This window comes from Streptomyces sp. NPDC046805, from assembly GCF_040645355.1.
In the GTDB taxonomy this organism is placed as follows: Bacteria; Actinomycetota; Actinomycetes; order Streptomycetales; family Streptomycetaceae; genus Streptomyces.
This window is the reverse complement of sequence record NZ_JBEYYC010000015.1, coordinates 1-110,557: the sequence shown is the minus strand read 5'-3', so window position 1 is coordinate 110,557 and position 110,557 is coordinate 1. Positions and strand designations below refer to the sequence as shown.

Here is a 110,557-nt window from a genome sequence, read left to right as displayed (position 1 = left end):
ACCTGGTAGTCGAGGGGGAGGCCGAGGCCGCGCATCGCGGCGACCATGCCGGTGTTCGACGCCTGCGTCACGGCGTACACGTTCTCGCAGCCCGCCTCGACCGCCATCTCCACCAGTCGGCCGAGCAGTTCGGCGCCGATGCCGCGTCGCTGCCACTGGTCCTCGACGAGCAGTGCGACCTCGGTCTCGTTGCCGTCCCACAGCAGATGGCCGAGGCCGACGATGCGGCCGGACGCCGTCTGCGCGGCCAGCGTCCGCCCGAAGCGCGGGCTGAGCAGGTGGTTGAGATAGCGGTCGGCGTCCCCGACCGGCCCGTGGTACCGCAGGCCGAGGGTGTGCGAGGAGCAGCGCTCGTGCATGGCCTTCGCCGCCTCGACGTCGCCCGGGTCGGCCCGGCGCACGGTGATGGCGTTGCCCTCGGGCAGCGTCAGCACGTCCTGCCCGCGCGGGATCCGCGGGCCGAGCCGGGTGTCCAGCTCCACCAGCGCCCGGGCCCGCGCGAACTCGCTCGGCGTGAACGGCGGATACGGCCGCTCCACGGTGATCACCCCGCCCTCCGGCGCCCTCAGCCGCAGCACCGTGTCCTCGAACGTCCCCCCGACGGGAACCTCCTCCGGACCGGGGCCGCCGCCGACCGGCGTGGCGGGCAGCGAACGGATCGTGCACCGCCCCAGCAACTGCCGCAGCGCGAGCGGAAGTTCCGCCGGGTCCAGCGCGGTGCGCGCCGCGAGCCCCAGGATCCGGGTCGGCGCGTCCACGAGGTCGTGGGCGTCGGCCCGCTCGATCCAGGTGTGCGCGCCTCCGGCCAGGGACGCGGTCCGGCTGATCTCCGCCGCCGTGAGCTCACCCGGGGCGCGCAGCAGGAACTCGTCCACCGTGCCCTGGGCCAGCGGATGCGTCTGGAGGCTCAGGATGTCGATCCGCCGGTGGGCAAGTTCCGTGCACAGGGCGGCCAGTGAGCCCGGTTCCTCCTTCACCGTCGTGCGCATCCGCCACAGCGCGCTCGCTCGGGCCGCGGCGTCGGGCGTCGCCGCGGGCTCGTCGGACGGCCCGGTCGGCCGCTCAGCGGCGGACGACCGGGCGCCGGTATCGGTATCGTCCGGCGGCGGCGGTGCGTGTCCGTGGCGCCGTGTCCACCAGACGTGGAACCCCGCCGTCGCCACCAGCATCACGGCCGAGATCACGAGCAGCGCCGGGCCGTCGGGCCCGTGCCCGATCAGGTTCGCCACCCCGTCCGCCACCGCTACCGCCGTGAAGAGGGCGGCGAGTTCGACGACGTCCCGTCGCCAGTGGTGCATGGGCCGACCAGGCTTCGTACGCGTCACTTCAGACATGCGTCGAGTCATGCACCCACTGTGAAGGAACGGTGTTGCGTGATCACGAACGCTTTGTGACCGATGGGTAAAGCATGCTTCTGCCCCCTTTTGTTGCTCTTTCTCTTACCGGGATCCTCACGCCGCCTCCTGTCCGGCCAGCGCCTCCCGCAGCCGACGGGCCTGGGTCACCAGCCGGGACGAGCCACGCCGGTCCGCGGTCTGCGACAGGTACGGCAGGTCCCCGCGAGCCCCGGACCGCTCGGCACACTCGGCGGCCACCGCCAGCAGATCCCCGAGTCCACGGGCCGACGTCGCCGACCAGGCCGATCCCACCTCCCCCACGGGACCGGAGTCCGCGAGATCGGCGAGCAGTACCGGCAGGGTGTGCCGGAGTACGCCCCAGATCGTGGCGTCGGCTCCCGTGGCCGCCGCCGTCCGCACCGACTCGGCCAGCCGCAGCGGCTTCACCGTCCCGCGCCGGACCAACTGCCCGAGATCCGCGCCCAGTCGTACGGTGTCGAGCTGTCCGCGTCCGGCGAGCACCAGCAGCGCGTCCGCGGCGGCGAGCCGGTCCTCGGGGTGACGCATACCCAGTCCGTACGCCAGGCACAGATGCACGCTCTCGCCCGCCTCACCACCGGACTCGGCGAGCAGTGGGAGCACGGCGACGGCACCCCGGGTGTCGTTCACGGCCGCCTGGGACAGGTCGTGCACGAGCCGCGTCGCCACCAGCTCACGTCGCTCCGGGAGCACGGCGAGCCAGTGCTGCCGTATCTCAGGGTGCCAGTGCGTGCAGTGTCTGATCTGCCCATCCACGGTCATCGCCCTGCCGAGCGGACCGAACTCCGCAGGCAACTCGTCCGCATACTCCGGAAGTTCATCGCACTCGATCAGGAGCCGCGCCCCTTCGGTCCGCTGCCTGACCGTGAGCGGCGTGGGCTCCTCGGCACTCAGCCAGCGGGCGAGCCGCTCTCCCTCCGGGGTGCCGAGCGCGGCTGCACGCTCCGCCGCCGCGGCGGCCGCCGTACGGTCACCGCGCCGCACCCGCAGCAGCGCCTGCCCGAAGTCGGCGGCCGACACCCGGGCGCCCAGGCTCCGGTAGGTGTCCAGCCGGTCCACCAGCTCGCCCGGCTCCAGCAGTCCCGTGCTCCAGGTGGGCGTCGACAGCAGCAGCGGCAGCGGCTCGGCACGCAGCCGGTAGGCCACCTCCCGAAGCCGGGCGTTGAAGGCTCCGGGGAGGCCCTGGTGCATGCAGCCGCCACCGTCGGCCGGCCCGCGTCGCATTCCCGTCCGGAGCGTGGAGAGCTCCACCTTTTCGGACAGTGCCGCAAGGAGCAGGTCGAGGCTGTCCTGCGAGCCGTGAAGGTCGTCGCGCGCTCCGCTGAAGTACATGTCCAAGTGCTGGCCGTGACCGGGCTCCACGCGGTCCCACCAACGGCGTTCGATCACCGGGGCGAGCGCCTCCAGCAGAGCGTCCCGGTCGCGGTACGTATGGCGCACCAGGCCGTCCAGCGCCCGCTCGAACGTGGCCACGTCACCGGCGGCCGCCAGCAACGCCCCCACTTCTTCGGCGAGTTCCACGGCCGTCTCCGGCGCCGCGGTGAGCCGCCTCGGCTCCGGGACGGGCGGCAACACCTCCTCGTACACGGCCGGCGTCCGGTGTACTGCCGCGACGCCCAGGGTGCGTGCCGCCCGGACGAGCAGGGACGGAGACAACTCCTGGGCCGCGGAGGAGAGCGCGGCCCGGACGCCCTCCGAGTCGAGCTTCTTCGCGTGACGTTCGACCAGCTTGAGCGCTCGCTCCTGCATCTGGGTGTCCTCATGCCCGAACGCCCGCGCCGCCACGGGCAGCAGCTCCGCCGCCGCGGACGGGCCGCGCGACAACACCTTTCCGAGCAGCACGAGCTGGGCCCGGACAAGCCTCTTCTCGCTGCGGAACAGGATCTCTTGAGAGGCCTCCGCGAGCTGTCGAGTCGTCAGCTCGCCGTCCAGCGCGAGAGCGGCGAGCACCGACTGGGCGTGGGTGGCGACGGGGGAGGCGCCGTCGCGTGCCAGGGCGGTCCAGTCGGCGATCCGTTCCTTCTCCTCCTCCCGGGTGAGCTCGAGGTGGAGGAGGATCGGGAGGAACACGCGGTGATCGGTGGGGCCGCCGCCGCGCAACAGGCGCGCCACGCAGGCGTCGACCACCAGCTTGCGGTCGAGCGCTCCCTCCCGGGTGAGTGCGGCGAGCGCGCTGTGCCAGGCATTCGGCTCCCCGCTCAGGATCCAGCGGACCTCCCCGAGGTCCGTGAGCTCGAAGAGCCCGGTCAGGAGCGTGGTCAGGTCCGGCTCCGCGCGCAGCCGTTCAAGAACGCTGTCACGGTTCCAGCGGGGAATGTGCCGTACCCAGCCGACCACATAGGCGTCCGTCACCGGCACCTCGCACCCCGACCGCTGCACCAGCCCGGACATCAGCTCGTACGGCACCCTCCCGGACAACGGCCGCTGCGCCAGCCGATGCGCCACATCGCCCAGCCATGCGGTGTCGCGTCCCTCCAGGGCCCGCAGCAGCAGCTCGGGCGACGCCTGCCACCAGCGCATGTCGGCCCCGGCGATCCAGCTTGCGGCCGCCGCCGCACCCGTGTGACACGCGGCGCCCGCCGCGTGCAGCGCCGGATAGGCCTGGCGGGACCCGCTGCCCCACGGATCGGTACGCAACTCCTTTCGGACCACCTGCAACTCCGGTAGGCACACACGCCGTTCGGCATCCGTCATCCCCTGCAGCAGACGGAGCGCCTCCTCCGTCCGCCCGGTCCGTACCGCCTTCATCAGCGCGCTCATCGCACACCCCCGTCGTTCGTCGCCGACTCTCGCTCCACCGCGGCGCCCCGCCGCACCATCCGCACGGCCAGCGCGTGTTTGCACGGCCCGCGTCCGCCCCGGTACTTCGCCCACCACGGGCAGCTGCAGCTGAGCACCCCCGCCTCGTCACGGACCCGGTGCACATGACCGTCCTCGGCGGTCACCGTTCCCACGGATCCCTCCAGGGTGACCGCGTCGGCGGCGACCAGCGCGCGGGCCGAGCGCAGCCGCGGATTGTGCCGCTCGACGCGCTCGGCGTCGTACGGCAGCTCCCGGTGGAAGTAGGCCGCTTCCGCCGTGTCGTACCCGACGCGCCCCGAAGTCCCCAGGCGGACCAGGGCGGCGCGCACCCTCTCCGCGGTGAGGCCGGAGGCGGCGGCGAGGTCGGCGACGTCGACGCGCGGCTCCCACGCCAGCAGGACCGAGATCAGCTCCGCGTCCTCGGCGGCCTCGTCGGTGGCGAGCGCGTCCAGGACGCCGCCTTCGCCGGAGAACCCGCGCGAGGTGTCGGGCGACAGCGTGAGCGTGAGCCGCATGCCCGGCAGGACGACCTCCCAGGCGGCCGCCGAGACCCGGCCCGCCGCGGTGGCGCCGGTGACCGAGGGGCCGTACACCCGCAGGGCCGTCGCGTGCCGCAGCACCCGTTGCAGCGCCGCGAGCCGCTCGGGGCCGGGCAGGCACACCGCGCCGGGCACCGGCCGCGTGGTCGGCCGCAGCCCGCGGCCGACGGGCACCACCCAGCGCGGTCCGCTCACGGCGCGCCGTCCGCCGCCGGGGCGGGGCAGTCCGCGCAGAAAGCGCACCGCCTCCTCCGCGGGCAGCTCGGCCCGCAGGTCGAACCCGGCCGCTATCACCTGCGCCTCCGCGAAGCCGCGCAGCCACCGGTCCGGAAGCGGCACCTTCTTCTCCACGACCGGCCCGTCCAGCGTCGTGACGGCCAACTCCTCGGGACCGACGCGCAGATGGAGCGGATCGTCCGTGCCGATCCGGGACAGGGCCTCGCGCAGGGGGTTGTTGACGTCGACGTTCGTCGTCCCGTGCCCCACCTCGCCGCCGTCGAGCCCGGGGCCGAGGACGTCCAGACGCGCGTACACCCCACCGCAGCCGGAGAAGGACTCGAAGCGCAACCGGTCCCCGTTGCCGGTCACGACCGGGTCGAGCGAGGCACGCAGCTGCGGCTGGTAGTACCGCGCGGCCGCCACGTCGGCCACCGCCAGCAACCCAGCCGCGGCGATCTGAGGTGAGGTCAGAAAGCCCGTGAAGAACCGCGGATGGTCCTCGACGCCCGTGGGGGTGGCACCCCGTGAGGTCTCGAGTCCGAGGTGGCGTCCGTCCGCTGCGGACTCCAGCACGGAGGGTTGTCGATAGGCCACGGCCTGGAGAGATCGCGTCATGGGAAAACCGTAGAGGCGACCACTGACAATCGATCTGATCAAGCAGTCTGACCAGCGAAAACGTGGTGTGTGCAGAGCAGTTGGCGGCTGCGGGAACCGCGCCGCGCACCAGGGGATGACGCCGGTGCGCGGCACGCGCCCGAGGGTACGGGAAGGGGCGGCCGCCGACGGCCGCCGCGCTTACTGGCCGACCCGGCCCGGCTGCAGCGTCTGCGTGAACAGCACGGTGCCGTCCTGCTCGCGCAGCCGCACCGTCAGTTCTCCGCTGCCGCCGTCGATGTCGACCTCACCGAAGAACTGGTAGCCGCCGGCGGGCGAGACGTTCGACGCGGTCGGCGCCTTCACGAACACCCGCTCCGGACCGAAGGTGGCATCGAGCGCGTTGGCCGGGAAGGCACCCGCGTTGAGCGGTCCGGACACGAACTCCCAGAACGGTTCGAAGTCGGTGAACGCGGCCCGCGCCGGCTGGTAGTGCTGGGCCGAGGTGTGGTGCACGTCGGCCGTCAGCCACAGCGTGCCGGTGATCCGCCGGTGCTTGATGTACCGCAGCAGTTCGGCGATCTGCAGCTCACGGCCCAGTGGGGCGCCCGGGTCGCCCTGAGCGACGGCCTCGATGTTCGGCCTGCCCTCGGTGGCGTCCGGCACCACCAGGCCGATCGGCATGTCCGCGGCGATCACCTTCCACACCGCACGCGACCGCGAAAGCTCCGCCTTGAGCCACTCCAGCTGTTCGCGGCCGAGGATGCCCTGCGGGTCCACGGTCTGGTCGTCGGGGGAGTTGGCGTTGCGGTACGTCCGCATGTCCAGGACGAACACGTCGAGCAGTGGACCCTGGCGCAGGACGCGGTAGACGCGGCCCTCCTTCGCGCCGGGCCGCAGTGTCGAGACCGGGAAGTACTCGCTGAACGCCCGCCGGGCGCGCGCCGCCAGCACGTCGACGCTCTTCTCGGTGTAGCGGGTGTCCGAACCGGAGATCACCTCGCCCGGGTACCAGTTGTTGCGCACCTCGTGGTCGTCCCACTGGACGACTGAGGGAACCTGGGCGTTGAACCGCTTCAGGTTCTCGTCGAGCAGGTTGTAGCGGAAGTTGCCCCGGAACTCGGCCAGGGTCTCGGCGACCTTCGCCTTCTCCTCGGTGGTGATGTTCCGCCAGGTGCCGCCGCCGGGAAGCGCCTGGGTGGCGGCGACCGGCCCGTCGGCGTAGATGTTGTCGCCGCTGCAGAGGAAGAAGTCCGGGTCGAGCCGCGCCATCGCGTCGTAGATCCGGTAGCCGCCGAAGTCGGGGTTGATGCCCCAGCCCTGGCCCGCGAGGTCGCCGGACCACAGGAACCGCACGCCGTCGCGCCGACGCGCGGACACGGTGCGGAACGTCCCGGTCACCGGCTCACCGGTACGGCGGGGGTCATCCGGGTCGGCGAGCAGGACGCGGTAATGGATCTGCTCGCCGGCGGGCAGCCCGCGCAGTCGCGTCGTACCGGTGAAGTCGGTGTCCGGGCCCAGCAGCGGACCGTGCCATCTGTGCGGCTCGCGGAACGACTCGGTGGCCGACGTCTCCACGACCATCCGAGCCGGTCGGTCCGAACGCACCCACACCAGACCGGAGTCGGAGGTCACATCGCCCACCTGCACGCCCCAGCCCGCTCCGGGCCGGCCGGACAGGGCGAACGCCGGTGCCGCGCCGAGAGCCGTGGGCACGGTGAAGGCCGCCGACGCGGCGAGCGAGCCGCGCAGGACGCTGCGGCGGCCGGGGAACGGGCGGTGTGTCATGGAAGCGCCTCCGGGGTCGGGGTCCGGCCAGTGTGCGGTGCCACAACTACGCGCGCGGCGCGGCGCGCACGGAAACCACAAGTGAACAACCGACCCAAGGGGCAACGGAATACGGAATGGGGAGTGGGACGACAGTGAGGAGGAGGACGGGGGCCGGGGGCCGGGGGAGAGGACAGGAGTTACAGGGGGGCCGCGGTGCTCCCGCCCGGCTTCGGGCAGCCGGTCAGCGGCTTCCGTCGAGGATCACGCGCGCGACGAGCGCAGGGTCGTCGTTCATCGGGCAGTGTCCGCAGCCGGGCAGCCGTACCAGCCGGGCCTTCGGGATGATCCGCTTGGCGCGGATGCCCTGACGGCGTACCAGCAGCACATCCCGGGTGCCCCACCCCACGGTGACCGGGACGCCAGGCACGTCGTCGGTGAACTGGACGGAGATCCCGGCCCGCAGGGTCGCGTCGAACCCGGTGGCCTGCGCCAGCGACACCGTCTCGGCCACCACGGCCTCGGGTGAACGGCGGCCGGGCCGGGCGTAGATGGTGCTCGTGAGGGCGGTGCGCCCGGCCGCCGTCCGGGCCAGCCGCTCGACCAGCGGCAGCGGCAGGCGCTGGGCGATCCGCCGCATCGCGATCAGGATGCCGAAGGCGTAGCGCCGCTCGGCCTGCGACCAGAATCCGGCGGGGGAGAGCGCGGTGACGGACCGTGCGAGCTTCTCGCGGCCGAGTTCCAGGGCCAGCAGGCCGCCCAGCGAATTGCCCGCCACGTGCGGGCGGTCCAGGTCCAGCGCCTCGAACAGGGCGCCGAGCACAGTGTTCGTCGTCGGCAGGTCGTACGCGAGGCCGTCCGGCAGGCCCGGGGACGCGCCGAAGCCGGGCAGATCCACGGCGATCACGTCCCGCTCGGCCGCGAGGATGTCCACCACGGGGTCCCAGGCCTGGCGGTGATGGCCGATTCCGTGCAGGAGGACCAGCGGTTCGCCCCGGCCCACGCGCGCGTAGGAGACGGTCACGTCCTGAGGGCCGTGCGGGGCGGGGACTTTGAAGGAGACGGTGGTGGACATCGGGGTGCTCCTCGTTGGGGACTGGCCTGCCTGCGAACGCCAGAGACAGCCTGTCAGTAATTGCTACCCACGGGTAGCCCTCGTTGTTCCGCGTGTCCCTCGTGTGTCTCGGGTCGCCCACCGCATGCTCGGGCGCGTGGCCGACGCCGAGGACCTCGTCCAGGAGGCCTGGCTGCGCTGGTCCGCCTCGTGGGCGGCAGCGGCTGCCCGTCGAGAACACCTCGTGAACACTGCGCGGCAGGGCGGGGGGCGTTGCTCAGAGGGTCGAGGATTGGTCTTGACCAAGGGTGAGCGCCGTCCTATGGTCGCAGATAAGTACAACAACCTTTAATAAATAAGGGCGCCAAAACGCCGCCGGATCACGGCGATCGCGGAGGACAGGGTGGGGACCACACAGCTGGAATCGGTGCCGGAACCGAAGTACTGGCACCTCAAGACCGTACTCAGCGAGGCACTGGACTCCGAGTTCTCGGTCGGCGAGATCCTGCCCAACGAGCGTGACCTCGCCGCCCGCTTCGGCGTGGCCCGCGCCACGCTCCGCCAGGCCCTCGAACAGCTCGAACTGGAAGGCAGGCTGCAACGCCGCCGCGGTGTCGGTACGACCGTCGCCCCGCCGCGCATGGGCGTGGCCGTCGGCGCCGAACCGCACGCGTGGCCGGGCGCCGCGGGGGACGCCTGGGAGCCCGTCGACTGCACGCAGACGGTCCCGCCCGCGACGGTCGCCGAGGCTCTGGAGACCAGTCCCGAGGAGCCCGTCCACACCGTGCGCCGCTCCCGGGTGTCGCACGGCCAGCCGGTCGCCGCCGAGCTGCTCTACGTTCCGGCGTCCTCGGTGCCCGAACTGTCGGCGATCGACGCCCCCTCCGGCCCCGCACGCGCGCGTACCGTGCTGCGCGAACTGCAGCGCCTGGAACTGGAGGGCCAGGACCGCGCCGTAGAACTCGGGTCGGCCCGCGCGGACGACGCCAAGGAACTCGACCGGCTTCCCGGGGCGCCCGTCCTCGTCGTCACCACGCGCTTCCTGAGCGGAGGACGTACCGCCGCGCTGTCCGTCGCCACGTACCGCGCGGACACCTGCCGGCTGACCTTCGGCGACACCAGCGGCGTCGAGATCCACCACGGACCTGAGCAGCAGGCCTCGTAGTCGGGCACGGATTTCAGGGGACCGGGGACCGTGGTAACCGCTGGTTGGTGACTGGTGACTGGTGACTGCGGAATGCTGACCGCTGCCGTTGACCGCGTCCGTCCTCGCGGTCTCGGGGATCACCTCCGTGCCGTCACCGCGCCCTCCACCGCGAACAGCTGCTCCTCCACGTGGTCGAGGGCGAGCCGCAGGGCACCCGTGGCCACGGCGGCCTCGCCGAGCAGCGAGAGCGTCACCCTGGGCGGTCGCAGGCAGTAGCGCGCGAGTTCGCGGCGCAGCGGCTCCAGGACGCCGTCCAGCCCGGCCGCCCAGCCGCCGACCACGACGAGCTCCGGGTCGAGCGCCAGGACCAGCGCCGCGATGTCGTGGACGAGTCGCTGGATGAACCGGTCGACGGCCGCGCGGGCCCGCTCGTCGCCCGCCCGCGCGAGCGTGAACACGTCGGCGACCGCCTGTTCGTCCAGCGGATGCAGCGGCTCGCCCGTGGTGGACAGCAGCGTCTCCGGGGAGGCCTCCCGGCCCAGCAGGTGCAGTGCGCCGATCTCCCCGGCCGCGCCGCCGTAGCCCCGGTGCAGTCGGCCGCCTATCAGCGAACCGGCCCCGGGGCTCAACCCGGCCAGCACGAACACCACGTCCGCCGAGCCGGTCGCCGCGCCCTTCCAGTGCTCGGCGACGGCCGCCGCGTTGGCGTCGTTCTCCACCAGCACCGGGCACTTGAAGGAGCGGCCGAGCCGTTCGCCGAGCCGTAGTCCCGTCCACTGCGGCAGTGCGGTGCCCAGTCGCACCGTGCCGTCGGCCTCGACGATCCCGGGCGTGCCGACGCCCACCGCGCGCAGCGAGCCGCGCGCGATCCCGGCCCGGCGCAGCAGCTCGGTGACGGCGGTGCGCAATCGCTCCAGCCGTGCGTCCGCGTCGGCCGTCTCGTCGACGTCCCTGGTCTGGGCCCCCAGCACCTGCCCGTCCAGGTCGGCGAGGACCGCGGCGACCCGGTGCGCTCCGATCTCCAGCCCCAGCAGATGCCCGGCCTCGGCCCGGAAGCGGAATCGTCGCGCGGGCCGGCCCTGGCGCCGGGTGCCCCCCTCCTCGGCCGCCCGCTCCACGACGAGACCGCCCTCGATCAGCCCCTCCACCACGCCCTCGACGGTCGGCCGGGACAGCCCGGTCACCTGGGTGATCTCCGTGAGCGTGGCGCAGTCGGCGGCACGCAGCGCGTGCAGCACCACCGCGGAATTGATCCTGCGCAGCAGCGAGGGATCACCACCGGTCAGCCGCCCCACCGTCCGCCCTCCCCGCTCCCGCGCGTGTGGGCGGATCGTACTCGGCCGCGCGGGAACCCGGCGAGGGCATCAACGCGGAGCTCGAAAACCGCGGTGACCGGTTGTCAGTGGTGCCCGCTTTACTGGTCGCATGGACATCGCGCGGCACCTCGCCATGATCGACCGGCTGTGCGCGAAGGAGTTCCCGGCGGAGAACGCCCGGTGGGGCTCGTGCACGGCGGGGGGACCCGGTTACTGGACCACGGAGTTAGAGACGAGCCGCGGGCTGTGCGCCGCCGCTGCCTGGGTGCGGGAGCGGACGGCGGAGGACTTCCACGCCTATCGGGAGGCCATCGCCCAGCGCCTGAACGCCCGTTGGGGCGAGCGGCCGCCCTGGGGGCAGCTCACGGTGAGGGTGCGCATGGGGCGTGGTGAGGCGATACCGGAGCCCTGGGCCACCCTCAGCCTGTACGCCGACGAGCTCGACGTCTGGCAGGTGGACGACACGGGGCACTGGGTGGCCGTGGGGGTGGCCGACCGGGACCGGCGCGACGAGATCCGGCTCCTGGTCACCGTCACGGAAGTGGAACCGCCGTGAGCTGCTGGGGGGTCGGCTGTGCTCGTTGAAGGGAAGCGTTACGACCATGTGCTGTTCGGGATGCTTCGGGAGGAGTGGGCAACCCTGCGTGAGTCCGGCGCGGGTCCGGCGTGATCCCTCGAGTGGATCGGCGAGTTGATCGGCGAGTTGATCGACGAGTTGATCGGCTGTGGTTCGGTCCGCCGTACGGGTTCTAGGACTGCGCGGCTTCCCGGAGCCGTGCGAACTCCTGCGCCATCGTCGTCGCCGTCCAATGCGCGTTCAGTCCGCTGGGGTTGGGCAGTACCCACACCCGGGTGTCGCCGATCGCCCCATCCTGCGGGCCCACTTGAGCCTTGCGGCTCCCGAACGCGGCCCGGTACGCCGTCACCCCGACCACCGCCAGCCACCTCGGGCGCAGCCGCGTGACCTTCTCCGTCAGCAGTACGCCGCCCTCGACGTACTCCTCCGCGGACAGTTCGACGGCCCGTGCGGTCGCCCGCGCCACCACGTTCGTGATGCCGAGTCCGTACGACAGCAACTCCCGCTGCTCCGCGGGCTTCAGGAGCCTCGGCGTGAAGCCGGACAGGTGCAGCACCGGCCAGAAGCGGTTGCCGGGGCGGGCGAAGTGATGGCCCGTCGCGGCTGTCATCAGGCTGGGGTTGATGCCGCAGAACAGGACATCGAGGCCGCCCGCGACCACGTCCGGGACGACGTGGTCGCGGGCGGCCTCCAGTTCCGCCTGGGTGAAGCGGGTCAGAGGATCGCCCCCGGGGTGTAGCCCGCGGCCTCCGGGTGCTGCTTGGCGATCTCCCCGACGCGGGCGACGACGGCACCGACCTGATCGGCCGCGGCGCCCGTGAACGACAGCTTGTCCGCCATCAGCTCCTCGAGCTGCGCGCGGTCCAGCGGGAGGCGCTCGTCCGCGGCGAGCTTGGCGAGCAGGTCGTTGCGCTCGGCACCCTGCTCACGCATCGCGAGAGCCGTGGCGACGGCGTTCTCCTTGATCGCCTCGTGCGCGACCTCGCGGCCCACGCCCGCGCGCACCGCACCCATCAGCACCTTCGTGGTGGCGAGGAACGGCAGGTAGCGGTCCAGCTCACGAGCGACGACGGCGGGGAAGGCGCCGAACTCGTCGAGGACGGTGAGGAACGTTTCCAGAAGGCCGTCGAGAGCGAAGAACGCGTCCGGCAGCGCCACCCGGCGCACCACCGAGCAGGACACGTCGCCCTCGTTCCACTGGTCGCCCGCCAGCTCGCCGGTCATCGACGCGTAGCCGCGCAGGACGACCATCAGGCCGTTGACGCGCTCGCAGGAGCGGGTGTTCATCTTGTGCGGCATCGCGGACGAGCCGACCTGGCCCGGCCTGAAGCCCTCGGTCACCAGCTCGTGCCCGGCCATCAGCCGGATCGTCTTGGCCAGCGAGGACGGCGCCGCCGCCAGCTGCACCAGCGCGGTCACGACCTCGTAGTCCAGCGAGCGCGGGTAGACCTGGCCGACCGAGGTGAACGCCTGCGAGAAGCCCAGGTGACCGGCGATCCGGTCCTCCAGCTCGGCGAGCTTCGACGCGTCGCCGCCGAGCAGGTCCAGCATGTCCTGCGCCGTGCCGACCGGGCCCTTGATGCCGCGCAGCGGGTAGCGGACCAGCAGCTCCTCGACACGGCCGTAGGCGACGAGCAGTTCGTCGGTGGCGGTCGCGAAGCGCTTGCCGAGGGTCGTGGCCTGCGCGGCGACGTTGTGGGAGCGGCCGGCCATGACCAGCTCGGCGTACTCGCCGGCCAGCTTGCCGAGGCGGGCCAGCACGGCTACCGCGCGGTCGCGGATCAGCTCCAGGGAGAGTCGGATCTGGAGCTGCTCGACGTTCTCCGTCAGGTCGCGGGACGTCATGCCCTTGTGCACGTGCTGGTGCCCGGCGAGGGCGTTGAACTCCTCGATCCGCGCCTTCACATCGTGCCGCGTGACCTTCTCGCGCTCGGCGATCGAGGCCAGGTCGACGGTGTCGAGGACGCGCTCGTAGTCGGCGATCGCCGCGTCCGGCACCTCGATCCCGAGGTCCTTCTGCGCCCGCAGCACGGCGAGCCAGAGCTGCCGCTCCAGCTTCACCTTCTGCTCGGGCGACCAGAGCGTGGCGAGCTCGGCGGAGGCGTAGCGTCCGGCGAGGACGTTCGGGATGCGGGGCTTGGCGGGCACTGAAGTCACGTGTACGGATTCTACTGGCGATTCGTGCAGGCCAGCGCCACCGGTCGGTTCGTCGGAACCTACGAGGCGTGCGTCACGTCATCCGCGCCGACGTCTCTGGAGCGGAGCGGGGCGTAGAGCGGAGAAGTTGCCGCAGGGCAGTGTGCCATCTGTGCGAGATGAGAGCGGGGAGCCCACAGTCATGGCCGACGAAGGCCTCAGTCGCAGAGTGAAGGCGCCGGCAGGTACGGCCCCGTTGCACGAGCTCGATGCCCGCAAGGGCATGATCGAGTGGGCCGAAGTGTTGTATTTCCGCAGCTCACAGTAGGTGCACGGGCGTGAAGCTCCTGCTTGGCGGGCGCCACCGCCATGACCGGCCCGTTGACGGCTACCGCCATCCGTCTTCGACTCCGTCAGTCAGTACTTCGCTCTGGAGGGCACCTGTGGTGTCGGCGCCACAGCTCGCCTCCGTGAGACCGCGCGCGCCACACGGTCGCCTGCTCGACGCAGCAGTGCAGTCGGGAGGAAGAGTGCGTCGGCCGAGATCATCGCCAACGCGAAGAAAGGCAGGCCTAGCACGATCCCGATGCCCGCGTGCATGGACATCATGATCGCAACCATTACGGTTCTCACGCGGCTGTTGAAAAGGGTGAAGGCGAAGCCGACTTCGGCGATCACCGTGCCGTAGGTCAAGAGCAGGACGATCAGACTGCTGTTGGCGATGGCGTGGGACAAAGCGGGCCACGGGGTGACGTCGTCGAGGTGCAGCACGTAGTAGAGCGCCGTTCCATTCTGCCAAAAGGAGCCTTGGATCTTGTACCAGCCGGAAACCGCATAGATGAGGCACACCTGGGCTGCGATCACGAACATCGCACCCGCGTGCACCACGTTGCCGACCATTTCCATGACGGTGCGGGGCTCTCCGGGGCTGTAGCGTCGCACCAGCCACCACGCCAGCTGCGCCAAGACGAAGCCCCAGAGCAGCAGCGCCCAGCCGGTATCCAGCTTGCCCAGCCCGGTGACCAGGGCGAGCACGGCAGTGAAGAAAGCCCACATCACGATCCCGACCACGTCCCGGCCACCGTCGCGGCCGTGCGCGGCACGCCGCGCGTCCAACGACCAGACCCGGCCGCAGCGGGTGAATATCAGATAGATCGCCATGACGTGGATGACATCTGCGCCGCCGTCCCCCTCGAAGGGGTTACGGTTCTGGAGCGCCAGCACACCCGTCATGAAGAGCAGTGAGGCTGTGCGGGTCCGCCACCCGAGGAGCAGCATCACCGACGCGGCGATCGCCGCCACGTAGACGATCTCGAACCACAATCGGCTGCCGTCCCACATGAGTACGGTGAAAGCCTGGTTCGTCGCGTTCCATTCACGGGCCATGGCCCAGTTCCAAGGGCTGTCCGCCCCGTAGAGCTCGTTACGGTGCACCCACTCGCGCAGCAGCAGGGTGAGCCAGGCAAGTGAGATGCCGATTCGAATGACGGCCGACTGGTACGGCGCGATGACATCGCTGGTGATACGCGCGAGACCTCGCCTGACAGCGGCGCCGATGCCGCGCGAAAGTCGGGCGGATGGGGACTGTTCGGATGCGTGGCCGGGCGTGGCCGGAGAGCGTGTGGTCACTTGAAGTCCTCCGCCTTGACGGCCCACCACGGTTGAACCACATAGCTGGTCCGCGTGTTGATCTGCTGAACACTCCACGGGGGCTGTCCCACGGGCGTGTCGGCCGAGCGCAGCTGGATGAATCGCACGGTGCCGCCGTCGACCTGTGGTCCCAGACGATGGGCGACGATGCGCAGCAGGTACTGCTGCATCAGCTTCCCGTACAAACCAACTGGACGTCCCTCGTTGTCGAGCGAGTCGACGTAGTTGTTCCAGACGTGATGAAGCTCGTTCTGATGCGCTTGGCTGGGAAGAGGATTGTGCACGATCCTCTCGTCATCCATCGCGGTCAAGTCCACCCAGCCGGTATCAGCGAGGCCCCCGCTGGGCATCTGTACTTTCGCGTGAGCCTGCACGTGGGTATTCGCCGATTGCGGATTGGGGGCGTAAAGCTGCCACTCCTGCGAAAACTCGGGGACGACATACTTGTCGATGTCCGCGGCGTGCTGCTGGGAGAAGGAGTTCAAGGGGGCGCTGTTGAGGAAGAGCATTGCCAAGTGCACGGTGGCCGCGACCACGACACCCACGATCGCGAGCGCGATGATGCTCACCGATACAGATGAGAGACCGTGCTTTCGGCTCGCCCTGTCGACATGACCCATTGGTCGCCGCCCTGTGCGTTGCCCTGCGCGGTGCCCTGGACGGGGGCGCGTCACCTAGAACTCTGATCGCCGCGTCATCCCGGCGACAACTGGAGGCTGGAAGTGCCCCGTTCCTTTATGTTCCCTCGCGTTCGCCGGAGTGTCGACCGGGGACGGTCAGGCCGTTACTACCGGTATATTCGCGAATTTCGAGAGATGGCCCAACCAGCCGAACATGAGCGCAGTACTGGGGTGACACGCCTCAATCGGCCAGCGACAACCCGGCCCCGGTCAAAGTCCGCGGTTGGGGTGCACGCGAAAGCTTCCGCTGGGAACTCGAAGGCAACGAGGCCGAACTGCGTCTCAGCCTCGGCCGACCGTCGCGCCTGACCATGGCGCCCGTGGGAGGTGCTGCTCCGCGACGAGTCAACTGGCCGTCTGCCCTGAGTCGTCGCGCTCCCGGTGTTCCATGGCCTCCTGCTGGAGTGCTAGGGCACCATCTGTCGCCAGTCCGTCACAGGGCCGGGGTTTGTGTGGTCCGCAGGGGTGATCCAGAAGGCTTGGCCCAGCTCAGCGCTGAACTGGGCGCCTGTCCGGCCGTCCCCGGACGAGCGGCCGGTCAGGCGGCGGCCTATCCACGGCAGCAGGTACTCCTTGGCGAACCGGGCGTCCGCGACCCGACGCGTCACCCACCCCGGCGGCACGGTGGCCGGCATCGGCGTGCGCCATTCCGTGTCCCCGGGCTCGTAGCCGAGCGTCTGCCAGACCGCCTCGGCGACCCGGCGGTGCCCCTCGTGCGTCAGGTGCAGCCGGTCCACGTCCCACAGCCGTGGGTCGGCGAGCGAAGGCGCCCCGTACAGGTCGACCACGGCGGCGCCGTGCCGCTCGGCGAGGTCGTCGATGCAGGCGTACAGCTCCTCCATGCGCGGCCGGAACCGTTCCAGGACCGGGCCCTGGCGGCCGGGGCTGCGCATCAGCACCAGCTGCTTGCAGGAGGGGGCCAGGCGCTCCACCGCCTCCGTCAGCAGGCCCCGCACCCGGCCCATGTCGCACTTGGGCCGCAGCGTGTCGTTGAGGCCGCCGACCAGCGTGATCACATCGGGGTTCATGGCCGCCGCCACGTCGATCTGCTCGTCGACTATCTGGCCGATCAGCTTGCCGCGCACCGCGAGGTTGGCGTACCGGAACCCGGGGGTGCGGGCGGCCATCCGCGCTGCGAGGAGGTCGGCCCAGCCGCGGTAGGAACCGTCCGGCAGGAGGTCCGACATGCCCTCCGTGAAGGAGTCGCCGACGGCGACCAGGCTGGTGTGGAGGGGAAGTGTGGGGTTCGTATGCATGGGACCGTAATGGTATCCCGGGGGCATACCCGGTGGTCGGTCGGTTGTGTGGTTCTGCGCCTGCAGCTCTGTGGCTCGTTATTGGCTCTCTCGCCTTCGGGGCGCCAAAGCCGGGGTCGGGACGGCGATCGTGCTCAGCCCTTCGGGCCTCCGCGCTCCCCGAAGCTCTCAACTGCGTTCGAGCAGGGAGGTGCCCCCCGTGCCGTCCCGACCCCGGCGCGCCCCTACGGCTCCTTCGCGGCCGACGCGTGGGGACAGCTGATGTTGGTGGGCCCTGGCTGTCTGTTGGTGCGGGCTGGTTGGCCGTCTTGCGGTTGGTCACTTTCGCTTCCCGGCTGCCTGGCCCTGTGCCCTTCTCGCTCACGCATGCTGGCCGAAGAGCTCTCTCAGTACGTCCTCCATCGTCACCAGGCCGGCCAGCCGGCCGTCGGCGCCCAGGACGGCCGCCAGGTGTGTGCGGTTGCCCCGCATCGCGGTCAGGACGTCGTCAAGGGGGGTGCCCTCCGTCACGCGGGGGACGGGGCGGATCTCCTCCGGGCGGAACGGCATGTTCCGGGGGGAGGCATCCAGTGCGTCCTTGACGTGCAGGTAGCCGGCGATGCGGCGGCCCTCGTCGACCACGGGGAAGCGGGAGAAGCCCGAATCCGCCGACAGCCGCTCCAGTTGCTCGGGTGTGACACCCACGCGCGCGTAGACCACGCGTTCCAGCGGGACCACGACGTCGCGTACGGGGCGGCGGCCCAGTTTCAGAGCGTCGTGCAGCCGCTCGCGTGCACGGTCGTCGATCAGGCCGGCGTCGCCGGCGTCCCGCACGATCTGAGCCAGCTCCGCGTCCGAGAACGTCGCTGTGACCTCGCCCTTCGCCTCCACGCGCAGCAGCTTGAGCACACCGTTGGCGAAGGAGTTGATCGCGAAGATCACCGGGCGCAGCGCACGGGACAACCCCACCAGAGAAGGCCCAAGCAGCAGGGCGCTGCGTGCCGGGTCGGCGAGCACGAGGTTCTTCGGCACCATCTCGCCGAACAGCATGTGCAGATACGTCGCGAGGGTCAGCGCGATCACGAAGGAGACGACGTGCCCCGCGCTCCTGGGGACGCCCACCGCGTCGAACACCGGCTCCAGCAGGTGCGCGATCGCAGGTTCCGCGACGATGCCCAGGACCAGCGTGCACAGCGTGATGCCCAGCTGGGCCGCCGCCAGCAGTGCGGACACGTGCTGCAGGCCCCACAGGACGCTCTTTGCGCGCCGGTCGCCTTCCTCGGCGTACGCCTCGATCTGGCTGCGGCGCACGGAGATCATCGCGAACTCGCCGCCCACGAAGAAGGCGTTGACGACCAGCGTCGCCAGACCGATCAGCAGTTGTACGGCGGTCACCGGTCACCCTCCCCCTTCTTGTCCAGCTCTGCTGTCCCGCCCCGCTCGGCGTGCTCGGTGTCGCACGGGGCATGCAGCAGTACTCGGGCGGCGCGGTGTCCCGACGCGTCCACCACGTCGAGACGCCATCCGGCGACCTCGACACGGTCCCCTGTCTCGGGTATCCGGCCGAGCTCGGTCGCGATGAGGCCGGCCAGGGTCTCGTACGGGCCCTCGGGCGCTCGCAGGCCCACGCGCGCGAGCTCGTCCGTGCGGGCGGCGCCGTCCGCCGAGTACAGCCGCCGGCCCTCCTCGTCGGTCCCCGCGGGGGCGAGGCCGGGCGTCTCGTGCGGGTCGTGCTCGTCCCGCACCTCGCCGACGACCTCCTCCACGATGTCCTCCAGGGTCGCCACGCCCGCCGTACCGCCGTACTCGTCGATGACGACGGCCATGGTGCGCCTGCCGGAGAGCCGGTCCAGAAGCCGGTCGACGGTCAGTGACTCGGGGACCAGCAGGGGCTCGCGCATCACCTGGGCGACGGAGCAGCGGGGCCGCTCGACGGCGGGCAGGGCCAGGACGTCCTTGACGTGGGCGACACCGACGACCGCGTCGAGGTTGCCGCGGTAGACCGGGAAGCGGGACAGGCCGGTCGCCCGGGTCGCGTTGGCCACGTCCTGGCAGGTCGCCTGGACGTCGAGTGCGACGACCTGGACGCGCGGGGTCATCACGTTCTCCGCGGAGAGGTCGGCGAGGTTCAGGGTGCGGACGAACAGTTCGGCGGTGTCCGCCTCCAGCGCGCCCGCCCTGGCGGAGTGGCGGGCGAGTGCCGCCAGCTCCTGCGGTCCGCGTGCGGAGGCCAGCTCCTCGGCGGGCTCGACGCCGAAGCGGCGCACCACGCGGTTGGCCGAGTTGTTGAGGTGCGTGATGAACGGCCGGAATGCGGCGCTGAACCAGCGCTGGATGTTGCCGACCCGCTTGGCCATGGCCAGCGGTGTGGAGATCGCCCAGTTCTTGGGCACCAGCTCGCCCACGACCATCAGGAACACCGTGGACAGGGCGGTGCCCAGGACCAGCGCGAGGGAGTGCGCCGTCGAGGAGGAGATGCCGATCGCCTCCAGTGGGCCCGCGATCAGCTTGGCGATCGACGCCTCGGCGAGCATGCCGACCACCAGGTTGGTGACCGTGATGCCGAGCTGCGCCCCGGACAGCTGGAACGTCAGGTTCCGTACGGCCTTGAGTGCTCCCGCGGCGCCGCGCTCGCCGCGCCGCGCGGCCAGTTCCAGCTCGCTGCGTTCGACGGTGGTCAGCGAGAACTCGGCGGCGACGAAGGTGCCGCAGGCGAACGACAGGAGGATCGCCACCAGCAGGAGGAGCACGTCGGTCATCGGGTCACCTCCGTCCCATGATCGGACAGGACGGGGCGGTGCGCGCGATGTCCGCGGCGCGGACTCGGTCGCGGACCGGGAGGCTCGCCCATGGGCGGATGCTCACACCTTTCACGGGAGTTCCGAGAACGATCGAGTGCCTCCCATGGTAAAGGACGGGCAAAAGGGTTCGGTTGGGTCGAGCGGCTCGGTCGGGCGCGGGCGGGTTCAGTCGGTCAGGGGCTTCACCCAGCGCCGCCAGTGGTTCTCGCGGTGGTAGCCGGTTGCGGACCACGTGTGGTGTGCCCGCTCGTTGGCCTCCAGAACCATGGCGTCGACGCGTCGTCCGCCCAGGGCGAGAAAGCGTTGTTCCGCCGCTTCCAGCAGGGCCGCGGCGATGCCCTGCCGTCGGCAGTCCGGGTGCACCGCCAGCCGGTAGGCGGAGCACCGCCAGCCGTCGAAGCCCGCTATCACGGTGCCGGTCAGGCGGCCGTCGCGTTCCGCGAGAAGCAGGGCTTCGGGGTCGGTTGCGATGAGTCGGGCCACTCCGTCGTGGTCGTCGCTGATGCTCGTTCCTTCCGCGGCTTCCCGCCAGAACCGCAACACGGTGTCGATGTCGGAGAGGGTGGCGCGGCGGATGTGGAGATCGCTCATGCAGGTGAGCCAAACAGAGTTCCGGCCTGACTGGCGAACAGGTTTCGCCGAGGACGCGTACGGCGTCCAGGAGTTCAGGAGGGTGTGCCCGCGCGCACCGCTCGCCCCACCTCGGCCCTCAGCTCCACGAACGTCGGCAGGCCCCGTGTGTTGATCTGGTCGCGCTCGCTCGGCAGGTCGACCGGCAGGTCCAGGGCGATCTTCGAGGCGGGGCCGGGCGAGAGGACCACGACGCGGTCGCCCAGGTACACGCTCTCGTCGATGTCGTGGGTGACGAACACGATCGTCGTCCCCTCCGTGCCGTGGACCTCGAGGAGCAGGTCCTCCAAGTCCTCGCGGGTCTGGGCGTCGAGGGAGCCGAAGGGTTCGTCCATCAGCAGCAGCGAAGGACGGCAGACCAGCGCGCGGGCGATCGCCACGCGCTGCTGCATGCCGCCGGAGAGCTGCCAGGGATGGCGGCGGGCGGTGCCGCCGAGGCCGACGCGGGTCAGGATGCGGTCCGCCTCGGCGCGTCGTGCCGTACGGCCGAGGCCCTGGCGGCGGAGGGGGAGTGCGACGTTGTCGCGGACCGTGAGCCAGGGGAAGAGGGAGCGGCCGTAGTCCTGGAAGACGACCGCCAGCCGGTCGGGCACCCCGGTGATCGGCGTTCCGTCGAGCGTGATCGTGCCCTCGCGCGCGGGCAGCAGACCGGCGATCGTGCGCAGCAGCGTGGACTTGCCGCACCCCGACGGGCCGACGACGCACAGGAGTTGGCCGTCGCGGACGGTGAGGCCTATGTCGTGCAGGACGGGGTGGTCGCCGTAGGACTGGGCGACGGAGTCGAGGCACAGCATGGCGGTCGGTCACCTGGCCCAGGGGTCGGAGTACGCGGCGTCCTCGGTGGCGGTGACGCGGACGTGGAGGAGGTGCGGGCCGGCCGCGTCGTCCGCGGTCACCGTGCGGTCCAGGGCCGGCGCGAGGTCCTCGGGGCGTTCGACGCAGGTCGCCGGGCAGCCGAAGGAGGCCGCCAGCGCGGCGAAGTCGATGCCTCCGATGTCCGTGCCGGGGACCGGGGCGATGCCGATGCGGCGGCCCAGCTGGCGCACCGCCGCGTAGCCGCCGTTGTCGAGGACGATGAAGGTCACCGGTGCTTGCTGCCGGGCCGCGGTCCACAGGGCCTGCACCGAGTAGAGCGCCGAACCGTCGCCGAGCACGCACACCACCCGGCTCCGGTCGGCGAGCGCGCGCCCGACGGCGAGCGGCAGGCCCCAGCCGAGGGCCCCGCTGCCCGTGGTGAGGAAGCCGCCGGGCGTGTGGACGGGCACGCGCGCGTGGAAGGCCTCGCGGTGGCTGGGGGTCTCCTCGACGAGGACGCGGCCCTGGGGCAGGCGGGCGCGGAGGAGGTCGAAGACCCGGTCCGCGGTGAGGTCCGCGGCCGCCGGAGTGGGTGGTGTGCGGGGCGGGGGTGGGGTGCGGTCCGGGTCCTTGAGGAGCTCGGTCAGGTGGGTGAGTGCCGGCTTGAGGGTCGTGACGATGCTGGTGCCGGTGGGGAGCCAGGCGGCCTGGGCCGGGTCGCAGTCGAGGTGGTACAGCTCGGTGCCCGGGGACAACGGCGGGCTGTCGTCCGCGACGTGGTACGTGAACACGGGCGTCCCCAGGGCCACCACCACGTCGTACGGCTCCAGGCGCGCGGCCAACTGGCCCGGCACCGGCGGCAGGAAGCCCTGGAAGAGCGGATGGGACTCGGGGAAGCCTGAGCGGCCCGAGAGCGGGCTGATCCAGACCGCCGCACGGGTCCGTTCGGCCAGGGCGCGGGCCTGCGGGAGTGCCTCCTCGTCGTCGACGCCTGGTCCGACGACCAGCGCCGGGCGCGCGCAGGTGTCCAGGCGGCCGGCCAGTGCCGCCAGCGCGGCCGGGTCCGCCGTGAAGCCGGCATGCACGGTGCGCGGGGCGACCGGTTGCGCCGGTTGGTCCCAGTCGTCCTCGGGGACGGAGACGAACACCGGCCCGCGCGGGTGGGTCATCGCGATCCGGTGCGCCTCGGCGAGCACGGCCGGCACGTCGGCGGCACGTACCGGCTGACGCGCGAACTTCACGTACGGGCGCGGGAATTCGGCGGGTTCGTCGGCGCCGAGGAACGGGCGCAGCTGGATCAGCGAGCGCGACTGCTGGCCCGCGACGATCACCAGCGGGACGCGGTCGCGGTACGCGTTGAAGACGGCGCCGAGCGAGTGCCCGACGCCGCCGGCCGAGTGCAGGCTGACGAACGCGGCCCGCCGGGTGCCCAGGGCGTGCCCGGCTGCCAGGGCGACGGCGGTGGACTCCTGGAGGCCGAGGACGTAGGTGAAGTCATCGGGCCAGTCGCGGAACATGCGCAGTTCCGTCGAGCCCGGATTGCCGAAGACGGTCGTCATGCCCGTGTCGCGGAGCAGGCGGAGCACGGCGTGCAGGACGGTCTCCCCGCCGGGCGCCGTACGGCTCGCACGGTTCATGGGGGTCATACGGGCCTCCCCTTGCCGATCAGTCGCTTCTCGGCCGTCAGGAGGCCGGTGTTGAGCAGGTGGCCGAGGGCGCCGAGCAGGACCAGCGCCGCCCACACGGTCAGCAGGTCGGAGCGTGACTGGGCGTCGGTCAGTGTGAAGCCGATGCCGTTCGCGGTGCCCGGCAGCAGTTCCGAGAACACCATGAGGATGAGGGAGAGCGAAAGACTCAGGCGCAGGCCCGCGAAGATGCGGGGCAGCGCGGAGGGCAGCAGGAGGAACCACAGCCGCTCGGCCGCGTTCAGCCGCAGTACGGCGGCCACGTCGAGCCGCAGCGGATCCGTGGCGCGTGCGCCCTCCGCCGTGTTGATCAACACCGGCCACACGGCGCTGAAGACGATCGACGCGAGCTGCATCGGCGTGCCGAAGTCGAAGACGACGACGAAGACGGGGACCAGGGCGGGCGGCGGGACGGCGCGCGCGAACTGCAGGACGGGGTTGCACAGCGCGTACGCCCGGCGCGAGCGGCCCACCGCCACGCCGAGCGCGATCCCGGCGACGGCCGCGAGTGCGAAGCCGGCCGCCATCCGGCCGAGGCTGGGCAGGATGTCGTCGACCGCGGCCCGGGTGAGGAACGCCCGGTCGGGCGGGCCCGAGAACCACAGATCGTAGGCGTGGTGCGCGATACGGAGCGGTGGTGGGAAGTAGACGCTGCCGTGGGCCCGGGCCGCCAACTCCCAGACGGCCACGGCGAGGGCGAGCACCAGCCAGCGTCCCAAGGCGCCGCGGACGGCGGGGGCGGTCATGGGCCTGCCTCGCGCCCGGGGGCGTCGCGCCGTGCGGCACGGCGCGGAGGGCTGAGGGTGGGGCCGGCCTCCGGCACGCGTCCCGAGCCGGCTGCCTCTCCTCCCGAGCCGCGTGCCGTGGCCCTCTCGCGGTGTCCCGGCGTCCAGGGGAACAGGCGCCGTTCTGCCCACACCAGCACCCCGTTGACCACCAGTCCCAGCATCCCCGCCCACACCACGCCCGCGAGCACGTCCCGGGTGCCGTCCGTCGCCTGTTCGGCCTGGGCGATGAAGATACCGAGGCCCTCGCCGAAGCCGGAGAGGATCTCGGTGGCCACGGCCAGGACGAGCGCGATCGCGGCCGAGATGCGGATCCCGGTCGCGATGAACGGGGCCGTGGCGGGCAGCTCCACGCGCAGGAGCACCGCGAGACGGCCGAAGCCGAAGGCGCGCAGCGTGTCCTTGGCGAGCGGGTCGGTCTCGCCCAGGCCGTAGACGGTGTTGAAGAGGATCGGCCAGACCGACGCGTACGTGATCAGCGCGACCTTGGTCTCGGTTCCGGAACCGAGCAGCAGGGAGACCAGGGGGATCAACGCCACGGACGGCAGCGGCCGCAGGAACTCGACCATCGCGCGTACGGCGGCGTCGACGACCGGCACGCTGCCCAGGAGCAGCCCCAGCGGCACCGCGATCGCACAGGCGAGGGCGAGGCCGTACGCCCACGCGCGCAGGGTGGCGCCGACGCCGTCCAGGAAGGCCGCGTCGCCGGTCAACCGGACGGCGCGGACGAGGACTTCGGAGGCGGGTGGGAGATAGTCGCGCCGGACGAGCCCGGCCCGGCTCACGGCCTCGCACACGCCGAAGGCGACGAGCACGCCGAGGACGCCGAGTGCCGTCTCCTGCCGCGGCCTCAACCCGGCCACCGCACGCACCGCTTCCCGCACCGCGTCACTTGACCAGCAGCGTCGAGGGATCGACGTCCTTGCTCAACAGCCCCTGTTTCCGCATGAGTGCGGTGAGCCGGCGCAGCTGGGCGCCGTCGGTCGAGGACGCGTACGCGGGCAGGCGAATGGCCGCGGCCTGGTCGGCGGTCACCTTGGTGAACGTGGGCAGCTCCTTGCGTACGAGGGACGGATCGTCGTTCGCCAGTTTCGACGCGGCGGCGATCGCACGGCGGAACGCGAGGGCCGCGCTCCGGTGTTTCGCGGCGTACGCGCGCGTGGTGACGTATCCGCTCAGCGGCATGCCCTGGACCGGCGACGCGGCTCCGTCGAGGAGCACGCGCGCGTGCAGGCCCTTCTGGATGGCGCTGTCGAAGGGCTCGGCCGCGTGCACCGCGTCGACCTGGCCCTTCTCCAGGGCGACCCCCATCTGTGGGAAGGCGATCTGCCGGTACGCCGGCCGGCCCGCGCCGCGTGCGCCGAGGATCGCGTTCAGCGTCAGGGACTGGACGTTGTTGAGGATGTTGACCCCGACCCTCTTGCCCTTGAGGTCGGCGACGCTCTTGATACCGGAGTCCCTCGGCACGAGGACATCCATCATGTGCGACGAGGCGCGGGCCCCGTCGGCGACGATGCGCAGGTCCAGGGTGCCCTTCTCGTGGGCCTGCAGGAAGGTGACGTAGTTGGCGCCCGCGATCATGTCGACCTGGCCCTTGGCGAGGGCGGGCAGCGCCTGGATGCTCTGCTGGACCGGCTGGATCCGGACGTCCAGCCCCTCCTTCGCGAACAGGCCCTTGTCGCGCGCGACGTACAGCGGCGCCGTGTCGGCGAGCGACAGGACGGCCACGGTGACCTTCTGGCGGCCGTCGTCCGAGGAGGACGGGTTCCCGTCGTCACCGCAGGACGTGAGGGCGAGCGCGAGCGCGGCGACCGTCATCCCCGTCGCCAACTTCCCCGGTAACGACCGTAATCGACGTAACGGCATGTAGCAGAAGTACCAGGGATCCGACATGAGCACCACATCTCGGGTGTGCTGGTTCCGTCGGTGTTCGGTGAAATGTGCGGTGCGGGGCTACTCGTCCCGCAACTCCGCCATCACCGCCGCGAACTCCTCCATCGACGACTCAAGCACCGCCAGATACGAAAAGCCGTATCGCTCGCGCAGTGCCCGTACCTGGGCGACGTTCTCCTCCAGCGTGCCGACCAGCACGACGGGGAGCGCCAGTGCCTGGTCCAGGGTGAGCTGTGGCTGACGGTCGAGCAGCGGCTTGAGTGCGACCTGGGGGTCGTCGGTGACGGCCACGAGCTGCACCACCAGATTCAGCTCGGCACAGTCGTCGCGGGCCGCCGCTAGTTCCCGGTAACGGGCCACGCGCCCGTCGAGTTCCTCGGCTGTGAGCGGCACCAGCCGACGCGTCGTACCGCCCATCGGCCGGGCCCCCGGGAACGCGGCGATGTCGGCGTGCTCGGCCGTCAGGCGCAGCATCCGCTCGCCGTTGGCGCCGATCATCAGGGGCACCCGCTGCTGCTCCGGCTGCGGCCGCTGTTCCTCGGAGCCGAGCAGGCGGTCCAACTCCGCGACCGTGCACCGCAGATGGTCCACCCGCTCGCGCGGCGAGCCGAAGGGCAGGCCCGCGGTGTCGTGCTCCTCCTGTGCGTAGCCGGTGCCGAGGCCGAGTTCGAGGCGGCCGCCGGTCAGCGCGTCCGTGGTCGCCACCTCGCGGGCCAGCAGCGCGGGGTTCCAGAAACCCGCGTTCAGCACGAACGTGCCCAGCCGCGGCCGCTCGGTCGCCTCGGCGGCCGCGACCAGCGCCGGGAACGGCGCGGGCATATCGAGGTGATCGGGGACGAGGATCACGTCGTACCCGAGTGCCTCGGCGCGCCGGCACTTGGCGCGCCACTGTGCGGCGGGCGCGGGAATGAACAGGGTGACCCCGAAGCGGAACGGGCGCGGCATGAACCCTCCTCGGCAGCAAGCGACTTGAGACTCGTCCGCGATTTCATCACTCGTGCGCGATGGCCGCCAGCACGTTCATGCGTGAGGCACGCAGCGCCGGCAGCAGCGCCGCCACGATGCCCACGACGGCCGAGCCGATCACCACCGCGACGATCGTGGACCAGGGGATCGCGAGTTCCTTCATGCCCTGCAGCGCCAGGACCCGCTGTGTGCACACGCCCCACACCAGCCCCAGCCCCAGCCCGAGGACCGCGCCGAACACCGCGATCACCACCGACTCCAGGCGGATCATCCGGCGCAACTGCCGCCGGGCGAGCCCGATCGCGCGCAGCAGCCCGATCTCGCGGGTGCGCTCCACGACCGACAGGGCGAGGGTGTTGACCACGCCGAGCACTGCGATCACGATGGCGAGCCCGAGGAGTGCGTACACGAGGTAGAGCAGCACCGCGATCTGGTCGTGCACCAGCTTCTTGTAGTCGGCCTGGTCGCGCACCTGCACCTGCGGATACGCACCGAGCGTCTTCTTCAGGTGCGAGCGCAGCTGGTCGGCGGTGGTGCCGGGCGCCTTGTCGACGTACAGCGCGGAGTCCTGGCCGCCGGGGATGTACTTCTCGACCGTGGCGATGCCGAAGAACAGGCCGCCCTGCATGCCGAACCCGTCACCGCCGTCCTGCTCGGTGAGGGCTCCCACCTTGAGCTCCGTCTTCCGGCCGCCCGGGAACTCGACCGGGACCGAGCTGCCCAGCCGCACGCCGTGGTCCTTGGCGAAGTCCGCGTCCATGCCGAGGTGCCCGTCCGCCAACGCGGCCGCGGTGCCTCCGCGCGCGTAGGTGACGTGGGCGACGTCGTCGACCCGGGAGTCGTATCCGGCGGCGGTCGTCTCGATGCGCCTGCCGTCGGGCAGCCGCACCGCCAGCGGCGCGAACCGCTGCCGTACCACCAGGCCCACGCCCGGCGTCGCGCGCACCTTGTCGGTGATCTCCTGCGTGAACGGCTGGTAGTTGGCGTTCTGGATCACGAAGTCGGCGCCGAGCGTCTTGTCGATCTGCCGGTCGAACGACTTGGACATGGACGCGCTCGCCACCGACATGCCGCCGACCAGGGCCAGGCCCACCATGAGCGCGGCCGCCGTGGCGCCCGTACGGCGCGGGTTGCGCAGGGCGTTGCGCTGGCTCATCCGGCCGACGGAGCCGAACAGCGCAGGGAAGGCCGCGCCGAGCACGCGGATCATCGGGCGGACCAGCAGCGGCCCGGCGATCACGGTCGCGACGAGCGTCAGGACGACGCCGAGGCTCAGGAGGGAGGCCGCGGAGGCGGTCTTCGTCGCCACCGCGCAGCCCGCGAGCGCGGCCGCACCCGCGGCCCCGACGAGAAGGCCGACGATCGCGCGCGTCCGCAACGGCCGCCCCACACCGGCGATCTCGGCGTCCGCCAGCGCCGCCATGGGCGAGACGGCGGCCGCGCGCCGCGCGGGGAGGTACGCCGCGACGAAGGTGACGCCGACCCCGACGACGTACGCCGACACGGGCGTCGTCCAGCCGATGACCATCTCCGTGGCCTTGAGGTTCATGCCGAACGCGCTCATCAGCCTGATCAGCCCGAAGGCGAGCCCGATGCCGGCCGCGAGGCCCAGCGTCGAGCCGACCAGGCCGAGCAGCACCGCCTCGGTGAGCACCGAGCGCCGCACCTGCCGCCGGTCGGCGCCCAGGGCGCGCAGCAGGCCCAGTTCGCGGGTGCGCTGCGCGATCAGCATGGAGAAGGTGTTGACGATCAGGAAGACGCCGACCAGGACCGCGATCCCGGCGAAGCCGAGCATCACGTACTTGATCACGTCGAGGAAGCCGCCGAGGTCCGCGGCGTCCGACTTGGCCTGTTCGCCGGCGGTCTTCAGGTCGTACGGGCCGGTGTCGATCGCCGCGCCGATGCGGCGCTTGAGCGCCGCGTCGCTCACGCCCTTCGCGGCGTCCACCGAGATGGCGGTGGCGCGGTCGGGCGCGCCCAGCAACTCCCGGGGTGCGACGGCGGGATCGAGGAAGAGGAGGGCGGCGCCCGGGTTGGTGGTGGTGAAGGTGACGATGCCGACGATCCGTACCTTGAACGTGCCGGGCTGCGCCTGCACCGTCAGCGTGTCGCCGATCCGGACGTGCTTCTTGTCGGCGGTGTCCGCGTCGAGCAGGGCCTCGCCGGCGCCGTGCGGCGCGTGGCCGGAGGTCAGCTCCACCGGGCTGCGGTCGGTGACGTACCAGTCGGTGGCGATGGTCGGGGCGCCGGTGGTCGGGCCGACGGACTTGTTGTGGCGGTCGGCCACCACGATGTTCTGGACGGACACGTCCGCGTGGGCGTCCGCGACCCCGTCGACCCGGGCGACCCGGTCCTTGAGGGAGGCGGGCACCGTCCGGACGGCGCCGGTCGGCACGGACGACTTGAGGTCCGACTTCGGCTCCACCGTCACATCGGCGGAGGTGGAGGCGAAGAGCCGGTCGAAGGTACGGCTCACCGTGTCGGAGAAGATCAGGCTGCCCGCGACGAACGCGACGGACAGGACGACGGCCAGCGCGGACAGCACCAGTCGTCCCTTGTGGGCGAGGAAGCTCCTGAGCGTTGCCTTCAGCACCGGGTCAGTCCTCCTCGGTGTCGGTGCCGGTGCCGGTGCTGTGACCGTCGAACGGGCCGCGGGCCACGTCGAACCGCTTCATGCGCTCCAGCACCGCCTCCGACGTCGGCGCCTCCATCCGGTCCACGATCCGCCCGTCGGCGAGGAAGAGCACCAGGTCGGAGTGGGCGGCAGCGCCCGGGTCGTGGGTCACCATGACGACGGTCTGCCCGAGCTGGTCGACGGCGTCCCGCAGGAACCCGAGCACCTCCAGGCCGGCCCGCGAGTCGAGGTTGCCCGTCGGCTCGTCCGCGAAGATCAGCTCGGGCCGGGAGGCCAGCGCCCGCGCGCAGGCGACGCGCTGCTGCTGGCCGCCGGAGAGCTGGGCCGGCCGGTGCGTCAGCCGGTCCCGCAGCCCGAGGGTGTCGATGACCTGGTCCAGCCACTTCTCGTCGGGCTTCTTGCCCGCGATGTCCATGGGCAGGGTGATGTTCTCGGCGGCGTTCAGTGTCGGGATGAGGTTGAACGACTGGAACATGAAGCCGATCCGGTCCCGGCGCAGCCGGGTCAGCTCGCGCTCCTTCAGCCCCGTGATCTCGGTCGCGCCCAGCCACACCTGGCCGGCCGAGACGGTGTCGAGCCCGGCGAGGCAGTGCATCAGCGTGGACTTCCCCGAGCCCGAGGGCCCCATGACCGCGGTGAAGCGGCCGCGCGCGATGTCCACGTCCACCGAGTCCAGGGCGAGCACCGCGGTCTCGCCCGATCCGTAGGCCTTGGTCAGTCCGCGGGCACGGGCGGCGACCCCGTCGGCCTGCGCCGGTTCCGGCGTGTGCTCCGCAGCGGATGTGGACACTACGTCCCCCTTTGAGTTCCCTCGCTCGCCTGACGTCCTGAGGCCAGCCCGAGCGTAGTGTGAGCGGGCGCACACCCGGTATCCCTCTTGGGGCCGACGCGTTCTCCGCCCCAGGGTCGGGTCCCAGTCGTCGGTGTAAGGGGCAACTTTCGGCGGATCCGCCGGCCGGATCGGACGGGCGGACCCGGGGGTCAGTCCTGCGGCGCGGGCTCCTCGGCCTCGGGCCGCCACGCCGTGCCCAGCACGCAGTACGAGGTGGGGAGCGCCGGCCCGTGCTCCGGCATCATCATCCGCCGGTACGGGCCGAGTTCGAACCCGGAGTCTCTCAGCGCGGCGATCGGGTCGCGGGCGAGATGGCAGCCGCCGGTGAGGTGCGGCCACACCGTTCGGTCCAGGGCGCGCTGGGTGAAGGCCATCGCAGGGCCGCCGCCCCGGCCGTGCTCGAAGAACCGCACCTCACCGCCCGGCCGCAGCACGCGCCGTACCTCGCCCAGGGCCCGCCCCACGTCCCGGACGCTGCACAGCACCAGGGACAGCACGACCGCGTCGAAGCCCTCGCTCTTCACCGGCAGCGCCTCCGCCGCACCCGGCACCACGTCGACCGGGACCTGCGCGCGCAGGGCGGCCCGGACGGCCAACTGCCGCAGCAGGCGCTCCGGTTCGATCGCGACGACCTCGGAGACGGTGCCCGGGTAGTGGCCGAAGTTCAGGCCGTTGCCCGCCCCGACCTCGATCACCCGCCCGGACAGCCCGGCGAGCAGCCGCTCGCGCACCCCGGCCATCCCGAACCGGGTCTCCGCGCCGACGCTGATACGGGCGTAGTAGCGGGCGAACAGCGGGTGGTGGACGCAGTCCCGCGCCACCTTGCCGGAGCCGGCGGACGACAGCCGCATGGAGACCTCCCGGACAGAACGGACCTACGGGTGCTTGTTCCCCGCGCGGGGCCCGTCGCACCCTGCCGATCGCTTATGCGATGAAGGTGCGCACCTCTGGCCGCGTGCCACGTGCGGGACACGGCACCCCACGGCCCTGCCTCAGGGTGCCTCCCGCATCCGGAACGCCTCCCCGTCCCACGTCCCGTCCAGCCGTGGCGCCAGCCAGTCCGGTGCCGTGGCACGGAAGTCCGTCGGCGGCAGTGCTCCGGCTCCGGCGGGCAGGGCGCCGAGGAGGGGGGCGCCGGTGACGTCCGGGAGGTCGGCCACGTTGCACCGTGAGGCCAGGTCGGGGGCGGCGGGCCAGCTGCCGATCACGACACCCAGCAACTCGACGCCCCGTGAACGCAGTTCGCATGCCGTCAGTTCGGTGGCGTTCAGTGTGCCGAGGCCGGCCGAGGCGACCACCAGGACCGGCGCGTTCAGGAGGCCCGCCGCGTCCGCCAGGGTGCCGCCCGCGGCGTCGAAGCGCACGAGCAGGCCGCCCGCCCCCTCCACCAGCACCAGCTCGTGCTCGGTGGCCAGCTTGGCGGCGGTCTCGGCCACCTCGTGCGGGTGCACCGGGGGCAGACCCGCCCGGCGTGCCGCCGTTCCCGGTGCCAACGGCTCGGGATAGCGGGCGAGTTCGGAGGCCGTCACCGCGCCGGCGAGCCGGACGACCTCGTCCGCGTCCCCGCGCTCGGCCGGTCCCACGCCCGTCTGAGCGGCCTTCAGCACGGCCACCGACCGCCCGGCCGCGACCGCCGCGGCGGCGACCGCGGCGGTCGTGACCGTCTTGCCGACCTCCGTGCCCGTGCCCGTGATCACCAGTACCGGCATCTCATCCCTCCCGCGCCGCCGCGCACACCGCGCGCGCGATCCGTGCCACGTCCGCGTCACCGGTGACGTACGGCGGCATCGTATAGACCAGGTCGCGGAACGGACGCAGCCACACGCCCTCGCGCCCGGCAGCCCGGGTGGCGGCCGTCATGTCCACCTCGTGGTCGAGCTGGACGACCCCGATGGCGCCCAGGACCCGGACGTCCCGCACCCCCGGCAGCTCCGCGGCCGCAGCGAGCCCGTCCCGCAGCCCCGCCTCGATCCGCTTGACCTCCCCGCGCCAGTCCTGCCCGAGCAGCAGCTCGATCGACGCGCAGGCCACGGCAGCCGCCAGCGGATTGCCCATGAACGTCGGGCCATGGGCCAGCACCGGTACGTCGCCCCGCGAGATGCCGTCGGCCACCCGTGACGTGCACAGCGTCGCGGCCAGGGTCAGGTAGCCGCCGGTCAGGGCCTTGCCGACGCACATCACGTCCGGGGTCACCGCCGCGTGCTCCGCCGCGAACAGCGCGCCCGTACGCCCGAAGCCGGTCGCGATCTCGTCGAACACCAGCAGCACGTCGTGCGCGTCGCACGCCTCGCGCAGCACCCGCAGATAGGCGGGGGAGTGGAACCGCATCCCGCCCGCGCCCTGCACCACCGGCTCGACGATGACCGCGGCCAGCTCGCCGGCGTGCCGCCCGATCAGCTCGTGCAGATGCTCCGCGTACGACTCCTCGTACTCCGCGGGCGGCGCGTCGGCGAACACCTGGCGCGGCAGCACCCCGGTCCACAGCTCGTGCATCCCGCCCTCGGGGTCGCACACGGACATCGGCTGCCACGTGTCACCGTGGTAGCCGCCGCGCCAGGTCATCAGCCGCCGCTTCTCCGGACGGCCGAGCGAACGCCAGTACTGCAGGCACATCTTGACCGCGACCTCGACCGACACCGAGCCGGAGTCGGCGAGGAACACATGCTCCAGCCCTTCGGGCGACATGTCGACAAGGAGCTTTGCCAGGCGTACGGCGGGCTGGTGCGTGAGCCCGCCGAACATCACATGGCTCATTCGGCCGAGCTGCTCGCGCGCGGCCTCGTTGAGCACCGGGTGGTTGTAGCCGTGGATCGCCGACCACCACGACGACATGCCGTCGACGAGTTCGCCCGAGCCGTCCGCGAGCCTCAGCCGGACGCCGTTCGCCGACTCCACGACGAGCGGTTCGGCACGTCCCGGCATCGGGCCGTACGGATGCCAGACGTGCCGCCGGTCGAGTTCCAGCAGTTCCGGGACGCTGAGGCCGGGCAGGTCAGGCATTGGGTGCGAGGTCCGTTCCGGCGCCGCGGCGGCGGACGGCGACGAGATCGGTACGCGCCTCGCCCGCCTGCGAAGCCGCAGCGGGAACGGAGCCGCAGACCCCGCCGCCCTCGTGCTCGTGCGACCCGCACCCGGCTACGGCGTCCGATCCGCATCCCGCCCCGGCATGCGATCCGCAGCCGCCCGCGACCGCCGCCCGGTGCTCCGGAAGCGTCACCTCGCCGGCGCCCTCCACCTCGAAGCCGGCGTCGGCGATCATCTCCAGGTCGGCCCTGCCCGCCTGGCCTTCGCTGGTGAGGTAGTCGCCGAGGAAGATCGAGTTGGCCAGGTTCAGCGCGAGGGGCTGCATGCTGCGCAGGTGCACCTCCCGGCCACCGGCGATCCGCACCTCGACGTCCGGGCAGACGAACCGCGTCATCGCGAGGATGCGCAGACAGCGCTGCGGGGTGAGGTTCCACTCCTTGGCGAGCGGGGTGCCCTCGAACGGGATCAGGAAGTTCACCGGCACCGAGTCCGGGTCGAGATCGCGCAGCGAGAAGACGACGTCGACCAGGTCCTCGTCGCTCTCGCCCATGCCCGCGATCAGACCGGAGCACGCGGACAGACCGGCCGCGTGCGCCTTCTGCACCGTGTCCACCCGGTCGGCGTACGTGTGCGTGGTCGTGATGTCCGCGTACGTCTCCTCGGAGGTGTTGAGGTTGTGGTTGTACGCGTCCGCACCCGCCTCGCGCAGCCGCTCGGCCTGACCGTCCGACAGCAGGCCCAGGCAGGCGCACACCTCGACGCCCTCGTTCTGGCCCTTGATCGTCTTGATCGTCTCGGAGACCCGGTCCACGTCCCGGTCCGTCGGACCGCGCCCGCTGGCCACCAGACAGACCCGCTTGGCTCCCCCGGCGAGGCCCGCGGCCGCGGCCTGGGAGGCCTCGTCGGGCTTGAGCCAGGTGTACTTCAGGATGTCGGCCTTCGACCCGAGGCGCTGCGAGCAATAGGAGCAGTCCTCCGGGCACAGGCCGGACTTGAGGTTGACCAGATAGTTGAGTTTCACCCGCCGGCCGAACCAGTGCCGTCGCACCTTGCCGGCCGCGGCCACCACGTCGAGCAGGTCGTCATCGGAGGTGGCGAGTACGGCGAGCGCTTCCTCGCGGGTCGGCAGCTCGCGCCGAAGCCCCTTGTCCACCAGCGTGTTCAGCAGGTCCATGAGGCCCGATCCTGTCCTACGGGACCGCCCCAGGCCAAGGAGGGACCGCACAACGGACGCGGTTCGACGTGTGGGTATTGCCACACCCTGGGTGGCTGGGCGTGCGGCTAGTGTCTGTTCATTGCCTACAAATTCCGCGGAGGAGCCATGGCGTTCGGCTGGATCGACGACCAGGCGCAGCAGCGCCGCCGCGCCGGGCTCGTACGGTCCCTGCGGCCCCGCGCCGCCGACTCGTCGCTCCTGGACCTCGCGAGCAACGACTACCTGGGGCTGGCCCGCCACCCCGAGGTCGTCGAGGGGGCCGCGGCCGCCGCGCGCGCCTGGGGCGGCGGTTCCACCGGGTCCCGGCTGGTCACCGGCACCACCGAGCTCCATGCCGAGCTGGAGCGCGAGTTGGCCGGCTTCTGCGGCTTCGAGGCGGCCCTGGTCTTCTCCTCCGGATACGCCGCCAACCTCGCCGCGGTCACCACGCTGGGACCGCACGGCTCGCTGATCGTCTCCGACGCCGGCAACCACGCCTCCCTCATCGACGGCTGTCGCCTGGCCCGCGGCGCAACCCAGGTCGTCGGGCACGCCGATCCGGACGCCGTGGGCAAGGCGCTGGACACGCACGAGGGGGCGGCCGTCGTCGTGTCCGACACGGTGTTCTCCGTCGACGGGGACGCGGCGCCGCTGGCCGAGTTGGCCGCGGCGTGCCGGGAGCGTGACGCCGGGCTGCTCGTCGACGACGCCCACGGACTCGGCGTCCTCGGCGACGGCGGCCGGGGAGCCGCGTACGCGGCCGGACTCGCGGGCGCCGACGACATCGTGGTCACGGCCACCCTGTCCAAGTCACTGGGCAGCCAGGGCGGGGTCGTGCTCGGTCCCGCGCACGTGATCGACCACCTGGTCAACGCGGCACGGACGTTCATCTTCGACACGGGCCTCGCCCCCGCCGCCGCGGGCGCGGCCCTGGCGGCCCTCAGGCTGCTGCGCGGACAGCCGCGGCGGGCGGCGCGGGCGCGCGAGGTGGCCGCCGACCTGTACGCACGCCTGACCGCCGCCGGTCTGGAAGCGGTACGGCCGGACGCCGCGGTGGTCTCCGTGCGGGCGCCGTCCCCGGAGGCGGCCGTGCGCTGGGCGGCCGACTGCCGAGGGGCGGGCCTGGCCGTGGGCTGCTTCCGTCCTCCTTCCGTGCCCGACGGGATCTCACGGCTCAGGCTGACCGCCCGCGCCGACCTGTCCGAGACCGAGATCGCACGCGCTGTGCGTGTGATCGGCGAAGCGCGACCATGAGTCGGCGTGACACGGCCGTGCGTCGCGGGTCGGGGAACGGGTCAGCGGGGGCAGTCGGGTCGGGCTGCGTGGGGTTCGGTCGGGGCGTGCGGGGTCACCGGAACGCGCCGACGAACTCCGTCCAGCTCCGGGGAGAGAAGAGCAGCGCGGGTCCGGCGGGGTCCTTGGAGTCGCGTACGGCGAGCAGCCCGGTCCAGGGACCGCGGCGCGGCCGAGCCGTCTCCACGCAGTTGTTGGCTCCGGTGCTGTAGCTGCTGCGCAGCCACCGCACACCGTGCAGATCGGTACTGGTAGGTACGTTCCGAGGCAGTGCGGACATGGTGCCTCCTTACGCGCCGTCACCTATCCCGGCGATGTAATCCAACGAGTCCTCAGGTGAAAGGGCGTGGATCTGAAGGGTGTTGAAGGCCTCCGTATAGGCCTGGAGGACTTCTTTCCGCTCGAGGTAGAGGCTACTCGTCAAGTGGTCGAGAACAACTACATCCAGATCAGATGTGCTCGGAAATGAGAAGATAACGAAAGGGCCGGTGATGCCGATGTGTGCGCCGGCCGCGAACGGCAGGACCTGAAGCCTTACTTGGGGCAGTCGCCCCGCCTCCATCAGCCTGTTCAGTTGCCCCGCCATGACCTCCGGCCCGCCCACCTGCCGTCGCAGCACCGCCTCGTCGAGGACGGCGGTCAGTTCCAGCGGAGGGTCCGCGCGCAGGACCTCCTGCCGGGCCAGTCGCACCTCCACCAGGGCGTCCAGCCGGTCGTCGGGCTCGTCGTCCGGCCCGCCCACGGCCGCCCACGTCACCGCCCGGGCGTACGCGGGTGTCTGCAGCAGCCCCGGGACCACCGACGTCTCCAGCGTGCGCATCGCGCTCGCCTGAGACTCCAGGCTGATGAAGTCGCGGTAGGCGGGTGGCAGTACCCCACGGTACGCGTGCCACCAGTGGTGCCGGCCGCCACCGTCCTCGGAGTTCGCCAACGCCAGGAGTAACTCCCGTAGTTGGCCGTCCGTCACACCGTAGGCGTCCAGGAGTAACCGCACATCGGCCGATTTCACGCCACTGGCGCCCGTCTCGATGCGGCTCACCTTCGACTGGTGCCAGCCCACCAGGCGGGCCGCTTCGCCGCTCGTGAGGCAGGCGCCGGTGCGCAGGGTGCGCAGTTCGGCGCCCAGTTTCCGCCGGCGCACCGCGGGACCATGCTGCATGGGCTCCTCCTTACTCCCTTCAAGCCTCCCAAATACGGTCTGCCGTCGCAGAGTTCACCGCTTTGAGCGACAGATATATGCATATCTCGGTGGATCGGCACCGTGACCGGCACGGCGGTGGCAGTCTGACGGCGAAGCACCAGTGCGGGACCGTACGCGAACCATCCGCTCCGTGTCGGACTACGGTCCCGTGGGAAAGGGACGACGTCGCCATGGCAGACCATCTGGAAGCATCCGTCACTCTGCCGAGCGATCCCGCCTCGGTCTCCGCGGCCCGCTCCTTCGTGCTGGGGACGCTCGCGGAGTGGGGCCTGCCCTCGGACACGGAAGCGGCCGACACCGTCCGGCTCATCGTCTCCGAACTCGCCACCAACTCCGTGCAGCACACCTTCGGGCAGTCGCCCACCTTCAGGGTGGACATGATGCTCGTCCGTGACGAACACCTGCGCATCGGCGTCACCGACAGTCACCCGCGGTTCCCGAAGAGACTTCCCGCGGCCGTCCAGCAGGACAACGGGCGCGGCATGGTCATCATCCGCTGGCTCGCCGCCGAATGCGGTGGCAAGCTGCGCATCCGCCCCACCCGCGAGGGCGGCAAGACCGTCTCCATCCAACTCCCCTGGACGGTACCGGCCGAGCCGGTGACCGCCGCGGGACAGCAGGAGCCGTAGGACAAGAAAAAGGCCGGGTCAGCCGACCCGGCCGTACCAGACGCTCCTCGTCCAGATCTTCTGGAGTTTCACCACGTCCCCGGTTTTCGGGGCGTGCCAGATCCTTCCTTTCCCGGCATAGATGCCGACGTGGTAGACGCGTGAGCCCGAGTGGAAGAACACCAGGTCCCCGGCCCTGCGATGGCGGGCCGACACATGGTGGGTCCTGTTGTACTGCTGGGCCGCCGTACGCGGCAGGCTCTTGCCCACCTTCTTGAACGAGTACAGCGTGAGCCCGGAACAGTCGAACCTGCCCGGTCCGGTGGCGCCCCATCGGTACGGGGAGCCCTTCTTGGAGGCCGCGATCTGGAGTGCCTTGGTCGCCGTGGCGGCGGCCGCGGCCTCGGAGGCCATGCCCGGCACCACGATCGAGCCGCCCACGGCGGCGAGAGTGAGGGCCGAGGCCGTGCCGGCCCGGGCCACGAGAGACGGGACGCGATTGAGCGCAATCATGCGCAACCCTTCGTCAGCCGCCTGTGAAGGATGACCTGTCGGATTCGGGCTGGCGAAGTTGCCCGGCCGCGTTGCCGCGGCTTCACCCCAAGGGCTGCGCACAGCGGACCGGTGTCCGCTGGGCGACCCGTCTTGCTCGGGTCCTCCACTCCTGCCGATCCACTGCCGTCGACCGGTCATCCGGGCGGCGGCAGGACTCGGCGTCCGCCCGGACCGCCCCGCCGCGGTGGCGGGGGCTTGTCGTCAGACAGGGATCTTGACTCACTGGAGTCCGAATATCCCAATGGAACCGGGTATGTGAGGAATGCGTCACTATTGGCCCGTTCGGGTGGATACCCGGGTGCCCGCATACCGGGCGAGGAGTCGACGTACCCCCGGACCAGCGCGGAAGCGCTCGGCGCGCTCCTCGCGCGCGCGTCCCGTGCAACCCGCGATGCCCCGAAAAAAGTCGCTCGTCTACGCCGAACAGGGGTACGTCGTTCGGGCCGTTTGAACTCGGGCCCGGAGGCCCGGACCGGGGTGGCGACCGGGCCGGTGTTCTTCGTCAGCCCGAGCCGTCCGACGGCACGGTCACGCGGGCGGTGCGGCGTTCGCCGTCCAGCACCCGCAAGGCACATGCCAGGGTGGCCGCGTGCAGCTCCGTCTCGCCCCGCTGGTGCATCAGGCTCAGCGCGTCACGGAGTTCCACCGCCTTGCGGACCAGGGCCTGGGCGGCCCGCAGTCCGCCGTACGTGCCCGCGTTCTGCGCCGGATTGATCCGGCCCAGCAGGTCGACCACGTCGAGGTAGCGGTCGATCAACTCGCCCTCGGCGCACGTGAGAGCGGGCAGCGGCGGCAGTTCGGGTGGCAGCATCGGCGGCTCACCTCGAATCCGGTGTGCCGCGCGAGGCCTTGCGGCTGGTGATGATCCCGTCCACCAGGCCGTACTCCAGCGCGCCCTGGGCGTCCAGGATCAAGTCCCGTTCGAGGTCCTCGTGCACCTGCTCCGGGGCGCGCCCGGTGTGCCGGGAGAGCATGTCCTCCAGAAGGGCGCGGACCCGGGTCAACTCCTCCGCCTGGATGACCAGATCGCTGGGCTGCCCCCGCACCGGCTCGGGCAGCGACGGCTGCTGGATCAGCATCCGCGCCCCCGGCAGCGCGAACCGCTTGCCCGGCGTGCCGGCCGCGAGCAGCACCGCCGCCGACGAGCCGGCTTGGCCCAGGCAGATCGTCTCCACGTCACAGCTGACGTACCGGATCGTGTCGTAGAGGGCCGCCATCGCGCTGAACGAGCCGCCGGGGGAGTTGACGTACAGCGAGATGTCCCGGTCCGGGGAGTCGTGTTCGAGGTGCATGAACTGCGCCATCACGTCGTTCGCCGACGTGTCGTCGATCGGCGTGCCGAGGAAGACGATCCGCTCCTCGAGCAACTTCGAGTACGGATCGAGCGTGCGCTGACCGGAGCTCGTGCGCTCGGTGAACTCGGGCAGGACGTAGCGGGCGGCTGGTCGAGTCATGACATACCCCTCCTCGCGGCAGAGCCGACTCCGGCAGAGGTCTGCGCGCGCTCTGCTCTCCGTGCTCTCTGTTGAAAATGTACAGGACGTACAGAACCTTGTCCCGGGCTATCGCCGCACGGACCGGGAGCGTGTCCGGGGGTGCCCCGTAAGCTGGGGGTATGGCCTACGAGATTCCGGTGACGCAAGCCAGGGCTGAGCTCGCCGACCTGATCAACCGGGTGGTGTACGGCGGTGAGCGCGTCGTCGTGACACGGCACGGCAAGCCTCTCGTCGCCCTCGTCTCCGCCGCCGACCTGGAACGGCTCGAGGAGCTCCAGGCGCCCGCGGAGGAGCAGGTGATCAGCTCGGTCTCCGGCGTCCACGAGGTCGGCCCCGCGCCCCGCGACCAGCGGCGCTTCGGCATCGCGGCCGAACACCGGAGGACGGACGGTGCGTAGCCGCCGACCTGTGCGTTCCCCGCGGAAGTAACGCGCCCGAAACGCGGTCCAACTACCCTGCCCTCCACGCCACCAGGGACGTTGCCCGGTGACGGCGGCAACCGGATCCCGCACGGTCCGGGCGAGGACGGTGAGGTGGGACGTGCAACTGACCCCGCACGAGCAGGAGCGACTGCTGATCCATGTGGCGGCCGACGTGGCGGAGAAGCGCCGGGCCCGCGGCCTCCGGCTCAACCACCCGGAGGCGGTCGCGCTCATCACCTCGCACATCCTCGAAGGCGCCCGGGACGGCCGCAGCGTCGCCGAGCTGATGTCCTCCGGGCGCAAGCTGCTCACCCGTGACGACGTCATGGAGGGCATCCCCGAGATGATCCACGACGTCCAGGTGGAGGCGACCTTCCCGGACGGCACCAAGCTCGTCACCGTCCACGACCCGATCGTCTGACGGGGGCGGGCGATGATTCCCGGAGAGATCCTGTTCGCCGAGGGCCCGATCGTCTGCAACGAGGGACGCGAGGTCACCCGGCTCACCGTCCTCAACGCGGCCGACCGGCCGGTCCAGGTCGGCTCCCACTACCACTTCGCCGAGGCCAACCCGGGCCTGGAGTTCGACCGGAGCGCCGCGCGCGGCAAGCGGCTGAACGTCGCCGCCGGCACCGCCGTGCGCTTCGAGCCCGGCATCCCCGTCGACGTCGAACTCGTCCCGCTCGCCGGTGCCCGGGTCGTGCCCGGGCTGCGCGGGGAGACCGGAGGTGCCCTCGATGACTGAGATCTCCCGTGCCGCGTACGCCGATCTGTTCGGCCCGACCACCGGGGACCGGATCCGGCTCGCCGACACCGATCTGCTGATCGAGATCGAGGAGGACCGCAGCGGCGGCCCCGGACTCGCCGGGGACGAGGCCGTGTTCGGCGGCGGCAAGGTCATCCGCGAGTCCATGGGCCAGTCGCGTGCCACGCGCGCGGACGGCACCCCCGACACCGTCATCACCGGCGCCGTCGTCGTCGACCACTGGGGGATCGTCAAGGCCGACGTCGGCATCCGCGACGGGCGGATCACCGGGATCGGCAAGGCGGGCAACCCCGACACGATGGACGGGGTGCACCCGGAACTGGTCATCGGCCCGGAGACCGAGGTCGTCGCGGGCAACGGGCGCATCCTGACGGCGGGTGCCATCGATGCGCACGTCCACTTCATCTGCCCGCAGATCGCCGACGAGGCGCTGTCCTCGGGCGTCACGACACTGGTCGGCGGCGGCACCGGTCCGGCCGAGGGCTCCAAGGCGACCACCGTGACACCCGGTCCCTGGCATCTGGCCCGCATGCTGGAGGCGATGGAGGGCTATCCGCTCAACGTCGGCTTCCTCGGCAAGGGCAACACGGTCTCGCACGAGGCGATGCTGTCGCAGATCCGCGGCGGAGCAGTGGGCCTGAAGCTGCACGAGGACTGGGGCTCCACCCCGGCCGTCATCGACGCCGCGCTGACCGTCGCCGACCGGACGGGCATCCAAGTGGCCATCCACACGGACACGTTGAACGAGGCCGGGTTCGTGGGCGACACGCTCGCCGCGATCGCGGGCCGCGGCATCCACGCCTACCACACGGAGGGCGCGGGCGGCGGGCATGCGCCGGACATCATGACCGTGGTGTCCGAGCCGCACGTGCTGCCGAGCTCGACCAACCCGACGCGGCCGTTCACCGTGAACACCCCCGAGGAACACCTCGACATGCTGATGGTCTGCCACCATCTGAACCCGGCGGTGCCGGAGGACCTGGCCTTCGCCGAGTCCCGCATCCGGCCGTCGACGATCGGCGCCGAGGACATCCTGCACGACCTGGGCGCGATCTCCATCATCTCGTCCGACTCCCAGGCCATGGGGCGCGTGGGCGAGGTCGTCCTGCGGACCTGGCAGACGGCGCACGTGATGAAGCGGCGGCGGGGCGCCCTGCCGGGGGACGGGCGCGCGGACAACCATCGTGTACGGCGCTACGTCGCCAAGTACACGATCAACCCGGCGCTCGCGCAGGGACTCGCGAGGGAGGTCGGCTCCGTGGAGAGCGGCAAGCTCGCCGACCTGGTGCTGTGGGAGCCCGCGTTCTTCGGGGTCAAGCCGCAACTCGTCATCAAGGGCGGGCAGATCGCCTACGCGCAGATGGGCGACGCGAACGCGTCCATCCCGACCCCGCAGCCGATCCTCCCGCGCCCGATGTACGGAGCGATCGGGCGGGCTCCGGCGTCGAACTCGGTCAACTTCGTGGCGGCGCCGGCCGTCGAGGACGGGCTGCCGGAGCGGCTGCGGCTGGGCAAGCGCTTCGTCGCCATCGAGTCGACGCGCGGGGTGACCAAGGCGGACATGAAGGAGAACGACGCGCGGCCGCGGGTCCGGGTGGATCCCGACAGCTTCGCCGTGCACATCGACGGGGAGCTCGTCGAGGCGACTCCGGCCGCCGAACTGCCCATGGCCCAGCGGTATTTCCTCTTCTGACGGGACTGTGATGACACGGGCTGCGCTCCTCGTTCTGGCCGACGGCCGCTTTCCCGCCGGAGGGCACGCGCACTCCGGCGGGGCGGAGGCGGCCGTCAAGGCCGGGCGGATCACCGGGGCCACGAGCCTGGAGGACTTCTGCCGGGGGCGGTTGCAGACCGCGGGGCTGGTGGCGGCCTCGCTGGCCGCGGCTGCCGTACTCGGTGCGGACGTACGGGAGTTGGACGCGGCGGCCGATGCACGGTCGCCGTCGCCCGCGCTGCGCGGCGCTGCCCGTCGGCTGGGGCGGCAGCTGCTGCGGGCCGGCCGGGCGACCTGGCCGTGCGGTGAACTCGACGCCGTGGCACGGGATTTCCCCAAGGGAGCCCATCAGCCGGTGGTGTTGGGGCTCGTCGCCCGGGCGGCAGGGCTGGGGGCGGACGAAGCGGCCTACTGCGCGGCGTACGAGAGCGTGAGCGGGCCGGCGACGGCGACGGTGCGCCTGCTGAGCCTGGACCCCTTCGAGGCGACCGCAGTGCTGGCCCGGCTCGCGCCGGAGCTGGACCGGGTCGTCGACCGGGCGGTGGCGGCGGCGAACAGGTGCGCCGCCGAGGACACCGTCGATGCGCTGCCCGCGGCCTCGGCGCCCCTGCTGGAGATCGGCGCCGAGGCACACGCGGCATGGCCCGTCCGCCTCTTCGCCTCCTGACCGGCGAAGCCACTCATCGCATCCTGACCGACCGAGCCGACCGACCCACAGGAGCCGACCATGCACCTCGACCACACCGACCCGCACGGTCCCTCCGCCGTGAGCGCGGACGCGCATCGCACCGACGGCTCGCGCCGTGCGCTGCGGGTGGGGCTCGGCGGCCCCGTCGGGTCAGGGAAGACCGCCACCGTCGCCGCGCTGTGCCGGGCGCTGCGGGACCAGTGGTCGCTCGCCGTCGTCACCAACGACATCTACACGCGCGAGGACGCCGCATTCCTGTTGCGCGAGGCCGTGTTGCCGCCCGAGCGGATCACGGCCGTGGAGACGGGAGCCTGCCCGCACACCGCCATCCGCGACGACATCTCCGCCAACCTCGAAGCGGTCGAGGACCTGGAGGACGAGGCGGGGCCGCTGGACCTCGTCCTCGTCGAGTCGGGCGGGGACAACCTCACGGCCACCTTCTCCAAGGGCCTCGTGGACGCGCAGATCTTCGTGATCGACGTGGCCGGCGGCGACGACATCCCGCGCAAGGGCGGTCCCGGCGTCACCACGGCCGACCTGCTCGTCGTCAACAAGACCGACCTCGCGCCGCACGTCGGCTCCGACCTGGCGCGGATGGCCGCCGACGCGAAGGCCCAGCGCGCCGAACTCCCCGTGGTCTTCCAGTCGTTGCGCAGCGAGGCCGGAGTCGCGGACGTGGCCGACTGGGTGCGTGCGCGACTCGCCGAGTGGAGGGCGTGAGCGTGAGCGGAGTGCGGGCCACCGCGCGGATCGTCGCCCGGAACGACGGGCGAGGGGGCACCGCGCTGCCCGTGCTGGAGGGCGAGGGGCCGCTGGCGCTGCGACGCACGCGCGCCGCCGGGACCGAGGCGCGCGTCATGCTCGTCGGGGCGATGAGCGCACCGCTCGGCGGCGACCGCCTCGCCGTGGAGGCGCGGGTGGGGGAGGGGGCCCGGCTGGACGTTCGGTCGGCCGCCGCGACCATCGCGCTGCCCGGGCAGGTCAAGGACGCGGCGCGCTACGACGTACGGCTCGACGTCGCCGACGGGGGTGAACTTCGCTGGCTCCCCGAGCAGTTGATCTCGGCCGGCGGGAGCGAGCTGTGCGTCACCACGGTGGCCGAGCTCGGTCGCGAGGCGCGGCTCGTGCTGCGCGAGGAGCAGGTGCTGGGGCGTGTCGGGGAAGATCCCGGAACACTGAGCAGCCGTCTCACGGTGCGCGTCGCCGGGCGGACCGTTCTCGACCAGGAGCTGGCCTGCGGCCCGGGAGCGCCGGGCGGCTGGGACGGGCCCGCCGTGCTGGCGCGACATCGCGCCGTGGGGCAACTCGTCATCGTGCGGCCCGAGTTCCGCGACGAACCGGTGGCGCCGCGCATGCTGGGGGAGTCCGCGGTGATCGCCCCGCTCGCCGGGCCCGCCGTACTGGTGAGCGCCGTCGCGTCCGACGGGCTGCGGCTCAGGCGGCTGCTGGACGAGGCGCTGACCCTGCTCGGCTGAGAGCCGTACACCGGTGCCCGGGCTGCGGGGTCAACCCAGGGGAGCCCGCGGGAACTTGCGCTCCTTCACGCCCTTCGCCGCCGCTTCCTTCTCCTTGACGACGGCCGCGTACTCGTCGACGTACTCCTGCCCGGACAGCGACAGGATCGCGTACATGATCTCGTCGGCGACGGCGCGGATGACGGCCTTCTCGTTCTCCATGCCGGCGTAGCGGGAGAAGTCGAGGGGCTCGCCGAAGCGGATGACGACGGGGTGGATCTTCGGGACGACCTTGCCCGGCGGCTGGGCCTCGAAGGTGCCGATCATCGCGCAGGGCACGACCGGGACGCCCGCCTTGAGCGCCATCACGGCGACGCCGACCTTGCCCTTGTACAGGCGGCCGTCGTGCGAGCGGGTGCCCTCCGGGTAGATGCCGAGCAGCTGGCCCTTGCTCAGCACCCCGAGTCCCTCACGGATCGCGGCCTGACCCGCCTCCTTGCCGGAGCGGTCCACCGGGATCTGGCCGATGCTGTGGAAGAAGAACGCGGTCAGGCGGCCCTTGATGCCGGGCCCGGTGAAGTACTCGGCCTTGGCGAGGAACGTGATGCGCCGCTTGAGCATGACCGGCATCAGGAAGTGGTCCGCGAACGACAGGTGGTTGCCGGCGATGATGGCCGGGCCCGACGCCGGGACGTTGTCCAGTCCCTCGATCCGGGGCCGGAAGACCAGTTTCAGCAGGGGCCCCAACAGCACGTATTTGAGCACGTAATAGAACAAGAGGGGTCGCTCCTCACTCTGGCGGGATCGCGTGGCACCGTGTTTTTGCAGGTCAACCGGCGTGTGATGGGGGTGTAAGTGTAAGCGCAGGTGTCGTCGCGGGGAACGGGTCGGGCGGTAACGCGGGTGCGGGTGACCGCCGGAACAGCGTGCGCCGCCCGACCGTGTGCATCAACCCGATCACGCAGGGTGGCGCAATCGTGAGGGTGAGGCGGTGGGTGGCCGCCGCCCGTATTCCGCCATGTGCGCGCCCCGGCCTGCGGGCCTCCGGAGCGGCCTCATAGGGTGAGCCCGATGAAGCGATCCGAGCAGTGCGCTGCGCGACCGCCCTTGGGGCGGTGGCGACTGCTGCTCGTGCTGGGGCTGCTGTCCGGGTTGCTCGGCATGCACGCCCTGGCTCCCGGCGGAGCCATGGGGCACCGGGAGCACGCTGCCGCCCCGCACATGGCGGCCGCCGGCGCCCTCACCGCCGTCGCCGTCACCCCCGGTGGCGACTGCCCGGACGAGGGCCACTGCGGTGGACATCATGCCCGGCACGCCGATCCCACCTGCGCCTCGGGAGCCGTGAGCGAAGGGCCCGTCCTGCCGGCGCTCGCTCCCGACCCGGTGGCCGCCGCCGTACGGGCCGACTCCGGCGGCTCCCACCCGGCCACGGCACCGGACGGCGCCCGTGCGCCACCTTCCCTGGCGGAACTCCAACTCCTGCGGATCTAGAGGCACCAACGCCGCGTCCGGCCCACCGGCCGATGCGGTCCTCAGCGTGCCCGACATCCGTTCCGTGCCGCATGCGCAGCGCATGCGTGCCGCGTCCGTACCGCATGCGTACGGCATTCGCACAGCAGGAGTCATCGCATGACCGACCGTCGTTTCCGTCTTCGTCCTGCGGCGCGCCGCGCCGCCCTCGTCGCGGCGACCGCCACCGCCGCTCTCGTCCTCGCCGCCTGTGGCGGCAACGGAGCAGGCAGCCACCACGAGGGGCATGGCGCCTCGTCGTCCGGGAGCGCGTCCGCCGCCGTCGGCGGGCACGACGCCCAGGACGTCTCCTTCGCGCAGGGGATGATCCCGCATCACCAGCAGGCCCTGGCGATGGCGGCACTCGCCCCCGACCGCGCCTCCTCCGCCCGCGTCAGGGACCTGGCCTCCCGCATCGAGAAGGCCCAGGACCCGGAGATCACCAGGATGAGCGGCTGGCTGAAGTCCTGGGGCCAGGACGTGCCGATGCAGGGGATGCCCGGCATGGACCACTCCGGCCACGCGGGCTCCCCCGGCAAGGCCGGCATGCCCGGGATGATGCCCGCCAAGGACATGGACCGGCTGAAGAAGGCGACCGGCAAGGACTTCGACACGATGTTCCTGACCATGATGGTCGACCACCACCAGGGCGCCGTCGAAATGGCCACCCAGGAGAAGGCCAAGGGCTCCTACGGCCCGGCCAAGACCCTGGCCGACGGCATCGTCACCGCCCAGAACGCCGAGATCAAGGAGATGCGGCAACTGCTGCAGGAGCGCTGACCGGCAGCGAACCCGCCGGTGACCTGGCGGCCTCGGTGTCTCCCCTGCGTCCTTCGTGCCCTTGCACGGGAGACACCGAGGCCCGCCGGTTCAGCTGCCCTGCGTCAGTACCTTCTCCAACGACCCCAGCGCGGACTGGAGTTCCTCGCCCGTGATGGTCAGCGGTGGCGCCAGCCGGATCGTGGAGCCGTGCGTGTCCTTGACCAGGATGCCCTCTCGCATGAGGCGCTCGCTGACCTCGCGGCCGGTGCCGATGGTGGGGTCGACGTCGACGCCGGCCCACAGCCCGCGCGCGCGGAAGCCGACGACGCCCTTGCCGACCAGCGCCTGAAGTCCGTCCCGCAGGATCACGCCCAACTCGGCGGCCCGGCGCTGGAACTCGCCCGTCTCCAGCAGTTCGACCACGGCCGTGCCGACCGCCGCGGCGAGGGGGTTGCCGCCGAACGTCGAGCCGTGCTCGCCGGGGCGCAGCACGCTCATCACCTCGCGCCGGGCCACCACCGCCGACACCGGCACGATGCCGCCGCCCAGCGCCTTGCCGAGGAGCAGCACGTCCGGGACGACCGACTCGTGCTCGACCGCGAGCGTACGGCCGGTGCGGCCCAGGCCCGACTGGATCTCGTCCGCGAGGAACAGACAGCCCTTGCGCCGGGTCAGCTCCCGGACCCCGGCGAGGTAGCCGTCGTCCGGGATGACGACCCCGGCCTCGCCCTGGATGGGCTCGATCAGCACGGCCGCCGTGTTCTCGTCGACCGCCCCCTCCAGCGCGGCCAGGTCGTTGTACGGCACGACCTTGAAGCCCGGCGTGAAGGGGCCGAAGCCCGTACGCGCCGTCTCGTCGGTGGAGAAGCTGACGATGGTCGTCGTACGGCCGTGGAAGTTGTCCGCCGCGACGACGATCGTGGCCCGGTCGGCGGGGACGCCCTTCACGTCGTACGCCCACTTGCGGGCCAGCTTGATGCCGCTCTCGACCGCTTCGGCGCCGGTGTTCATCGGCAGCACCATGTCCAGGCCGGTCAACGCGGCCAGGCGCTCGGCGAATTCGGCGAGCCGGTCGTTGTGGAAGGCGCGCGAGGTGAGGGTCAGCTGGTCGAGCTGGCGGTGGGCCGCCTCGGTCAGCGCGGGGTGGCGGTGGCCGAAGTTGAGGGCCGAGTAACCGGCCAGCATGTCGAGGTAGCGGCGGCCCTCGACGTCCTCCACCCAGGTGCCCTCGGCGCGGGCGACGACGACCGGCAGCGGGTGGTAGTTGTGCGCGAGGACCGGCTCCTCCGCACGGATCAGGTCGGCCGACGTACGGGTGCGGGCGGGTGCATGGACGGGCGCTGTCATGAACGGATCTCCTGGGTGCAGCACTTGATGCCGCCGCCGGCCTTGTGGAACTCCGACAGGTCGACGGGGACGGGGACGTAACCGTGGTCGGCGAGGCGCGAGGCGAGGGCCTCGGCCTGGGGCGCGATGAAGACATGGCGGCCGTCGGAGAGGGAGTTGAGGCCCCAGGCCATCGCGTCCTCGCGGGTGGCGAGCACCGCGTCCGGGTACAGGCGCTCCAGGACGGCGCGGCTGCCCGGCGAGAACGCCTCCGGGTAGTACACGATGTTGCCGCCGTGGGTGTCGTCGCCGTCGTCCAGGACGAACAGCGCCGTGTCCAGGTGGTAGAAGTACGGATCCACCAGCGTCAGGCTGATCACGGGCACGCCGAAGAACTCCTGCGCCTCGCGATGCGCCTCGCGCGTCGTCCGGAAGCCGGTACCGGCCAGGACGTAACGGCCCGTCGGGACCAGGTCGCCCTCGCCCTCGGACACCGAACCGGGCCGATGGACCTCATAGCCGGCCTTCTTGAACCACAGGTCGTAGTGGCCCGACTCGGGGCGGCGCTCGGGCGCGTGGAAGAGGGAGCCGAAGACGCGGCCGCCGACGACGACGGCCGAGTTCGCGGCGAAGACCATGTCCGGGAGGCCGGGGACCGGCTCCACGCTGTCGACGGTGTGGCCGTGGGTGCGGTAGGCGTCGATCAGCGCCTGCCACTGCTCCTGGGCCAGGTCCACGTCGACACGGGTGTCGGGATGCATCCAGGGATTGATCGCGTACTGCACGGCGAAGTGTCTGGGTTCGCAGACAAGGAAGCGCCTTAGGCGCGGCACACGGCTGTCGGGCACAGAGGGGTTCCTCCGCATTCCTGCGATGACGACTCAGGGGTGAGACCAAGGTAGGAAGCGACACAGACGGGCGACAAGGAACAACTGCTGCGTGTCCGCGCACGAATGCTGCGTTGTCAGCGGCGCAAACGCAGGACCGCTGCGCGCCGGTAGGTTTATTCCGGCGCCGGGTGGGTGGCGCCCGCCTCCGGGCTGTCGGGGAGAAGGTGGGACAGCACCATCACGCTGATCGTCTTCCGGATGAACGGCACCGTGCGGATCCGCTCCAGCACCTCCTCGAAGTGCTCGACGTCCCGCGCCCGCACATGCAACAGCGCGTCCGCGCCGCCCGTCACCGTCATCGCCGCAGCGATCTCCGGGTGGTTGCGGACCACCTCCGTCAGCCGCCTGGGCGGCGCCGCGCCGTCGCAGTACACCTCGACGTACGCCTCCGTGCGCCAGCCCAGCGCCGACGGTTTCACCGTGGCCGTGTACCCGGTGATCACGCCGGTGTCGCGCAGCCGGTCGGCGCGCCGCTTGACCGCGGTGGCCGACAGGCCGATCGCCGCGCCGATCTCGGCGAAGCTGGTCCTGGCGTTCGCCATCAACGCGGTGATGATCTTCCGGTCGAGCTCGTCGAACTGGGCCGCCCTGCTGTTCATGCGGGCACTGTAGGGCACCGTATCCAGCGGGTACGTCCACGCCCGCGACATGTCCAGTGGTCCGGATTCCTCCTACACTCCACGTTCATGCTGCGCGCCCTCGCCGTCGACGACGAACGACCCTCGCTGGAGGAGCTCCTCTACCTGCTGAGCGCCGATCCGCGCGTCAGCAGCGTCGAGGGAGCCGGCGACGCGACCGAGGCGCTGCGCCGCATCACCCGCGCCCTGGAGTCCGGCCCGGACGGCCCCGAGGCCATCGACGTGGTCTTCCTCGACGTGCAGATGCCCGGCCTCGACGGACTGGAGATGGCGCGGCTGCTCACCGGGTTCGCCCGGCCCCCGCTGGTCGTGTTCGTCACCGCCCACGAGGACTTCGCCGTCCGCGCCTTCGACCTCGACGCCGTCGACTACGTCCTCAAGCCCGTCCGCAAGGAACGCCTCGCCGAGGCCGTGCGCCGGGCCGCCGAACTGCGCGGCGCCGCACCGCGGATCCCCGTGCACGAACCCGACCCCGACCACATACCCGTCGAACTCGGCGGCGTGACCCGCTTCGTGGCCGTCGCCGACATCACCCACGTCGAGGCCCGGGGCGACTACGCCCGCCTGCACACCGACCGCGGCAGCCACCTCGTGCGCATCCCCCTGTCCACCCTGGAGGACCGCTGGCGCTCCCGCGGCTTCGTCCGCATCCACCGCCGCCACCTCGTCGCGCTGCGCCACGTCGGCGAACTCCGCCTGGACGCGGGCACCGTGAGCGTCCTGGTCGGCACCGCGGAACTCCAGGTCAGCCGCCGCCACGCCCGCGAGCTGCGGGACCTGCTGATGCGCCGGACCGCGGGACAGGGGTAGCCCCAGTGGAGCCCACCGAGCGCCGCGTCGTCGTCACCGGACCGCCCCGCCGCATCCGGCGGACCTCCGGCTACTACCGGCCGCGCACCGAGATCGACGAACAGACCACCCTCGGCCACACCTACGTCCGCTCCCTCATGCGCACCCAACTGCGCGCCGCCCTGGCCGCGTTCGCGGTCCTCGTCCTCCTCGTCGGCCCGCTGCCGCTGGTGTTCGCGGCCGCCCCCGAGGCCCGCCGCCTCGAATGGCTGGTCCTCGGCTTCTGCCTGTACGCGCCCCTCGTCCTGCTCGCCCGCTGGTACGTGCGCCGCGCCGAGCGCAACGAACGGGACTTCGTGCACCTCGTCGAGGACCGATGAACTCCGGCTACGCGGTCCCCGCCGTCGCGCTCGTCGTCGTCGTGACCGTCCTCGTCGGCGCCTTCGGGCTGCGCATCTCCCGCACCACCTCCGACTTCTACGTCGCCTCCCGCACCGTCGGCCCCCGCCTCAACGCGGCGGCCATCAGCGGCGAATACCTCTCCGCCGCCTCCTTCCTCGGCATCGCCGGCCTGGTCCTCGTCCAGGGCCCCGACATGCTCTGGTACCCGGTCGGCTACACCGCCGGATACCTGGTCCTGCTGCTGTTCGTCGCCGCCCCGCTGCGCCGCTCCGGCGCCTACACGCTCCCCGACTTCGCCGAGGCCCGGCTCGCCTCGCAGTCGGTACGACGGCTCGCCGGGGCCTTCGTCGTCGGCGTCGGCTGGCTCTACCTGCTGCCCCAACTCCAGGGCGCGGGGCTCACGTTGTCGGTGCTCACCGGTGCGCCCGAGGCGCTCGGCGGGTTCATCGTGGCCGCGGTCGTGGTGGCCACCGTCGCCGCGGGCGGCATGCGCAGCATCACCTTCGTCCAGGCCTTCCAGTACTGGCTCAAGCTCACCGCCCTCCTCGTCCCCGCCCTCTTCCTGACCCTCGCCTGGCAGGGCGACGGCGCCCCCCACCACCCCTTCGACGAACCGGCCGCCTTCCGCCGGCAGCGCTCCGTCCACGTCCAGGACACCGTCGAACTCGCCCTGGACCGGCCGTTGACGGTCACCGTGACCGGCACGGTCGACGGCCGCCCGCGCGAGGCCGCCCGGGTCAGGCTCCCGGCCGGCACGCACCGCATCGAGCGCGGCACCCATCTGACCTTCGCCCCCGGCGCCCGCGTCCCCACCGCCGCCCGGGGCGCTGACGACGGCATGTCCACCTCGCTCGCCGCCGGCCGCGAGGAGCGCCCGCTGTACGCGACGTACGGACTGATCCTCGCCACCTTCCTCGGCACCATGGGCCTGCCGCACGTCGTCGTCCGCTTCTACACCAGCCCGCACGGCGGCGCCGCTCGCCGCACCACCGTCGCCGTCCTCGCCCTGATCGGCGGCTTCTACCTGCTGCCGCCCGTGTACGGCGCCCTCGGCCGGCTCTACGCCCCCGAACTGACCCTCACCGGCCAGGCGGACGCGGCGGTCCTGCTGCTGCCCGACCGGATGATCGGCGGCCTGGGCGGCGACCTGCTCGGCGCGCTGGTCGCGGGCGGCGCCTTCGCCGCGTTCCTGTCCACGGCGTCGGGGCTGACCATGGCCGTGGCGGGCGTCCTCACCCAGGACGTCCTCCCGGCGCGCGGCGTACGGCACTTCAGGCTCGGCACGGTGCTCGCCATGGCCGTACCGCTGGCCGCGAGCGTGCTGGTGGGCGGCCTCCCGGTCGCCGACGCGGTGGGACTCGCCTTCGCGGTGTCGGCGTCGTCGTTCTGCCCGCTGCTCGTCCTCGGCATCTGGTGGCGGAGGCTGACCCCGCCCGGGGCGGCCGCGGGAATGGTGGTGGGAGGCGGCTCCGCACTGGTCGCCGTGGCCGCGACCATGGCGGGCTTCCCCGGCACGGGGCCGCTGCACGCCCTGCTTGCCTGGCCCGCGCTGTGGTCGGTGCCGCTCGCCTTCTTCACGATGGTGCTGGTGTCCCTGGCCACCGCGGCACGCGTGCCGCCCGGAACGGCGGCGATCCTGGCCAGGTTCCACCTGCCGGAGGAACTGCGGGCGGAGGCGAAGGCGTGAGCGGTGTGCCGGAAGGGCCGGGGGCCGGGGCGTGAGCGGTGTGCAGGTCAAGGGGTGCGTGGAGGCGACGGCGTGAGTGGTTTCCTGGCGGGGCTGTGCGTCGCCGTGCTTCCGCTGCTCGCCGGCGGCTTCTGGCTCGGGCGGCGCACGGCACGGCCGGAGAGTCTCGGCGGGCTCGGGACGCCCGTCGAACACGCCACCTTCCAGACCCTGCACACCGCCTCCCTCGCCACACCCCCGCTGCGCGCCGGGCTCACCGAGGAGACGGCGCGCCGCTCGGCCCGCAGGCTGCGCACGCTGCTCGGCACGGACGCGCTGTGCCTGGCCGACCATCATGCGGTGCTGGCCTGGGACGGCGTCGGCGGCCATCACCGCGGCGAGATCATGGCGCGGTTGGCGGGCCCCCTGGAGACCGGCCGCGGCGAGGCGTTCCGGCTCGCCTGCGAGATCGCCGACTGCCCGGTCCGCTGGGCCGTGGTCGCGCCGCTCACCGTCGACGACCGGGTGCACGGCGCGCTCGTGGCCTGCGCGCCGCGCGAGTCCGCCGTCCTCGTCCGGGCGGCCGGCGAGGTGGCCCGGTGGGTGAGCGTCCAGCTGGAGCTGGCCGACCTCGACCAGTCCCGTACGCGGCTCATCGAGGCCGAGATCAAGGCCCTGCGCGCCCAGATATCCCCGCACTTCATCTTCAACTCGCTCGCGGTGATCGCCTCGTTCGTCCGCACCGACCCCGAGCGCGCCCGCGAACTGCTCCTCGAGTTCGCCGACTTCACCCGCTACTCGTTCCGCAGGCACGGCGACTTCACCACCCTCGCCGACGAGCTCCACGCCATCGACCACTACTTGGCCCTCGTCCGCGCCCGCTTCGGCGACCGTCTCTCCGTCACCCTGCAGATCGCCCCCGAGGTGCTGCCGGTCGCGCTGCCGTTCCTGTGCCTGCAGCCCCTCGTCGAGAACGCCGTCAAACACGGGCTGGAGGGCAAGGCCGACGCCTGCCACATCCAGATCACCGCGCAGGACGCCGGTGCCGAGGCCCTGGTCGTCATCGAGGACGACGGCGTCGGCATGGACCCCGAGCAGCTGCGCCGCATCCTCGCCGGCGAGATCAGCCCCTCGGGCGGCATCGGCCTGTCCAATGTCGACGACCGGCTCCGCCAGGTGTACGGCGACGACCACGGCCTCGTCATCGAGACCGCGGCCGGAGCGGGCATGAAGATCACCGCCCGGCTGCCGAAGTACCAGCCAGGGGTGCACTCGGCGGGGCGCCTCAGGACCGAGTGAGCGCCCGCGGCTCGGATCCCGGTGCGCCGGCGGACGGGTTCACGCGTCCCGCGTGACGACCATGGTGAGCGTGAGCAGAACCAGGACGACCCAGCCGAACCACAGCCAGCCGTTGCCGCCGAGCGCCACCGTGTAGGCCGTCACCACGACGAGTCCGCCGACCGTGAGCACTCCCATCGCCTTCGTGGAACCGTTCGAAGAACCGGGCATCGCGACCCTCCTCATGGTTCGTGTCCCTCCATGGTGCCCCGTTCTGCCTCCGAACGGCGCAGACGACGACATGGGTGTCCGATTTCCAGGGGTCCTCGACGGTCCACGAGGTCGCGCGGTCCCGCCGCGTGCCGGGCCTCCGCGCCGGCCCGCGCCACCCGGGCCGTGCGGGTCCTCGCCGGGCGCTTCAGAGCGCGCTTGCGGTGGGGCGCTCCGACGCGGGCGAGCCGCCGCCCGGGGCGCTCCTCGCGGGTTCGCCACGGGCGCGCTGGGGGTGAGCGGGGCGGCCCTCAGCCCTTGCGTGCGTTCAGTGAGGCCAAATAGGCGTTGTAAGCCTGGAGTTCCTTGTCGCCGTCCCGGTCGGCCGCCCGGTCCTTGCGCCTGGCCTGCCGTTGCTCGGAGCCGTACCACTGGAACAGCAGGGCGACCAGCACCAGGACGGACGGGATCTCGCTGAACGCCCAGGCGATGCCGCCCGCCGAGCTCTGGTCGGTGAGCGCGTCGATGCCGAGCGAGGCCGGCGGGTTGCGGAACGTCTCGACCATCGGCGTCGACGCCATCATCAGCGCGATACCGAAGAACGCGTGGAACGGCATGCCCGCGAACAGCTCCAGCATCCGCATGAGATAACCCGGCCGGTGCGGACCGGGGTCGACACCGATGATGGGCCAGAAGAACACCACGCCCACGGCGAGGAAGTGCACCATCATCACGATGTGCCCGCCCCTCGACCCCATCAGGAAGTCGAACAGCGGGGAGAAGTAGAGCGCGTACAGACTCGCGATGAACAGCGGGATCGTGAACGCGGGGTGGGTGATGATCCGCATGTAGCGGCTGTGCAGCAGGGCCAGCAGCAGCTCGCGCGGACCCTTGCGCCCCCGCGCCGCGACGGGCAGCGCACGCAGCGCCAGCGTGACCGGGGCGCCCAGCAGGATGAGGATCGGCGACAGCATGCTGATCACCATGTGCTGCACCATGTGCACGCTGAACATGACCATGCCGTAGTCGTTCAGCCGGGTGCACATCATCAGCCCGATGGTCAGCACGCCGAGGGCGTACGACACCGTCCGCCCGGCCGGCCACGCGTCACCGCGCCGCCGCAGTCGTACGACACCCCATCCGTACAGCCCGAGCCCCACCAGACAGGCGACGAGGAAGAACGGGTCCGCCGACCACTCGAGACCGCGTCCCAGCGTGAACGGCGGCAGATCCATCGTCATGCCGTGCCCGCTGTGATCCATCCGCCGGCTCCTGAATTCGTGGGGGTTGTGCGCCTGTGGGGGGTTGGGCGCCTCTGTCCGCACCAGGGTAGAACCGCCCCCGGCCACGTCCGTGACCGGGGGCGGTTTCGCTGGGGCGGCTCAGCGGCGTCCTACAGGACGCACTCGGCCTCCTCGTAGCGGTCCTGGGGCACCGTCTTCAGCGTCTCGACCGCCTCGGCCAGCGGCACCATCACGATGTCGGTCCCGCGCAGCGCGGTCATGTGGCCGAATTCCCCGCGGTGGACGGCCTCCACCGCATGCCAGCCGAAGCGCGTCGCCAGCACCCGGTCGTACGCCGTGGGCGTCCCGCCGCGCTGGACGTGCCCGAGGATGACCGGTCGGGCCTCCTTGCCGAGGCGCCGCTCCAGCTCCAGGGAGAGCTGCCGGGCGATCCCGGCGAAGCGCTCGTGGCCGTAGACGTCCTTGCCGCCCTCGTCGAAGTCCATCGAGCCGGGGCGTGGCTTGGCCCCCTCGGCGGCCACCACGATGGCGAAGCGCTTGCCCGCCTCGAAGCGCCGGCCGACCGTGCGGGTCAACTCCTCGATGTCGAAGGGCCGCTCCGGTACGACGATGGCGTGGGCGCCGGCCGCCATGCCGGAGTGCAGCGCGATCCAGCCGGTGTGGCGGCCCATGACCTCCACGATCAGCACGCGCTGGTGGGACTCGGCCGTGGTCTTCAGCCGGTCCAGGGCCTCGGTGGCGACGGTCACGGCCGTGTCGAAGCCGAAGGTGACGTCCGTGACCGCGATGTCGTTGTCGATGGTCTTGGGCACGCCCACGATGGGCAGGCCGCTGTCGGACAGCAGCCGGGCCGCCTTCAGCGTGCCCTCGCCGCCGATCGGGATGATCGCGTCCAGGCCCAGTTCCTCGACATGGCCCCTGGCCCGCTCCACCCCGTCCCGCAGCTGCTCCGGGCGGACCCGGGACGAACCGAGGATGGTGCCGCCGCGGGTCAGGATGCCGCCCACGGCGTCGAGGTCGAGCTTGACGTGGTCGGCCTCCAGGAGACCCTTCCAGCCGTCCCGGAAACCGATGACCTCGTCGCCGTGGTCGGCGACCGCACGGTGCACGACGGACCGGATGACGGCGTTGAGTCCGGGGCAGTCGCCGCCGGACGTGAGGACACCAATGCGCATAGGCCGAAATACCTTCTCCACGTGGTCCTGTCGACCGGACCACGCTGTCCGGCTTGTCTCTTCCGGCCACCCTACCGGCGCCGGGGGGAGGCCCCGCAGCGGGCGTCCGCCTGCTGGACGCGCCCGCCCATGTGAGCGGACGGCCTGTCAGGCGGACCCATGAGCCCCGGGCTGCTAGGCGGACTGCTCCGCGGCCGCGATGCGCTCGCCCCGCAGCGCCTCGTACCAGCGGTCGTCGGTCGGCGGCAGCGCGTTCACGTCGAGCGCCAGCTTCAGCAGCAGGTCGGCGATCTGCGGGTTGCGGGCGAGCACCGGGCCGTGCATGTACGTACCGAAGACGGTGTCGTTGTACGCGCCCTCCGTGCCGTCTCCCGTGCCGTTGCCCCGGCCGAACCGGACCTGGGCCAAGGGTCGGGCGGTGGGGCCGAGGTGGGTGACGCCCTGGTGGTTCTCGAAGCCGGTCAGCGGGGGCAGGCCGAGGCGCGGGTCGATGTCCCCGAGGACGTCGCCGACGCAGCGCTCGCCCTCGCCGCGCGTCGAGATCACGTCGAGCAGGCCGAGGCCCGGCTCGCGCTGGCCGAGGTCGTTGATGAACTCGTGGCCGAGGATCTGGTAGCCGGCGCACACGGAGAAGAGGATCGCGCCGTTCTCCACGGCCTTGTACAGACCCTGGTCGCGGCGCAGCCGCTCGGCCGCGAGTCGCTGCGGCCGGTCCTCGCCGCCGCCGATGAGGTAGATGTCACCGGACGTCGGGATCGGCTGGTCACTGCGCACGTCGAGTCGTGCCACGTCCAGGCCGCGCTGCCGGGCCCGGCGCTCCACGACGAGCGCGTTGCCCTGGTCGCCGTAGGTGCTGAGCAGGTCCGGGTAGATCCACACCAGCCGCAGTTGGTTGTCGCTCATGAAGGGATCGTCACTCCGTTGAAAGATGCGGTCAGTTGCCGACGCGGCGGCGAAGGTCCTGGAACGCGGTGTAGTTCGCGATGACCTCGATCCGGCCGGCCGGGGCCAGCTGCACGGCCTGGTCGAGGTTGTCGCAGACCTGGAAGTGCTGGCCTGCGACCTCCAGACGCACGGCGAGGTCCAGCTTGCGGTCACCGATGACGAAGATCGGGTGGCCGGTCAGGCGCGTGTAGTCCACGTCCCACAGCCAGGAGGTGTCGGTGCCGTCGGCGCCGCGCGCGTTCACGGAGAGGACCACCGGGGCCGGCGGCGGGTCGATCAGGGAGAACGTCTCGAGCCAGCCGGCCGGGTTCTTCGCCAGCAGCAGGCGCAGGTCGCGGCCCTCGAACTGGACGACGTCGTAGCGGCCCGCGACCGCCTGCACCTGGTACATGCGCTCCAGGGCGACCTGCGGGGGCACCCCGAAGACGGCGGCGACGGCCGCGGAGCTGGCCGCGTTGGCCTTGTTGGCGCGGCCCGGCAGTTGGAGGTGGATCGGCCACGCCGAGCCGTGCGGGTCGAGGACGTGGTCGCCGGAGAGCGCCCAGGCGGGGGTCGGGCGGCGGAAGCCGCACTCACCGCAGAACCAGTCGTCGCCGGGGCGCTGCATCACGCCGCCGCAGGCCGGGCACGACCAGGCGTCGTCCTTCCACATCTGGCCGGCCGCGACCCAGATCACATTGGGGGAGGAGGACGCGGCCCACACCACCAGCGGGTCGTCGCAGTTGGCGATGACGACGGCCTTGGACCCGGCCAGGCCCTCGCGCCAGTTCTCGGCGAGCATCCGGGTCTCGGCGGCGCGGTCGAGCTGGTCGCGGGAGAGGTTGAGCAGCGCGATGCACTTGGGGTCGGTGTCCCGGGCCACACCCGCGAGGTACTTCTCGTCGACCTCGATCACGGCGAACCGGGAGTCCGAGTCGCCCGCGAGCGCCGAGGTGATGCCGGCCGGCATGTTGGCGCCCAGCGCGTTGGAGACGACCGGGCCCGCGGCGCGCAGCGCCTCCGCGATGAGCCGCGTGGTCGTGGTCTTGCCGTTGGTCGCCGAGACCAGGATCACATCCAGGTTCTGGGCGAGCCGGGCGAGCAGGTCGGGGTCGAGTTTCAGGGCGACCCGGCCGCCGATCACCGATCCGCTGCCGCGCCCCGCGGCGCGTGATGCCGCCGCGACCGCCTTGCCCGCCGTCACGGCCAGCTTGGCCCGCGGCGAGAGCGGGTCCGAGTTGCCTGCCATCAGTCCTCGATCCTCCTTGCGTACGCGCCGCGCCTGAGCCGTTTGGCAACGTGGCGTGGCCCTCAGCCTATCGAGATCCACTCACGTGCCCGAATCGTGGCACCGTCTTGGCGTCCGCGCGCCCTTCGCGCGGCTGGGAGGACCGTACCCTTGCCGCCATGCGACACGGCTCGATCCCGGGCGCCCGCGGGCGCGTCCGGCCGCTTTCCCTGCTCGGCGACCCCGCACTGCATGCACCGTGCGCCGAGGTCACCGACTTCGGCCCCGAACTGGCGGAACTTGTGGAGGACTTGTACGCGACGATGTACGCCGCGCAGGGGGTCGGCCTGGCCGCGAACCAGGTCGGCGAGAGCCTGCGGGTGTTCGTGTTCGACTGCCCGGACGACGAGGACGTGCGTCACCTGGGACACCTCGTGAACCCGCGGCTGGTGGAGGCGGACGGTGTGGTGATCCGGGGTCCCGAGGGCTGTCTGTCCCTGCCCGGCCTGGAGGCGGGGACGGAGCGGTACGATCACGCGGTCGTCGAGGGCTTCACGGTGACCGGCGAGCCGGTCACGGTGCACGGCACCGGCTTCTTCGCCAGGTGCCTGCAGCACGAGTACGACCACCTCGAGGGCCGCGTCTACGCGGATCGGCTCGCGGGGTGGCGCAAGCGGAAGGTGCTGCGGCAGGCCGCGCGGGCGCCGTGGGGCCGGTGCCCCGCATGACCTGCCCGAGGCCGTGAACGGCGACCGGTACACCACAGGCGCGACCGCGGGTGCGGCCGCGCTCCCGGATCGTGTGAGGAGGCCTCGGGCGAGGTCCGGGGCGAGGCGGTCAGAAGCCCGGGCCGCCCATCCTGTCGCCCGCCGCCGCCAGGCGGCCCCACAGCAGGTCGGCAAGCCCGCGCACCAAGTCCGCGCGGGAACAGGGCCGTTCGCCCAGCCACCAGTCGCCCGCCGCGTGCATCATGCCGACGATGCCGTGCCCCCAGACACGTGCCAGCTGCTGGCTGCCCGGCCCGAGGTCGACCCGGTCCTCGATGACCTGCGCCAGCTCCTCGCCCATCCTGCGCAGCACCGGCACGCTGTGCCTGCCGACGTCGAAGCCCTGCTCGTTCGGGGAGCCCTCCGCCGGATGCATGAGGAAGCGGTACACCTGGGGCCGGGCCTCGATCGCCGCGAGGTAGGTGTCCAGGGTCGACTCGACGCGCTCACGCCGGGCCGCCGGCGCGTCCAGTGCCGCGCGCAGCGAGTCGAGCAGGGCGTCGGTGTGCCGCTTGGCCAGGGCCGCGTACAGGCCGCCCTTGTCGCCGAAGTGGCGGTAGAGGATCGGCTTGGTGATGCCGGCCTCCGCCGCGATGGCGTTCATCGAGGCCTTGGGGCCGTCGCGCAGCACCACTCGGTCGGCGGCCTCCAGCAGCTCGCGCCGTCGGTGGTCGGCGGACCGCTGTTGGTCGGTCCGCTGCGTGGTGTCCATGAGTTCTCCCCACCCGTGCTGTTTCGGTGACGCCTGCGCAAACTAACACCCGGCGGGCCCCCGGTATCGAACGGGATGCCGACGGGGCACAGGGAATTGACTTTTCCTACCCGTCGGTAACACACTCGGGTTACCGTAAGTAACACGCACGTGCGCCGCTGGAGGGGACATGGCCGAGTTCACCATGGAGCTCAACGACGAGCAGAAGGAAGTCCGGGACTGGCTGCACGGCTTCGCCGCCGACGTCATCCGCCCCGCGGCCGCCGAATGGGACGAGCGCGAGGAGACTCCCTGGCCGGTCATCCAGGAGGCGGCCAAGGTCGGCATCTACTCCCTCGACTTCTACGCCCAGCAGTACTTCGACCCCACCGGCCTCGGCATACCGATGGCCATGGAGGAGCTGTTCTGGGGCGACGCGGGCATCGCCCTGTCCATCGTGGGCACCGGTCTCGCCGCGGTGGGCGTCCTCGCCAACGGCACCGAGGAGCAGATCGGCACCTGGATCCCGCAGATGTACGGCGACGTCAACGACGTCAAGGTCGCCGCGTTCTGCTCCTCCGAGCCCGACGCCGGCTCCGACGTGGCATCCATGCGCACGCGGGCCGTCTACGACGAGGCCAAGGACGAGTGGGTGCTCAACGGCACCAAGACCTGGGCGACCAACGGCGGCATCGCGAACGTCCATGTCGTCGTCGCCGTGGTCGACCCGGAGCTGGGCTCCAAGGGGCACGCCTCCTTCATCGTCCCGCCGGGCACGCCGGGCCTCGCCCAGGGTCAGAAGTTCAAGAAGCACGGCATCCGCGCCTCGCACACGGCCGAGGTCGTCCTCGACGACGTCCGCGTGCCCGGCTCCTGCCTGCTCGGCGGCAAGGAGAAGCTGGACGAGCGCCTCGCCCGGGCCCGGGAGCGGGCCAGGGCGGGCGGCGGCGAGCGCGTGAAGAACGCGGCGATGGCCACCTTCGAGGCCAGCCGCCCCGCGGTGGGGGCCATGGCGGTGGGCACCGCCCGGGCCGCCTACGAGGTCGCCCTCGACTACGCGAAGACCCGTGAGCAGTTCGGCCGGCCGATCATCGACAACCAGGGCGTGGCCTTCCAGCTCGCGGACATGCGCACCTCCGTCGACGCGGCCCGGCTGCTGGTCTGGCGCGCCTCCTGGATGGCGGTGAACGGCAAGCCGTTCACCGCGGCCGAGGGCTCGATGTCCAAGCTGTTCGCCAGCGAGACCGCGAAGAAGGTCACCGCGCAGGCCGTCCAGATCCTGGGCGGCAACGGGTACACGCGGGAGTACCCGGTGGAGCGCATGCATCGCGACAGCGCGATCTACACGATCTTCGAGGGCACGAGCGAGATCCAGCGGCTGGTCATCGCGCGTACGTTGTCGGGCATGCCGATCCGGTAGCGCCGCGGGGCCACGGGGGCCGCGACGCCTACCGGTGCCTCAAGGGCGTCAGCTGCTCGATGTCGTACCGCTTCCGCAGTGCCTCGATGGCCTCGTGGTCCGGTGGGCCCCCGTTGCCCAGGATCTCCAGCAACTCCTCGAAGTAGCGCTCGTGGTCGGGCGGGGGAGACGCCTGGAAGAACATCCTCGCCGGGGTGTCCGTCGCGTTGGCGAACGCGTGCGGGCAGCCCGGCGGTACGACGATCACCGTGCCGGGGGTGGCCCGCACCACGCGGTTGCCCGAAATCGACTCCCACTTCTGCCAGTTGTCGGGTGTCCGTATCTTCGGCTCGAAGGCGAGCACGTCCAGCTCGCCCTCGAGTACGTAGAACAACTCCTCGCTGCGCGAGTGCACATGGGCGCCGACGTCGAAGCCCGGCGGGACCTCCACCTCGAAGGTGGAGGCCATCCGCGAGTGCGTGCCGGTCACCTTGAACGTCACGCGCTGGGCGGGCGTCTGCACCACGCGGCCATGGCCCGGGGGCACGAGCAGCCCCTCGGCCGACGCCAGTCCTTCGGTCGTGGTCATGGTCGCTCACCACATCACGGGCGGGGCCGCGGGCCGGCGAATCAACGTGTCCCTCCTGAAGGGCACTTGGTCGGACTTCTCGCCGATCATGGCGACCCCTGGTCCGTCCGCTGCCAGCGGCCCACGGTCATCTCGGCGGTGATGCCGGGGCCGAAGCCGGCCAGCAGCCCGCGCGCCCGGTCATCGGGTCCGCCCTCGTCGAACAGCCGGCGCAGCGCGTCCAGGACGACGCCGCTGGCGATGTTGCCGTACTCGGTGAGCGTGGCCCGGCTGAACCGGAACGCGTGCGGGTCGACCTGCAGGAACTTGCTGAGGTCGTCGAGTATTCGGGGGCCGCCCGCGTGGATGATGTAGAAGTCCAGGTCGGACGCGTCCCAGCCGTGCTGCCCCGCGAGGTCGTGGAGCGCCGGGGCGAGCGGCTCCATCGTGGTGGGCACCCGCTTGTCCAGCAGGAAGTGGAAGCCGGTCGCGCGGACGTCGTAGGCGATCCAGTCCTCGGTCTTGGGGATCAGATACGACCCGTTGCGCTCCAGGTGGACACCCGTGCCGCCCTCGCCGCGCACCACGGCCGCGGCGACGCCGTCGCCGAACAGGCCGTTGGACAGCAGCGAACCGACGCCCAGGTCGGTCGGCTGGTAGCACAGCGAGCAGAACTCGCAGGCGACGATGAGGGCGTTGGCGTCCGGGTAGGCCGTGCAGAAGTCGTGGGCCCGGTTGATCGCCGCACCGCCGGCCGCGCAGCCCAGCTGGGCTATGGGCAGCTGCCGGGTGGTGCTCGGGAAGTCCATCTCGTTGATCAGCCACGCGGTCAGCGAGGGCATCATGAAGCCCGTGCACGACACGTAGATGATGACATCGATGTCCGAGGTCAGGAGCTCGGCGTCGTCGAGCGCCCGCTGGATCACCGCGGGCACGCGGGCCTTCGCCTCCGCCTCGTAGAGCTTGTTGCGGTCCTCGAAGCCGGGGTGCTTCAGGGTCTCCTCGATGGGCTGCACGATGTGCCGGGTGCGTACGCCCGTGTTCTCGATCAGCCGGAGAGCCAGCGCCAGCTGTGGATGGTCCGCATGGCGGGAGCGCGCGAGCTCGAGCGTGTCTTCCATCGTGATCACGTGCTCGGGTACGGACACCGAGGGTCTGCACAATGTAGCCATCAGCCGTCCCTGCTTTCGCCGTCCGGCAGGCTCGCGCCCGCCGGTCAGTGGGTGGTCCACCCAGGTTCACCCGACGGGGCGATGATCTCTCGCCGGGTTACTCCGAATCGGGGACAAACAGTGCGTGACGGGCAGGGGGTTGCGGGCCTGGATCGCCCTGTGACCTGCCCGATCAGTGGGCCGGGATCGGCGCGTCAACAGGGCTGCTACGGAGCCCCGCTGCTGTGTGCGATGCATGCGACGTCGATCCGGTCGGCCAGCTTCGCGAGCTCGATGGTCAACGCGGCCACCGTGCTCTCGTCGAGCCCCTCCTCGCCGGTCTCGACGAGATGCAGCCACCGACCGCCCACCATGCGCAGCAGCTTGCTCACATCGGCCGCGGCCACCTGCAAGGTGCCGCGGTCGTCGACGATCAGAGGCAGAGTCACTTCGCCGTTCACAGACCGGATCGTAGCGGCGGAAACCTCACGCACCCTGCCACAGCGTGGTGATGTTGCAGAACTCGTGCATCCCGTGCCCGGACAGCTCCCGCCCGTACCCGGACCGCTTGATCCCGCCGAAGGGGAACGCCGGATGAGAGGCGGTCATGCCGTTGAAGTAGACGCCTCCCGCCTCGATGTCCCGTGCGAACCGGTCGACCTCGGCCTCGTCCCGTGTCCACACATTCGAACTCAGCCCGAACGGCGAGTCGTTGGCGATCAGCACGGCCTCGTCCAGGTCGTCCGCGCGGTACACCGTGGCCACCGGACCGAACGCCTCCTCGCGGTGGATGCGCATCTCCCGGTCGATGTCGGCGAGCACGGTCGGCGGGTAGTACCAGCCCGGCCCCTCCGGCCGTTCGCCGCCGCACAGCACCGTCGCCCCGCTGCGCCTGGCGTCGTCGACCAGCTCCTCCAGGTCCGCCCGTCCGCGCTCGCTGGCGAGCGGCCCGACGTCCGTGTCCTCCTCCATCGGGTCGCCGACCCTCAGCGCCTTCATGCCCTCGACGAACTTCTCCATGAAGGCGTCGTAGACGTCCGTGTGCACGATGAACCGCTTGGCGGCGATGCACGACTGCCCGTTGTTCTGCACCCGCGCGGTCACCGCGACCTGCGCGGCCCGGTCGATGTCGGCGGACGGCATCACGATGAACGGGTCGCTGCCGCCCAGCTCCAGCACCGTCTTCTTCACCATCTCCCCGGCGGTGGAGGCGACCGCACGCCCCGCGGGTTCGCTGCCGGTGAGCGTGGCCGCCCTGACCCGCTCGTCGCGCAGGATCTCGTCGACCGCGCCGGAACCGATCAGCAGCGTCTGGAAGCAGCCCTCGGGAAGGCCCGCCCGATGGAACAGGTCCTCCAGATACAGGGCGGTCTGCGGGACGTTGGAGGCGTGCTTGAGCAGGCCCACGTTGCCCGCCATCAGGGCCGGCGCGGCGAAGCGGATCACCTGCCACAGCGGGAAGTTCCACGGCATCACGGCGAGGACGGGCCCGAGAGGCCGGTAGCGCACCCGCACGCGCGACGCCCCGGAGTCCTTCACGTCGGCCTCGGCGGGCTCCTCGTCGGCCAGCAGTTCCTCACCGTGCTCGGCGTACCAGCGCATCGCCCTGGCGCATTTCGCGGCCTCCGCGCGCGCCTGCGCCAGCGGCTTGCCCATCTCGGTCGTCATGACGCGGGCGACGTCCTCCCGCTCCGCGTCCAGGAGGTCGGCGGCCCGGTTCAGCAGCCGGGCGCGCTCGGCGATCGGCGTCGTCCGGTAGGTGCGGAACGTGGCCTCGGCGAGCTCGAGCCGGCGCTCGATCTCGTCGTCGTCCATGGCCTCGAACGTCTCGAGCGTCTCGCCGGTCGCCGGGTTCACCGTGGCGATGGGCATGGCTGACCTCCCTGGGGCGGACTGTGGTTCGACCTTCGCGCGCGAGGGTGGGAAGCGCAATGCGGGGTACGGCTGTTCAGCCCAACTGCACCGGCTGCCGGTCGAGTCAGCCACTCCGCTCGGCCGGCGGGCCGCTGCGGCCCACGTGCTCCGCGAGCCGGTCGAGGAACGCGGCCTGCGCCTTCACGATCACGTCCCGGGCCCGGTCGAGGCCGAACCAGCCGACCCGGTCCAGCTCGGGGAACTCCCGGACCTTTCCCGACCTCGGCGGCCACTCCATCCGGAACGTGCCGGGGTCGATCGCCGCCGGGTCGAGGTCCGCCTCGACCGCCCACACCGTGACGGTCTTGCCGCCGGTCTGCCGGACCTCGCCCAGTGCCACGGCCTCCCCGTCGGGCGGCGGCAGGCCGAGCTCCTCCCGGAACTCGCGGCGGGCCGCGTCCCAGGCGGGCTCGTCGGGCTCGTACTCGCCCTTGGGGACGGTCCACGCCCCGGCGTCCTTCCTGGCGAAGAAGGGCCCGCCCATATGCCCCAGCAACACCTCCAGCCCGTCGCCGGTGTGCCGGAACAACAGCAGGCCCGCGCTGCGCCGGTGCGGCGGCGACGTCATGGCCGGACCTCCGGGTGTGCGGCGAGAAGCGTCTCGACCGTGTCCGCCTCCTCCGGCCGCTTGTCCTCGCGGTAGCGGACGACCCTGGCGAAGCGGAGCGTGACGCCGGCCGGATAGCGGGAGGACCGCTGCAGTCCGTCGTAGGCGATCTCGACGACGAGTTCGGGCCGTACGGTCACCACGTGGCCGGTGTCCTCGACGGCCAGCTCCCGCAGCCGCTCGGTCTGCCAGGTGAGCATCGCGTCGGTCATGCCCTTGAAGGTCTTGCCCAGCATGACGAAGCCGCCGTCCGCGGTGCGGGCGCCGAGATGGAGGTTGGACAGCTTGCCGGTGCGCCGGCCGTGGCCCCACTCCGCGGCCAGCACGACCAGGTCGAGGGTGTGCACGGGCTTGACCTTCAGCCAGGACGCGCCGCGCCGGCCCGCGCTGTAGGGGGCGTCCAGGGCCTTGACGACCACGCCCTCGTGGCCACGGGCCAGCGTGTCCGCCAGGAACCGGTCCGCCTCCGCGACCTCCTGCGGCCCCGACACCAGCGCCCTGCGCACCCGCATCGGCTCGGGCACCAGCCGGGCCAGCTCCGCGTGCCGCTCGGCGAACGGCAGGTCGAGCAGATCGCGTCCGCCGACGGAGAGGACGTCGAAGAAGACCGGGGAGACGGGCACCTCCCGGGCGGCCCTCGCCACGTCCACGCGCGAGCCCACCCGCCCGGCCGTCTCCTGGAAGGAGCGGGGCCGCCCGTCCGCGTCGAACGACAGCACCTCGCCGTCCAGGATGAACTGCTCCTCGCCCAACTCCCGGGCGACCGCGACCACTTCGGGCAGCCGGTCGGTGATGTCATCAAGGGTGCGGGTGTGGATCCGTACCGTGTCGCCGTCCCGGTGGACCTGTACGCGGATGCCGTCCAGCTTCTCCTCGACCGCGCCGGCGCCCAGCTTGCCGACCGCCTCGGCGACCGAGGAGGCGGACTGCGCCAGCATCGGCAGGACCGGGCGCCCGACGGTGAGCCGGAACCGCTCCAGCGCCCCCACTCCGTCGGCGAGCAGCGCCGCGGCCACCGCCTGCAGCGAACCGGCGAGCATCACCGCCCGCCGTACGTCCGCCGCGTCCGCGCCGGTCGCCTGGGCCAGCCCCTCCACGGCGACCGCGTCCAGGGCACCCTGCCGCACCTCGCCGGTGATCAGCCCGAACAGGAAGCGCTGCTCGTCCTCGGTGGCCGCGCCCATCAACTCGGCCACCAGCCGGGCCCGCTGCGCCTGTGAGCCCGGTCCGGCGAGCTTGCCGAGCTCCGTGAGCCGGGCGTCGACCTCGCGGACGGTGAGGCGGGGCTCGGCGGCCGGCGGTACGGGTCTGCCGAGCACCTTCCAGCCGACGCCCAGGCGTCCCTGGGGCAGCCGTCCCGCCAGGTACGGGATGGCGATCGGTGCGTCGTCCGCCTCCGCGTCCCGGAACAGGTCCGCGAGCAGGGCGGTCTTCCGGGACCGGGCCGCCGTGTCGGCGACCTCCCGGGACACGCGCGCGAGCCGGGCCAGCAGCATGCAGCCATGGTGCAACGAGCGCGCCCGACCCACCATGGCGTCCGGTGCGCCATGGTTGACAAAGGGGTTTGCCGATTCTGCAATACGGCCATGACCACCGACGACGTTCTCGCGGGCGTGGGCCCGAGGCTGCGCCGCATCCGCAAGGAGCGGGAGGTGACGCTCGCGGCGCTGTCCGAGGCGACCGGCATCTCTGTCAGCACCCTGTCGCGGCTGGAGTCCGGCCTGCGCAGGCCCGCCCTGGAGCTGCTGCTGCCGATCGCGCGGGCGCACCGGGTCCCGCTGGACGAGCTGGTCGGCGCCCCACCGGTCGACGACCCCCGCGTGCGGGCAAAACCCCTGGAACGGGGCGGCCGTACCTTCTGGCCGCTGACCCGTCGGCCCGGCGGCCTCCAGGCCTTCAAGGTCCTCGAACCCCGGCGCAGACAGGAGCCCGACCCGCGCATACACGAGGGCTACGAATGGCTGTATGTGCTGTCGGGGCGGCTGCGCCTGGTGCTCGGCGAGCACGACGTGGTGCTGTCGGCGGGGGAGGCGGCCGAGTTCGACACGCGGGTGCCGCACTGGTTCGGGTCGACGGGGGAGGGGCCCGTGGAGTTCCTGAGTCTCTTCGGTCCGCAGGGGGAGCGGATGCACGTACGGGCGCGGCCCGCGGCGCGCGGCCAGGTCGACTGACGTCCGCTGTTCCCTGATGAGCAAGCGACCGCTTAGTATGCGGTCAGCCCCGGCCCAGCTCCGGCCAGATGAAGCACTCCCGTGGAGGCCCCGCATGCAGGCATGGCAAGTACACGAGAACGGCGAGCCGAGCGAGGTGATGCGGCTGCAGGAGGTGGAGCGGCCCACGCCCGGTCACGGCCAGGTCCTGCTGCGGGTGCGCGCCGCCAACGTCAACTTCCCCGACGCGCTGATGTGCCGGGGTCACTACCAGGTGCGGCCTCCGCTGCCCTTCACGCCCGGCGTCGAGATCTGCGGGGAGACCGAGGACGGGCGGCGGGTGATCGCCAACCCGGCGCTGCCGCACGGCGGTTTCGCCGAGTACGCCGTCGCCGATGCCGCCGCCCTGCTGCCCGCGCCCGACTCGCTGGACGACGCCGAGGCCGCCGCGCTGCACATCGGGTACCAGACGGGCTGGTTCGGCCTGCACCGCCGGGCGCACCTGGAAGCCGGCGAGACGCTGCTCGTCCACGCCGCCGCCGGAGGGGTCGGCAGCGCGGCCGTGCAGCTCGGCAAGGCGGCCGGGGCCACGGTGATCGGCGTCGTGGGTGGCACCGACAAGGCGGCCGTCGCCCGTGATCTGGGCTGCGACGTGGTGATCGACCGGCGGAGCGAGGACGTCGTCACCGCGGTGAAGCAGGCCACCGGCGGCCGGGGCGCCGACGTGATCTACGACCCGGTCGGCGGCGACGCCTACGCCCAGTCCGCCAAGACCGTCGCCTTCGAGGGCCGGATCGTCGTCGTGGGGTTCGCGAGCGGCACCATCCCGAGCCCGGCGCTCAATCACGCCCTGGTGAAGAACTACTCGATCCTCGGCCTGCACTGGGGCCTGTACAACACCAAGAACCCGAAGCTGGTCCAGCACTGCAACGAGCAGCTGACCGAGCTGGCCGCCCGGGGTGCGATCAAGCCGCTGGTGAGCGAGCGGGTGCCACTGGACGAGGCGGCGGCCGCGGTGCAGCGCGTCGCCGACGGCGTCAGCACCGGCCGTATCACGGTCGTACCGTCGCTGGGGAACGGAGCGGGCGCATGACCATCGATGCAGCCGAACTGAGGCGTCGCACCGCCGAGTTGCTGGCGGCGCACCCTCCGGCGACCACCGACCGGCTGGACTTCCTCAAGGCCCGCTTCGACGCGGGGCTCGCCTGGGTGCACTTCCCGGAGGGTCTCGGCGGCCTCGGCGCCCCGCGCACCCTCCAGGCCGTCGTCGACGCCGAGTTGGCGGCCGCGGGCGCCCCCGACAACGACCCGCGCCGCATCGGCATCGGCCTCGGCATGGCGGCTCCGACCATCCTGACCTACGGCACCGAGGAGCAGAAGCAGCGGTTCCTGCGGCCCCTGTGGGTCGGCGAGGAGGTCTGGTGCCAGCTGTTCAGCGAGCCGGGCGCCGGGTCCGACCTGGCCGCGCTGGGCACGCGGGCGGTGCGGGAGGACGGGGGTGCCTCCCGCTCGGGCGCGGCCGAGAGCGGGGGAGACTGGGTGGTCAACGGGCAGAAGGTGTGGACCTCCAGCGCCCATCTCGCCCGCTGGGCCATCCTCATCGCCCGCACCGACCCGGACGTGCCCAAGCACCAGGGCATCACCTACTTCATCTGCGACATGACCGACCCCGGCGTCGAGGTGCGGCCGCTGCGCCAGATCACCGGCGAGGCCGAGTTCAACGAGGTCTTCCTCACGGACGTCCGCATCCCCGACTCCCGCCGCCTCGGCGAGGTCGGCGACGGCTGGCGGGTCGCCCAGACCACGCTCATGAACGAGCGCGTCTCCATCGGCGGCATGCGGCTGCCCCGCGAGGGCGGCATGATCGGTCCCGTCTCCCGGACCTGGCGCGAACGCCCCGAGCTGCGCACCCACGACCTGCACCAGCGGCTGCTGGGGCTCTGGGTCGAGGCCGAGGTCGCCCGGCTCGCCGGCGAGCGCCTGCGCCAGCAACTCGCCGTCGGCGCGCCCGGCTTCGAGGGCTCCGGCATGAAGCTCGGGTTCGCCCGCCTCGCCCAGGAGATCAGCGGTCTGGAGGTCGAACTCCGCGGCGAGGAAGGCCTGTTGTACGACGACTGGACCATGCGCCGCCCGGAACTGGTCGACTTCACCGGCCGTGACGCCGGTTACCGCTACCTCCGCGCCAAGGGCAACAGCATCGAGGGCGGGACCAGCGAGGTGCTGCTGAACATCGTCGCCGAGCGCGTCCTGGGCCTGCCCGCCGAGCCGCGCACCGACAAGGACGTCGCCTGGAAGGACCTGGCCCGATGAGCGCACAGCCCGATCTGCTCTACTCGCAGGAGGAAGAGGCGCTGCGTGCCGCCGTCCGCGACCTCCTCACGGACCACTGCGACGCGCCGGGCGTGATCGCCCGCACCGAGTCCGACGCCCCGCACGACCTCGCCCTGTGGAAGCTGCTCGCGGACGGCATGGGCCTCGCCGGTCTCCTGGTGCCCGAGGCACAGGGCGGCCACGGCGCCACCCACCGTGAAGCCGCCGTCGTACTGGAGGAGTTGGGGCGGGCCGTCGCGCCCGTGCCGTATCTGACGAGCGCGGTGGTGGCCACGGAGGCCCTGCTGGCCTGCGCGGACGACGAACTGCTCGGCCGCCTCGCCGCCGGCCGGGCGATCGGCGCGCTGGCCGTCGGACTGCACGTCGCCCCGGGCGCCGCCTTCCCGGCCGTACGGCAGGAAAGCGGCGCCCTGTACGGCGAGTTGACCGGCATCGCGGACGCCGCCGTCGCGGACGTCCTGCTCGTCCCGGCCGACGACGGCGACCTGTACGCCGTGGCCGCCGACGCCGTGACCGTGACCCCCCAGGTGTCCCTCGACCTGACACGCCCCCTGGCGACCGTCACCCTCGACGGTGCTCCGGGCCGCCGCCTGGGCGCCGCCGAACCCGCGGTACGCCGGGCCCTGCGCGCCGCCGCCGGGCTGCTCGCCTCCGAGCAACTGGGTCTGGCCGACTGGGCGTTGACCGGGACCGTCGGCTATCTGAAGGAGCGCAAGCAGTTCAACCGGCCGGTCGGCGGCTTCCAGGCGCTCAAGCACCGGCTCGCCCAGCTGTGGCTTCAGGTCGTCAACCTCCGGGCCGCCGCACGCAACGCGGCCGACGCCCTGGCCACCGGCGAGGACACCGCCGTGGCGGTCGCCGTCGCCCAGGCCTACGCGGCGCCGGTCGCCGTCCGCGCCGCCGAGGAGGCGCTGCAACTGCACGGCGGGATCGGCATGACCTGGGAGCACCCGGTCCACCTGTGTCTCAAGCGGGCCAAGGCGGACTCCATCGCCTACGGCACGGCGGGCGCCCATCGCGCGGCACTGGCCGAACTGGTCGACCTCCAGGCCCCCTGACGTTCATCCGGCCAACCCGGCGTGAAGCCCGTCCCACCTGGGGCGGGCCTTTCCGTGCGAGCCGCGCGCACGAAATGAACAGTGCACGCCGGTCCGGCCAACTCCCCGCACGCACGGGTCTTTTGTGCTCGGTTCGCGCCCATACTCCCTTCGGCCCCATCCGGACCTTCCAGGGAGGCAGAGCATGACCCCCACCACCCGACGCAGAGCCCTCACGACCTTCGGCGCCGTCCTCGCGGGCGCGGTTGCGCTGCCCGCCCCGCAGGCCTGGGCGGACGGCGGCCGCCCCGGGCCGCGCCCGCTGTGGCGCGCCCACGCCCACAACGACTACGAGCACACGCACCCCCTGTTCGACGCCCTCGATCACCGCTTCGGCAGCGTCGAGGCCGACATCTTCCTCGTCGGCGACCAGCTCCTCGTCGGCCACGAGGCCTCCGACCTCGACCCGACCCGCACCCTCGAATCCCTCTACCTCGACCCGCTCGCCGCCCGTGTCCACGCCAACGGGGGCTCGGTGTACCGGGGTTGGCGCAGGCCGCTGCAGCTTCTCATCGACATCAAGACCGAGGGCTCCTCCACGTACCTCGAACTCGACCGCCATCTCCGGCGCCACGCCGACCTCTTCACGACGTACGCGCACGGGCAGGTGCGGCAGGGCCCGGTCACCGCCGTCATATCCGGCGACCGCGCCGCCCGTACCCCCATGGAGGCCCAGACCGTGCGACGGGCCTTCTACGACGGCAGGCTCAGCGACCTCGGGAGCGCGGCGCCGGCCTCCTTCATCTCGCTGATCAGCGACAACTGGACGCTGAACTTCACATGGTCGGGCGAGGGACCCTTCCCCGACGCCGAGCGGCAGCGGCTGCGGAGCATCGTCCAGGAGGCGCACGCGCACGGGCAGCAGGTCCGGTTCTGGGCGACCCCGGACACGCCCGGCCAGGCGCGGGACGCACTGTGGACGGAACTCCTCGCCGCCGGCGTCGACTACCTCAACACGGACGATCTCGCGGGCCTGGAGGCGTTCCTGGACGCCCACCCGTCGGCCTAGGCATTCCGCGGCCGGCGGGCGGACATCACTCGATCAGGGGACATGTCAGTCGCCCGGACGGCCCCTCCGCTACGCCACACTTGCGGCCGTACGCCGCGAACCGGGCGTGGCGGAGGAGGTACGCAATGGCCGTTTCCATCTCTGTGGTGCTGCTGCTCCTGATCCTGGCCGTGGTCTTCATGCGCAACGGTGCGCTGAAGATCTCCCACGCCCTGGTCTGCATGCTGCTCGGCTTCTACCTGGCCAGCACGAGCATGGCGCCCACCATCCACAACGGACTCACCGCGACCGCGGACCTCGTGAGCGGTCTGCGGCCCTGAGTCCTTGGGTCTCAGATTCCCCGAGCCCGTTGAGGCCCGGCGGAGTCACGGCGCCGAGAAGACCCCGATGCCGTTGGGCACGGGGCGCTCGGCGCCGCCGCTGGGATGGTTCCGTACCGTGACCGCGCTCGTGCCCGGCTCACGGGCGACCAGCGTCGTCGAACCGCCCCCGTCCAGGCTGAAGGCGTCCACCGCACCCAACTTCCGCATCTCGGACGCCACTTCGGCGATGGTCAGTCCGCTGCGGTAGGCGGGGGCGCCGTCCAGGGCGAGCAGCAGCACGCGCCGTCCGCCGTCCGTGATGCCCACGGCGGTGCGCACGGCCGCCGTGGCGCCGTCGAGGCCGGGCAGCGGCTGTCCGCCGCGCAGGACCGGGTAGCCGCCGAGAGCGAAGCGGTACGGGGTCGCGGGCGTGGACGCCACGAGCCGGTGCCCCACCGTCACCGGCGCGCCCACGGACAGCTTCCGCAGCCACTGCGCGCCCGTCTCCCGGCCCACCAGGACGGTGGCGTCGGCGGCAATGGGGCCGCTGCCGGGGGTGTCGGAGGCGGACACGACCCGCCCCTGGCGCACCGTCACCTCGTACGTGTCCGTACTGCACGGGGCGGCCCGGTCGGTGTCCGTGCCGCACGTCGCGCGCACCCGGGAGACGCTGCCCCACCGCGCGGTGAAGGCGCCGACCGCGTTCTCGGGCAGCGCGTACTGGTTGAACCCGCGAAGCGGCAGCAGGCTCTCGCGTGTGTGGACGAACCCGTCGAGAGCGAGCCGGTCCAGGCGGGCCCGGCCGTCCGCGCCCACGCCGAACACGTCCTCGGTCGTGGTGTCGGGCGGCAACGCCGGGCCGAACCGCTGGCCGTCCGGCACGGCCGCCTTGAGCACCTGCCCCTGTGCGATCGTCGGTCCGTCTGCCGAGCCCGTCGCCTCGACGCCCGGGTGCTGGGTCTCGGTGATGTTGAAGAAATCGCCGTTGACACCCCCGATCGCGCCCGCGGAGCCGGCGAGTTGGGAGACCGGGGCGCGGGCGGCCACCGCGCCCGGGTGCAGCAGGTCCAGGTGCACGTGCGGATCGCCCAGGTCGACGTCGAGCACATGGGCGTGCGTCACGCCCTTGGCCGCGGGGATGTCGAACTGCTGGTACACCACACCCGGCGCGATCTGCGTGCCGCCCTGCACGGCGCCGGCCGGTGCCGCCCCCGTCAGGGCCGCACCGGCCAGCACACCGAACGCCGAGACAACCGTCAGTACCGTTCTGCCCACCGGCAACCGCACTCGTCGATACGTCACTTCGCCCCCTGATGTCACGTCCACTCTCCCGGGTCCCGGGACTTGGGAGAAGTGCACCAGAAGGCGGAATGTCCCGCGGTGACTATGCGTCGACTACACGAGAACGGGTGAGGAAACGGACCCCCTCGGGCGCCTCCAGCGAGAAGCCGCTGCCCCGGCCGGGCACGACGTCCACGATCAGCCGGGTGTGACGCCACGCCTCGTACTGGCTGCGTGACATCCAGAAGGTGACCGGCGCGTCGACACCCTCCACGGCCAGTTCGGCCAGCAGCACGTCCGAGCCCCCGGTGCGGAACTCGCCGTCCGGGTAGCACATGGGTGCGCTCCCGTCGCAGCAGCCGCCCGACTGATGGAACATCAGCGGACCGTGCGAGGCGTGTAGTCGGCGGACCAACTCGGCTGCTTGCGAGGTGAGTTCGACGCGCGGGACTTCTTCCTCATCCATGGTCACCGTCCTGGGCGGATGCGTCTGCTGTGAAGCGGTCTCACAGTCTTACGGCTCGTCGCGGAGGCGTCCACCCCGCGCGGGACTCGATGTCCGGGGTCAGGCGGTCACCTTGGCGATGAACGCCGCGACGTTGTCCACGGTCCGCCGGATCTTCTCGTCCAGCGTGAGCGACTCCTGGAGCCGCGCGCCCACACCCGCGTCCTTCTTGCCCCGCACGTACAGCGAGCAGGCGAGGTCACTGCACAGATAGGCGCCCACCGAATTGCCCTGCTGTCCCGCCTTCCCGGCCTTCGGCGCGACCATCAGGGAGACGCCGCCGGTGTGGGTGGTCAGGCACATCGAGCACATGCTGCGCCGCATCGACCAGGCGGCGGGGCTGGGGCAGCGCAGCCCGATGCCCTTCAAGCGGCCGTCCAACTCGATGACCAGGTAGGCGCGGTCCGGCGCCTGGGGATCCCGCCAGCCGAGATAGTCCAGGTCGTCCCAGGGGCGGTCGGTCAGATCGCGCGGGACGGACAGGCGCTTCGCCTCGCCCTTGGTGCAGTTCACGAACGCGGCACGGATCTCTTGCTCGGTCAGCGGCTTCATGGATGCCAAGCTAATTTGCCTAATAGCTTTAGGCAAATGGATAATCTCTTCAGGGCTACGAAGGGATGGGTATGGCACGAGTGGGACTGACCACGGAACGTCTGGTGCGGGCGGGAGCGGAGCTGGCCGACGAGGTCGGCTTCGATCAGGTGACCGTCTCGGCCCTGGCCCGGCGCTTCGACGTCAAGGTCGCCAGCCTGTACTCGCACGTGAGGAACTCCCAGGACCTCAGGACCAGGATCGCCCTGCTGGCACTGGAGGAACTCGCCGACCGCGCCGCCGACGCCCTGGCCGGACGGGCCGGCAAGGACGCCCTCGCCGCCTTCGCCGGCGTCTACCGCGACTACGCCCGCGAACACCCCGGCCGCTACAGCGCGGCACAGCTCCGGCTCGACCCCGAGACCGCGGCCGCGAGCGCCGGGGTCAGACATGCGCAGCTGACGCGGGCGATCCTGCGCGGCTACGACCTGACGGAACCGGACCAGACACATGCCGTACGGATGCTGGGCAGCGTCTTCCACGGTTACGTCAGCCTGGAGACGGCCGGAGGCTTCAGCCACAGCGCCCCCGACGCCGAGCAGACCTGGGCATGGATTCTGGACCGACTCGACGCCATGCTGCGGCACTGGCCCGGCCCCTGAGCGGGGCTCGGTTCACGGGGACCCGCACGACGCGCGCGTGCGGGGGAAAGCTGGGATGGTGAAAGTGGTGGGGAGCGCTGCGCATGGCATGACGGACAGTGGTGGTGAGCGCTTTGGCCACGATCGGCGAGGAGGAGCGGCCGGGCCCGTTCATACCCGGCGTCGATCTCACTCCCCGCGTCGATCCCACGGGAGTTCCGCTCCTCGACCCCACGGGAGACCCGTTCCTCCGGACCCGGTTCGCGCTGCCGGCGCGGCCCGTCACGTTCCTGCGGCGCGAGCGCCTGGCCAGGCACCTCGACGAGGCCCTGGTGACGCCGTTGACGATGGTCAACGGGCCCGCGGGCTCGGGCAAGACCCTCCTGGTCGCCGACTGGGCGGCGAGCCTGGGGCAGCAGGTCGCCTGGCTCACCACCGACGCGGTGGATCAGCGGCGCGGGTTGTTCTGGGCGTACCTGCTCCAGGCCCTGCGCGTCACCGGCGCACCGTTGCCCGGCGACGTCGGCTTCCCCGTCGACCCGGGCCGGGTCGACCCCAGGCTGCCGGCCCGGCTCGCCGCGGAGCTGAGCGGGCGTGAGCGGCCCGTGGTCGTCGTCCTCGACGAGTACGACCACGTGACGGACCCGGAGATCGCGGAGCAGCTGGAGTTCGTCCTCCACCACGCGGGCCACGGCCTGCGCCTGATCATCGTCACCCGCACCGAACCGCCGCTGCCGCTGCACCGCTACCGGGCGGCCGGCGACCTCACCGAGATCCGGGCCGCCGAGCTGGCCTTCACGCCCGAGGAGGCGGCAGAACTGCTGGAGGCGCACGGGTTGCGCCTTCCCGCGCCCGTGATCCGCGCGCTCGTGGACCGCACCCGGGGGTGGGCCGCGGGGCTGCGGCTGTGCGCCCTCGCCGCCCGAGCACAGCCCGACCCGGAGACGTATCTGAAGGAGTTCGAAGCGGGGCGCAGCACGGTCGCCGACTACCTGCTGGCCGAAGTGCTCAAGCGGCAGCCGGACGAGACCCAGGACCTCCTGCTGCGGGTCAGCGTCCTCGACCGGTTCTGCCCCGACCTGGCGAACTCCCTGACCGGGCGGAGCGACGCCGGGCACCTTCTGGCCGAACTGCACGGCGAGAACGCCTTCGTCGAGGACCTCGGGCACTCCTGGTACCGCCTCCACCCCCTGTTCGGGGAGATCCTCCGCGCCCATCTGCAGATGCGTGCGCCCGGCCTCGAGCCCCGGCTCCACCGGAAGGCCGCGCGATGGCTGCGGCGTTCGGGACACCTGCCGGAGACCCTCACGCATGGCGCTGCCGCGGGCGACTGGGAGTTCACGGCTCGTGCCTTCGTCGACGACCTGGCCGTCGGGCAGCTCTTCACCGGCCTGCGCCGCGACGAACTGGCCGAGCTGTTCTCTCCCATGGGACCGGAGCCCACCGGCTCCACGACGAACCTCGTACGGGCGGCCTGTGACCTGGCCCGGGGCGACCTCGACCGGGGCGTCGCCCAACTGCGCCGCGCCGCAGACGGGTTGGACCGGCAGCAGCACGTCGTGCGCGGCGCGGCCCGTCGGCGGGGGTACGGCGCCGGGAGTCCCGCGGTCGCCGCGCCCGACCGGGCGGCGGCTCAGGTGAGCCGTGCGCTGTTGGAGTCGCTGGTGGCCCGGCTGACGGGTTCACCCGGACTGGCGGAGAGGGCGGCCGCGAGGGCCGGGAAGTGGCAGCGCGAAGTCCCCGCCGACCTCGTGGTCAAGCACCCGGAGATGACTGCCCTGTTGCTGACACATCTGGGCGCCACACGCCTGTGGGCGGGGCGCTTCGGGGACGCGCGTGCCGCCCTGTCCATGGTGACCGGCCGAGCCGACTCCGCCTCGACGGCGCTCCCCGAGACGGAGGCCCTGTGCCACCTGGCGCTGATCGACTACCTGGAGGGGTGGATCGGCCGAGCGGAGCGCACGGCAAGGGAGGCCGCGACCGGCACGGAGCGGTTCGCCCTGCCCCGGGGATTCGGCTCCGGCCTGGGGCGGCTGGTCCTGGCTGCCGTGGCCGTCGACCGCGACGAACTGGACCAGGCCCGGGCCCTCCTCGACGAGTCGGCCGCCGCACGCGCCGAGCGGGAGGACCCGGTGACGGCGGCGGCCCGATGCGTGGTCACGGCCCAGCTGCTGCTGGCCCAGGGGCACCTGCACGCGGCCCGGCGAGCGGCGAGACCGGCCGACTCGACCGACGCGGCGTCACCCTGGGCCGAGGGCCACGCCGCGTCGGTCGCCTCCGCCGTACATCTGGCCGAGGACCGGCCGGAGGCGGCGGCCGAGGTGCTGCGGTGGGCACCCGACGACCAGCCGGCCTGCGTGGTGCAGGCGGCGCGCGTGCAACTCGCTCTGGGCGACCCCGGTGCGGCGACCGACATGCTCGACGGTCTGCGCACCGATCGCGGGATGGGTCCGGCGATCGCCGTCCGTGCCGCGCTGGTGCGGGCCCAGGCCGCGGCGGAGACGGGGGACCTCGCGACCGCCCGCAGACTCGTGGCCCTGGCGCTGTCCAGGGCCCGGCGCGAACGGCTGCGGCGCCCATTCGCCGAGGCCGGACCCTGGCTCCGGCGCCTCGTCGACACGGATCCCCTGCGCGAACTGGCCGCGGGCTGGCTCACCGTCGTACCGCCGCGGACCGCCGCGCTGCCGCGGCCCGGTCCCGGTGCGGCGGCGACGCCCGTGGTCGAGAAGCTGAGCGGACGCGAGCGTGACGTGCTGGAGCGGCTGGCACGGATGATGTCGACGGAGGAGATCGCCGCCGACCTCCATGTGTCCGTCAACACGGTCAAGACCCATCTCAAGAGCGCGTACCGCAAGCTCGCGGTGAACCGGCGCGGCGACGCCGTGCGGCGCGCACGCGAGTTGCGGATGCTGTGAGGCGAAATCGGACAGCCCAGCAGACTCCACTTCCCTGCATAGCCGTACCGCCGACGGGTACCCGCGGCCGGAACCACGCCCGGCCGCGGGAGGGAAGGCACCGTGAGCGACCGCCGTCCGAAGGGTCCAGGGGACGACAGAGCACAGAAGGCCAGACCCACCTACGGGGACGAAGTGTCCGACGAACTGCCCGACACCCACCAACGCCGCCGGGCATTCCGTCCGCCGAAAGGACACACCATGGGTGTGCGCACGTGGATCAGCGACTGGCCAGCCTTCCGCCAGCTCACCGGAAGTGACCCGCTGGGCCGCGGCCGGGCCGCCGTGTCGGCGCGCACCGAGCACCTCAGGCCGCGCACGGACACCGCCGACCGGCTGGTGCGTTCCGTGTGCCCCTACTGTGCGGTGGGCTGCGGACAGCAGGTCTACGTCAAGGACGACGAGGTCGTCCAGATCGAGGGCGATCCGGACTCGCCCATCAGCCGAGGGCGCCTGTGCCCCAAGGGTTCGGCCACGCTCCAGCTCACCACCGGCCCGGCCCGTAGGCACGAGGTGCTGTACCGGCGGCCGTATGCCACCGACTGGGAGCCCCTCGACCTGGAGACCGCCATGGACATGGTGGCCGAGCGGGTGATCGAGACACGGCGCCGGACCTGGGAGTGGGAGTCCGAGGGACTGCGCACCGCCCGCACCCTCGGCATCGCCAGTCTCGGCGGTGCGACCCTCGACAACGAGGAGAACTACCTCATCAAGAAGCTGCTGACCGGCCTCGGGGTCGTCCAGGTGGAGAACCAGGCCCGGGTCTGCCACAGCTCCACGGTCGCCGGGCTCGGCACCTCCTTCGGGCGGGGCGGTGCCACCACCTTCATGCAGGACCTCCAGCACGCCGACTGCATCGTCATCCAGGGCTCCAACTTCGCCGAGGCCCACCCCGTCGGCTTCCAGTGGGTGATGGAGGCGAAGGCACGCGGCGCCCGGATCATCCACGTCGACCCGCGGTTCACCCGCACCAGCGCCCTCGCCGACCTGCACGTCCCGATCCGGGCCGGCAGCGACGTCGCGTTCCTCGGCGCGATCATCAACCATGTCCTGACCGAGGAGAAGGACTTCCGCGAGTACGTCCTCGCCTACACCAACGCCGCCACCCTGGTGAGCGAGGACTTCCGCGACACCGAGGACCTCGACGGTGTCTTCTCCGGTCTGGACGAGGACAAGCACCACTACGACCCTTCGAGCTGGCAGTACGAGGGCGTCGAGGTGCAGCAGCCCACCGGTGAGGTCGACGAGCAGTACGAGGCGCGCGTCCACGGCTCCGGCGGCCCCGAGGCACACGGCTCGGGCGGCGCACAGACCACGAGTCGGCCACCCCGCGACGAGACGCTGCGGCATCCGCGCTGCGTCTACCAGATCCTCAAGCGCCACTACGCCCGCTACACCCCGGAGTTGGTCGAGGAGGTGTGCGGAGTACCGCGCGCGACGTTCCTTCAGGTGTGCGAGGACCTGACCGCCAACTCGGGCCGCGAGCGGACGAGCGCGTTCGTGTACGCGGTCGGCTGGACCCAGCACTCCGTCGGTGCCCAGTACATCCGCGCCGCGAGCGTGCTCCAGCTGCTGCTCGGCAACATCGGCCGGCCCGGCGGCGGCATCCAGGCCCTGCGCGGCCACGCCTCCATCCAGGGCTCCAGCGACATCCCGACCCTGTTCAACCTGCTGCCCGGCTATCTCCCCATGCCGCACGCCCACGCGCACGAGGACATGGACGCGTTCATCGGGGCCAGCCGCACCGACAAGGGCTTCTGGGGCAACATGCGGGCCTACTTCGTGAGCCTCCTCAAGGCGTACTACGGCGACGCGGCCACCGCCGCGAACGACTTCTGCTTCGACCACCTGCCGCGCCTGACCGGCTCCCACTCCACCTACGACACGGTGATGGCCCAGCTGGACGGCGTGTGCAAGGGCTACTTCCTGATGGGCGAGAACCCGGCGGTGGGCTCCGCCAACACACGGCTTCAACGGCTCGGCATGGCCAACCTGGAGTGGCTCGTCGTCCGCGACTTCTCCCTCATCGAGTCGGCGACCTGGTGGCAGGACGGACCGGAGATCGAGACCGGGGAACTGCGCACCGAGGAGATCGGCACCGAGGTGTTCTTCTTCCCCGCCGCCGCGCACACCGAGAAGAACGGCTCCTTCACCAACACCAACCGCTGGCTGCAGTGGCACCACGCGGCCGTCGAGCCCGAGGGCGACGCCCGCAGCGACCTGTGGTTCATGTACCACCTGGGCCGCCGAATCAAGGAGAGGCTGGCCGCCTCGACCGACCCGATGGACCGGCCCGTACAAGATCTGACCTGGGACTACCCCGTCGACGGCCCGCTGACCGAACCGGATGCCGCCGCCGTGCTCGCCGAGATCAACGGCCACGGCCCGGACGGTGTACCCCTCTCGGCGTACACCGAACTCAAGGACGACGGCTCGACGAGGTGCGGCTGCTGGATCTACTGCGGGGTGTACGCGGACGGCGTCAACCAGGCCGCCCGCCGCAGGCCCGGAAGCGAACAGGACTGGGTGGCCGCCGAATGGGCCTGGGCGTGGCCCGCCAACCGCCGCGTCCTCTACAACCGGGCGTCGGCCGCCCCGGACGGCACTCCGTGGAGTGAACGCAAGGCGTACGTGTGGTGGGACGAGGCCGAGGGGAAGTGGAGCGGGTACGACGTCCCGGACTTCGTGCCCGACCGCGCCCCAGACTTCGTACCGGACGAGGACGCGACCGGCCCCGACGCGCTGCGCGGCGACGACCCGTTCATCATGCAGGCCGACGGCAAGGGCTGGCTGTACGCGCCCGCGGGTCTGGAGGACGGCCCGCTCCCGACCCACTACGAACCGCAGGACTCCCCCTTCGCCAACGCCCTCCACCCTTCAGCGCCCCGCTCCCCCGTACGCCAGTTGATGCCCCGGGAGGGCAACCGCTACCACCCGAGCGGCGACGAGAAGGGGGCCGAGGTCTTCCCGTACGTCGTCACCACGCACCGCCTCACCGAGCACTTCACGGCGGGCGGCATGAGCCGCTGGTCGCCCTGTCTCTCCGAACTCCAGCCGGAGTTCTTCTGCGAGGTCTCCCCGCAGCTGGCCGCCGAACGCGGACTCGAGCACCTGGGATGGGCCACCATCGTCACGGCCCGCAACGCCGTCGAGGCCCGCGTCATGGTCACCGCCCGGATCACACCCCTCACGGTGCACGGCCGGACGATCCACCAGATCGGACTGCCGTTCCACTGGGGACCCAACGGCGTGGCCACCGGCGACGCGGCCAACGAACTCGTCGCGATCGCCCTCGATCCCAACGCCCATATCCAGGAGGACAAGGCGCTGACCGCCGACATCCGCCCGGGCCGTCGGCCACGCGGCCCCGACCTGCCGACGCTGGTCGCCGAATACCGCAGGCGTGCGGGCATCACCGCCGACACAGGGACGGAGACCCTGAAATGATCAACCGTCACCTGCTCAGCGGCACGGAACCCGACCCCGCACGCGACGCCGGGCACACCGAACCCCCGCCCCGTGTCGGCTTCTTCACCGACACCTCCGTCTGTATCGGTTGCAAAGCCTGCGAGGTCGCGTGCAAGGAATGGAACGCCATCCCGGAGGACGGCCTCTCCCTCACCGGCATGAGCTACGACAACACACAGGGCCTCGGTGCCTCCACCTGGCGCCATGTCGCCTTCATCGAACAGCAGGTCCCGGCGCCGGACGGACGCACCCAACTCCCCCTCGCCGAAGCCGAGTCCGCCCCTCCCGCCGAGACCGGGGAGCTGCGCTGGCTGATGTCGTCCGACGTGTGCAAGCACTGCACCCACGCGGCCTGCCTCGACGTCTGCCCCACGGGCTCCCTCTTCCGGACCGAGTTCGGCACGGTCGTCGTCCAGGAGGACATCTGCAACGGCTGCGGCTACTGCGTACCCGCCTGCCCGTACGGCGTCATCGAGCAACGCCCCGACGACGGAAGGGCGTTCAAGTGCACGATGTGCTACGACCGGCTGGGTGCCGGACAGGAACCCGCCTGCGCCAAAGCATGCCCGACCGAGTCCATCCAGTTCGGCCCGCTGGACGAACTGCGCGAACGAGCCGCGCTGCGCGTGGACCAATTGCACACGGCGGGCGTGGACGGCGCGCGGCTGTACGGCCACGAGCCCGACGACGGGGTCGGCGGCGACGGCGCGTTCTTCCTGCTCCTCGACGAACCCGAGGTCTACGGGCTGCCCCCCGACCCGGTCGTCACCACCCGCGACCTCCCCACGATGTGGAAGCACGCCGGTGCGGCAGCCCTCTCCCTGGCCGGTGCCTTCGCCGTCTCGTTCGCGCTGCCCGGTCTGCTACGCAGGAAGGCCACACGATGAGCGACTCCGCCAGCAGCTTCGGGCAGCGCGCGCGTCAGGGGCGTCGTAAGCGCCGAGGCGAGCAACTCATGGTTCCCCGAACCGAGTTCGAGTCCTACTACGGACGTCCGGTCATCAAGGCACCGTCCTGGCGTGCCCGGGACATCGCCGGGTACTTCTTCCTGGGCGGTCTCGCCGGCGCGGGCTCCGTGCTGGCGGCGGGCGCCCAGCTCACGGGGCGTACGACGACCGCCACAGCGATGAAAGTGTCCTCCCTCGCCGCGGTCTCGCTGTCCGCCGCCGCACTCGTGCACGACCTCGGGGTGCCGAGCCGGTTCCCCAACATGCTCCGCGTGCTCAAACCCACCTCACCCATGAGTGTGGGCTCGTGGCTCCTCGCCGGTTACGGACCGGCCGCGGGCGCAGCGGCCGTCACCGCCGTCACCGGGCGGCTGCCCCGGGTCGGGGCCACGGCGACCGCGGCGGCGGCGCTGCTCGGACCGGCCATCGCCTCGTACACGGCCGTCCTGGCGGCGGACACCGCCGTTCCCGCCTGGCACGGCGCGCACCGCGAGCTGCCCTACCTGTTCGCCGCCTCCGCGACGGCCGCCGCCTCCGGCATGGCCCTGCTCCTCGGTCCGGTGCACGAGTCGGCACCCGCACGCTGCGCCGCGGTGCTCGCCGCCGGCGCCGAGGAGGTCGCGACCCGGGCGGCCGAGCGGCGCCTCGGCATGGTCGCGGAAACCTACCGCCAGGGCCGTGCCGGAACCCTGCTGCGCGCTGCCCGTCTGCTCACCGCGACAGGAGCCGCCACCGGCCCGCTGCTCGGTCACCGCAGCCGCCCGGCGGCCGTCCTCGCGGGCCTCGCCCTCCTCGCGGGCTCGGCGTGCACCCGCTTCGGCGTCTTCGCGGCAGGAGTCGCCTCGGCCGAGGACCCGAAGTACACGGTCGCACCCCAACGCGCCGCCGCGAACTCGTCCGACGGGACCGAGAACTGACGGCACACGGCGCCGGGATCGCCCCGCGCCCGACCCGGTCGTCACCTCCTCGCCGTGGACGCCCGGCCGCAGAGGCGGTTCCAGCGGAGTGTCCGGGTAATCCGGGGGCAGCGCCGCCGGCCCGTCTCGGACCACCTGCTCGTGGGCGACGGCCTTTCCCAAGAGGGAACGGCAATGCCGCCACGTGGACGGACGACGTTCCCGACCCGACGCCGGGAGGCAGACCCGCGATCGTTGCCGGGCTTCGGCCGCCTGAAAGGACAGGAGATGGGTACGCGTACGGGGGCCGGTGACCGGCCCGTCTGCTGATGACGGGAGTCACCCGCTCACGGCGCGCGACCGTGCCGCACAGTCCGTGCGTCCTCGGTAGCTCGGTGCAGCATGTCGAAATCGCTGACCGGGAATCCGAGCCCTGCTACGGGCATCGCCCCCGCCCCACCCAAGGAGTGCCACCGATGGCCACCGTGTCCCTCACCGGAGCGTCCAAGGAGGACGCCGCCACTGTCTTCGGTGTTCTGCGGACCGTATTTCCCACCGACCGTCCTGCCGACGACGTGCCCAAGGAGCAGCCCGGCGATCACTCGACCGTGTGGAGCGTGGAGTTCGAGCCGACGCAGGAGTGGAGCGCGCCCGATCCGGTCTCCTTGGAGGGATCGGTCTCCGCCACCCTGCAGGGCGACTACATCACTGTCGATCAATTGTTCGAGGCCCTGAGCGCCGCGTTCGCCGTACACCAGCGGGGCGCGGCGTCGGGAGACCAGGAGAAGGAGGTCGACCTGCGGCTCGGGACGAAGGGGTGACAGGCGGGCGACCGTACGCGTGTGGTCGAACCACGAGGAGATGAGCGGCATGGTGCAGATCGGATACACGATGATGACCGAGCAGGCCGGTCCGCGGGAGCTGGTGGGCCATGTGGTGCGCGCCGAGCGTGCCGGCTTCGACTTCTCGGTCACGTCCGACCACTACTTTCCCTGGTTGGAGTCCCAGGGCCATGCACCCTACGCGTGGAGTGTGCTGGGTGCCGCCGCACAGGCCACCGAACGCGTTCCTCTGATGACGTACGTGACGTGCCCGACGACCCGCTACAACCCGACGGTCGTCGCCCAGAAGGCCGCCACGATGCAGCTTCTTTCCCAGGGGCGGTTCCGGCTGGGGCTGGGCTCCGGGGAAAACCTCAACGAGCATGTGATGGGCGGGGGTTGGCCCGCTGCGCACATCCGGCTGGAGAAGCTGGAGGAGGCCGTAGAGGTCATCCGCTCGCTCTTCACAGGACGGAATGTCAACCACCACGGTGTTCACTTCGACGTGGCGAACGCCATGTTGTGGGATCTGCCTGACGTGCCCCCGCCGATCGGTGTCGCCGTCTCGGGTGACCGCTCGTGTGAACTCGCCGGTCACCTCGCGGATTTGATGATCGCCACGGAACCCAGGCCGGAACTGATCTCCGCCTTCGAGCGCCACGGCGGCGCGGGCAAGCCGAAGGTCGGCCAGCTGCCCGTCTGTTACGACACCGACCGCGACGCGGCTATCGCCCGCGCCCACGAGCAGTTCCGCTGGTTCGGCGGCGGCTGGCCGGTCAACTCCGAACTGCCCGGACCCGCCGCGTTCGCGCGTGCCACCGAGTTCGTACGGCCCGGGGATGTGGCCGAGTCCATTCCCTGCGGCCACGACGTGCAGGCGGTGGTCGAGGCCGTACGCCCCTATGTCGACGCAGGGTTCACCGAGGTCGCGCTCGTCCAGATCGGCGGCGACCACCAGGAGCCGTATCTGGAATGGGCCGAGCAGAAGCTGCTGCCCGCCCTCCGCGAACTGTGAGAGGGCGAGGGCACCCGAGGCATCGACATCATGAGCGCTCCCCAACTGCCGGCAGCACGCCGTGCGTTGTCCTGCGAGCGCCCCTCACGCGTACGGTGAGGACGTCCGGCTCGCCTCCGCCTCCTCCAAGAGCCCCACCGCCGGGGCTTCGAAGGCGTGCACGACGATCTGCGAGCGGGACCCCGGTCTACCGGCCCTCCCCGTCGTCAGGTGCGTGACGCTCCGCCGAAGAGCCTGGCGAGCGCCCTGAACGGCAGGGACACCACGTCGGCGAGCGTGCTGCCGACGGCGTGGAATACATCGCCGATGGCACGGAACATGGCAAGCCTCCTCAGGTCGTTTGCCGGTACTGGCCCACGAGTACCCGCGGGCGTCGGCGTCAACTCGGCGAAGGCCCGCGAGTGTCTCAGCGTCACGGGGTACTCGCACGGGGCGACTGCGCCAAGCAGTGGGATGTGACCACCTCAGGAGAAGGAGAGATGACCATGGGCATGGTGAGGGAATCGGTCGAGGTCGAGGTTCCGCTTCGGGCCGCGTACAACCAGTGGACCCAGTTCGAGGAGTTTCCGAACTTCATGGAGGGCGTGGAGGAGGTCGAGCAGATCGACGACAGCCACAACCACTGGACCACCAAGATCGCGGGCGTACGGCGGGACTTCGACACCGAGATCGTGGACCAGCTCGCGGACGACAGGATCACCTGGCGGACGATCAGCGGTGACACCCGGCAGAGCGGCACCGTCCTCTTCGAGAGCCTGGGCGACAACCGTACCCGCGTGGAGCTCGTCATGGACGTCGAGCCGAGTGGCCCGGCGGAGACGCTGGCCGACTGGATCGGAACCTTCGACCGCCGCGTCAAGGGCGACATGCGGCGCTTCAAGGAGTTCATCGAGGCGCGCGGCGGCCATGAGTCGGGTTCGTGGCGCGGCCGGATCACTCCGGGCTGAGCGCCGCCACGCTGCCTCACTCGCCCCGTCGGCCTCTGGCCGCTCGATGGTGACCAGAGGCCCGGCCGGGCACGCCGCCGGGTCGACGCGGGTCTCCAGCAGAGGCTGGAAGCAGGTGACCTCGTTGGTCTAGTTGGCCAAAGGCGGGCGGGATCGGCGATGACGCGTCGGCAGGCACGGTTCATTCGCCCACGGTGTCCTCGGCCTCCCAGCGCAGCAGGTCACCCGGCTGGCACTTGAGCACCTCGCAGAGCGCGGCGAGCGTCGCGAAGCGCACCGCCTTGGCGCGGCCGTTCTTGAGTACCGCCAGATTGGCGGGAGTGATCCCTACGCGGTCCGCGAGCTCGCCCACGGACATCTTCCGCCTGGCCAGCATCACGTCGATGTCGACGGTGATCGTCATCAGATCACCTCGTCCAACTCGGCCTGCATCTGCGCCGCTTCGGCCTCGCGCGCGACGGCCTGGGCGAGCAGCATCCGCAGTACGAGCACGATAAGGGCGACCCCCAGGATGGCCACGCCGATCCCGCCCATGATCACGGTGACGCCCGGGTCGTCCCGCTGGCCCGGTGCATTGAGGGCCGTGACCGCGAACCACACGAGGGCAGCCGCCACGATCGCGCCGATCACGCCGTCCACGTACCGGAAGGCGGCGTGGGAGAACACGGTCCCGCGTCGCACCATCGTCACCAGTCGCCATACGCAGACCAGGGCGACCTGGGCCGACACCATGCCCAGGATCGTGATCACACGCAGCGGGGTCAGCGGGAGCGACCCGTCCTCCGGATCGGTGGCCAACGCCCACACCATCAACGCCTGTACGAACACGGTGCCGGCGAGCACCACCACGAGCACAGCGCGCAGCGCACCCACGGTCAGCTTTCCCATGTCCCACCCCTCCATCGAGTTACGATGGGAATCTATCGACTTTCGATAGGTGAAGCAAGGGTCGGGGCGGAGGGTGGGCGGCGGCCCCCAGGAGTTCCGCCGCTCTACCTTCGTGATCCGGAGAAGGTGCACGGCTCCGGCGATCCAGCCTGCGAACAGCAGCCCAGACGCGGACTCAAGCATGGCGACGTAGCGGTCCCCTTCTGCGATCAACTCGGCGAGGTAAATCCCCGCGTCAAAGCTCCCCAGCACGAAGAGACAGACCGAGGCGCTGCCAAGCGATCCCCATGCCTTGCCGGTTCTTGCTTCCGCCTGAACACTCTGCATGCCGCTCATGATGAGTGTGGTCAGGTCGCATGGCTATATCCCCATAGCTGTCGTGGCGATGGGACGACGCCGGCACTCGCTCACACGGCAGTGGAGTCTCAATGGGCGTCGCAAGCACCGGTAAATCGGAACTCCCCAGATTCCCCCCCGGGCTGATCGTGATCGACTCCCGGCGCGGTGCGCCGGGCACGCGTGCTGCGGTTGCTGTGACCTGTTCACGGCTTCGCCGGTCCGTGGACATGGCCGCGCGGTAGCAGGCTCGCCCGTGGCGGGTGAGGCACCGGGCGGGCCTCTGAGCTGCGATGGAGGTGGCAGCCGGTCGGTGGCGGTTGCTGTCGGGCGCCGCCTTCTCTGGCGTCCCGGGCCGACTCGGCGAGGTGGACGACGTGAAACGCTGGCGCGCGCTGTTCGTGCTGGGAACGGCCCAGTTCCTGATGGTCCTGGACACCTCCGTCATGAACGTCTCCATCAGCCAGTTGGTCGACGACTTCGACACCGAGGTCACCGCCATCCAGGCCGTCATCACGCTCTACGCCCTGGTCATGGCCGCCTTCATGATCATCGGTGGCAGGTTCGGGGACATCCTGGGACGCCGTCGCCTGTTCTTCGCCGGCCTCGCCGTGTACGGCACCGGATCCGCCCTGACCGCCGTGGCCCCCACCCTCTGGGTCCTCGCACTGGGCTGGTCGGTCATCGAGGGCCTTGGCGCCGCCATGGTGCTGCCTGCCATGGCCGCCCTCGTCGCGGCGTCCTACCGCGGGCGCGACAGGGCCGTCGCCTATGGCGTCATCGGCGGCCTCGCCGGCGCGGGGATCGCGGTCGGCCCGCTGCTGGGCGGCTGGGTGACGACGTACCTCACCTGGCGACTGGTGTTCGCCGGAGAGGTCGTGGTCGTCGTGGTCGTGCTCTGCTGCCACGGGGTGATCACCGAGCCCGCCCGCACCGGCCGGCGCCCGCGGCTCGACCTCGTCGGCGCCGTCCTCTCGGCGGCCGGGCTGGCGTTGGGCGTGCTGGGGGTGCTGCAGAGCAGTTCCTGGGGCTGGGTGCAGCCCCGGAACCCGCCCTTCACCGTCCTGGGTTTCGCCCCGACGCTGTTCGTCATCGGCGCCGGAGTGGCCGTACTGGCCGCCTTCGCCCACTGGGAACGGCGGTGCGACGCCCGCGGTGCCGATCCGCTGCTCCACCTGTCGCTGCTGCGCAGGCCCGTACTGCGCTCCGGTCTGCTGACGCTGCTGAGCCAGAACCTCATCCTGCTGGGGCTGTTCTTCACCATCCCGCTGTACCTGCAAGTGGTGCAGGGCTTCGACGCGTTCCAGACGGGACTGCGCCTGCTCCCGGTGTCCGCCACCATGCTCGCGACCTCGCTGTGCGCCTCACCCCTGTCTCGGATCGCGGGACCGCGCCTGGTGATCCGGCTGGCGCTGACGACGCTGGCGGCGGCCATCGTCTGGCTGCTGGCCACCATCGACCCGGTCATCGACGACACGCAGTTCGCCTGGGCGATGGCCCTGCTGGGCGTGGGGATGGGCCTGCTCGCCTCGCAACTGGGGAACGTCGTCCAGTCCGGCGTCACGGAGGAGGAACGCAGCGAGGTCGGCGGCCTGCAGTTCACGGCGCAGAACCTCGGCTCCGCGCTGGGGACCGCCCTCATCGGTTCGATCCTCATCGGCGCCCTCGCCCACGCCTTCACCACACACATCGAGGCGAACCCGCGGGTGTCGGACGAAGCCCGCCGGCAGACCTCTGTCGCACTCGAAGCCGGGGTCAGCTTCGTCGCCACCGAACAGGTGCGCTCGGCGGCCGAACAGGCCGGGCTGCCGCCCTCCGAGGTGGACGCGCTCACGGATTCGTACGCGTCGGCCCAGCTGGACGGCCTGCGCGCGGCGATCCTCGCCACCGGGGGCATCACGCTCGCCGGCTTCCTGGTCACACCGCATCTGCCGACCGGTCGGCCCGGCCGATCCGGTCACGCGGACCGCCCCGGCCGCGACGCTTCGGACGACGACGCCCTCGGCTCCGCCGGCTGACCCGAGGGCCTTTCTTCCGGATCGGAGCCGTATCACCTGCGCCGGGTGATGCCGGGCGGCGCGCCGAGGCGGACCATGAGGGAGAAGGGCGCCGTTCGCCTGCCCCCAGGCCGCACGCGGGAGAGCAGTTCATGCGCTACGAGATCCGCGTCGAAGGACACATGTCGGAGACGCTGACCCGAGCCTTCCCCGAGCTGGACCATGTGGTGATGTCCGGTCAGACCGTCCTGTACGGCCCCGTGGTCGACGAAGCCCACCTGTACGCCCTGCTCGCCCGCTGTCAGTCACTGGGCCTGCGTGTGGTGGAGATGCGCCCGTTTCCCGAGTGAGGGGGATGCGAGGAGGAGCCATGACAGCGTCGCGTGACACGGAACCGCCCACCGGACCGGAACACAGGCAGGCCGGGGCGCCACTCGGGCCGATGGCGGCCCCCGCGGACCTGCTGCCGGGCATCGGTGGTTCGTGGCTGTGGATCCTGGGCTCGGCGATCTCCGCGCTGGTACCGGGCATCCTGATCCTGGTCTGGCCCGACGAGACCCTGCACGTGCTGGCCGTTCTCATCGGCCTCTACCTGCTCGTGGCCGGAGGCTTCCGCTTCGCGGCCACCTTCTCGCGGGACGCCCGCGGCGACCGGTTCCCCCGTCTGCTCGTCTCCGTGCTGTTCGTCCTGGCCGGGGTGCTGTGCCTGCGTCACCCGATGCAGACCATCGCCGCGCTCTCGCTCATCGTCGGGGTGGTCTGGATCCTGTCCGGCATGGCGACCGCCTACACGGCCCTCACGACCAAGGACATGCCGCATCGCGGCTTCGTCATCGGCGCCTCGTTCCTCGCCATCGTCGCGGGGATCGTGGTGCTGGCGCTGCCCAGCGAGTCGGCTCGGGCCCTGACCCGGCTGCTCGGCCTGTGGCTCGTGCTGCTCGGCGTGGCCGAGACGATCCTCGCACTCGCCTGGCGAGGAGCGCTGCGCAGCGCGGGCCTTGAGGGTGCGGGGGATTCGGGCGCACGAGATGCGGGTGCGCGCGATGCGGGTGCACGCGATCCGTCCGTGCCGGAGTGAGACCCGAGTGAGACCGGCCCCCGCCGGAGCAGACCCGATCACCCGCCAGGGGTGAAGCGGAGCCGTCCATGCCGTGGTCATGCTGAAAGCGGCACAGATCTCCTGCCGGGCGAAAGCCCGGAACGGAGGAGAGACGGAGGAGAGACATGAGTGCGCCGATGTATCTCGCGTACGACTATCCGCTGCTGAGCGCCTTCTGGACCATGCTGTGGTTCTTCCTGTGGATCATGTGGTTCATCCTGCTCTTCCGGATCATCTTCGACATCTTCCGGGACGACACCCTGGGTGGCTGGGCCAAGGCCGGGTGGCTGCTGTTCGTGATCCTCCTGCCGTTCCTCGGCGTCTTCGTGTACCTCATCGCCCGCGGCAAGGGCATGGGCAGCCGGGAGGTCGAGCAGGCGCGCGCCCAGCAGTCGGCCTTCGACGCGTACGTCCGGGAGACCGCGGGCCCGACCGGCCGCAGCAGTGTCGACGAACTCGCCAAGCTGTCCGAGATCCGCGCACGCGGAGACATCACGGAGGAAGAGTTCCGCAAGGCGAAGGAAATGGTCCTGAGCGGCCAGAGCCCGTCGGCCGCCTCCGGCTCCGCAGGGCCCGCTTCGGGCACCCCCGGATCCTCCGCGCCCGGTTCCGGCACCCCCCGGAAGTGATTGGACCGGACGGGACGAAGCGAGAGCGTCAGTCCGCGGAAGCGGAGCAGCCGCACGAATCCCGGTGCATGAAGGCGGGGTTGATGGCGACCCTGCGCGGGGGAAGCGACGGGGTGGCGATGCGGGACAGCGCCATCGACACCGCCTGCTCGCCGATGGACAGCGCGGGCTGGGCGATCGCGGTCAGCCGCGGATGGAAGAGGTCCGCCCACTCGAAGTCGTCGAAGGACACCAGGGCCATGTCCTCGGGAACGCGGAGACCGGCGTCGCGCAGCGCCCGCATCGCGCCGATGGTCATCCGGTTGTTGCCGGCGACCAGTGCCGTCGGCGGTGCGGGCAGGGACAGCAACCGGACGACGGCCGCCGACGCTCCCTCCTCGCTGGAGTCGCCGCAGGACTCGTAACGGGGGTCGGCGTCGATGCCGTTGCGGCGCAGGCCCCGCCGATAGCCGTCCGTTCGCTCGGCCGTGGTCGTGAGGCCCTCGCGGCCGGTGATCATGGCGATGCGGGTGTGCCCGATGGACGCCAGGTGGTCGACGAGGGCGGCCGTGGGCTCGGTGTTCTCGACGGCCACCTGGTCGACGGCGGCCGGAACGAAGCGGTCGATGACGACGACGGGGACATCGACCCGGCCGGCATAGCTGAGCGCCTGCGCCCCGTCGCCGGACGGAGCGAGGAGGACGGCGCTGACCCTTCGGCGCAGCAGTTCGCCGACGGCCTTGATCTCCGCGTCCCGCTCGTCGTGGGTGTCCGCGAGCACGAGGGAGTACCCCGCGGCCGAGGCGTGCCGGTCGATGCCGTGGACGACATTGCTGAAGTACGGGTTGGACAGGGCGGACATGGCCAGTCCGATGGTGCCGTACCCGGTGTTCTCCAGGGCGCGGGCGACCGGGTCCGGCACGTACCCGGTCTCGGCGACGGCGTCGAGGACTCCGCGCACCGTGGCGGGGGCAACGGGCCGGGTCTTGTTGAGCACATGGGAGACCGTGGACACGGACACGCCCGCCCGGCGCGCGACGTCCGACATGGTCGGCCTCTGTCGGGGTGCTCTGCCTGGCATGGCCGGAGCCTATCCGACCTCGCGGAGCGCCAGATCGGCACGTGAGGCGGTGCCGCGGATCAGTGCGCTGGTGTCCTCGTCGACGCCGCCGGCCTTCGCATGGGCCGCCTCGGGCGTGAAGCCGTACCGGATGTAGCGGCGGGCGAGCCGCTCGCGCCGGGCCCCCGCCGCGGCGTCCAGGAACCAGGTCTCGTCCAACTGCCCCTTCACATGCCGCCACGAACCCTGCGTGGAGAGCAGGAAGTTGCCGTCGACGATGACCAGACGGTGCCGCGCGGCGACCTCGATCGCGCCGGCCACGGGATCCTCCAGCTCGCGCGTGAACTCCGGCCACCACACGCTGTTGTCCGTCTCGAGACGGGTACGGCGCAGGAGCGCGAGGAAGCCGTCGGCGTCGAAGGTGTCGATGGTGCCCTTGCGGGCGGCCTGCCCCCGGGCTTCGATGACCTTCTGGGCCAGGTGGAAGCCGTCCATGGAGACCGCGACGGCGAGCCCGGGCCGCTCGTCCTCCAGGCGCGCCCACAGCTGTTCGGCGAGGGTCGACTTGCCCGCCCCGGGCTCTCCGACGATGCCGAGCAGCGCGCGCCGGGCCCCGGCCAGGCGCAGGGCCCGTGCGACGAGGGCGTCCATGGACGGGTGCCCGTAGAGCGACGTGCGGCACGGATCGCCCGTGGTGGCAGGGCGGTTGTCGCCCGTGATCGTCATTCAGCAGGCTCCGACGTGTGGTGGGGCGCGGTCCCGTCCGAGGGCATGGGCTGGGTGACGCTCTGCAGGAGGGTGCCGTCGTCGCCCATCCGCAGCGCGCCGGTCATCAGGCCCACCACGTCGGTCATCGTGCACGCATCGGGCGTGACCACGGCGGTCCGGCTGCCGAGGCGGTGGACGTGGATACGGTCGGCGATGTCGAAGACCTGGGGCATGTCATGGCTGATGAGGACGACCGGGACGCCGCGGTCGCGGATCCGGGCGATGAGGTTGAGGACCTGGCGCGACTCCCGCACGCCGAGTGCCGCGGTCGGCTCGTCCAGGATGATCAGGCGGGTGCCGAACATGGCGGCGCGCGCCACGGCCACGGCCTGGCGCTGGCCGCCGGACAGCGTCCCGACGAGCTGGGTGATGTCCTGGACGGTGGCGATGCCGAGCCGGTCCAGCTGTTCGGCGGCCAGCGTGCGCATCTTCTTGTGGTCGAGCATGCGCAGCGTCGAGCCCAGAAACCCCTCACGGCGCAGGGGGCGCCCGAGGAAGAGGTTGGCGGCGATGTCCATCTGCGGGGCGACGGCCAGGGTCTGGTAGACCGTCTCGATCCCGGCGGCGCGTGCGTCGCGCGGGCCGTGGAAGTGCACGGGGCGGCCGCCCAGTTCGATGGTTCCGGCGTCCGGGACGAGGGCTCCGGTGAGGGCCTTGATGAGGCTCGACTTGCCGGCGCCGTTGTCGCCGACGACGGCGAGGACCTCACCGGCGCGGATCTCGAAGTCGGACTCGCGGATGGCCACGACGTTGCCGTACCGCTTGACGAGGCCCGTCGCCCGCATCACCACGTCGCCGGTGGCCGCGTCCGCGGCTCCGGCGGAAGTCTGCGGCTCGGTCATACGGCCCTCCTGCGGACGACGCGGTCGACGGCGACGGCGGCGATGACGAGAATGCCGGTGGCGACCTGCTGGTAGAGGCTGTCGATGCCGGCCTGGGTCAGGCCGTTGGCCAGGACCGTGACGACCAGGGCGCCCAGCACGGTTCCGGGGACGCCGCCTCGTCCGCCGAAGAGGCTGGTGCCGCCGATCACCACGGCGGTGATGCTGTCCAGATTGCCGGTCTGGAAGGCGTTGGGGTCGGCGTTGGGGATGCGGCCGAGGGCCTGCCAGGCGCCGATCGCGTAGACGAATCCGGCCAGCACGTACACGCTCAGCAGGGTGCGGCGGGTGTTGATGCCGGTCAGCCGGGCGGCCTCCTCGTCGTCGCCGACGGCGTACACGTCGCGCCCCCAGGAGGTCTGGGTGAGCAGGAACCACAGGACGGCCCCGAGGACGAGCATGACGCCCATGCCGTAGGTGACTTCGATCCGGCCGAACAGGTAAGAGCGGGTGCCCAGGAAGGTCAGGACACCGGAGGGCGCGGAGAAGCTCTCGCCGCCGGCGAACAGCTGGCTCGTCGCCGTCAGCACACTGAGCACGCCGAGCGTGACGATGAACGGAGGCAGCCGCAGCCGGGTCACCAGGGCGCCCGCCACGCCCCCGGCGGCCGTGCACAGCAGGATGCCGACCAGGAGAGCCGCGCCCCCGGGCAGCGTGTGCTGCCCGAGGCGCGCGATGACGAGCGTGCCCAGCACCATGACGGCCGCGTTGGCCAGGTCGATGCCGGCCGTCAGGATGACGAGGGTCTGGCCCAGCGCGAGGGTGCCGATCACCAGGAACTGCTCGACGATCAGCGACCCGTTGTCGATGGTGAAGAACGTGTCGGTGGTCAGCGCGAACACGATCACGGCGATGACCAGCGCGGCCAGCGGGCCCGCCGCCGTGTTGCCCAGCGCGCGGACGAGAGCGCGTACGACGGCGGACGCGAGCGGCGGCCGCGTGGCGGCGGCCTCGGAAGCCGACGCGGGAGGCGTGTGCGTGGCGGTCACGGATCAGCCCCAGCAGTTCTTCAGGCCCCAGGCGGTGTCCTTGGACGGGAGGCCGGACATCGGCTTGTCGGTGATCAGTTGGGAGGGGGTCTCGATGAATCCCGTCGGCTTCTTCTTGTCGCCCTTGGCGTAGTCGACGACGGCGTCGACGCCCAACTGGGCCATCTTCTTGGGGAACTGCATGACGGTGGCGGCGAACTTCCCGCTCGCCACGTTGCGTACGCCCGCGCACGAGCCGTCGATGGAGCCGATCACCACGCCCTTCTTGCCGCCCAGGGCCTCGGACGCACCGGCGGCCGCGGGCTCGTTGAGTGTGTACACGGCGTTCACGTCGCGGTCGCGCTGGTAGAGGTTCTCCATCGCGGTCTGCGCCTTGGTCTGGTCGCCGTTGGTGACGGCCGTGCCCTTGATCTGGGGGGAGCCGTCCTTGAGCCCGAAGCCCTCCAGGAAGCCCGAGTGGCGTTGGGTGTTGACGGTGGAGCCCGGTGTGCCGTCCAGCATGACGACAGCGGGCTTCTTGTTCCCCAGGGCGCGCCGGACGTACGTGCCCTGCTTGACGCCGGCCGCCTTGTTGTCGGTGGCGATGGTCGCGTCCACGGCGTTCGCCGGATCGGTCGCGGTGTCCAGCGCGATCACGACGATGCCCTTGGCACGCGCCGCCTTGATGGCCCCGAGGACGCCGCTGGAGTTGCTCGGGGTGATCAGGATGCCCTTGACGTTCTGCGCGATCAGGTTGTTGATCGCGTCGACCTGTCCTTGGTTGTCGCCGTCGAACTTGCCCGCGAGGGCGATCAGTTGAGCTCCTCGCTTGTCCGCCTCGGACTTCGCCGAGTCGCGCAGCTTGACGAAGTAGGGGTTGCTGTTCGTCTTGGTGACCAGACCGACCCTGACCTTGCCGCCGGACTGCGCATCGCCGCCCGATCCGCCGCTTTTGGTCGACGTACATCCGGTGACCAGCAGGGTGAGGCCCGTCACGGTGATGACGGACACTCTGACAGGGAAACGCAGACGGCCCACGATCTGCCCCTTTCCTCGGCTCGCCTCGGCACAGGTCGCCCTCGACCTGCTTGGGTGCCCACAAGCTAGCGGTCGCGGCCGCGTTCGCATAGCCATTGCGCAAAGCTTTGCGGAGAACCGGGACGGCCGGGCGGGGCACGGCCGTCCCGGGTCAAGTGGAACCGGCTCAGCCCTTGTTGGAGCCCAGGGTGAGGCCGCTGACGAACTGCCGCTGGAGCACGAAGTACACGATCAGGGTGGGGATCGCGGTGAGCAGGGCGCCGGCGGCGACCAGGTTGGGGTCCGTGAAGTACTGGCCGGAGAGGTTGTTCAGTGCCGAGGTGATCGGCATGTTCTCGCCGGTCGAGATCAGCACGATGGCCCAGAAGAAGTCGTTGTAGATCCAGATCGACAGCAGGGTCGCCAGGGCCGCCATCGCCGGCCGGCACAGCGGGAGCGTGATCTGCCAGTACAGCCGCCACACCGAGGCGCCGTCGACGAGCGCGGCCTCGGTCAGCTCGTGCGGCAGCGAGCGCATGTAGTTGCTCAGCACGAAGGCGCAGAAGCCCGACTGGAACGCCACGTGGATGAGGACCAGGCCGAGCGCCGAGTCGTACAGCTTCCCGCTGACCGTGATGCCCGGCAGGTCCACCAGCAGGTAGAGCCGGTAGAGCGGGGTGATGATGACCTGCTGGGGCAGCAGGTTGCCGGCCGTGAAGACCAGCAGCAGCGCCAGGTTGAGCCGGAAGTCGAAGCGGGCGACGTAGAAGGCGACGCAGGACGAGAGGAACAGCGTCAGCAGTACGGCCGGTACGGCGATCAGCAGCGTGGTGCCGAGGTAGTGCGCCATGTCCGACTGCTGGAACGCCTGGGTGAAGTTCTCCAGGCTCAGCCGGTCGGGCCAGGAGACGTAGCCCTTGGCGCTGGTCTCGCCGTACGGCCGCAGGGCCGCGAACACCGCCCAGAGCAGCGGCGCGAGCCAGGCCAGGGCCGTACCGGCGAGGAACACGTGCAGCAGGACGCGGGCGGGGCGGACGGGGGTGCGCCTTTTGAACGCGACCGTGGTGCTCACGCGCGCCGCTCCTTCCGGAAGGTGGCCACCAGATACGGGATGATCACCGCGAGCGAGATCGTCAGCAGGACGACGGCGATCGCCGACCCGTATCCGATGCGGCTCGACTCGCCGATGATGTTGTTGGTCACCAGGATCGACAGCAACTCGGTGCCCTGGGCGCCCTTGTTGAAGACGAAGACGAGGTCGAAGGCGCGCAGGGACTCGATGATGGTGACGACCAGCACGATCGTGTTGGTGGGGCGAAGCGTCGGGAAGACGACGCTTCGGAACGTCTGCCACTCGCTCGCGCCGTCCAGCGCGGCGGCCTCGCGCAGGGTGGGGTCGACGCTCTTCAGGCCGGCCAGGTACAGGATCATCATGTAGCCGGTGTGCCGCCAGGACGCGGCGATGAGGACCGCCCACAGATTGAGCTTCGGGTTGCCGATCCAGTCGATGTAGTGGCCGGGCCTGTTGGCCCCCACCAGGCTGTTGATCAGGCCCGTGTCGGGGTTGTAGACGAGCTGCCAGACAAATCCGATGACGGCCAGCGACATCACCACCGGCAGGAAGAACGCCGTCTGGTAGACCCGGCTGAAGCGGATGTTCTTGTCCAACTGGAGGGCCAGGAACAGCCCGAGCGGGGTCGGGATCAGGATGAGCACGACGAACCAGATGACGTTGTGCTCGAGGGCGGGCCAGAACTGCGGGTTGTCGGTGAACAGTTGCCGGAAATTGCGCAGGCCCACCCAGCTGATCGCGTCGAGGCCGATCCCGTCCCAGGTGGTGAAGGCGAGCGCGATCGAGGCGAGGGCGGTGACCCAGACGAGGGCCACGTGCAGGAGCGTCGGCGCGCCCGCCATGACGGCGAGCGTGAACCGGTCGCGACGGGTGAGCAGGCTCCGGCGGCCGCGCGCGGCCCGCTTCCGGCCGGACGGGCCGCCCAGGGGCGGCGCGGCGGCCACCTCCGGGGTCTTCGCCGGTTCGGTGGTCATCCCGCCGCTCATGAGGACGCGAAGATCGTCTTCTTCTGGCGCTCGACCGAGGCCAGCAAGCCGTCCACGCCCTTGGGGTTCTGCACGAACTTCTGCAACGAGGGCTGCATCACCGTGGCGGTGAAGTCGGGCCGGCTGTCGCGGTCCATGAACTGGGTGAGGTTCTTGGCGCCGCTGATCATGTCGAACGCCTTCTTCTGCAGCGTCGTGTACGAGGAGGTGTCGGCCTTGGTGGAGGCGGCGACCACGCTCGGGTCGAACTTGAGATAGAGCTGCTCGGCCTCCGGTGAGCCCAGGTACTCCAGGAGCTTGAAGGCGCCCTTCTTGTTCTTCGGCGCCTTGCTCACCATGAAGCCGTCGGTGGGCGCCTCGACGGTTTCCTGGCCGTAGGCGGAGTTGATCTCGGGGAAGGCGAAGAAGTCCAGGTCCTCCACGTCGGCCTTGTTCGTGAACTGCTGGGCCACGAAGGAGCCCAGCAGATACATGCCCGCCTTCTTGGACACCAGCGTCTGGGCGGCGTCCTGCCAGGTGCGGCCCATGGCGCCGTCCTGGTGGTAGGGGAGGATCTCGGTCCAGTGGTCGAAGACGGCCTTCACCTTCGGGTCGGTCCAGGACGCCTTGCCCGCCATGAGCTGGACGTGGAAGTCGTAGCCGTTGAGGCGGAAGTTGATCTGGTCGAAAGTGCCCATCGCGGGCCAGGCGTCCTTGTCACCGAAGGCGATGGGGACCAGTCCGTCCTTCTTCATCTGCTTGCACAACGCGACGAACCCGTCCCAGGAGGTGGGGACTTGATAGCCGTGCTGCCGGAAGACGCTCTTGCGGTAGAAGATCGCCCACGGGTACGTCGTCACCGGCACGAAGTAGTAGTTGCCGTCCGCGCCCTTGCTGAGCGCCTTCATCGCCTCGGGGAAGTTGCCCTCGATCTTCTTCCACACGTCGTTGAGCGGGGTGGCGAGCCCCTTCGCCGCGAAGAACTGCATGCGGTAGCCCGCGAACCAGTTGAACACGTCGTCCGGCGTGCCCTGGAGGTAGGAGTTGATCTGCTCCTGGAAGGTGTTGTGGTCTTTGGTGTTCACCTGGACCGTGATGCCGGAGCGCTTCTTGAAGGCCGCGTAGATCTCGGCGAACGCCTTCTTCGGCACGGCGTCCGAGGCGTTGGAGCCGAGGGTGAGGGTCTTCGGGTCGGCGGCCGAGCCGCTGCCTCCGCAGGCGCTCAGCAGAGGCAGGCCGGCGGCGGCGAGGGCCGCCGTGCCGCCGGCTCCGCGGAGCAGGGAGCGGCGGCTGGGACCCGGGACGGCGAGACCGGAGGGCGTACGGCGCATAGCGGCTCCTGAGGACGGGGTTCGACCGATTCGACCAAGGGAGAGCGGTCCTGAAAGGTCTTCAGAAGGCCCTCAATTGGTCTTCGAAACCGATCAGAAGCCAACTCGACCGAACATTGTGGCGTAATCACAGACGCACGCCCTGTCGGCCGTCAATAGCTCTCGTCGCACTTGCCTGAAACGTAATCGACCTGACGGCGGCGGGACTTGAGCGAGGGGTATGCCGCACCGCAGCGGGTAGGGATGATCCGGCCGGAGGGATGCGCCCGGGCTTGTTCTTGCATGCTCACTTGAATTGCAATGATGTCTTGACAAAGTATTGACAGCGGGCGCGTCAGGGACTTGGATCCCCATGACCCGGGCCGTCCGGTCCGGGCCCCAGGATCCCCGCGATCCCCTCCCCTTTCCCCGGTAGCTCAGTGAGGTGCAGGAAAGATGGACCGCCCTTCTCGCCCCCGCTCCCGCAGACTGGCCCCCGTGGTGGCCGTCGCCGCCGCGGCAGCTCTGACCCTGGCCGGCTGTTCGAGCAGCTCCGGCGGAAAGAAGTCCGAGGAGGGGGAGGCGGGCGCCTCCGCGGGCAAGGCCGGCACCCCGCGCATGACGGTCGCCCTGGTGACCCATCAGGCGCCGGGCGACACCTTCTGGGACATCGTCCGCAAGGGTGCCGAGGCGGCCGCGGCCAAGGACAACATCAAGCTCATCTACTCCCACGACCCGAACGCCGGCAACCAGGCCAACCTGGTCCAGAACGCCGTGGACCAGAAGGTCGACGGCATCGCGATCACCCTGGCCAAGCCCGACGCCATGAAGGGCGTCGTCGGCAAGGCGCAGGCCGCGCACATCCCCGTGGTCGGCCTCAACTCCGGGGTGAGCGACTGGAAGAAGCTCGGACTGACGGAGTTCTTCGGCCAGGACGAGACGGTGGCCGGCGAGGCGCTCGGCAAGAAGCTGAACGAGGTCGGCGCCAAGAAGACCGTCTGCGTGATCCAGGAGCAGGGCAACATCGGCCTCACCCAGCGCTGCGACGGGGTGAAGAAGACGTTCTCCGGCACGACCGACACGCTCTACGTGAACGGCACCGACATGCCGTCCGTGAAGTCGACCATCACCGCCAAGCTCAAGAAGGACAGCGGGATCGATCACGTCGTCACCCTCGGCGCCCCGTTCGCCCTGGCCGCGGTCCAGTCGGTGAGCGACGCGGGCAGCAAGGCCGAGGTCGCGACCTTCGACCTCAACAAGGACCTGACGGGCGCGATCTCCAAGGGCACGATCCAGTTCGCGGTGGACCAGCAGCCGTATCTCCAGGGCTACTTGGCGATCGACTCCCTGTGGCTCTACAAGAACAACGGCAACTACAGCGGCGGCGGCGAGCAGCCGGTGCTCACCGGACCGGCCTTCGTCGACAAGTCCAACGTCGACAGCGTCGCCCGGTTCGCCGCGAAGGGCACCAGGTGAGCGACATGGCTCGGCAGGCCGAACCGGCGGTGGCGACACCGCCGGCCTCCGGCCCCCGGGGCACCGGCGGCCGCACCGCCGAACGCCCGCTGGCGCTCCGGCTGTTGGCCCGGCCGGACGTCGGTGTCCTCCTCGGCGCCGTGGCCGTCCTCGTCTTCTTCCTCGTCGCGGCTCCCTCGGTCCGGCAGGGCAGCTCGATGGCCACGGTGCTCTACCAGTCGTCGACCATCGGCATCATGGCCCTGCCGGTGGCCCTGCTGATGATCGGCGGCGAGTTCGACCTGTCCTCCGGCGTCGCCGTGATCACCTCGGCGCTGACCGCGAGCATGCTCAGCTATCAACTGACCCTGAACGTATGGATGGGCGTGATCGTCGCCCTCGTCGTGTCGCTCGGGGTCGGCGCGTTCAACGGCTGGCTGCTGGTGAAGACCGGCCTGCCGAGCTTCCTGGTCACGCTCGGCACCTTTCTGATCCTGCAGGGCGTCAATCTCGCGGTGACCAAACTGGTCACCGGCAACGTCGCCACCGACGACATCAGCGACATGGACGGCTTCGGCCAGGCGCGGGCGGTCTTCGCGTCGTCGTTCGACGTCGGCGGCGTCCAGGTGAAGATCACCGTCGTGTGGTGGCTGGTCTTCGCGGCCCTCGCCACCTGGGTCCTGCTGCGCACCAAGTACGGCAACTGGATCTTCGCCGTCGGCGGCAACCAGGAGAGCGCCCGCGCGGTCGGTGTCCCGGTGACCTTTACCAAGATCACCCTGTTCATGACCGTCGGCTTCGGCGCCTGGTTCTCCGGCATGCACCAGCTGTTCTCCTTCAACACCGTGCAGTCCGGCGAGGGCGTCGGCCAGGAGCTGATCTACATCGCGGCCGCGGTGATCGGCGGCTGTCTGCTCACCGGCGGCCAGGGCTCCGCGATCGGCCCGGTCTTCGGCGCCTTCATGTTCGGCATGGTGAACCAGGGCATCGTGTACGCGGGCTGGAACCCCGACTGGTTCAAGGCCTTCCTCGGCGTCATGCTGCTCGGCGCCGTCCTCATCAATCTGTGGGTCCGGCGCACGGCGACCCGGAGGTGACCCGATGACCAGCAACGGAACCGGAACCGAAGCCCACGGCGCCGTCCTCCAGGACACCGTGCCCGGCGGCGGCCCGATCGTCGAACTCCGTGGCGCGGGGAAGTCGTACGGCAACATCCGCGCCCTGCACGGCGTAGACCTCGCGGTCCACCCCCGTCAGGTGACCTGTGTCCTGGGTGACAACGGCGCCGGCAAGTCCACCCTGATCAAGATCATCTCGGGGCTGCACCGGCACACCGAGGGCGAGGTCCTCGTCGACGGTCGGCCGGTGCGCTTCGGCACTCCGCGCGAGGCGCTCGACCAGGGCATCGCCGCCGTCTACCAGGACCTGGCGACCGTGCCGCTGATGCCGGTGTGGCGGAACTTCTTCCTGGGCTCCGAACTGACCAGGGGCCCCTGGCCGGTCCGCCGCCTCGACATCGCCCGGATGAAGGAGACGGCGGACCGGGAGCTGCGCAACATGGGCATCGTCCTGGACGACCTGGAGCAGCCCATCGGCACGCTCTCCGGAGGCCAGCGCCAGTGCGTGGCGATCGCCCGCGCCGTCCACTTCGGCGCCCGCGTGCTGATCCTGGACGAGCCGACGGCCGCGCTCGGCGTCAAGCAGTCGGGCGTCGTGCTGAAGTACATCGCCGCCGCCCGTGACCGCGGCCTCGGCGTCATCTTCATCACCCACAACCCGCATCACGCCTACATGGTCGGCGACCACTTCAGCGTCCTGCGCCTCGGCACCCTCGAACTCAGCGCCGAACGCAGCGGGATCACCCTGGAGGAGCTCACCAACCACATGGCGGGCGGCGCCGAACTCGCGGCCCTCAAGCACGAGTTGGCGCAGGTGCGCGGCGTGGACGTGGACGAGCTCCCCGAGGAGGCGGATCTGGCCGTGACGGGGGAGTCCGCTGCGTCTTCCGGTCCCTCCGCGTCTTCCACGCCTTCCGGTGAGGGGAGTCCCTGACCTCCATCCTCGACAGGCGATGACGCGCGGGCGCTCCTATGCTTGTGGTATACGGGCCGTGCGGCACTGTCCCACGGCACGATGTGACCTGCGACGCGACGATCGACGCAGGTGGGAGCAAGGCCATGTCGCACGCGTCAGGACGACTGCGCAAGGGGGTTGTGGCCGCCACGGCGGTGGGGATGCTCGTGGTCCCGGCCGTGGGCGGGAGCGCCGTAGCCCTGCCGCCTGTCGCCGGTACGGCCGTGTCCGCGACCGAAACGCCGTCTGCCTCCCCAACGCCGTCTCCCTCGCCCTCGGGCAACGACGTGGTCGCCCTCACGCCCTTCGTGCAACGCCGGCTCGACAGCGCCGTGAAGCGGGTGATGCAACAGGCGCACGTCCCGGGGGTGACCGTCGGCATCTGGACCCCCGACAAGGGACAGTACGTGCAGTCCTTCGGCGTCGCGGACAAACGCACCGCCGAGCCGATGTACCCCGACCTGTACATGCGGATCGGCAGCGAGACCAAGACGTTCACGGTGACCGCGCTGCTCGAACTCGTCGACAGCGGCAAGGTCAGCCTCGACGACACGATCGGGCAGTACGTCAGCGGCGTACCGAACGGGGACAGGATCACGCTGCGCGAGCTCGCCGGCATGCGCAGCGGTCTCTTCAACTACAGCGAGGACAACGACTTCTACAAGGCGCTGACCTCGGATCCCCAGCGGTCGTTCACCCCGCACCAACTGCTCGACTACGCCTTCCGCCACCCCGTGGAGTTCCCGCCCGGTGCGAAGTTCTCGTACTCCAACACCAACCTCATCCTGCTCGGCCTGGTCGTCGAGCAGGCCAGCGGGCAGCCCATCGCGGACTACATCCAGCAGAACGTGCTCCGGCCGGCCGGCCTCAGGCACACCCTCTTCCCGAACGGCAACGAGTTTCCGACGCCGCACGCGCAGGGCTACACCGAACAGACCGCCACCGGCAAGGTCGAGAACGCGGCCGACTGGAACCCCTCCTGGGCCTGGGCGGCCGGCGCGATGATCTCCGACCTGGAGGACCTGCGCGTGTGGGCCCGCTCGGTGGCCACGGGTGAACTGCCCGGCGGCGGCCACCTGATCAGCCCCGCCACGCAGAAGCAGCGGCTCACCACGCCGGCGACGCCCATCCCGGGTGTGGGCTACGGTCTCGGTATCTTCAACGTCCAGGGCTGGATCGGGCACAACGGCTCCCTGCCGGGCTACGAGTCCCTGACCGTCTATCTCCCCTCGGCTCAGGCCACCTTGGTCGTTCTGCTGAACACCGACGTCAACTACAAGGGCACCGAGCCCAGCACGATCTTCGGCCAGGCGATCACGAGGATCATCTCCCCGAACCACATCTTCAACCTGCCTGCCGTCCCGGCGGCCAGGTGAACGGGGGCCGGTGACACGGAAGCTCGTGGCGGCGCATCAGGCGGTGCGCACCTCCGCGAGCGTCACCGGCCGGTGCTCGCGCAGGGACAGCGTGCATGCCTCCGCGATCCACCCCGCCTCCAGCGCGTCCGCGAGCGTGCACGGAGACGGCCGCGCGCCGGCCACCACCTCGGTGAACGCGGTGAGTTCGGCGCGGTAGGCGTCGGCGAAGCGGTCCATGAAGAACGCGTGCGCGGTCCCTGCCGGGAAGGTGACCGAGGGCTCGAGGGAGCGCAGCGGGAGCTGCTCGTCCAGGCCCACCGCGACCGAGTCCTGGAAGCCGTGCAGCTCCAGGCGGACGTCGTATCCCCGGGCGTTGTAACGGCTGTTGGACACCACGGCGATGGTGCCGTCATCGAGGGTGAGGACCGCGCCGGTGGTGTCGGAGTCGCCCGCGTCCTTGATGTACTCGGCGCCCCGGTTGCCGCCGGCGGCGTACACCTCGGTCACCTCGCGCCCGGTCACCCAGCGGATGATGTCGAAGTCGTGGACGGAACAGTCCCGGAAGATGCCTCCGGAGGAGGCGATGTACGCGGGCGGGGGAGGCGCGGGGTCCAGCGTCGTCGCGCGTACGGTGTGCAGCCGGCCCAGCTCGCCCGCCCGCACGGCCGCGCGGGCGGCGGCGAAGCCCGCGTCGAAGCGCCGGTTGTAGCCGATCTGGACGGGCACCTCACCACCCTCGACGGCCTTGAGCACCGCGACGCCTTCCCGCATGGTGCGGGCGACGGGCTTCTCGCAGAAGACGGGGACGCCGGCCGCGACGCCGGCCAGGATCAGCGCCGGGTGGGCGTCGGTGGCCGCCGCCACGACCAGGCCGTCCACTCCGGCGGCCAGCACCGCCTCGGGCGAGTCGGCGAACTCGGCCCCGAACCGCTCGGCGGCGGCCTTCGCCGCGTCCGCGAACGGGTCGGCGACGACGAGGGACTCGACGACGTCCAGTCCGGACAGGGTCTCGGCGTGAAAGGTCCCGATGCGGCCGAGGCCGAGGATTCCGATGCGCATGTGCTCCGCTGCTCCTTGTGGTGATCTGCTCCTTGGGGGCATCGCTGTCCGACGGCGCCTAGGACGTCCGCACGTCGACCCAGCCCCCGCCCTCGACGGACCGCGTCATCGCGTCGAGGGCGGCCGCGCTGTGCACGGCGTCCGCGAGGGTGGGGCCGCACGGGGTTCCCTCGGCGATCGAGCGCAGGAACCGGTACGCCTCGATGACCTTGAGGTCGTCGTAGCCCATGGCGTTGGCCGCGCCCGGCTGGAAGGCGCCGAACTCGCCGTGCTCCGGGCCGACGTACACCGTGCTCACCGGCTGGTCCTGGTAGGTGGTCCCGCGGCTGACCGCCAGCTCGTTCATCCTCCGGAAGTCCCAGAACACCGCGCCCTTGGTGCCGTGCACCGCGAAGCCGTACGTGTTCTGCTCGCCGACCGACACCCGGCAGGCCTCCAGGACGCCGCGGGCGCCGGAGGCGAAGCGCAGCAGGCAGCCGACGTAGTCCTCGTTCTCGACCGGTCCCGTCTCCCCGCCGGAGGCGAGCGCGTGGCCCGCGGTGGCGCCCGTCGGACGCGTCCGCTCCGGTACGAAGACCGCGGTGTCGGCGACGAGGGACGCGAGGTCGCCGACCAGGAAGCGGGCCAGGTCGACGCCGTGCGAGGCGAGGTCGCCGAGCACCCCGCTGCCGCCGCGTCCGCGCTCGTACCGCCAGGTCAGGGCGCCGTCGGGATGCGCCGCGTAGTCGCTGAACAACCGGATCCGGGCATGGGTCACCGAGCCGATCTCCCCGGAGGCGATCAGCTCGCGGGCCGCCTCGACGGCGGGCGCGCCCCGGTAGTTGAAGCCCACGGTGCCCTGCACCCCGGCCTTGGTGACCGCGTCGGCGACCGCGCGGGCGTCGTCGGCCGTCAGGCCCACCGGCTTCTCGATCCAGAGGTGCTTGCCGGCCTCGGCCATCGCGACGCCGATCTCCCGGTGCAGGAAGTTCGGGGCCGTGACGCTGACCGCCCCGACGCGCGGGTCCGCGGCCACCTCCCGCCAGTCGCGGCCCGCCGAGGCGAACCCGAACTGCGCGGCGGCCTCCTCGGCCCGTCCCGGCACCTCGTCGATGACCGTCACGAGCTGTGGGCGCAAGGGAAGGTGAGGATAGTGATGCGGGACGCGGGCGTACGCCCGGCTGTGCACCCGGCCCATCCAGCCGAACCCCACGACGGCGACACCGAGCGCATCGACCATGACAGCCCTTCTCCGGACCGGCCCCTTACCTGTCCAGGCCACCCTGTGCGGGAGGCCCCCCGCTGTCAACAACGCGGATACCCCGAGCCGCACCGCCCGACCGCAGCACCCGTACGCGTGCGGTAGGGTTGACCTGCGCGATCACGCGGAACACCGCATGGCGACGCAACGGGACGTGGCGCAGCTTGGTAGCGCACTTGACTGGGGGTCAAGGGGTCGCAGGTTCAAATCCTGTCGTCCCGACGGTGCGAAGGGTCTTCGCAGGCGAGAGCCTGTGGGGGCCCTTCTTCTGTGTGGGCCGTTTCCGGCTTCGAGGTTGAGCACGCCGCTCATCGGCACCTTTACTCGGAGGCCGGCGAAGATGCCGCTCTTGGACCTGAACAAGATCACTGCGGGGCTGTCGAAGACCTGGTCGGGGTTCCTGCGGGACTGGGACCGCGCGCTGCGGTCGGGGAACTATCCGGAGACGACCCGCTACAACTATCTGCTGTCGGCCGCGCAGCTGGCGCGCTACCTGGCGGAGTACTCACCGGACCCGGAGGCCGATGCGGCGGCCGAGGATCCGGTCGAGGTCGGCCGAGCACATGTGGAGGCGTTCCAGGCGTGGATGATCGAGACGCGGTCGGCGTCGACGGCGCTGAACAAGCACAAGGGACTGCAGCAGTTCTTCAAGTGGCTGATGCTCGATGAGGGGGAGATCGATCGGTCGCCGATGGAGCGGGTCCGGCAGCCGAAGCAGCCGCAGAAGCTGATCCCGGTCATCCGCGATGAGGAGACCGCCAAGGTCCTCGGAACCTGTAAGGGCAGGGAGTTCGCCCAGCTGCGGGACGAGGCGATCATCCGGCTGTACTGCAACACGGGGGCGCGGCTGTCCGAGGTCGGCAACCTGCTGCTGGAGGACATCGACCTGACCACCGAGTCGGTGCACTTCCACGGCAAGGGCAGCAGGGACCGGCGCGTTCGCTTCGGGCCCAGGACGGCGCGGGCGGTCAGCCGTTATTTGCGGGCCCGGGCCAAGCACAAGGCGGCTCATCTGCCGGATCTGTGGCTGGCGGAACGCGGGGTGCGGCGGCTGGCTCCCAACGGGATCAAGATCATGCTCAAGCGTCGGGGGGTTGCAGCGGGGCTGGTCAAGCTGCACGCGCACCGGTGGCGGCACACCTTCGCGCATGAGTGGAAGCGTGCCGGCGGCGATACCGGCGATCTGATGCTGCTGTTGGGCTGGACGTCGGAGGAGATGCCCCGCCGTTACGGGGCGAGTGCCGCTGCGGAGCGCGCCCAGGAGACCCATCAGCGGATCGGGGTCGGGGATCATGTCTGAGCTCGATGTCATGCCCGCGCAGGGGGAGGCTGTGCGCGAGCAGCAGGTGGTCTTCCGTGCGGTCACCGTGATCGCGGGTGTGGTGGTCGGCCTGGCCTTCTTCTTCGGCTTCGGTAATGTGTGGACGTTGGCTCTGCGGCTGGGAGTGTCCGGCTGGGTGGCACCGCTGGTCGCGCCCGCTGTGGACTTGTCAGTCCTGGCGCTGCTTTTGGCGATCCGCTACCTCGCCCTGTGCGCAACTCCCGCGGCGGTGCTACGTCCCGCTCGTAGACTGCTGCTCCTGGCCAGCTTTCTGACGCTCGCCCTCAATGTCACCGAGCCGCTGCTGGTCGGCGCGTACGGGCGGGCGGCCTTCGACGCGGTCGGTCCCGTACTGCTCATCGGCTGGGCCGAAGTCGGTCCCCACCTGCTGCAGGCCATCAGCGGTATTCGTGCCGGCACCGCTGATGCGCCGATGGCGCCATCGGGCGTGCCCGGGTCCGATGGAGGGCGACTGCGCAGCGCGCCAACGGACGATCCGACCGCCCGGGTCGGCGGCAACGATCTACTCGAGCGCGCTCGGGCGGAAGATGCCCTGCACTGGCAGATGCACCGGCGGCCGATCTCGGCGGAGACCCTCCGCAAGCGCCTCCATATCGGCGCCGCGCGAGCCCGTTCGCTGGTCGCCATCCTGCGCACGGTGCACACACCGGAGGCGAGGCCGGTGCTGCGGTCTCTGCCTCACCGCGGCACGGCAGCGTGCGGTGACTGACGGCAGCGTCCGAAGCTACGCGGGCCGGCCATCGCGGCCTCGTCCAGGAAGCGGACTTAAATCCGTAGGCCAGCAGCTACTAAAGGACTATTAAATGCGCCTTAAGGCCCGCCCCTGGCATGCTATGTCCTCGGCTTCCAGGGCGTGTCGCGATAGGGGCTTGCCAGAAAGGCGTCTTCACGATTCCGACCGTCCGCACGGCCCTGTGCTGGCTAGCGATAAGCCGTCGGCCTGAAAGGGAACGAGCGTGATCGGCCCACCCTCCGCTTCGTCGGCGCCGGCCGGCGGGGGAGGTGGTCCTGGGAGTGGACACGCACCGGGATGCCCATGTGGCCGCTGTGCTCTCCCCGATGGGGGAAGTGATCGGCACCTAGGAGTTCCCGGCCACCGCGGCTGGATACCGAAGACTTGCTGGGGTGAGCCAGGGCGTCGGGTACGGTGCGCTGGGCCGGAGTGGAAGGTACCGGTTCCTTCGGGGCGGCCCTGTCCCGCTACATGCTGGCCCAGGGCACGAACTGATAGACGACCGCCGCACCGACATCGCCATCCGTAGCGCCATCCACGCAGCTCAGAGCAGGTGAGTCACAGCCCGCCGACGGGGCAACAAGGTGGGGAGGGTCGCGAACACCCCGAGGAGTGACCCCGTGCCCGACACCCGCTGCCCGCGCTGTGCCGGCCCGCTTGGTAACCGGCCGGCGCGCTCTCGGCTGACCACCGACCGCGACGTCTTCGTCTGCACTACATGACGAGGCCGTACGCGAAGCCACCGGGCAGACGCCAGTGCCCTTCGGTGACTGGCCGGTGAAGTAGCAACTGCGCGAGGAGAGGTGCCTCCGCCCCTGCGTGGGTGGAGGCACCTCTCCCATGGGCGAGACGTTGTCGGATCAGAACCGCGGCCGAATCGGAATTCTCCGGGCTTCTTCCACGTCGTCGGGCTCGCTCGCCGGGGGCTCCGTGAGCAGGCTCGACAGCCGGCGTCGGAGCGAGGCGAACCTCAACTTCGAACACAAAACCCACGACCTGAAGCGCCGTCAGAGGTCCACTCGCGTTCGCCCGTCCAGCCTTCCCCTCGCCTGTGACTCCTCGATGGCCGAGGAGCCCTTGGGTTTGAACGCTCAGCTTCACACCCCGCCGTTGCCAGCGACGCACGTGAGCGCGGAGACGGGCCCTGGACACTGGCCCGAAGTTCAGCCGATCGATACCTCCTTCATGTGGCTGTCCGCGCTTACTTGGAGCGACCTCGTGCCGCACCTGATCAATTCAGAATGAGTTGAGCCGCGGGCCTTGTGTTCGACGATCTTGGTCGGCAGGGTGTCCGGAGTGCGTGCTGATCTTGTTCCCGGCGACCTGTGGGAGCGGGTGGCCCCGCTGCTGCCGCCCGCTCGCGAACGGCGCAGCCGCCACCCCTGGCGGCTGCGTGTTCCCGACCGGACGGACACTCGCTGGCGTCATGTACGTGCTGGGGACTGGTGTCGCGTGGCGCGGTAGTGGTGCCGCTGCCACTCCAGCCCACCGGGTGCCTTGCGGCCGCTTCGCGCGGTCCCCTGCAGTCGGTCTGTCCGCGGTGGCCGGCGCTTCAACGCGTGAGGGTCGTGCTCGGTTGCCCCGTGTTCTTGTTCTCGCTGGTGGACGGGGGCAGCGTGGTGAGTGCTTGCACTGTTGCGATCATTGCGGCACGGTGGATCTGCAGGCGCTCCCGATCCCAGGGCGGTTGGTCTGCCAGTGATCGCAGGGCTGGCGAGGCGTTGGCCCATGCGGTGGTCAGTCCGAGCAGGAGGGCGAGGATGTC

Annotated in this window: 107 protein-coding genes, 1 tRNA gene, 3 pseudogenes and 1 riboswitch (1 of these 112 cut by a window edge); of the genes and pseudogenes, 47 read left to right on the top strand and 64 right to left on the bottom strand. The window is 71.2% G+C overall.

The genetic code is table 11. The features are described 5' to 3' along the window. The 5 genes from ABZ910_RS18230 to ABZ910_RS18210 form a co-directional block, all read right to left on the bottom strand. Nucleotides 1-1,298, bottom strand: the 5' portion of a protein-coding gene (locus ABZ910_RS18230; RefSeq protein WP_361365858.1) for a GNAT family N-acetyltransferase. 112 nt of this gene lie to the left of the window's left edge; 1,298 of the gene's 1,410 nt are visible here — the first part of the coding sequence; its start codon is at nt 1,296-1,298; its stop codon lies off the left edge, out of view. A gap of 153 nt (nt 1,299-1,451) precedes the next feature. After that, nucleotides 1,452-4,136 (bottom strand): DUF6493 family protein, encoded by a 2,685-nt coding sequence (locus ABZ910_RS18225; RefSeq protein ID WP_361365633.1) that lies wholly within the window; start codon nt 4,134-4,136, stop codon nt 1,452-1,454. Continuing rightward, nucleotides 4,133-5,551, bottom strand: coding sequence for an SWIM zinc finger family protein (locus tag ABZ910_RS18220; RefSeq protein ID WP_361365630.1), 1,419 nt, complete (start codon nt 5,549-5,551; stop codon nt 4,133-4,135). The genes ABZ910_RS18225 and ABZ910_RS18220 overlap by 4 nt, the downstream gene beginning before the upstream one ends. A 180-nt stretch (nt 5,552-5,731) precedes the next feature. After that, nucleotides 5,732-7,318 carry an alkaline phosphatase D family protein gene (locus ABZ910_RS18215; protein ID WP_361365627.1) on the bottom strand — a complete coding sequence of 529 codons (1,587 nt, stop codon included), beginning with the start codon at nt 7,316-7,318 and terminating at the stop codon, nt 5,732-5,734. 223 nt (nt 7,319-7,541) lie between these two features. Continuing rightward, a complete protein-coding gene (locus ABZ910_RS18210; RefSeq protein ID WP_361365625.1) occupies nt 7,542-8,372 on the bottom strand; it encodes an alpha/beta hydrolase in 831 nt (276 codons plus the stop codon). A 103-nt stretch (nt 8,373-8,475) separates the two neighbouring features. Between ABZ910_RS18210 and ABZ910_RS18205 the strand changes: the two are divergent. After that, nucleotides 8,476-8,556, top strand: a pseudogene (locus ABZ910_RS18205) (sigma factor); the annotation flags it as partial. Between the two features lie 198 nt (nt 8,557-8,754). After that, a complete protein-coding gene (locus tag ABZ910_RS18200; RefSeq protein ID WP_361365622.1) occupies nt 8,755-9,516 on the top strand; it encodes a GntR family transcriptional regulator in 762 nt (253 codons plus the stop codon). Nucleotides 9,517-9,635: 119 nt separating this feature from the next. On the opposite strand, the gene ABZ910_RS18195 is transcribed toward ABZ910_RS18200, so the two are convergent. Continuing rightward, complete coding sequence (locus ABZ910_RS18195; RefSeq protein WP_361365619.1) at nt 9,636-10,793, bottom strand: ROK family transcriptional regulator; 1,158 nt, start codon at nt 10,791-10,793, stop codon at nt 9,636-9,638. Between the two features lie 130 nt (nt 10,794-10,923). Here ABZ910_RS18195 and ABZ910_RS18190 point away from each other — a divergent pair, with 130 nt between their 5' ends. Beyond that, nucleotides 10,924-11,370, top strand: a complete 447-nt coding sequence (locus ABZ910_RS18190) for a hypothetical protein (RefSeq protein WP_361365616.1) — start codon at nt 10,924-10,926, stop codon at nt 11,368-11,370. A gap of 193 nt (nt 11,371-11,563) precedes the next feature. Here the strand turns inward: ABZ910_RS18190 and mug are convergent, their stop codons facing one another. Both mug and purB read right to left on the bottom strand, forming a co-directional pair. Beyond that, nucleotides 11,564-12,109, bottom strand: coding sequence for a G/U mismatch-specific DNA glycosylase (gene mug / locus ABZ910_RS18185; protein WP_361365855.1), 546 nt, complete (start codon nt 12,107-12,109; stop codon nt 11,564-11,566). Further along, complete coding sequence (purB, locus tag ABZ910_RS18180) at nt 12,106-13,548, bottom strand: adenylosuccinate lyase (RefSeq protein WP_361365613.1); 1,443 nt, start codon at nt 13,546-13,548, stop codon at nt 12,106-12,108. The genes mug and purB overlap by 4 nt, the downstream gene beginning before the upstream one ends. 181 nt (nt 13,549-13,729) lie before the next feature. On the opposite strand from purB, the gene ABZ910_RS18175 reads away from it, so the two are divergent. Then, a complete protein-coding gene (locus tag ABZ910_RS18175; protein WP_361365610.1) occupies nt 13,730-13,855 on the top strand; it encodes a hypothetical protein in 126 nt (41 codons plus the stop codon). An 89-nt stretch (nt 13,856-13,944) separates the two neighbouring features. Here the strand turns inward: ABZ910_RS18175 and ABZ910_RS18170 are convergent, their stop codons facing one another. The 18 genes from ABZ910_RS18170 to bioB all read right to left on the bottom strand — a co-directional run bounded on the left by ABZ910_RS18170 (nt 13,945) and on the right by bioB (nt 34,312). Further along, a complete protein-coding gene (locus tag ABZ910_RS18170; protein ID WP_361365607.1) occupies nt 13,945-15,156 on the bottom strand; it encodes an HTTM domain-containing protein in 1,212 nt (403 codons plus the stop codon). After that, nucleotides 15,153-15,746, bottom strand: a complete 594-nt coding sequence (locus ABZ910_RS18165) for a DUF5819 family protein (protein WP_361365604.1) — start codon at nt 15,744-15,746, stop codon at nt 15,153-15,155. The genes ABZ910_RS18170 and ABZ910_RS18165 overlap by 4 nt, the downstream gene beginning before the upstream one ends. A gap of 518 nt (nt 15,747-16,264) precedes the next feature. Further along, nucleotides 16,265-17,113 (bottom strand): SGNH/GDSL hydrolase family protein, encoded by an 849-nt coding sequence (locus tag ABZ910_RS18160; RefSeq protein ID WP_361365601.1) that lies wholly within the window; start codon nt 17,111-17,113, stop codon nt 16,265-16,267. A 360-nt stretch (nt 17,114-17,473) separates the two neighbouring features. Continuing rightward, on the bottom strand, nt 17,474-18,487 hold the full coding sequence (locus ABZ910_RS18155) for a hemolysin family protein (protein WP_361365598.1): 1,014 nt from the start codon (nt 18,485-18,487) through the stop codon (nt 17,474-17,476). Then, entirely contained in the window at nt 18,484-19,851 is a 1,368-nt protein-coding gene (locus tag ABZ910_RS18150; RefSeq protein ID WP_361365595.1) for a hemolysin family protein, read from the bottom strand. The genes ABZ910_RS18155 and ABZ910_RS18150 overlap by 4 nt, the downstream gene beginning before the upstream one ends. Nucleotides 19,852-20,058: 207 nt before the next feature. Next, nucleotides 20,059-20,484 (bottom strand): GNAT family N-acetyltransferase, encoded by a 426-nt coding sequence (locus ABZ910_RS18145; RefSeq protein WP_361365592.1) that lies wholly within the window; start codon nt 20,482-20,484, stop codon nt 20,059-20,061. Between the two features lie 74 nt (nt 20,485-20,558). Next, the gene (locus ABZ910_RS18140; protein ID WP_361365589.1) at nt 20,559-21,317 is read right to left on the bottom strand and encodes an ABC transporter ATP-binding protein; all 759 of its coding nucleotides are present in this window, start codon (nt 21,315-21,317) and stop codon (nt 20,559-20,561) included. 9 nt (nt 21,318-21,326) lie between these two features. After that, nucleotides 21,327-22,964, bottom strand: a complete 1,638-nt coding sequence (mdlC, locus tag ABZ910_RS18135) for a benzoylformate decarboxylase (protein ID WP_361365586.1) — start codon at nt 22,962-22,964, stop codon at nt 21,327-21,329. Next, entirely contained in the window at nt 22,961-23,749 is a 789-nt protein-coding gene (locus tag ABZ910_RS18130) for an ABC transporter permease subunit (protein ID WP_361365583.1), read from the bottom strand. Before ABZ910_RS18130 ends, mdlC begins: the two co-directional genes overlap by 4 nt. Continuing rightward, on the bottom strand, nt 23,746-24,672 hold the full coding sequence (locus tag ABZ910_RS18125; RefSeq protein WP_361365580.1) for an ABC transporter permease: 927 nt from the start codon (nt 24,670-24,672) through the stop codon (nt 23,746-23,748). Before ABZ910_RS18125 ends, ABZ910_RS18130 begins: the two co-directional genes overlap by 4 nt. Nucleotides 24,673-24,676: 4 nt before the next feature. Beyond that, nucleotides 24,677-25,606 carry an ABC transporter substrate-binding protein gene (locus ABZ910_RS18120; RefSeq protein WP_361365577.1) on the bottom strand — a complete coding sequence of 310 codons (930 nt, stop codon included), beginning with the start codon at nt 25,604-25,606 and terminating at the stop codon, nt 24,677-24,679. Between the two features lie 135 nt (nt 25,607-25,741). Continuing rightward, nucleotides 25,742-26,626: a TIGR03621 family F420-dependent LLM class oxidoreductase gene (locus ABZ910_RS18115; RefSeq protein ID WP_361365574.1), complete on the bottom strand. Its 885-nt coding sequence runs from the start codon at nt 26,624-26,626 to the stop codon at nt 25,742-25,744. Between the two features lie 46 nt (nt 26,627-26,672). Further along, complete coding sequence (locus ABZ910_RS18110; RefSeq protein ID WP_361365572.1) at nt 26,673-29,240, bottom strand: ABC transporter permease; 2,568 nt, start codon at nt 29,238-29,240, stop codon at nt 26,673-26,675. Nucleotides 29,241-29,244: 4 nt separating this feature from the next. Continuing rightward, nucleotides 29,245-30,072: an ABC transporter ATP-binding protein gene (locus ABZ910_RS18105; protein ID WP_361365569.1), complete on the bottom strand. Its 828-nt coding sequence runs from the start codon at nt 30,070-30,072 to the stop codon at nt 29,245-29,247. A gap of 191 nt (nt 30,073-30,263) precedes the next feature. After that, nucleotides 30,264-30,965, bottom strand: coding sequence for a class I SAM-dependent methyltransferase (locus ABZ910_RS18100; protein ID WP_361365566.1), 702 nt, complete (start codon nt 30,963-30,965; stop codon nt 30,264-30,266). A 141-nt stretch (nt 30,966-31,106) separates the two neighbouring features. After that, nucleotides 31,107-31,823, bottom strand: coding sequence for a dethiobiotin synthase (bioD, locus tag ABZ910_RS18095; protein ID WP_361365563.1), 717 nt, complete (start codon nt 31,821-31,823; stop codon nt 31,107-31,109). A 1-nt stretch (nt 31,824) separates the two neighbouring features. After that, nucleotides 31,825-33,114, bottom strand: coding sequence for an adenosylmethionine--8-amino-7-oxononanoate transaminase (locus tag ABZ910_RS18090; RefSeq protein WP_361365560.1), 1,290 nt, complete (start codon nt 33,112-33,114; stop codon nt 31,825-31,827). Next, nucleotides 33,107-34,312: a biotin synthase BioB gene (gene bioB, locus ABZ910_RS18085; RefSeq protein WP_361365557.1), complete on the bottom strand. Its 1,206-nt coding sequence runs from the start codon at nt 34,310-34,312 to the stop codon at nt 33,107-33,109. Before bioB ends, ABZ910_RS18090 begins: the two co-directional genes overlap by 8 nt. 147 nt (nt 34,313-34,459) lie before the next feature. On the opposite strand from bioB, the gene ABZ910_RS18080 reads away from it, so the two are divergent. Beyond that, the gene (locus ABZ910_RS18080; protein ID WP_361365554.1) at nt 34,460-35,587 is read left to right on the top strand and encodes an 8-amino-7-oxononanoate synthase; all 1,128 of its coding nucleotides are present in this window, start codon (nt 34,460-34,462) and stop codon (nt 35,585-35,587) included. 94 nt (nt 35,588-35,681) lie between these two features. Here ABZ910_RS18080 and ABZ910_RS18075 read toward each other — a convergent pair whose 3' ends face one another. Continuing rightward, complete coding sequence (locus ABZ910_RS18075) at nt 35,682-35,906, bottom strand: DUF397 domain-containing protein (RefSeq protein ID WP_361365552.1); 225 nt, start codon at nt 35,904-35,906, stop codon at nt 35,682-35,684. A gap of 9 nt (nt 35,907-35,915) precedes the next feature. Next, the gene (locus ABZ910_RS18070; protein ID WP_361365549.1) at nt 35,916-36,785 is read right to left on the bottom strand and encodes a helix-turn-helix transcriptional regulator; all 870 of its coding nucleotides are present in this window, start codon (nt 36,783-36,785) and stop codon (nt 35,916-35,918) included. A 212-nt stretch (nt 36,786-36,997) separates the two neighbouring features. Here ABZ910_RS18070 and ABZ910_RS18065 point away from each other — a divergent pair, with 212 nt between their 5' ends. Continuing rightward, nucleotides 36,998-37,456 (top strand): ATP-binding protein, encoded by a 459-nt coding sequence (locus tag ABZ910_RS18065; RefSeq protein WP_361365546.1) that lies wholly within the window; start codon nt 36,998-37,000, stop codon nt 37,454-37,456. 18 nt (nt 37,457-37,474) lie between these two features. Here ABZ910_RS18065 and ABZ910_RS18060 read toward each other — a convergent pair whose 3' ends face one another. From ABZ910_RS18060 to ABZ910_RS18050, 3 genes are all read right to left on the bottom strand, one after another. Beyond that, nucleotides 37,475-37,948, bottom strand: a complete 474-nt coding sequence (locus tag ABZ910_RS18060) for a C40 family peptidase (RefSeq protein ID WP_361365543.1) — start codon at nt 37,946-37,948, stop codon at nt 37,475-37,477. Between the two features lie 3 nt (nt 37,949-37,951). Further along, nucleotides 37,952-38,132, bottom strand: a riboswitch (cyclic di-AMP (ydaO/yuaA leader). A 360-nt stretch (nt 38,133-38,492) separates the two neighbouring features. After that, complete coding sequence (locus ABZ910_RS18055) at nt 38,493-38,801, bottom strand: hypothetical protein (protein ID WP_361365540.1); 309 nt, start codon at nt 38,799-38,801, stop codon at nt 38,493-38,495. Between the two features lie 7 nt (nt 38,802-38,808). Next, nucleotides 38,809-39,444, bottom strand: a complete 636-nt coding sequence (locus ABZ910_RS18050; RefSeq protein WP_361365537.1) for an ATP-dependent Clp protease proteolytic subunit — start codon at nt 39,442-39,444, stop codon at nt 38,809-38,811. Nucleotides 39,445-39,605: 161 nt separating this feature from the next. Here ABZ910_RS18050 and ABZ910_RS18045 point away from each other — a divergent pair, with 161 nt between their 5' ends. From ABZ910_RS18045 to ABZ910_RS18015, 7 genes are all read left to right on the top strand, one after another. Then, on the top strand, nt 39,606-39,884 hold the full coding sequence (locus tag ABZ910_RS18045; RefSeq protein ID WP_361365536.1) for a type II toxin-antitoxin system Phd/YefM family antitoxin: 279 nt from the start codon (nt 39,606-39,608) through the stop codon (nt 39,882-39,884). Between the two features lie 142 nt (nt 39,885-40,026). Further along, nucleotides 40,027-40,329, top strand: a complete 303-nt coding sequence (locus ABZ910_RS18040) for an urease subunit gamma (protein ID WP_361365533.1) — start codon at nt 40,027-40,029, stop codon at nt 40,327-40,329. A 12-nt stretch (nt 40,330-40,341) separates the two neighbouring features. Next, complete coding sequence (locus ABZ910_RS18035) at nt 40,342-40,653, top strand: urease subunit beta (RefSeq protein WP_361365530.1); 312 nt, start codon at nt 40,342-40,344, stop codon at nt 40,651-40,653. Then, nucleotides 40,646-42,367: an urease subunit alpha gene (locus ABZ910_RS18030; protein ID WP_361365527.1), complete on the top strand. Its 1,722-nt coding sequence runs from the start codon at nt 40,646-40,648 to the stop codon at nt 42,365-42,367. The genes ABZ910_RS18035 and ABZ910_RS18030 overlap by 8 nt, the downstream gene beginning before the upstream one ends. 10 nt (nt 42,368-42,377) lie before the next feature. Continuing rightward, entirely contained in the window at nt 42,378-43,055 is a 678-nt protein-coding gene (locus tag ABZ910_RS18025; RefSeq protein ID WP_361365524.1) for an urease accessory UreF family protein, read from the top strand. Nucleotides 43,056-43,115: 60 nt separating this feature from the next. Then, the gene (gene ureG, locus ABZ910_RS18020; RefSeq protein ID WP_361365521.1) at nt 43,116-43,796 is read left to right on the top strand and encodes an urease accessory protein UreG; all 681 of its coding nucleotides are present in this window, start codon (nt 43,116-43,118) and stop codon (nt 43,794-43,796) included. Continuing rightward, complete coding sequence (locus tag ABZ910_RS18015; protein ID WP_361365518.1) at nt 43,793-44,551, top strand: urease accessory protein UreD; 759 nt, start codon at nt 43,793-43,795, stop codon at nt 44,549-44,551. Before ureG ends, ABZ910_RS18015 begins: the two co-directional genes overlap by 4 nt. 30 nt (nt 44,552-44,581) lie before the next feature. Here ABZ910_RS18015 and ABZ910_RS18010 read toward each other — a convergent pair whose 3' ends face one another. Next, a complete protein-coding gene (locus ABZ910_RS18010; RefSeq protein ID WP_361365516.1) occupies nt 44,582-45,307 on the bottom strand; it encodes a lysophospholipid acyltransferase family protein in 726 nt (241 codons plus the stop codon). Between the two features lie 294 nt (nt 45,308-45,601). Here ABZ910_RS18010 and ABZ910_RS18005 point away from each other — a divergent pair, with 294 nt between their 5' ends. Next, nucleotides 45,602-46,021, top strand: coding sequence for a DUF6153 family protein (locus tag ABZ910_RS18005; RefSeq protein ID WP_361365513.1), 420 nt, complete (start codon nt 45,602-45,604; stop codon nt 46,019-46,021). Nucleotides 46,022-46,159: 138 nt separating this feature from the next. Then, entirely contained in the window at nt 46,160-46,819 is a 660-nt protein-coding gene (locus ABZ910_RS18000) for a DUF305 domain-containing protein (protein ID WP_361365510.1), read from the top strand. Nucleotides 46,820-46,909: 90 nt separating this feature from the next. Here ABZ910_RS18000 and rocD read toward each other — a convergent pair whose 3' ends face one another. From rocD to ABZ910_RS17985, 3 genes are all read right to left on the bottom strand, one after another. Then, nucleotides 46,910-48,148 carry an ornithine--oxo-acid transaminase gene (gene rocD, locus ABZ910_RS17995; protein ID WP_361365507.1) on the bottom strand — a complete coding sequence of 413 codons (1,239 nt, stop codon included), beginning with the start codon at nt 48,146-48,148 and terminating at the stop codon, nt 46,910-46,912. Continuing rightward, a complete protein-coding gene (gene ddaH, locus ABZ910_RS17990) occupies nt 48,145-48,975 on the bottom strand; it encodes a dimethylargininase (protein WP_361365504.1) in 831 nt (276 codons plus the stop codon). The genes rocD and ddaH overlap by 4 nt, the downstream gene beginning before the upstream one ends. A 155-nt stretch (nt 48,976-49,130) precedes the next feature. Continuing rightward, nucleotides 49,131-49,616, bottom strand: coding sequence for an Lrp/AsnC family transcriptional regulator (locus ABZ910_RS17985; protein ID WP_361365501.1), 486 nt, complete (start codon nt 49,614-49,616; stop codon nt 49,131-49,133). An 87-nt stretch (nt 49,617-49,703) separates the two neighbouring features. On the opposite strand from ABZ910_RS17985, the gene ABZ910_RS17980 reads away from it, so the two are divergent. From ABZ910_RS17980 to ABZ910_RS17965, 4 genes are all read left to right on the top strand, one after another. Next, the gene (locus ABZ910_RS17980; RefSeq protein WP_361365498.1) at nt 49,704-50,465 is read left to right on the top strand and encodes a LytTR family DNA-binding domain-containing protein; all 762 of its coding nucleotides are present in this window, start codon (nt 49,704-49,706) and stop codon (nt 50,463-50,465) included. 5 nt (nt 50,466-50,470) lie between these two features. Next, nucleotides 50,471-50,824 carry a hypothetical protein gene (locus tag ABZ910_RS17975; protein WP_361365495.1) on the top strand — a complete coding sequence of 118 codons (354 nt, stop codon included), beginning with the start codon at nt 50,471-50,473 and terminating at the stop codon, nt 50,822-50,824. After that, on the top strand, nt 50,821-52,533 hold the full coding sequence (locus ABZ910_RS17970) for a cation acetate symporter (protein ID WP_361365492.1): 1,713 nt from the start codon (nt 50,821-50,823) through the stop codon (nt 52,531-52,533). The genes ABZ910_RS17975 and ABZ910_RS17970 overlap by 4 nt, the downstream gene beginning before the upstream one ends. A gap of 72 nt (nt 52,534-52,605) precedes the next feature. Next, nucleotides 52,606-53,811 (top strand): histidine kinase, encoded by a 1,206-nt coding sequence (locus tag ABZ910_RS17965; RefSeq protein WP_361365489.1) that lies wholly within the window; start codon nt 52,606-52,608, stop codon nt 53,809-53,811. Nucleotides 53,812-53,850: 39 nt separating this feature from the next. Here the strand turns inward: ABZ910_RS17965 and ABZ910_RS17960 are convergent, their stop codons facing one another. The 5 genes from ABZ910_RS17960 to ABZ910_RS17940 all read right to left on the bottom strand — a co-directional run bounded on the left by ABZ910_RS17960 (nt 53,851) and on the right by ABZ910_RS17940 (nt 58,592). Further along, a complete protein-coding gene (locus ABZ910_RS17960) occupies nt 53,851-54,021 on the bottom strand; it encodes a hypothetical protein (protein ID WP_361365487.1) in 171 nt (56 codons plus the stop codon). Nucleotides 54,022-54,311: 290 nt separating this feature from the next. Continuing rightward, nucleotides 54,312-55,262, bottom strand: a complete 951-nt coding sequence (locus tag ABZ910_RS17955; RefSeq protein ID WP_361365484.1) for a cytochrome c oxidase assembly protein — start codon at nt 55,260-55,262, stop codon at nt 54,312-54,314. Between the two features lie 131 nt (nt 55,263-55,393). Continuing rightward, nucleotides 55,394-56,419 carry a 6-phosphofructokinase gene (locus tag ABZ910_RS17950; RefSeq protein WP_361365482.1) on the bottom strand — a complete coding sequence of 342 codons (1,026 nt, stop codon included), beginning with the start codon at nt 56,417-56,419 and terminating at the stop codon, nt 55,394-55,396. 174 nt (nt 56,420-56,593) lie between these two features. Beyond that, complete coding sequence (locus tag ABZ910_RS17945; protein ID WP_361365479.1) at nt 56,594-57,322, bottom strand: glutamine amidotransferase; 729 nt, start codon at nt 57,320-57,322, stop codon at nt 56,594-56,596. Nucleotides 57,323-57,353: 31 nt separating this feature from the next. Beyond that, on the bottom strand, nt 57,354-58,592 hold the full coding sequence (locus tag ABZ910_RS17940) for a MurT ligase domain-containing protein (RefSeq protein ID WP_361365476.1): 1,239 nt from the start codon (nt 58,590-58,592) through the stop codon (nt 57,354-57,356). Nucleotides 58,593-58,750: 158 nt separating this feature from the next. Between ABZ910_RS17940 and def the strand changes: the two genes are divergently transcribed. Next, entirely contained in the window at nt 58,751-59,299 is a 549-nt protein-coding gene (gene def / locus ABZ910_RS17935) for a peptide deformylase (protein WP_361365473.1), read from the top strand. Nucleotides 59,300-59,408: 109 nt separating this feature from the next. On the opposite strand, the gene ABZ910_RS17930 is transcribed toward def, so the two are convergent. Further along, complete coding sequence (locus ABZ910_RS17930; RefSeq protein ID WP_361365470.1) at nt 59,409-60,050, bottom strand: TetR family transcriptional regulator; 642 nt, start codon at nt 60,048-60,050, stop codon at nt 59,409-59,411. A gap of 169 nt (nt 60,051-60,219) precedes the next feature. Here ABZ910_RS17930 and ABZ910_RS17925 point away from each other — a divergent pair, with 169 nt between their 5' ends. Then, nucleotides 60,220-61,449 (top strand): acyl-CoA dehydrogenase family protein, encoded by a 1,230-nt coding sequence (locus ABZ910_RS17925; RefSeq protein WP_361365467.1) that lies wholly within the window; start codon nt 60,220-60,222, stop codon nt 61,447-61,449. A 28-nt stretch (nt 61,450-61,477) separates the two neighbouring features. Here the strand turns inward: ABZ910_RS17925 and ABZ910_RS17920 are convergent, their stop codons facing one another. From ABZ910_RS17920 to ABZ910_RS17895, 6 genes are all read right to left on the bottom strand, one after another. Then, the gene (locus tag ABZ910_RS17920; RefSeq protein WP_361365464.1) at nt 61,478-62,017 is read right to left on the bottom strand and encodes a cupin domain-containing protein; all 540 of its coding nucleotides are present in this window, start codon (nt 62,015-62,017) and stop codon (nt 61,478-61,480) included. 86 nt (nt 62,018-62,103) lie between these two features. After that, nucleotides 62,104-63,168, bottom strand: coding sequence for a type III polyketide synthase (locus tag ABZ910_RS17915; protein ID WP_361365461.1), 1,065 nt, complete (start codon nt 63,166-63,168; stop codon nt 62,104-62,106). Between the two features lie 206 nt (nt 63,169-63,374). Then, a complete protein-coding gene (locus tag ABZ910_RS17910; RefSeq protein WP_361365458.1) occupies nt 63,375-63,608 on the bottom strand; it encodes a DUF6213 family protein in 234 nt (77 codons plus the stop codon). Between the two features lie 25 nt (nt 63,609-63,633). Next, the gene (locus tag ABZ910_RS17905; RefSeq protein WP_361365455.1) at nt 63,634-65,019 is read right to left on the bottom strand and encodes an NADP-dependent succinic semialdehyde dehydrogenase; all 1,386 of its coding nucleotides are present in this window, start codon (nt 65,017-65,019) and stop codon (nt 63,634-63,636) included. A 106-nt stretch (nt 65,020-65,125) separates the two neighbouring features. After that, the gene (locus ABZ910_RS17900) at nt 65,126-65,629 is read right to left on the bottom strand and encodes an NUDIX domain-containing protein (RefSeq protein ID WP_361365452.1); all 504 of its coding nucleotides are present in this window, start codon (nt 65,627-65,629) and stop codon (nt 65,126-65,128) included. Next, entirely contained in the window at nt 65,626-67,164 is a 1,539-nt protein-coding gene (locus tag ABZ910_RS17895; RefSeq protein ID WP_361365449.1) for an ATP-dependent DNA ligase, read from the bottom strand. Before ABZ910_RS17895 ends, ABZ910_RS17900 begins: the two co-directional genes overlap by 4 nt. Before the next feature lie 90 nt (nt 67,165-67,254). Between ABZ910_RS17895 and ABZ910_RS17890 the strand changes: the two genes are divergently transcribed. The 6 genes from ABZ910_RS17890 (at nt 67,255) to ABZ910_RS17865 (ending at nt 72,575) form a co-directional block, all read left to right on the top strand. After that, a complete protein-coding gene (locus ABZ910_RS17890; RefSeq protein WP_361365446.1) occupies nt 67,255-67,839 on the top strand; it encodes an XRE family transcriptional regulator in 585 nt (194 codons plus the stop codon). 94 nt (nt 67,840-67,933) lie between these two features. Further along, nucleotides 67,934-68,911 (top strand): NADPH:quinone oxidoreductase family protein, encoded by a 978-nt coding sequence (locus ABZ910_RS17885; protein ID WP_361365444.1) that lies wholly within the window; start codon nt 67,934-67,936, stop codon nt 68,909-68,911. Further along, entirely contained in the window at nt 68,908-70,128 is a 1,221-nt protein-coding gene (locus ABZ910_RS17880; RefSeq protein WP_361365441.1) for an acyl-CoA dehydrogenase family protein, read from the top strand. Before ABZ910_RS17885 ends, ABZ910_RS17880 begins: the two co-directional genes overlap by 4 nt. Beyond that, nucleotides 70,125-71,207, top strand: a complete 1,083-nt coding sequence (locus ABZ910_RS17875; RefSeq protein ID WP_361365439.1) for an acyl-CoA dehydrogenase family protein — start codon at nt 70,125-70,127, stop codon at nt 71,205-71,207. The genes ABZ910_RS17880 and ABZ910_RS17875 overlap by 4 nt, the downstream gene beginning before the upstream one ends. A gap of 184 nt (nt 71,208-71,391) precedes the next feature. Next, a complete protein-coding gene (locus tag ABZ910_RS17870) occupies nt 71,392-72,255 on the top strand; it encodes a phosphatidylinositol-specific phospholipase C/glycerophosphodiester phosphodiesterase family protein (RefSeq protein WP_361365436.1) in 864 nt (287 codons plus the stop codon). A gap of 125 nt (nt 72,256-72,380) precedes the next feature. Further along, entirely contained in the window at nt 72,381-72,575 is a 195-nt protein-coding gene (locus ABZ910_RS17865) for a hypothetical protein (protein WP_361365434.1), read from the top strand. A 45-nt stretch (nt 72,576-72,620) separates the two neighbouring features. Here the strand turns inward: ABZ910_RS17865 and ABZ910_RS17860 are convergent, their stop codons facing one another. From ABZ910_RS17860 to ABZ910_RS17850, 3 genes are all read right to left on the bottom strand, one after another. Next, nucleotides 72,621-73,859 (bottom strand): phosphodiester glycosidase family protein, encoded by a 1,239-nt coding sequence (locus tag ABZ910_RS17860; RefSeq protein ID WP_361365431.1) that lies wholly within the window; start codon nt 73,857-73,859, stop codon nt 72,621-72,623. 82 nt (nt 73,860-73,941) lie between these two features. Continuing rightward, on the bottom strand, nt 73,942-74,304 hold the full coding sequence (locus ABZ910_RS17855; protein WP_361365428.1) for a DUF779 domain-containing protein: 363 nt from the start codon (nt 74,302-74,304) through the stop codon (nt 73,942-73,944). Nucleotides 74,305-74,403: 99 nt separating this feature from the next. Continuing rightward, nucleotides 74,404-74,895 (bottom strand): FBP domain-containing protein, encoded by a 492-nt coding sequence (locus ABZ910_RS17850; RefSeq protein ID WP_361365425.1) that lies wholly within the window; start codon nt 74,893-74,895, stop codon nt 74,404-74,406. A gap of 71 nt (nt 74,896-74,966) precedes the next feature. Here ABZ910_RS17850 and ABZ910_RS17845 point away from each other — a divergent pair, with 71 nt between their 5' ends. From ABZ910_RS17845 to ABZ910_RS17815, 7 genes are all read left to right on the top strand, one after another. Continuing rightward, complete coding sequence (locus ABZ910_RS17845) at nt 74,967-75,536, top strand: WHG domain-containing protein (protein WP_361365422.1); 570 nt, start codon at nt 74,967-74,969, stop codon at nt 75,534-75,536. 152 nt (nt 75,537-75,688) lie between these two features. Beyond that, entirely contained in the window at nt 75,689-78,430 is a 2,742-nt protein-coding gene (locus ABZ910_RS17840; protein ID WP_361365852.1) for a LuxR C-terminal-related transcriptional regulator, read from the top strand. Between the two features lie 240 nt (nt 78,431-78,670). After that, nucleotides 78,671-81,916, top strand: a complete 3,246-nt coding sequence (gene fdh, locus ABZ910_RS17835) for a formate dehydrogenase (protein WP_361365419.1) — start codon at nt 78,671-78,673, stop codon at nt 81,914-81,916. Next, nucleotides 81,913-82,824, top strand: coding sequence for a 4Fe-4S dicluster domain-containing protein (locus ABZ910_RS17830; RefSeq protein ID WP_361365416.1), 912 nt, complete (start codon nt 81,913-81,915; stop codon nt 82,822-82,824). The genes fdh and ABZ910_RS17830 overlap by 4 nt, the downstream gene beginning before the upstream one ends. Beyond that, a complete protein-coding gene (nrfD, locus tag ABZ910_RS17825; RefSeq protein WP_361365413.1) occupies nt 82,821-83,801 on the top strand; it encodes an NrfD/PsrC family molybdoenzyme membrane anchor subunit in 981 nt (326 codons plus the stop codon). Before ABZ910_RS17830 ends, nrfD begins: the two co-directional genes overlap by 4 nt. 455 nt (nt 83,802-84,256) lie before the next feature. Beyond that, a complete protein-coding gene (locus ABZ910_RS17820) occupies nt 84,257-84,601 on the top strand; it encodes a hypothetical protein (protein WP_361365410.1) in 345 nt (114 codons plus the stop codon). 49 nt (nt 84,602-84,650) lie between these two features. Further along, the gene (locus ABZ910_RS17815; RefSeq protein ID WP_361365407.1) at nt 84,651-85,616 is read left to right on the top strand and encodes an LLM class F420-dependent oxidoreductase; all 966 of its coding nucleotides are present in this window, start codon (nt 84,651-84,653) and stop codon (nt 85,614-85,616) included. Between the two features lie 206 nt (nt 85,617-85,822). On the opposite strand, the gene ABZ910_RS17810 is transcribed toward ABZ910_RS17815, so the two are convergent. Further along, complete coding sequence (locus ABZ910_RS17810; protein WP_361365404.1) at nt 85,823-85,936, bottom strand: LPFR motif small protein; 114 nt, start codon at nt 85,934-85,936, stop codon at nt 85,823-85,825. 165 nt (nt 85,937-86,101) lie between these two features. On the opposite strand from ABZ910_RS17810, the gene ABZ910_RS17805 reads away from it, so the two are divergent. Beyond that, the gene (locus tag ABZ910_RS17805; RefSeq protein ID WP_361365849.1) at nt 86,102-86,563 is read left to right on the top strand and encodes an SRPBCC family protein; all 462 of its coding nucleotides are present in this window, start codon (nt 86,102-86,104) and stop codon (nt 86,561-86,563) included. Between the two features lie 181 nt (nt 86,564-86,744). Here the strand turns inward: ABZ910_RS17805 and ABZ910_RS17800 are convergent, their stop codons facing one another. Both ABZ910_RS17800 and ABZ910_RS17795 read right to left on the bottom strand, forming a co-directional pair. Beyond that, entirely contained in the window at nt 86,745-86,966 is a 222-nt protein-coding gene (locus tag ABZ910_RS17800; protein ID WP_361365401.1) for a helix-turn-helix transcriptional regulator, read from the bottom strand. After that, on the bottom strand, nt 86,966-87,451 hold the full coding sequence (locus ABZ910_RS17795; RefSeq protein WP_361365846.1) for a DUF2975 domain-containing protein: 486 nt from the start codon (nt 87,449-87,451) through the stop codon (nt 86,966-86,968). The genes ABZ910_RS17800 and ABZ910_RS17795 overlap by 1 nt, the downstream gene beginning before the upstream one ends. A gap of 713 nt (nt 87,452-88,164) precedes the next feature. Here ABZ910_RS17795 and ABZ910_RS17790 point away from each other — a divergent pair. From ABZ910_RS17790 to ABZ910_RS17775, 4 genes are all read left to right on the top strand, one after another. Continuing rightward, nucleotides 88,165-89,805 carry an MFS transporter gene (locus ABZ910_RS17790; protein WP_361365398.1) on the top strand — a complete coding sequence of 547 codons (1,641 nt, stop codon included), beginning with the start codon at nt 88,165-88,167 and terminating at the stop codon, nt 89,803-89,805. Between the two features lie 131 nt (nt 89,806-89,936). Next, on the top strand, nt 89,937-90,134 hold the full coding sequence (locus ABZ910_RS17785) for a hypothetical protein (protein WP_361365396.1): 198 nt from the start codon (nt 89,937-89,939) through the stop codon (nt 90,132-90,134). Nucleotides 90,135-90,154: 20 nt separating this feature from the next. Then, a complete protein-coding gene (locus ABZ910_RS17780; protein ID WP_361365393.1) occupies nt 90,155-90,862 on the top strand; it encodes an HdeD family acid-resistance protein in 708 nt (235 codons plus the stop codon). A gap of 146 nt (nt 90,863-91,008) precedes the next feature. After that, nucleotides 91,009-91,512: an SHOCT domain-containing protein gene (locus ABZ910_RS17775; protein ID WP_361365391.1), complete on the top strand. Its 504-nt coding sequence runs from the start codon at nt 91,009-91,011 to the stop codon at nt 91,510-91,512. Between the two features lie 28 nt (nt 91,513-91,540). Here the strand turns inward: ABZ910_RS17775 and ABZ910_RS17770 are convergent, their stop codons facing one another. The 8 genes from ABZ910_RS17770 to ABZ910_RS17735 all read right to left on the bottom strand — a co-directional run bounded on the left by ABZ910_RS17770 (nt 91,541) and on the right by ABZ910_RS17735 (nt 99,553). Continuing rightward, nucleotides 91,541-92,539: a LacI family DNA-binding transcriptional regulator gene (locus ABZ910_RS17770; protein WP_361365389.1), complete on the bottom strand. Its 999-nt coding sequence runs from the start codon at nt 92,537-92,539 to the stop codon at nt 91,541-91,543. Nucleotides 92,540-92,581: 42 nt separating this feature from the next. Further along, nucleotides 92,582-93,277: a nucleoside/nucleotide kinase family protein gene (locus tag ABZ910_RS17765; protein WP_361365387.1), complete on the bottom strand. Its 696-nt coding sequence runs from the start codon at nt 93,275-93,277 to the stop codon at nt 92,582-92,584. Beyond that, nucleotides 93,274-94,161, bottom strand: a complete 888-nt coding sequence (locus tag ABZ910_RS17760) for an ATP-binding cassette domain-containing protein (protein ID WP_361365384.1) — start codon at nt 94,159-94,161, stop codon at nt 93,274-93,276. Before ABZ910_RS17760 ends, ABZ910_RS17765 begins: the two co-directional genes overlap by 4 nt. Further along, the gene (locus ABZ910_RS17755) at nt 94,158-95,189 is read right to left on the bottom strand and encodes an ABC transporter permease (RefSeq protein ID WP_361365382.1); all 1,032 of its coding nucleotides are present in this window, start codon (nt 95,187-95,189) and stop codon (nt 94,158-94,160) included. Before ABZ910_RS17755 ends, ABZ910_RS17760 begins: the two co-directional genes overlap by 4 nt. A 3-nt stretch (nt 95,190-95,192) precedes the next feature. Beyond that, a complete protein-coding gene (locus ABZ910_RS17750; RefSeq protein ID WP_361365379.1) occupies nt 95,193-96,179 on the bottom strand; it encodes a substrate-binding domain-containing protein in 987 nt (328 codons plus the stop codon). A gap of 193 nt (nt 96,180-96,372) precedes the next feature. Continuing rightward, on the bottom strand, nt 96,373-97,257 hold the full coding sequence (locus ABZ910_RS17745; protein ID WP_361365376.1) for a carbohydrate ABC transporter permease: 885 nt from the start codon (nt 97,255-97,257) through the stop codon (nt 96,373-96,375). Next, entirely contained in the window at nt 97,254-98,231 is a 978-nt protein-coding gene (locus ABZ910_RS17740; RefSeq protein WP_361365373.1) for a sugar ABC transporter permease, read from the bottom strand. Before ABZ910_RS17740 ends, ABZ910_RS17745 begins: the two co-directional genes overlap by 4 nt. Before the next feature lie 8 nt (nt 98,232-98,239). After that, nucleotides 98,240-99,553 carry an extracellular solute-binding protein gene (locus tag ABZ910_RS17735; protein ID WP_361365370.1) on the bottom strand — a complete coding sequence of 438 codons (1,314 nt, stop codon included), beginning with the start codon at nt 99,551-99,553 and terminating at the stop codon, nt 98,240-98,242. A 435-nt stretch (nt 99,554-99,988) separates the two neighbouring features. Here ABZ910_RS17735 and ABZ910_RS17730 point away from each other — a divergent pair, with 435 nt between their 5' ends. The 4 genes from ABZ910_RS17730 to ABZ910_RS17715 all read left to right on the top strand — a co-directional run bounded on the left by ABZ910_RS17730 (nt 99,989) and on the right by ABZ910_RS17715 (nt 104,436). Then, on the top strand, nt 99,989-101,008 hold the full coding sequence (locus ABZ910_RS17730) for a substrate-binding domain-containing protein (RefSeq protein ID WP_361365367.1): 1,020 nt from the start codon (nt 99,989-99,991) through the stop codon (nt 101,006-101,008). 5 nt (nt 101,009-101,013) lie between these two features. Continuing rightward, nucleotides 101,014-102,084, top strand: a complete 1,071-nt coding sequence (locus ABZ910_RS17725; protein ID WP_361365364.1) for an ABC transporter permease — start codon at nt 101,014-101,016, stop codon at nt 102,082-102,084. A gap of 4 nt (nt 102,085-102,088) precedes the next feature. After that, nucleotides 102,089-103,039 carry an ATP-binding cassette domain-containing protein gene (locus tag ABZ910_RS17720; protein ID WP_361365361.1) on the top strand — a complete coding sequence of 317 codons (951 nt, stop codon included), beginning with the start codon at nt 102,089-102,091 and terminating at the stop codon, nt 103,037-103,039. 125 nt (nt 103,040-103,164) lie between these two features. Next, nucleotides 103,165-104,436, top strand: coding sequence for a serine hydrolase domain-containing protein (locus ABZ910_RS17715; RefSeq protein WP_361365358.1), 1,272 nt, complete (start codon nt 103,165-103,167; stop codon nt 104,434-104,436). Between the two features lie 36 nt (nt 104,437-104,472). Here ABZ910_RS17715 and ABZ910_RS17710 read toward each other — a convergent pair whose 3' ends face one another. Further along, entirely contained in the window at nt 104,473-105,477 is a 1,005-nt protein-coding gene (locus ABZ910_RS17710) for a Gfo/Idh/MocA family oxidoreductase (RefSeq protein ID WP_361365355.1), read from the bottom strand. Nucleotides 105,478-105,535: 58 nt separating this feature from the next. After that, a complete protein-coding gene (locus ABZ910_RS17705; RefSeq protein ID WP_361365352.1) occupies nt 105,536-106,696 on the bottom strand; it encodes a Gfo/Idh/MocA family oxidoreductase in 1,161 nt (386 codons plus the stop codon). A 169-nt stretch (nt 106,697-106,865) separates the two neighbouring features. On the opposite strand from ABZ910_RS17705, the gene ABZ910_RS17700 reads away from it, so the two are divergent. The 4 genes and pseudogenes from ABZ910_RS17700 to ABZ910_RS17685 form a co-directional block, all read left to right on the top strand. Continuing rightward, nucleotides 106,866-106,939: transfer RNA gene (locus ABZ910_RS17700), tRNA-Pro, on the top strand. Between the two features lie 118 nt (nt 106,940-107,057). After that, nucleotides 107,058-108,017: a tyrosine-type recombinase/integrase gene (locus ABZ910_RS17695; protein WP_361365349.1), complete on the top strand. Its 960-nt coding sequence runs from the start codon at nt 107,058-107,060 to the stop codon at nt 108,015-108,017. Beyond that, the gene (locus ABZ910_RS17690) at nt 108,010-108,768 is read left to right on the top strand and encodes a SpdA protein (RefSeq protein WP_361365346.1); all 759 of its coding nucleotides are present in this window, start codon (nt 108,010-108,012) and stop codon (nt 108,766-108,768) included. Before ABZ910_RS17695 ends, ABZ910_RS17690 begins: the two co-directional genes overlap by 8 nt. 1,284 nt (nt 108,769-110,052) lie before the next feature. Beyond that, nucleotides 110,053-110,251: pseudogene (locus ABZ910_RS17685) on the top strand (transposase); the annotation flags it as partial. Nucleotides 110,252-110,344: 93 nt separating this feature from the next. Here ABZ910_RS17685 and ABZ910_RS17680 read toward each other — a convergent pair. Continuing rightward, a pseudogene (locus ABZ910_RS17680) lies at nt 110,345-110,557 on the bottom strand (hypothetical protein); the annotation flags it as partial.

What these genes read in the sequence shown, in the direction of transcription:
- ABZ910_RS17945 (WP_361365479.1), bottom strand. Translation starts at nt 57,322, where the DNA reads ATGAGCGACAACCAACTGCGGCTGGTGTGGATCTACCCGGACCTGCTC.
- ABZ910_RS17865 (WP_361365434.1), top strand. Translation starts at nt 72,381, where the DNA reads ATGGCCGTTTCCATCTCTGTGGTGCTGCTGCTCCTGATCCTGGCCGTG.
- def (WP_361365473.1), top strand. Translation starts at nt 58,751, where the DNA reads ATGCGACACGGCTCGATCCCGGGCGCCCGCGGGCGCGTCCGGCCGCTT.
- ABZ910_RS17855 (WP_361365428.1), bottom strand. Translation starts at nt 74,304, where the DNA reads ATGGATGAGGAAGAAGTCCCGCGCGTCGAACTCACCTCGCAAGCAGCC.
- ABZ910_RS17845 (WP_361365422.1), top strand. Translation starts at nt 74,967, where the DNA reads ATGGCACGAGTGGGACTGACCACGGAACGTCTGGTGCGGGCGGGAGCG.
- ABZ910_RS18050 (WP_361365537.1), bottom strand. Translation starts at nt 39,444, where the DNA reads ATGACTCGACCAGCCGCCCGCTACGTCCTGCCCGAGTTCACCGAGCGC.
- ABZ910_RS18070 (WP_361365549.1), bottom strand. Translation starts at nt 36,785, where the DNA reads ATGCAGCATGGTCCCGCGGTGCGCCGGCGGAAACTGGGCGCCGAACTG.
- ABZ910_RS17735 (WP_361365370.1), bottom strand. Translation starts at nt 99,553, where the DNA reads ATGCGCCGTACGCCCTCCGGTCTCGCCGTCCCGGGTCCCAGCCGCCGC.
- ABZ910_RS18075 (WP_361365552.1), bottom strand. Translation starts at nt 35,906, where the DNA reads ATGTCCGCACTGCCTCGGAACGTACCTACCAGTACCGATCTGCACGGT.
- ABZ910_RS18045 (WP_361365536.1), top strand. Translation starts at nt 39,606, where the DNA reads ATGGCCTACGAGATTCCGGTGACGCAAGCCAGGGCTGAGCTCGCCGAC.
- ABZ910_RS18130 (WP_361365583.1), bottom strand. Translation starts at nt 23,749, where the DNA reads ATGACCGCCCCCGCCGTCCGCGGCGCCTTGGGACGCTGGCTGGTGCTC.
- ABZ910_RS17980 (WP_361365498.1), top strand. Translation starts at nt 49,704, where the DNA reads ATGCTGCGCGCCCTCGCCGTCGACGACGAACGACCCTCGCTGGAGGAG.
- ABZ910_RS17885 (WP_361365444.1), top strand. Translation starts at nt 67,934, where the DNA reads ATGCAGGCATGGCAAGTACACGAGAACGGCGAGCCGAGCGAGGTGATG.
- ABZ910_RS17720 (WP_361365361.1), top strand. Translation starts at nt 102,089, where the DNA reads ATGACCAGCAACGGAACCGGAACCGAAGCCCACGGCGCCGTCCTCCAG.
- ABZ910_RS18220 (WP_361365630.1), bottom strand. Translation starts at nt 5,551, where the DNA reads ATGACGCGATCTCTCCAGGCCGTGGCCTATCGACAACCCTCCGTGCTG.
- ABZ910_RS17985 (WP_361365501.1), bottom strand. Translation starts at nt 49,616, where the DNA reads ATGAACAGCAGGGCGGCCCAGTTCGACGAGCTCGACCGGAAGATCATC.
- ABZ910_RS17775 (WP_361365391.1), top strand. Translation starts at nt 91,009, where the DNA reads ATGAGTGCGCCGATGTATCTCGCGTACGACTATCCGCTGCTGAGCGCC.
- fdh (WP_361365419.1), top strand. Translation starts at nt 78,671, where the DNA reads ATGGGTGTGCGCACGTGGATCAGCGACTGGCCAGCCTTCCGCCAGCTC.
- ABZ910_RS18225 (WP_361365633.1), bottom strand. Translation starts at nt 4,136, where the DNA reads ATGAGCGCGCTGATGAAGGCGGTACGGACCGGGCGGACGGAGGAGGCG.
- ABZ910_RS17760 (WP_361365384.1), bottom strand. Translation starts at nt 94,161, where the DNA reads ATGACCGAGCCGCAGACTTCCGCCGGAGCCGCGGACGCGGCCACCGGC.
- ABZ910_RS18115 (WP_361365574.1), bottom strand. Translation starts at nt 26,626, where the DNA reads ATGCCGCGCCCGTTCCGCTTCGGGGTCACCCTGTTCATTCCCGCGCCC.
- ABZ910_RS18035 (WP_361365530.1), top strand. Translation starts at nt 40,342, where the DNA reads ATGATTCCCGGAGAGATCCTGTTCGCCGAGGGCCCGATCGTCTGCAAC.
- ABZ910_RS17715 (WP_361365358.1), top strand. Translation starts at nt 103,165, where the DNA reads ATGTCGCACGCGTCAGGACGACTGCGCAAGGGGGTTGTGGCCGCCACG.
- ABZ910_RS18175 (WP_361365610.1), top strand. Translation starts at nt 13,730, where the DNA reads ATGGCCGACGAAGGCCTCAGTCGCAGAGTGAAGGCGCCGGCAGGTACG.
- ABZ910_RS17905 (WP_361365455.1), bottom strand. Translation starts at nt 65,019, where the DNA reads ATGCCCATCGCCACGGTGAACCCGGCGACCGGCGAGACGCTCGAGACG.
- ABZ910_RS17900 (WP_361365452.1), bottom strand. Translation starts at nt 65,629, where the DNA reads ATGACGTCGCCGCCGCACCGGCGCAGCGCGGGCCTGCTGTTGTTCCGG.
- bioD (WP_361365563.1), bottom strand. Translation starts at nt 31,823, where the DNA reads ATGCCGGTACTGGTGATCACGGGCACGGGCACGGAGGTCGGCAAGACG.
- ABZ910_RS17780 (WP_361365393.1), top strand. Translation starts at nt 90,155, where the DNA reads ATGACAGCGTCGCGTGACACGGAACCGCCCACCGGACCGGAACACAGG.
- ABZ910_RS18120 (WP_361365577.1), bottom strand. Translation starts at nt 25,606, where the DNA reads ATGACGGTCGCCGCGCTCGCGCTCGCCCTCACGTCCTGCGGTGACGAC.
- ABZ910_RS17970 (WP_361365492.1), top strand. Translation starts at nt 50,821, where the DNA reads ATGAACTCCGGCTACGCGGTCCCCGCCGTCGCGCTCGTCGTCGTCGTG.
- ABZ910_RS17940 (WP_361365476.1), bottom strand. Translation starts at nt 58,592, where the DNA reads ATGGCAGGCAACTCGGACCCGCTCTCGCCGCGGGCCAAGCTGGCCGTG.
- ABZ910_RS17955 (WP_361365484.1), bottom strand. Translation starts at nt 55,262, where the DNA reads ATGGATCACAGCGGGCACGGCATGACGATGGATCTGCCGCCGTTCACG.
- ABZ910_RS18150 (WP_361365595.1), bottom strand. Translation starts at nt 19,851, where the DNA reads ATGACCGACGTGCTCCTCCTGCTGGTGGCGATCCTCCTGTCGTTCGCC.
- ABZ910_RS17875 (WP_361365439.1), top strand. Translation starts at nt 70,125, where the DNA reads ATGAGCGCACAGCCCGATCTGCTCTACTCGCAGGAGGAAGAGGCGCTG.
- ABZ910_RS17740 (WP_361365373.1), bottom strand. Translation starts at nt 98,231, where the DNA reads ATGACCACCGAACCGGCGAAGACCCCGGAGGTGGCCGCCGCGCCGCCC.
- ABZ910_RS18030 (WP_361365527.1), top strand. Translation starts at nt 40,646, where the DNA reads ATGACTGAGATCTCCCGTGCCGCGTACGCCGATCTGTTCGGCCCGACC.
- ABZ910_RS18140 (WP_361365589.1), bottom strand. Translation starts at nt 21,317, where the DNA reads ATGCTGTGCCTCGACTCCGTCGCCCAGTCCTACGGCGACCACCCCGTC.
- mdlC (WP_361365586.1), bottom strand. Translation starts at nt 22,964, where the DNA reads ATGACCCCCATGAACCGTGCGAGCCGTACGGCGCCCGGCGGGGAGACC.
- ABZ910_RS18215 (WP_361365627.1), bottom strand. Translation starts at nt 7,318, where the DNA reads ATGACACACCGCCCGTTCCCCGGCCGCCGCAGCGTCCTGCGCGGCTCG.
- ABZ910_RS17960 (WP_361365487.1), bottom strand. Translation starts at nt 54,021, where the DNA reads ATGCCCGGTTCTTCGAACGGTTCCACGAAGGCGATGGGAGTGCTCACG.
- ABZ910_RS18090 (WP_361365560.1), bottom strand. Translation starts at nt 33,114, where the DNA reads ATGCCTGACCTGCCCGGCCTCAGCGTCCCGGAACTGCTGGAACTCGAC.
- ABZ910_RS18005 (WP_361365513.1), top strand. Translation starts at nt 45,602, where the DNA reads ATGAAGCGATCCGAGCAGTGCGCTGCGCGACCGCCCTTGGGGCGGTGG.
- ABZ910_RS17770 (WP_361365389.1), bottom strand. Translation starts at nt 92,539, where the DNA reads ATGTCGGACGTCGCGCGCCGGGCGGGCGTGTCCGTGTCCACGGTCTCC.
- ABZ910_RS17890 (WP_361365446.1), top strand. Translation starts at nt 67,255, where the DNA reads ATGACCACCGACGACGTTCTCGCGGGCGTGGGCCCGAGGCTGCGCCGC.
- ABZ910_RS18190 (WP_361365616.1), top strand. Translation starts at nt 10,924, where the DNA reads ATGGACATCGCGCGGCACCTCGCCATGATCGACCGGCTGTGCGCGAAG.
- ABZ910_RS17805 (WP_361365849.1), top strand. Translation starts at nt 86,102, where the DNA reads ATGGGCATGGTGAGGGAATCGGTCGAGGTCGAGGTTCCGCTTCGGGCC.
- ABZ910_RS17815 (WP_361365407.1), top strand. Translation starts at nt 84,651, where the DNA reads ATGGTGCAGATCGGATACACGATGATGACCGAGCAGGCCGGTCCGCGG.
- ABZ910_RS18100 (WP_361365566.1), bottom strand. Translation starts at nt 30,965, where the DNA reads ATGCGGCTGTCGTCCGCCGGCTCCGGCAAGGTGGCGCGGGACTGCGTC.
- ABZ910_RS17925 (WP_361365467.1), top strand. Translation starts at nt 60,220, where the DNA reads ATGGCCGAGTTCACCATGGAGCTCAACGACGAGCAGAAGGAAGTCCGG.
- ABZ910_RS18055 (WP_361365540.1), bottom strand. Translation starts at nt 38,801, where the DNA reads ATGCTGCCACCCGAACTGCCGCCGCTGCCCGCTCTCACGTGCGCCGAG.
- ABZ910_RS17800 (WP_361365401.1), bottom strand. Translation starts at nt 86,966, where the DNA reads ATGACGATCACCGTCGACATCGACGTGATGCTGGCCAGGCGGAAGATG.
- ABZ910_RS18160 (WP_361365601.1), bottom strand. Translation starts at nt 17,113, where the DNA reads ATGCATACGAACCCCACACTTCCCCTCCACACCAGCCTGGTCGCCGTC.
- ABZ910_RS18210 (WP_361365625.1), bottom strand. Translation starts at nt 8,372, where the DNA reads ATGTCCACCACCGTCTCCTTCAAAGTCCCCGCCCCGCACGGCCCTCAG.
- ABZ910_RS17725 (WP_361365364.1), top strand. Translation starts at nt 101,014, where the DNA reads ATGGCTCGGCAGGCCGAACCGGCGGTGGCGACACCGCCGGCCTCCGGC.
- ABZ910_RS17920 (WP_361365464.1), bottom strand. Translation starts at nt 62,017, where the DNA reads ATGACCACGACCGAAGGACTGGCGTCGGCCGAGGGGCTGCTCGTGCCC.
- ABZ910_RS17830 (WP_361365416.1), top strand. Translation starts at nt 81,913, where the DNA reads ATGATCAACCGTCACCTGCTCAGCGGCACGGAACCCGACCCCGCACGC.
- ABZ910_RS17730 (WP_361365367.1), top strand. Translation starts at nt 99,989, where the DNA reads ATGGACCGCCCTTCTCGCCCCCGCTCCCGCAGACTGGCCCCCGTGGTG.
- ABZ910_RS18080 (WP_361365554.1), top strand. Translation starts at nt 34,460, where the DNA reads ATGGCGTTCGGCTGGATCGACGACCAGGCGCAGCAGCGCCGCCGCGCC.
- ABZ910_RS17705 (WP_361365352.1), bottom strand. Translation starts at nt 106,696, where the DNA reads ATGGTCGATGCGCTCGGTGTCGCCGTCGTGGGGTTCGGCTGGATGGGC.
- ABZ910_RS17785 (WP_361365396.1), top strand. Translation starts at nt 89,937, where the DNA reads ATGCGCTACGAGATCCGCGTCGAAGGACACATGTCGGAGACGCTGACC.
- ABZ910_RS17690 (WP_361365346.1), top strand. Translation starts at nt 108,010, where the DNA reads ATGTCTGAGCTCGATGTCATGCCCGCGCAGGGGGAGGCTGTGCGCGAG.
- ABZ910_RS18065 (WP_361365546.1), top strand. Translation starts at nt 36,998, where the DNA reads ATGGCAGACCATCTGGAAGCATCCGTCACTCTGCCGAGCGATCCCGCC.
- ABZ910_RS18145 (WP_361365592.1), bottom strand. Translation starts at nt 20,484, where the DNA reads ATGAGCGATCTCCACATCCGCCGCGCCACCCTCTCCGACATCGACACC.
- rocD (WP_361365507.1), bottom strand. Translation starts at nt 48,148, where the DNA reads ATGACAGCGCCCGTCCATGCACCCGCCCGCACCCGTACGTCGGCCGAC.
- nrfD (WP_361365413.1), top strand. Translation starts at nt 82,821, where the DNA reads ATGAGCGACTCCGCCAGCAGCTTCGGGCAGCGCGCGCGTCAGGGGCGT.
- ABZ910_RS17710 (WP_361365355.1), bottom strand. Translation starts at nt 105,477, where the DNA reads ATGCGCATCGGAATCCTCGGCCTCGGCCGCATCGGGACCTTTCACGCC.
- ABZ910_RS17810 (WP_361365404.1), bottom strand. Translation starts at nt 85,936, where the DNA reads ATGTTCCGTGCCATCGGCGATGTATTCCACGCCGTCGGCAGCACGCTC.
- ABZ910_RS17765 (WP_361365387.1), bottom strand. Translation starts at nt 93,277, where the DNA reads ATGACGATCACGGGCGACAACCGCCCTGCCACCACGGGCGATCCGTGC.
- ABZ910_RS17880 (WP_361365441.1), top strand. Translation starts at nt 68,908, where the DNA reads ATGACCATCGATGCAGCCGAACTGAGGCGTCGCACCGCCGAGTTGCTG.
- ureG (WP_361365521.1), top strand. Translation starts at nt 43,116, where the DNA reads ATGCACCTCGACCACACCGACCCGCACGGTCCCTCCGCCGTGAGCGCG.
- bioB (WP_361365557.1), bottom strand. Translation starts at nt 34,312, where the DNA reads ATGGACCTGCTGAACACGCTGGTGGACAAGGGGCTTCGGCGCGAGCTG.
- ABZ910_RS18025 (WP_361365524.1), top strand. Translation starts at nt 42,378, where the DNA reads ATGACACGGGCTGCGCTCCTCGTTCTGGCCGACGGCCGCTTTCCCGCC.
- ABZ910_RS18000 (WP_361365510.1), top strand. Translation starts at nt 46,160, where the DNA reads ATGACCGACCGTCGTTTCCGTCTTCGTCCTGCGGCGCGCCGCGCCGCC.
- ABZ910_RS17950 (WP_361365482.1), bottom strand. Translation starts at nt 56,419, where the DNA reads ATGCGCATTGGTGTCCTCACGTCCGGCGGCGACTGCCCCGGACTCAAC.
- ABZ910_RS17870 (WP_361365436.1), top strand. Translation starts at nt 71,392, where the DNA reads ATGACCCCCACCACCCGACGCAGAGCCCTCACGACCTTCGGCGCCGTC.
- ABZ910_RS17915 (WP_361365461.1), bottom strand. Translation starts at nt 63,168, where the DNA reads ATGGCTACATTGTGCAGACCCTCGGTGTCCGTACCCGAGCACGTGATC.
- ABZ910_RS17930 (WP_361365470.1), bottom strand. Translation starts at nt 60,050, where the DNA reads ATGGACACCACGCAGCGGACCGACCAACAGCGGTCCGCCGACCACCGA.
- ABZ910_RS17850 (WP_361365425.1), bottom strand. Translation starts at nt 74,895, where the DNA reads ATGAAGCCGCTGACCGAGCAAGAGATCCGTGCCGCGTTCGTGAACTGC.
- ABZ910_RS17895 (WP_361365449.1), bottom strand. Translation starts at nt 67,164, where the DNA reads ATGCTGCTGGCCCGGCTCGCGCGCGTGTCCCGGGAGGTCGCCGACACG.
- ABZ910_RS18060 (WP_361365543.1), bottom strand. Translation starts at nt 37,948, where the DNA reads ATGATTGCGCTCAATCGCGTCCCGTCTCTCGTGGCCCGGGCCGGCACG.
- ABZ910_RS17820 (WP_361365410.1), top strand. Translation starts at nt 84,257, where the DNA reads ATGGCCACCGTGTCCCTCACCGGAGCGTCCAAGGAGGACGCCGCCACT.
- ABZ910_RS17695 (WP_361365349.1), top strand. Translation starts at nt 107,058, where the DNA reads ATGCCGCTCTTGGACCTGAACAAGATCACTGCGGGGCTGTCGAAGACC.
- ABZ910_RS17795 (WP_361365846.1), bottom strand. Translation starts at nt 87,451, where the DNA reads ATGGGAAAGCTGACCGTGGGTGCGCTGCGCGCTGTGCTCGTGGTGGTG.